A 115,343-nucleotide genomic window follows, 5' to 3' on the forward strand; every position below is an offset into this window, starting at 1 on the left:
ACCACATAACATTTCAATTGATTTAGTAGACCGTTCATTCATTATAAATGTGTTCCATGATATTGGCATAAAAGAAAGTCCACAAGTGTTTGATTATGAAAATATGCTGTGGAGTAAAGATGAAATAAATAGAGTTATTGATTTTCATGTAGCTAAATATCAATCTGGAGAAGCTCATTTAGCTTTAACTAGTATTCACGCTGTCTATGATGAACTTCAAAAAATAGGTATTCCTTCAGAACGTATGATAGATCCGAAGCAATCTATTATACATGGGCTAAAAGATGCAAAAATAAAAGCTGAGTTAGCAAGAAGCCATTCAGCTAATGTTGGTGCTTGTATTATTTCTTCTTTAGAATTACGAGATGGTTTGCTTGAGCAATTAGATGTTATTTCAAAAGAACTACGTGGTTCATTTAAAACAATTGATGAAATGACGTTCATTTTATATACGACTCGTGGTGATATTGAATCCATTATAAAAACAAATACGATGAATAATTTATTTGCGAGTATAGAAGGAACGATAGCTATTGGATTTGGTTACGGAAAAACTGTGAAAGAAGCGGAGCAAAATGCTAAAATCGCCCAAGGTTTCGCGAAGAATAATCCAATAGACCACTGTTTTTATATACTAACAAGTGATAAAGAACTATTTGGTCCGTTCCCGAAAGAACAGAGAGTACAAAGTTTGAAAAATGATAATCCGGAACTAATGAAAATAGCGAAGGAAACGAAACTTAGCCCAGCAAATTTATCAAAAATCATTCAATTTAGTCAATCGCATCCGTCATTAAAGTTTACAGCAGCTGACCTTTCTGAGTACTTACAAGTGACTCGAAGATCGACAGAAAGGTTGTTAAAGAAATTAGTTGATTACGGGTATGCTCATATTTGCGGCGAGGAAATGCCTTATCAACAAGGGCGTCCTCGCGCAATATATGAACTGAATTTACCGTTATCTTTAAGCTTCTAATTGAGTGTTTTGTTTTTTTAGTAGTTCTGCTTTTTCAATGTCAGATAGTTTCGTAATTGTGAGACCAGTTATACCGTAAATGATCGAGATAATAGGTACGATGAAATTCAATATAGCATAAGGAGCATATTCGAAGGCACCTACGCCAAGTGTTGCGAGTATAAATACGCCGCATGTATTCCAAGGTACGAAAACAGAAGTTAATGTTCCGCCATCTTCTAATGCTCTGGATAAATTTTTAGAATGTAGTCCTTTTTCTGTGTATGCATTCGCGTACATTCTTGAAGGAACAACAATCGAAATATATTGTTCAGAGCAAGTAAGATTTGTTGCAAAGCAAGATGCGATAGTTGAAGCGATAAGTCCTTTTGCTGATGTCGCTAATTTTAAAATTTGATTTACAATGGAGCGAAGAATACCTGTATGTTCTAATACTCCTCCGAAAGTCATAGCGACAATTGTCATAGAGACGGTATTCATCATAGAGCTTAAACCACCACGATTAAATAGCTCGTCTACTAGCTTGTTGCCAGTGTCTATGACAAATCCACTTTGGAGTGCAGCGACAGCTGATGAGACAGAACCACCTTGAATAAAGACTTGTGATAAAAATCCTAAAATAATACCTACGAGAATAGCTGGTATAGCAGGAACTTTTTTAGCGACCAATACCATAACAACTACAGGTATGATTAATAGGAAAGGTGAGATAACAAAGTTTTGTTGCAATACTTGTAATGTTTGCTCGATGCTTTTTGCATCGATATTGTTAGCACCGAAGCTTCTTCCTAAGAACGCGTAAACGATAAGAGTAATAATTAAACCTGGAATTGTAGTAAATAACATATGACGAATATGTGTGAATAAATCTGTATTTGTTAATCCTGCGGCTAAGTTTGTTGTGTCTGAAAGCGGTGACATTTTATCGCCGAAATAAGAACCGGAAATGATAGCACCGGCAACCATCGGAGCTGGGATTCCCATACTTAGGCCAATACCCATTCCTGCAACACCAATTGTTCCCATTGTAGACCAAGAGCTACCAATAGCTAATGCAACAATAGAACAAATAATTGTAATTGAAACTAAAAATAGTGATGGTGTTAATAGATTTAAACCGTAATAAATCATTGTTGCGACGATTCCACCACCAATCCAAGCACCGATCGTTAAACCTACTAGAATAATGATAACGATAGCGGGTAATGCGAGGCGAATTCCTTTATACATTGCTTCTTCAATGTCGTTCCATTTGTAACCGTAACGCCAAGCGACGATGGAAGCAACGGTTGTACCGATAATAAGTGGGACGTGAGGGCTTTGTTTTAATACAACAATTGTGACCATCATAACTGCAACTGTAATGATAATAGGGATCATGGCTACACCAAAAGGTATTTCTTTTTTCATAAATGTCCTCCTTGTTATGTATGTTTGTTTGTATTTTTAGAATTGTCGTAAAATAGACGTTTATTAGGTTATGATAACTAAAAATATATGTAAGCGTCAACATAAAAGACAGAAAATAAGTAATATTCTAGTTGTTTGTTTAGTTTGTAATATAGATGTAGAGTAAGCTTTTTTAGTGTTTAAAAATAAACAATTGACTTTTTTCTTAAAATTCAATATGTTCATAAAAACATCTGTTTTTCATAAGTATAATTAACCTGAATGGTTTGGAATTTGGGAAGGAGAATGTAGCTTTGAAAACATTAGAACTACAAGAGCGTTTAACTGAAATTTTTCAGCATTTACATGAAAACCCTGAAGTGAGTTGGAAAGAGTATGAAACGACAGCGTATATTACTAACTTTTTAAAAGAAGAAGGAATTTCATATAAAATATTTGATGATTGCCCAGGGGTGATTGCTGAAATTGGAAGCGGAAATCCTGTTATTGCAATTCGCGCTGATATGGATGCACTTTGGCAAGAAGTGAATGGAGAATTTAAAGCGAATCATTCGTGTGGTCACGATGCTCATATGACGATTGTAATGGGACTTATTTTACAATTAAAGAATATGAGATGGAAAAGTGGTACAGTTAGATTTATTTTTCAGCCAGCAGAAGAGAAAGGGAATGGCGCTTTAAAAATGGTAGAGAAAGGTGCTGTGGATGATGCGGATTTCCTATTCGGTGTTCATTTGCGCCCGATTGAAGAACTATCTTTGAAACAAGCTGCCCCATCAATTCGTCACGGAGCAGCAGGATTTTTAGAGGGTACGATTCATGGAGAAGATGCACATGGAGCACGCCCACATCAAGGGATAAATGCGATTGATGTTATTTCCATGATTAATATCGGTTTGAAAAACATATGGCTACCACCGCAAAGTTCCTATTCAGTAAAGATGACGAGGTGCCAAGCTGGTGGTGATAATTTAAATATTATTCCGGGTAACGGGCATTTTAGTTTAGATGTCAGAGCGGAGAGTAATACATTATTAGAAGAATTGAAGAAAAAAATAGAGCATGTCATAGAATCAGCTGCATCGATGGGATCGAAAACTTCATATGAGTGGATTGATCTCGCGCCAGGAGCTGAAGTTTCAGAAGAAGCTGAGCGATTTATGCGTAAAGGCATTCTTGAAGTGTATGGGGAAGATAAATGTACGGGACCACTTTATACGACAGGAAGCGATGATTTCCATTACTACACAGTGAAGAGACCACATTTAAAAGCTGTCATGCTTGGATTAGGAGCAGACCTACAACCTGGATTACACCATCCGTATATGAAGTTCGATCATAGTTGCATTATGGATGGGGTAGAAATATTAAAACAAACTGTATTGAAAGTGTTAGAAGACAGGGGCTAGGGAGCTCCTGTTTTTTGTAGAAATTTGTCGTTAAGTCGATATCCTTTGTCGAAACGTCGATATATTGAAAAAATCGTTGATATATTTGAAATTACGATAGATATATTGAGAAAATCGTCGATATAATTTCACGTACCTATTAATTTGATGAAAAATGAGCATCCAGTACATGGTGTATAATAATAAGTACCATTTCTTAATAGGAGAAAACGAATGAACGAACAATATTACGATGCAGTTTTACATATAAAAACAGTCGGTGAGCAAAAAGGATTTAACAAGTCTATGCATTATCATCGTTATGAACCGACGCCGTATAGCGGATTAGATGAGTTATTGAATCAATATGAAATACGAAGTAGCGACCGAATTGTAGACTTTGGATGCGGAAAAGGACGATTAAACTTTTACATGCACCATAAGTGTGGTGCTTCAGCAGTTGGAATTGAAATGAATGAAGAGTTTTATAAAGAAGCGATGGATAATCGAGATCGTTATGCACGAAAGGCACGAAACAGTAAGGGGAAAATTCAATTCCAATGTTGTTTAGCGCAGGAATATGAAATTGATCCACGCGATAACCGTTTTTATTTCTTTAATCCATTTTCTGTACAAGTTTTTATGAATGTAGTAAATAACATTTTGCTTTCAGTAGAAGAAACGGGGAGAGAAGTGGATATTATTTTGTATTATCCTTCTGAGGACTATATTTTCTTCTTAGAAAATCAGACTGCGTTTGAGCTGAAGAAAGAAGTTAGATTGCCAGGTGCTTATGAGAAGAATGGGAATGAGAGATTTTTAATTTATACATTAAGATTATAAAAAAGCAGGTGCCAAGGCACCCGCTTTTTTTACTCACGTCTATATAATTAGTTACGGATTAAGTAATCAAATGCACCTAAAGCTGCGTTTGCACCTGAACCCATAGAGATGATGATTTGTTTGTACGGATTATTTGTACAGTCACCTGCAGCAAACACTCCTGGTACGTTTGTAGCGCCGTGCTTGTCTGTTACGATTTCACCGCGAACGCGTTCAACTGTTTCGCCTAACCAGTCTGTGTTTGGAACAAGACCGATTTGTACGAATACACCTTGTAATTCAACGTGATGAACTTCTTCAGTTTCACGATCGATGTAAGAAATACCGTTTACTTTATCAGTACCAGTAATTTCTTTTGTTTGAACGTTTTTCAGAACAGTTACGTTTGGTAAGCTGTTAAGACGTTCTTGTAATACAGCATCAGCTTTTAATTCCGGCATGAATTCAAGAACAGTTACGTGCTTAACAATACCTGCTAAGTCGATAGCTGCTTCAATACCAGAGTTACCTCCACCGATAACTGCTACGTCTTTTCCAGTGAATAATGGACCGTCACAGTGTGGGCAGTATGCTACACCTTTATTTTTGAACTCAGCTTCACCTGGTACGCCAACATTACGCCAGCGAGCACCTGTTGAAACGATTACGCTCTTACTTTTCAGAATAGCGCCGTTTTCAAGTTCCACTTCAATAAGTTCTTTTTTCTCTAAACGTTTCGCACGTTGTAGATTCATTACATCGATGTCGTATTCTTTAACGTGCTCTTCAAGACTTGCTACTAGCTTAGGACCTTCAGTGCGTTTTACGCTGATGAAGTTCTCAATGCCCATAGTATCCATTACTTGACCGCCGAAGCGCTCAGCAACGATACCAGTGCGGATTCCTTTACGTGCTGCATAAATTGCTGCACTTGCACCAGCAGGGCCGCCACCAACAACAAGAACATCGTATGGATCTTTATCAGAAAGCTCTGATGCATCTGGACCGTTACCCATTTTAGCTAAAATTTCTTCAAGTGTCATACGACCGCTGCCGAAAGATTCGCCGTTTAGGAAAACTGTTGGTACTGCCATGATGTCTTTGCTTTCTACTTCCTCTTTGAATGCAGCGCCATCAATCATAGTATGTGTAATACCAGAGTTAAGAACGCTCATTACGTTAAGAGCTTGTACAACATCAGGACAGTTATGACAACTTAGGCTGATATAAGATTCAAAATGATATTCGCCTTGAATGTTTTTAATTTGATCGATTAATTTTTGTTCAACTTTTGGAGCGCGTCCACTTACTTGTAGTAAAGCTAACACTAATGAAGTAAATTCGTGTCCTAATGGAATACCAGCGAATACGACACCAGTGTCTTCACCAGGGCGGTTTACGCTAAAGCTTGGTGTTCTCTCTAATTCAACTTTTTCTACTGTAATCTTAGATGACATAGTAGCTAATTCGTCTACTAGAGCTAACATATCTTTAGATACGTCATCGTCTCCTGCGCTTACTTTAAGTAAAATATCGTTCTCCATTAATTGAAGATATTGGGATAGTTGTGTTTTTATATCTGCATCTAGTATCATTTTGATCGAACTCCTTAGATTTTGCCTACAAGGTCAAGGCTTGGTTTAAGTGTAGCAGAACCCTCTTGCCATTTAGCTGGGCAAACTTCACCTGGGTTGTTACGTACGTATTGAGCTGCTTTAATTTTGTTAACAAGAATGCTTGCGTCACGGCCGATACCGTCAGCATTGATTTCCATAGATTGGATAACGCCGTCTGGATCGATGATGAATGTACCACGAGCAGCAAGACCTTCTTCTTCCATTAAAACGTTGAAGTTGCTAGTGATTGTGCGAGTTGGGTCACCAATCATGATGTACTCGATTTTGCCGATAGTTTCTGAGCTATCATGCCATGCTTTGTGAGTGAAGTGAGTGTCTGTAGATACAGAGTATACTTCAACGCCTAAATCTTTAAGAGTTGCATATTGGTTTTGTAAGTCTTCAAGTTCAGTTGGGCAAACGAATGTGAAGTCAGCTGGGTAGAAACAAACTACACTCCATTTTCCTTTTAAACTTTCGTCAGTAACTTGGATAAATTCTCCATTATGGTAAGCATTAGCTTTAAACGGTTTTACTTCTGTGCCGATTAATAACATATTAAAATTCCTCCTAAATGTTGGTTTTGAGCATCAAAAAATAGTGTGCTCATAAAATATATTTTTTAATTAACTATAATAATTCTAATTCGATATTAATTATCATATAGAAGTGGTTATTTTGTCAAGCGAATAAACGAACTTTATATCAATTTAATTAATATTTATTCTCAATTAAGGATAACAGGGAATGGAAAGGTAATTTTAAGTTTATAAATTTTCAATGAGTGCTTGAATGAGTAGTGTGTATGTTAGAGATATGATGTAAGTATAAATTCTTAGGAAGGAAATATTTCTTAGAAGTTGTCTTTTTGAAAAGGAACTGCGTATTTCTATTTTACAAAGAATTGTGTGATAAATAAAATAAAATGAACTAGAATCTTTTTGAACAATTTTTGTCCTCTCAAATATATAATTAGGAAGCATATTGCAATGATATAGAAACATTGACTCAAGATATTAACAAGATATAATAAAACCTAGATATACATTTCAAAAAGAAGAACATATATTATAGGATGAAAGATTTAATCCTATTATTTTTTATAGCTTTTAGAAAACGCTTACAATTAGTGTGGAGGGGAAACCATGTCTAAGTTCACGAAGTATTTTTTAATGGAAGCTAGCGATGTGATTGTATATGTGAAAGAGAAATTATGTAAGTTTGAACATGCAAAGGGGTTACAGTGTAAAGAAATAGGCGATGGTAATTTAAATTATGTATTCCGCGTTTGGGATGAACAGAAGAACATTTCTGTCATTGTAAAGCAAGCTGGGGATACAGCACGTATTTCAGATGAGTTTAAGTTGTCGACGAATCGTATTCGTATAGAATCAGATGTTTTGCAGTTAGAGGAAGAGTTAGCACCTGGACTTGTTCCGAAGGTGTATTTGTTTGATAGTGTGATGAATTGTTGCGTAATGGAGGACTTATCGGATCACACAATATTACGTACAGCACTTATACATCATGAAATATTTCCGAGGCTTGCGGATGATTTAACTACCTTTATGGTAAATACACTCTTATTAACATCAGATGTTGTAATGAATCATAAAGAGAAGAAGGAGCTTGTGAAGAATTATATAAATCCTGAGTTATGTGAGATTACAGAAGAACTCGTATACGCTGAGCCATTTACAAATCATAATAAGCGTAATGAGTTATTTCTGTTAAATGAAGGGTGGATTAGAGAACATATTTATAGTGATAAAGAGCTTCGTATAGAAGTAGCAAAACTTAAGTTTTCTTTTATGACGAATGCACAGGCGCTTATTCACGGTGATTTGCATACTGGTTCTGTTTTTGTAAAAAATGATTCTACAAAGGTAATTGATCCTGAGTTTGCTTTTTATGGACCAATGGGCTATGACATTGGGAATGTAATGGCGAATTTAATGTTTGCTTGGGTAAATGCAGATGCAACGATGTCAGCTGGAGCTGAGAAAGATACGTATATGGATTGGTTACAATCGACAATAATAGAGGTAATTGATTTATTTAAGAAGAAGTTTTTAGACGCTTGGGATATTCATGTGACAGAGATTATGGCGAAGGAAGAAGGCTTTAACGAAGTATATTTACAATCTGTATTAGAGGATACAGCTGCAGTGACAGGTCTTGAGTTAATTCGTCGTATTGTTGGGCTTGCGAAAGTAAAAGATATTACTTGTATTGAGAATGAGGAAGCACGTGCTAGAGCAGAACGCATTTGTCTTCAAGTAGCAAAGAAATTTATTTTACGAGCGAATCAATATAAAACAGGTACAAGCTTTGTAGAAACGTTAAAAGAACAGTCAATGCACTACGCGAAGTAAGGGGAGAAGATGATGGAAGAGCAATTAATACCAATTCAGTGGAAAGATGATGCTTTAGTTTTATTAGATCAAACATTATTACCGAATGAGGTTGTCTATGAATCTTTTAAAACAGCTGAAAGTGTGTGGGATGCCATTCAAGTAATGAAAGTAAGAGGAGCGCCGGCGATTGGTGTTTCAGCAGCTTACGGTGTGTATTTAGGAGCCAAGGAAGTTACTCAAAATACGGTGGAAGAATTGATAGAGGAAGTAAAAAAGGTATGTGCATACTTAGCAACATCAAGACCGACAGCAGTAAACTTATTTTGGGCACTTGAAAGAATGGAGGCAGTCGCGATAGAGAACGCACACTTATCAATCGCCCAGTTGAAAGATAGATTATTAGAAGAGGCAAAAGAGATTCATAGAGAAGATGAAGAAATTAACCGTCACATTGGAGAACATGCACTAACATTATTCCATGATGGAATGGGAGTATTAACACATTGTAATGCAGGTGCGTTAGCGACGACTAAGTATGGTACTGCGACAGCTCCAATGTACTTAGCGAAAGAAAAAGGATGGGACTTGAAAATCTATTCAGATGAGACACGTCCTAGATTACAAGGTTCAACGTTAACAGCATTAGAATTACAGCGAGCGGGAATTGACGTCACTGTCATTACAGATAATATGGCAGCTATGGTTATGTCACAAGGGAAGATTGACGCGGTAATCGTTGGATGTGACCGTGTGGCAGCAAATGGTGATATAGCAAATAAAATTGGGACATTAGGCGTATCTATTTTAGCGAAATACTACAACATTCCGTTTTATGTAGCAGCACCAACACCGACAATCGACTTAAAAACACCGACAGGAAAAGAAATTCCGATCGAGGAAAGGGATGCTTCTGAAGTGATTAATCGCTTTGGGCAATATTCTGCTCCGAAAGAAAGTAAAGTATATAATCCAGCATTTGATGTCACGCCACATGAAAATGTAACAGCGATTATTACGGAAAAAGGGATTGTAAAAGCACCGTTTACGGAGAACTTAAAAAAGCTATTTCAATAAGTAGATAGATACAAAGTCAGTCATCATAAGCTTCATACTTAGGGGGATGTATATGTTATTACAAAAAGAGAGAGAAGAAATTGTAGCGTATGGAAAGAAAATGATTTCTAGCGGTTTAACAAAGGGAACAGGCGGTAATATTAGTATTTTCAATCGGGAGCAAGGTCTTGTTGCCATTAGCCCAAGTGGTTTAGATTATTATGAAACGAAGCCTGAAGATGTAGTTATATTAAACTTAGATGGCGATGTAGTAGAGGGAGAGAGAAAACCATCAAGCGAACTTGATATGCATCTTATTTATTATAGAAAGCGTGAAGATATAAATGCGCTTGTGCATACACATTCTCCTTATGCAAAGACGATTGCATCATTAGGATGGGAACTGCCCGCAGTATCGTATTTAATTGCTTTCGCAGGCCCAAATGTTCGTTGTGCACCGTATGAAACATTTGGTACGAAGCAATTAGCAGAGGCTGCTTTTGAAGGGATGATTGATCGCCGTGCCGTTTTACTTGCGAACCACGGTTTAATTGCAGGTGCAAATCATATAAAAATGGCATTTACCGTTGCGGAAGAAATTGAGTTTTGTGCGCAAATTTATTATCAAACGAAAAGCATTGGGGAACCGAAGCTATTGCCAGAAGACGAGATGGAGAATTTGGCGAAGAAGTTTGAAGGGTATGGGCAGCAGTAGTTAGCTATGGAGTGTTTTGTCTATTGCGATAGATTCGGAAAAGGATCTATTGCAGTAGATTTTTTTATAAATATTAAATCCTTTTAAGGGGATAATTTAATTTAATGATATAATGAGGTAAATATTGTAACTTTTATTAAGGATAGAGAAGCATAAAATATAAGTAGTTTAGAAAAGTATATACATATTTTGGGGAGAATAACTGATAAAGTGAAGAGAATGAAGGGATGGATAAGGTTTGGGGAATAGTGAAATGTTAATGAATCAATTATTTCAGGGAATACAGTCTACTAATGATAGTTTGGAAGAAAAGATTATTTTACCGAATTTGACTGGCGGATATGATTTGAAAAGCAGAAGCGGAGAAGTAGTCGCGGAGTATCAGCCGTCTCCTGTTGAAGGTGGTGGCGTTATAATGGATGGTCATGGAGAAACAATTGCTCGTGTTCAAGAGAATGCGTATGATGGAACGACCTTTGATTTTGGAGGTGGACATACCGTTTCTTCTAGCCAAAATATGTATGGTGGGGAAACTTTTCATGATAATGTTGAAGGGATAATAGGGTACTCACAGCCTAATAGTTCGGGTGGCTTAACAATGAATACAGCTACGGGAGAAAAATTATATGATATGAACTCGAATCCACTAGGGGAAGGGATGACAATTGATACAAGTCCAGAATTCATATCCCCGAATATAGATATAGATGTGATTGATACTACTCATTTGGACGCTTTAGATGTAGTGAATAGTGTTGTGGATATAACGGATGCGGGTTCTATTTTGTCTACGTCTGTAGATGGATTAGATATTTTAGATTTGTTTGGGAATCTGTTTTGAGTTATATAAAAGAAAAAGAGCAAGCTGATAATCCAGTAGAGCTGTATTTAGAAACCAAAAAACAATTATATGAGCAACTTACTCATAATGTAGCAGAAGAAATTGAATCTTTTGTCGAGAGAGTAGGAGAGGCACTTTTCCAAAAAATTCATGAAAGTATTGAAAAACGGAATAAAATGCTAGAAGAAGAAGTCTTTAAGCCTTTACAAAATCCAGATAATAAAGAAATGTATTCACAATATATTACCCGTTTTTTTCAATTAACTCAGGTGGGCGAAATTAGAGATGAGCTGAAGGGGATACTAAGTTTTCCATATTTAGGGAAAGTGTATTATGAATTTCTTGAAGAAATATCAAAAAATCAACATGGACATTTATTTAAAAAATTATATTTTACAGGTAATGTTTTTGAGGGGTTAAAGAAAAGAATGAACCTTTCAATGGATACCACGATTAAAAACTTTCAAAATTACTATGAGGCATATGGTCAATATACAGAATTATTAAGAGATATACAAAGTAGGCTTCCAGGGAAAAAATTTGTGCAGCTTGTATCACAAATAATGGCATCGTTAATTATGGGGTTTGGAGGCTCCTTCTTAGTTAAAGGACTTGCAAAATTATTAGACCCAGATGCTTTAAAAATAGTAAACGCGCAAGAGAATGTACGACAAATGTGGGATAAATATAATGAACAGTTGAAGGTGGATCTGGAACAATTAAAAACCCATTATAAGTATGTTCAATTGAGTTTATATGGTGGCGCATTTGTAACTGTTAATAAGCAGCTGAAAAAGAGTGGCATAGAATTTCAAAAGTTATATTTGCAAGATAACGTTTATAAATTGCAATTAATTAAAGGTGAGCAAGGACAGGTAGTAACATGGGCAATAGAAACGATTTCTCATATACAATCTTTATTACAGAAAAAAGAAATTGACAAAGCAGTCCAAGTATCTAACCAGTTTTATCAACACGTTAGCAAGTATCCAATTATGGAACGAACAATTATAAAGAATGGGAAAAGTATTAAATATTATGCGAACTTATTAAAATTTGCAGCGCTTATGTGCAAATCGTTAGAACTATGCGAAAAAGAAAAGGATACTTTTATCACCTTTACTGCAGAGTTATTTAAACAATTACCGATGGTAGTTCATGATCATGATCTTAGGAATTTAGGTTTGATGACAAAGACTGAGTTTACAATGAAATTTTTGCATCATGGTTTGAAAGAGAATCAAAAATTAAATCTGATTTTGGACTATGAAATGCGTATGGTTAAACGAAAAGATGAGCATGATTTATATCCTGGTGAAGAATTAAAAGAGTTTAGCTCTTCTCAATACCTTGCTACTTTACTTGCTCGATTTATGAAATCGAAGCGTCAGAAAGTAAATTCTCTTTACCGAATATCACAAAATAAAGAGGTACCATTCGCTGTTATGATTAGTTTGAAAAGATTGTATAAAAAGACACAGGGATGGGATTCTTTCTATAAATATTTACTCGCTTGTACAACTAATGAAAGACTTTCAAAGACCTTCAATAAGGTGAAAGGTGTACTACAGGTTATAAAAAAAGATAAAAGAATCTATATTCCACTTGGCATGGTTATATTGATGCTATTTGGTATAAGTGGAATGTACTTGATGAAAGAGGACAATAACAGTGCTTGGCATGGAGAGAAAATAGTATGGCGTAGTAATGGAGAGAAGAGTTCTTCTCAAGAAAATACTACTCTTGCAAAAGAATCGGATGCAGATAAGTCAATTCCATCAATATCGGTGAATGATAGCGCTGGTTCTTCTTATAATTTTAAAGTTAAAACAAAGCAAGAACTAAAACAGGTTCTAGAAACAGCTTTAATTGACGGGAATTTGGGACCATTTGGATTGAATGTGATTGGACAAGAACAATCTGCAGTGAAACAAGAATTTGGTACACCTGATGCTTTACAGGAAGCAAAGTGTACAGCTTGTGATGCAGCTAATACTGTTACTTATGGTGATTATAACCTGGATATGTTTCCTTCAAAAGTTAAAAAAATTTGGTTACATATGAATATTCCTGTAAATGAGTTAAAGAGTTGGTTAGGTGAGCCGTATGGAATAGAAGAAGGGATAGATAGTGATGCCCTTGTATACCGCAAGGAGGGCTACGCTATCTATTTCAGTGTCGCTGATGGTTTTGTAAAACGCGTTGATATGTATAAAGGTGAATAAAATGCTGGAGATAAAAATACCCTCAAGATTTCATTCTTGAGGGTGTTTTTTACGCCTTCTTAAGCAACAAATACATAAAGTAAGGAGCACCAATTAAAGCGACAACAATACCTGCTGGGATACCGTTAGGTTCAACGATATTTCGTCCGATTGTGTCTGCTAATAGTAATAGCCATCCGCCGATTAAAAGGGCGATAGGCATGAAGATTTGATGCCTTGGACCTACTAAAGATTTTGCAATGTGAGGAGCCATTAGTCCAATAAAGCTAATTCCTCCTGTTACGGAAACAGCTGCAGCTGCAAGCGCAACGGCCGCCACTAATAAGTATCTGCGTTCTTTTTCAATTTCAATTCCAACGCCAATTGCGACTGGTTCGTTTAATGCTAGAATGTTTAATCGGTTTGCTTTATAGAAAACGAACGGAATGAATACGATTAACCATGGGAGCATTGCTAAAACGAAGATCCAGTCATCTCCCCAAATATTTCCGGCAATCCATTTGGCGATAAAGTCCACTTTCATACGATCTGCGGATGAAATAAGGACGATCATCATTCCAGATAGTGCAAATGCAAAACCGATACCGGTTAATGTTAATCGCACCGGCTGAAGTCCAGTTGATTTACTATATGAAAATACGTAGATTAGAACAGCTGTCAGAAACGCTCCGATAAATCCAACGATAGGTAGTAAGTAAAGAAATGAACCTACATCTATTGGAAAGTATAAAAAGAAAATAGCAACAGCAACACCGGCCCCAGAGTTGATTCCGAGAATACCAGGTTCAGCTAAATCATTTCGGGTAATTCCTTGCAGAATAGCTCCTGATAAAGCGAGAGCCATACCAGCTAATAATGTAATGATAATTCTAGGTAGTCTTAAAGAGTATAAAACGAACTCCTCTTTAAAAGTTCCTTGTCCCATTAACGTTGGGAGTAGTCGATCATAAGATAAAGATGCTGAACCGAGCCCCATTCCAATTACAATAGTTGTAATGGTTAGTATAAGTAAAGCGAGTATGATAAGACGTTGTTTTCTTAGAATAGATGGTATCATGAGAACATTTTTCCTCCTTTACGTACAATGAATAGGAAGAATGGTAATCCTACAATTGCGACAATAGCAGCAACTGGTGTTTCGTACGGAGCGTTAATGGTACGTCCGATTGTATCTGCAAGTAGCATAAAGGAAGCCCCAGCAATTGCTGACATCGGTATAACAAATCGGTAATCTGGACCGACAATTGGGCGTACCATGTGAGGTACCATTAAACCGATAAATGCCATATTTCCGACAAGTGCTACAGACGCACCTGCAAGTAAGATAATAATGATAAATAGAATGGTTTTAATAACAATAATTTTTTGACCGAGTCCAATAGCCACTTCTTCACTGAAACTAAGAACTGTCAATTTTTTTGCTAGTAAGATAGCGATAAAGATACTAATTGAAATGACTGGAATAATAACTTTCAATTGGCTCCAAGTAGTTCCAATTACGCCTCCAGCAGTCCAAAGTGATACATCTTGTGAAATTTTGAAGTAAATGCCGACTCCTTCTGAAATTGCGAGTAGAAATGCTGAAACGGCAGCACCAGCTAATACAATTCGAAGAGGGGAGAGACCGCCTTTTTTCACCATACCAATTCCAAATACCATAATTGCACCAACTGCAGCACCGATAAAGCAAGCTAATGTTAAGTAAAGATAGCTGATGGAAGGATTGAAAGCAAGTGTTAGTGCAAGCGCAGCATTTGCTCCACCAGATAGCCCGAGTAATCCAGGATCTGCAAGTGGATTTCTTGTTAATCCTTGCATAATTGCTCCAGAAACAGCAAGTCCAGCTCCTACAAAAATAGCGGCAACTTCACGGGGCAAACGTATTTCGCGAATGATAGATATTTTATCCCCTTTAGCGGAGGAAGTGAGTGCTGACCATACGTCTTTTATTGAAGTATCTGCAGCACCTAATACCATTGCTACCATAAAAATAAGAAAGAATGCAATTATGCTTAAAATTAATTTGTATGTAAAAGCTATAGAACGTGTATTGTCATGTTCTTTTGTCATTCGTTTCACATCTTTTCTTTTCATAGAATAAAGGAAGAGGAATTCTTAAAATAAGAATTCCTCATGTTTGTATTATTTACCAAGAAAGCTCTTCTTGAAGAAGTCTAGTTGGAAATCTAATGTAAGTGGATCGTTGAAATAGAATTCCATCATGTTTGCTTCGTATACACGATTATTTTTTACTGCTGGGATGTTTTTATATGATTCTGTCTCTTGGAATGAGTTATCAGTATCTTTGTTTTTACTTACGATTAAGTAATCACCAGCAAACTCAGGTAATACCTCAGTAGATAATGCGTAGTAACCTTCTTTTAATGCTTTTTCTTTTACTTTTTCAGGCATTTTTAATTTCATTTCTTGGTACAGAATTTCTGTTCCGCGGCCCCAGTTCTCGCCGTATACATAAAGCTGTTTGTTGAAGTTTTCTACAACAGAAACTGTAGCATCTTCACCGATTTTTGCTTTAATTTCTTTACCAGCTTCTTGTGCACGTTTCTTGAAGTCATCAACCCAAGTTTTTGCTTCTTTTTCTTTGTTTAATAACTTACCAATTTCTAAATGCTGTGTTAAGTAATCAACTTTTCCGTAAGTGTATGTTACAGTAGGAGCGATTTTCTTTAACTTATCAACATTTTTAATATTTGATAAACCGATGATTAAATCTGGATTTAGTTCAGCGATTTTTTCAACATTTTCATCTGATACTTCAGCAACGTCTTTAAGTTTGCTATCAAAACGTGGGTTTTGTTTAGACCATGAATCTACCCCAACAAGATTTACACCTAATGACATTACGTTACCAGCGAATGATGATAAAACAACAACGCGTTTTGGATTTGCAGGAACTTCTACTTTACCATTTTCAGATTGGTATGTAATGGTTTCTGATTTACTACCTTTTGCATCGTTCTTTTTGTCTGTAGAGCCATTGCTACAAGCGCTCATAACAAGGACGAAAAGAACTGTTAGTGAAATAAATAACTTTTTCATCGTCTGTCTCCTTTAAATAGATGATATGTGTATACAATAATTTGTTTAACTGCAATCTTTTTGAAAGAGTAGTGGTAATACAAAATGTTTATTAAAAATTTTGAATGTGAGATGTCACAATATAGTATTAACCATACTAATAAAAGAAGATGTAATCTCAAATTTTCTAATTATTAACAAATTGATAATGATTATCACTATTGATTCATTAAATAATATAATTTTATCTAGTTGTATTGTCAATAGTAATTTTAATTGTAAATTTTGCGGAAACAGGTTATATTTTATTGAGAATGATAATCAATGATTAGTAGCTGAGGAGTGAGCACGAATGAATCGAGAAGAATTGTTTGATGTAACTGTGATAGGCGGAGGACCTGCAGGGCTTTATTCAGCTTTTTATAGTGGACTCAGAGAAATGAAAACGAAAATAATAGAATTTCAACCACAGTTAGGTGGAAAAATACATGTTTATCCAGAGAAGATGATTTGGGATGTAGGAGGACTATTACCAGTTACAGGTGATAAATTAATTGAGCAACTTGTACAACAAGGGTTAACATTTAAGCCGGAAGTTGTATTAAATACAAAAGTAGAATCGATTATTCGTAATAAAGATGGCACTTTTACGTTAAAAGCAAACGATGGAAAAGAACACTTTTCAAAAACAGTTATTGTGGCAACTGGAAGTGGTATATTGAAACCACAAAAGTTATCAATTGAAGGTGCTGAGCGATTTGAAGTATCGAATTTAAATTATACAGTGAAGTCTTTAAAGCGTTTCAAAGATAAAACGATCATTATTTCCGGCGGAGGAAATTCTGCCGTTGATTGGGCAAATGAATTAGAACCAATCGCGAAAAAAGTATATGTAACATATAGAAAAGAAGAATTATCTGGTCATGAAGCACAAGTGAAGCAACTGCTGAACAGCTCAGCTGAGTGTTTCTTTCATACATCGATTACAAAATTAATTGCTGGTGATAGTCATGAAGCGATTGAATATGTAGAATTAACGAATCATGAGACAGGTGAAGTTTCTCATTTACCTATTGATGAAGTTATTATTAATCATGGATATGAACGTGACATTACATTATTAGAAAATAGTGAGTTAGACGTTGCGATTATAGATAATTTTTATATTGCAGGGAATGCAAATAGTGAGTCTTCAGTAGACGGATTATATGCTGCTGGGGATATTTTAAAGCATGAAGGAAAATTACACTTAATTGCGGGAGCATTCCAAGATGCTGGAAATGCTGTGAATAAAGCGAAACAATTTATTCAGCCAGATGCAAGTGAGTATGGAATGGTTTCTTCGCATAATGAGGTATTTAAGAAGAGAAATCGAGAATTGATTAAGCAGATGATGAAATAGTAAAGGAACAAGTATCCCCCCATTTACTTCTCTATTCGAATGACGAGAGAGGTAAATGGGGGTTTTCCTGTTTACTATATTTTCAATCATTATAATGACACCGGTTTCATCAGTTCATGTGACATGAACATTTTATTTGTGAATCTTCCTAGAAAATAATGAATCTATGTTTTGCTGACGCAGAACTGTATTACATTATGCTGTTCCTTTAGCTCGTTCGTTAGGAAATGGCATGTTTAATATAGAAGCAATGTACTGTTTTCCATGCATTCGAGCTAATGATTCTAATATTTGGCGAACACGTTTTGTAAGATGACCTTGTTTTTTTATTTCCTCACAATATGCGTCATAGAAAACGTATTTAGCCCAAAGGAAATCATCTTGTTGGAATAAGAAATGATTTTTGTACCATTCTCCAATTGTATGGTAACAATTGTTTTCCTGTATTGCTACGCTTTGAGAAAGAATACGATCAGATAAAGATGCAGTTAAATGAGAAATTGTGTTTTCTGTTTCAATTTGTAATGTTTTTTCTAACATTGTAATGATGTGACGAGTAGCCATATGTTAACTCTCCTTTGTGTAAATGGGTAATACCATTCTATATTTAAAAAATTCTTACTATATACTATTATACAATATATGGAATGCATCTACCTGCTTTTTAGGTTGCATTTACAAAATCTTTTTTATTTGTTTACAAAAATAAAGTAAGATACAGTATATAGGAAAAAATAATAAAGGAATGAACGAGTTGTATATAACAGTAGAAGAAGCTGCGGAGTATTTGAATTTACCAAAGTCGTATATTGAAGAGTTAATTCAGCAAAAGAAAATTCGTGCACTATTTGATGGAGAGCAATATTTATTAAATAAAGAACAATTCAATACACATTTAGAACAAATGGAGAAATATAAGCAATTAGTGGAAGAAATATTGAACGAACCAATTCCAGAAGATATGGATGTTAAAGACGAAGATTAAACTATGGGAAATCCCTTATGAAGATATGCAGAAATGTATCTTCATAAGGGATTTTTTTGTTTAAAGATATTAAAAGAATAAGGAGTTCTTAGCCTTTCCTCAAATTTTGATAGGTAGTAGTCTACCATGTTAAAAGCATATTTTTTTCTAGCTAGGACAAACATAGAGAACGTAACCTGTACAGATACATATACTATCAGTGCAAAAGCTTATAAATTAATGGAAGGGGTTTTCTCGTGAGTTTATTTCATTGTGATTTTTTGAAAGACTTAATTGGATCTTTTGTGAGAGTAAACAGGGGTGGTCCAGAATCTCAAAAAGGAACAATAATATCAGTATGTCCGGACTACTTCGTATTGCAGAATGAAAAAGGTGAACTTTATTACTATCAACTTAAACATCTAAAGAGTATCACAAAAAATGCGAAAGAATGTGGATCAAGTGATTGCGAGTGGGAAGATTGCGCCTGTGCAGAAGACTTTGAAGAACTGCTTGAAAGTTTCAAATATTGCTGGGTGAAAATTAATCGCGGTGGTCCAGAGAAAGTGGAAGGCATTTTACAAGATGTTTCTTGTGACTTCGTAACATTAATCGTAAAAGAAGAAATTATCTTAATTGCAATAAAGCATATTAAAAGTGTTAACTATAATGCTTTAGCTTGTGGAGAGAGCGATGAGAGCGACGATAGTAAGGAAAGTAGCAATAATTCAGGTCGTGCTCGTGCACAAAGACAATCAAGTAGAGGAAGATAATAAGAAAGGGGGATACGAAATTGGAGAATGTATTATGTTGTGACCAAATTAAATGTTTAGTTGGTGAGACTGTCAAAGTAAACCTTCGCGGACCAGAAAGTCGAGTTGGTGAGCTTGTATCGTTAGGAAAAGATTATCTAACGTTACAATTACCACATGGTGAATTAGTATATTATCACTTGAAGCATGTGAAGAGTCTAGTTAAGAAAGTAAAAGAAAGTAAATGTGGTGATTGCTATAGTTCATGTTTCTGCTCTGATGAGGATACTTTTCTAGATATATTAAAAGACTTGAAGTATAAGTGGGTAAAAATTAATCGTGGTGGTCCAGAATGTGTGGAAGGTTTGTTAAGTGAGGTACACCATGGCTGCATTACACTAGTAAACTGCGATGAAGTGATTTATGTAGTTAAGTCTCATATTAAGAGTGTGAGTCAAGTAGTTAAATGTAAAAAGAATGAAGATGAATAATGTTTAATAAATAAGAGGGGCATTATGAGGGAAAGAGAAGAACAATTTCTTATTTCAATAGTATGAAAAGGAATTACTTACTATTAAAACAGAACTTTGCCCTGATTATTTTTTTAGAAATGAAAGACAGGAAAGAAGAAATTCATAGGAAGGAGGATATAGATGAATGAGTTAAACAAAAGTATTGGAGAAAATATATATGTTAAATTAATTGGTGAAAAAAGGTTTAAAGGTGTATTAATAGACGTAGGAAATGATATCGTTGTTCTTTACAATGGACAAGACTACGTATATATATCTTTATACCATGTACAATATTATAAATTTTTACGATCACATGATGAAGAAATCTTAAAACCAGATGTGGATTCTGTAATTAAGAGAGAGTCACCTTCAATTTCTTTGAGGAAAGTATTAAGTACTTCCAAAGGGATTTTTACGGAAATTTATGTAGCAGGAAATGCTCCAATACATGGGTATGTTACAAGTGTAATGAACGATTATATTGTTTTTTATAGTCCAGTTTATAAAACTGTATATATATCTTTAAAACACTTGAAATGGTTAATTCCGTATAAAGAAAATCAAGTGCCTTACGCCCTCAATAAAAATGAACTCCCCGTGAATCCCTTAAATATTACGTTAGCTCGAACGTTTGAAGAACAACTTATTAAAATGTCTGGAAAAATTATGGTGTTCGATTTAGGTGAGGAATATAATAAAATCGGAAAGATGGCGAAGATTGATGAAGGGCATATTGAAATATTAAAAGCGCGTGATGCGAAAATGTATGTAAATATTCAACATGTAAAATCTGTCCATTGTCCGTAAGTTAATTGAAAGGGCTGGCTTTTTCTTTTATATGCAGAAGAAAAGGTCGAGCCTATTTGTTTAGCTTGATCTGAATATGAGGGGAAAAATGAATTGAATATAAATATGTTAGTATGGCTGTTGAAGAGGAAATTTTGTACTAAATTATAAAGAATATGTACGAGCTATCTTTTGATGTATTCAATTTATTTTTTTGAGGGAGAACTGCTTAACTAATATATTAAAGGGGTTTTGTTGGTGGAGCAGTTTCCAAATTCGTTATCGATTACATTACTTGGTAGTGCTGGTGGAGCAGCAAAAGCAGTTTTAGCGATTTTAAATCAAGCGATAGTAAATGAAAAAGACCCGATTTATGAAGTGATAAAGAATGTTACATTTTATTTGGTTGATATAAAACAAAAAGATAGGACGTATTATGACGAGTTGTTTCCAAATTTGGAAGATCAATTGTTTTTATCCGAAATAGATCTCCAAGATGTAGTGACATTTAAAAAACATTTAAAAGAAAGTAGTACGAGCGTTGTGATTGATGTTTCAGGGGCAGATACGATCAGAGTATTAAGCTGTTGTAATGAACTTGGAATTTGTTATATTAATTCAGCTTTGGAAAACGAGGCAGTAGATCAGGACGATAGTTTAATCGGCTTTCAGCTTACGGAAAGATATACGAGATTTGAGAAGGAAAAAGATAAATTTAAAAATACAAAAGCAATTATAGGCTCAGGTATGAATCCAGGTGTCGTTCAATGGATGGTTGTTGAACTTATGAAGGAACGCCCGAATGAAAAGCCAAGAGCATGCTATATAGTAGAACATGATACGTCATTTTTGAATGATACAGCACTTATAAAGCCTCATACACTGTATGCTTCATGGGCAGTAGAGCGATTTCTAGATGAAGCGATATGGAGTTATCCGATGTATATGAGTCATCATCGTCCTCTTTACTTTTATGAAGATGTATATGCTTCAGAGTATAAAGTAAAGTTGGGAGAGAAAGAATTTTATGGTTGTTTGATGCCGCATGAGGAAGTTTTAATTTTAGGGAAAAACTTTAACATGGAAGTAGGGTTTCTTTACCGAATTAACGAGTATACAACAAATATAATTAGACAGAACTTAGATAAGGTAGAAGATCTATGGAATTGGAATCGTAAAGTATTTAATCCAGCCGAAGAAGAGATTGCGGGCGAGGATCTAGTCGGTGTATTACTCGTTTATGAAAATAGCGAGACCTATATGTATAACGTGATGAATAGCAGTCAAGTTTTTCATAAATATAAAACGAATGCGACATACTTCCAAGTAGGATGTGGCATTTATGCTGGCTTGTGTAGTTTACTGTTCGATAACTTTAAACAAGGTGCCTATTATGTAGAGGAATTATTATTAAATACAGAAAGTAAGTACGGAGAATATTTGAATTTATATATGAATGATTTTGTAGTTGGTGGAAATGACTTTACGGATGGATTGCTACATGATCGAGTAAGGTGGATATAAATTGTGATGAAAAGGAAGGGGAAATCTCCTTCCTTTTCTCGTTATAAGGTTACAGATTGCTCTGAAAGTAATTTCCTTATCATTTAATGAGATAATATGTAGAGTTTTTGTATTGATCATGAGGAGTAGCAAGGAAGTATTGCGATTCAAAGTAGCGGAGAGCTAGGAATGAAGGTGGAGATTTTTTTACCGATAGCATAATGCGCTAGAAGAAAATATTTTTCAGAAAAGTGTTCTTGTTGCGTAAATATAAACATTTTATAAAATGTTTCGAGAAGGGTTTTTTTTATAAAATACTTCGTTTATAATGGAGGAAAATATCGACATGAGATTTGTTATTCATGTAACGGTTCGGTAGTGTTAGAAAAAGAAGGGGTGCACGCGCATCCTTTTTTCTATGCAGATATTATGAAAGAGGTGGTATGATGGAATTAACATTAAATTCGACTGTATGCTTACACGCGATTCAATTTCGAAAAGAGCAAAAGAATTATATTGTAAAAGATACAATTACAGGAGAAAAATATGAAATGCCGCCACTTTGGATTGATGCATTGGCAATGATGCGTGACGGTTTTTTATTAGGGGAAATTGAGGAGAAATTAAAGGAAGAGTATCCGGAAGAAGAAATAAATATGTTAGCATTTACGAGGCAACTGTTAGAGCTAGAACTTGTCGGAATGGTCGATGGGGAAGAAATAGCTTGTACAAAGAAGAAAGAGAAAGATTATTTAGCTTGGTTACGTCCTCGCGTTGAGCAATTCTTTCTTAGTTTAAATAAAAGAAATAGAAGCAAAGGTCAATGATGATCTTTGCTTTTTTGTATAGTTTGTTTAAAAAATTACAGCGAATGCTCTTGCGAAAGCACCGTCGCTATTTTTAATTTTTAAAGGTGCCGCTGAGAAAAAGAAACGTTTCGCATTAATGGCATCTAAGTTTGTTAAGTTTTCGATTAAATAAATATTATTCCCAAGTAGTATGTGATGAATTGGCGATGTTTCTGTCGTTACCTCGTCAGGAGAAATGAAATCTAAACCGACAGATTTTACTTTTAATTGAACTAATTCTTCAGCTAATTCTTCAGAAAGATAAAAGGCTTCTTGTTCATACGCTTCTGTATTCCATTTATTAGATAGGTTGGAATGGAAAATGACAATATCACCTTCTTTTATGTCAGCATTGTGTAATACTTCTTTAGGTAGTTTTCGTTCTTGTACATGAGTTACGTCGATAAGAACAGCTTCACCTACAAATTGGTCTAGGGGCAATTGATCAATAGTCGTTGCGCCTGAAATGAAATGAGCAGGAGCATCACAATGTGTACCAACATGAACGACAGAATGAAAATCTGTAACTTGATAACCTGTTTCTTCAACGCTTGTAATGGCTTCTAAATTGATTTTTGGTGTTCCAGGAAATTGAGACATATTGTTTTCAAATGTTTGGGATAGGTCAATTACTTTCACTTTAAATACCTCCAAGTATATATTTTGAAATATAAAAAACTCACCTTTCATAATCAAGAAAGATGAGTTTTGCACACAATAGTTACGTTTTATCTTTCAAAATGCAATGCATTTTGCAGGAATTAGCACCTATTCAGTTTGTATAAACTGAGGTTGCTGGGCTTCAAAGGGCCGGTCCCTCTGCCTCTCTTGATAAAGGTATATTCAATTCAAAGTTCGGAATTTTCGTGATAATAAAATTGTAATTCATTTCCTTTTTCTGTGCAACACAAAATAGGTATTCACCCAAATAAAGTTGCTCGCATATTGTAGCTTATGTAAATAGAATGCTGCGAAGGAGTGAGTGCAGTGACAGGGAATGTATTGAATTATTATGCTGGTGGAAATACAGCTAGAGGATTTCATAATTTATATGAAGAGAATTTAAAAGGACTAAACAGATTATTTATTTTAAAGGGTGGACCTGGAACGGGAAAATCTTCTTTAATTAAGGTAATAGGTCGTGAATGGGTTGAAAAGGGATATGATATTGAATTTTTACACTGTTCTTCTGATAATAAATCGGTTGATGGTGTCATTATCCCGAAGTTAAAAGTAGGAATTGTTGATGGAACATCACCGCATGTTATTGAGCCAAAAATGCCAGGAGTTGTCGAGGAGTATATTAATTTAGGAATTGCTTGGGATTCAGATAAGTTAAGAAAGCAGAAAGTGGAAATTGAACGATTTGTTTCAGAAGCAAGCAAAGCTTTTCAAGCTGCTTACGCTCGTTTTAACGAGGCATTAGTTATACATGATGAGTGGGAGAAAATATATATTAGTAATATTGATTTTAATAAAGCGAACGAACTAACCGAGCAGCTCATTCAGAAATTATTTACAGATAAAGTTGGGAAACAATCGCTTGTGAAACATCGGTTTTTAGGAGCAGCTACACCGAAAGGAGCAGTTGATTTTGTTCCTAATTTAACAGAAGGATTACCACATCGTTATTTTATAAAAGGACGCCCAGGTTCTGGGAAATCAACAATGCTCAAAAAATTAGCTAAGGCAGCAGAAGAAAAAGGATTTGAAGTTGAAGTATATCATTGTGGGTTTGATCCAAATAGTCTTGATATGGTGATCGTAAGAGAATTAGGGTTTGCGATTTTCGATAGCACCGCACCACATGAATATTTTCCGAGCCGCGAAGGTGATGAAATTATAGATATGTATGCCCTTATTGTAACACCAGGGACGGATGAGAAGTATGCGGAGGAAATTCGTGACGTCTCTATTCAATATAAAGCAAAAATGAATGAGGCGATGTCTTTTTTAGCGAAAGCGAAATCAGTTCGTGATAAATTAGAACGAATTTATATTGCTGCTATGGACTTTTCAAAAGTAGATGCATACAAAGAGGAGATCCAAAAAGAGTTTGAACGAATTGCGGTTAGTGTAACTGAAAAGAACAAGTAAAAAATAACGAATTTTGACAGGCTGTCGGGAATTTTCTGACAGCTATTTTAGTATGTAGTAAACTTAGTAATATATTTGTCGAATTTCCAAGGAAATAATCAAAAAATGGAGAGGGTATGAAATGAGAGAGAATATTAAGTTGGAGTTAGAACGAATTGAGAAAGAAAATGATGTGAAAATTTTATTCGCTGTGGAGTCAGGGAGTCGTGCATGGGGATTTCCATCAAAAGATAGTGATTATGATGTTAGATTCGTTTATATGCACCCGGTAGAATGGTATTTATCCATTCATGATAAACGAGATGTAATTGAGTATCCGATTAGTGATGATTTAGATATAAGCGGATGGGATATTAAAAAAGCGTTACAACTATTTGCAAAGTCAAACCCAGCTTTACTCGAATGGATTCGATCACCCATTTTTTATTCGAAAAACTCTAATTTTCCAGAACAGCTTCAGCAAATGAGTGAAAAGAACTTCGATCCGAAAGCAACGATATATCATTACTTACATATGGCTTCAAAAAATTATCGTGAATTTTTGCAAGGTGAGAATGTAAAATTAAAAAAGTACTTTTATGTATTGCGTCCTATTTTGGCTTGTAAGTGGCTAGAGGAGAAAACAACTTTGCCTCCTGTAGAATTCGATCGATTAATTACAGAATTATCATTGGAGCGTAGCGTATTAGATGAAATTGAACAGTTGTTAATAAAGAAAAAGGCAGGTACTGAATTAGATGTTGGATTAAAAATTGATGTGTTGAATCAATTTTTAGAAGAACAAATTCATTACTATCAGCAATATGTAAAAGGAATTGAAAAGGGATCAGGGATCGATATTGAGAGTTTAAATACATTGTTTCGAGATATGTTGTTTGCGGTATACGAAAAAGAGCACAAGTAAGTTTGTGCTCTTTTTATTTTGTAGGAATAAAGAAAACAGATATAGCTGCAAGAAGACCTGCAAATGAGAATAAGTAAAAATTCCATACTAAGTCATATTGCATTGTCATAATAATACCGACAAGAATAGGACCAGTAATTGCGCCAACTCGGCCAAGTCCAAGTCCCCAGCCTAAGGAAGTAGCTCGGATATGGGATGGGAAGTATTGTGTCACATATGCATTTAATATTTGAGTAATACCGACCGATCCAATTCCAGCAAGACCAATTAAAAGATAAATGATTGTAACAGATGGTTTAATTGTTAATAGTCCAATACATACAGCTGCCATAAGATAGGAAATGCTAATAACAATTTTGGCTCCTATACGATCTGCGATTGCTCCAGCAAATAATGCACCGATAGCGGCGGTAATATTTAGCATAAGTAGAAATGATAAACTAGATCCAAGAGGATATCCTGCCTGTCGCATCATCTGAGGTAACCAAGTATTTAAACCGTATATTAAAAACATCCCCATTATATAAGTGATCCAAAAAAGCAGCGTTGCTTTTATGTATTCTTTTGAGAATAAAGTAAGAAATCCATTTTTCTTTCGTATATTAGATGGGGGTTGATGAGTTTTCTCTTTTGCATGGAATTCAATTTGAAAACGATTAAGAATTTTATCCACTTCTTCTTGGCGGTTACGTGATAACAAAAATTGAATGGATTCAGGTAAATAACGAATAATGAAAGGAATGAGGAGTAGTGGAATCATTCCGATGCCAAACATAATTCTCCATCCGAAATCTTCTAACATAAACATGGACAAAATAGCGCCTAACACGATACCTAAAGGATAGCCAGTAAACATAAGAGCATAAATAAAAGATTGTCGCTTTTTGGGTGAATATTCAACAGTAAGTGCGGAAGCTGTTGGAATGACACCGCCTAGTCCAATTCCTCCGATAAATCGCCATAGTCCAAATAATTCAGGAGAAGGAGCAAGTGCAGCTAGGCCCATTGTAGTAGAAAAAAGTGCTAAACAGCATATAAGTGTCCATTTTCTTCCAATTAGATCTGTAATAGTTCCAACTAGAATAGCGCCAATAAACATTCCAAACAAAGCATAGCTGGCAATTGTACCAGCATGAGCTGGTGATAGTGCCCAGCTGTTGTCTTCCAGTAGCTTAGGCAGAACGGCCCCGTAAATACCTAAATCATAGCCGTCAGCTAGAATGGCTAGCCAACAAATAAAAACAACAAGCTTTGTAATAGAGTTCGAAAAGATAGTTTTTGTAGGTTCTAGATGAGGTGGAGCTGAAGGTTGCATAATGTTCACCCCTTTTGATTTGTAGATGAATATATTATTTCATTTGATGTTAATATTTCCCTTCTTATGTCGGGATTTATATGAAAAAGTTTTATAGCAAATAAAGAAGTTCAACAGTCATTCTGTTGAACTTCTTTATTTATTTACTCATTATCAACTCGTTTTAACGGTTGATCTGCCGGACCTTCAATAACATCGCCTTCAATTGAAAAACGGGAACCGTGGCAAGGGCAGTCCCAAGTACAATCACCATTATTCCATTCCACTTCGCAGCCGAGATGTGTACAAGTTGTATCGACAATATGTAATTTTCCATCTTTGTCCTTATAAGCACCTGCTCGTTTCCCGTTAACATGTACGACAGATCCTTCACCAACTTCGAGATCTTCTGGCTTACGTAATGCAGTTTCAATCTTTCCTTCAATTAAATGTTTCGCAACATCAATGTTTTGGGAGAAGAATGTTTTTATATCTGGATTTGCATGAAAGCGTGAAGGTGCATATAGTTCTTTATATGGACTATCTACTTTTAGAATGGAATCCTTCAGTAAATGAGCAGCAGCAGTTCCAGTTGTCATCCCCCATTTACGATATCCAGTTGCAACAAATATATTTGGATTGCTCTCGTTAATATGTCCGATATAAGGGACCTTATCTAGCGTGATTAAATCTTGTGCTGACCATCTATAAGGAACCTCATCTACCCCAAACGTTGCTTCTGCAAAAGAATACAGTGCTTCATAATGAAGCATCGTGTTTATTCCTTGGCCTGTTTTATGACTTTCTCCGCCAATTAAAATTAATTTTTCCCCATTGCTTGTTGTGTAGCGTAAGGAGCGTTTTGGGTCATCAATACTTAAATACATGCCACCTGGATAATCTGTTTTTGTTTTAATAGCAAGAGCATAAGAGCGTTCTGCGTACATTCGCGTAAAGAAAAAGCTATTCGCATCATAAAAAGGAAAGTGTGAACAAGAGACAACATATTCACACGTAATGCGATGTCCGTCCTTTGTAATGACTTGTGGAGAATCTCCTTTTTCTACATCCATAGCAGTCGTTTGTTCATAAACTTTTCCACCCATCTCCACAAACTTTTCTAAAAGCGTTTTCAAATAAAGAAGGGGATGAAACTGGGCTTGATTTTTCATGACAAGTGCAGATTGTACTGGAATTGGAATCGATAGAGATTGAACATAGTCACAAGGTATATTTAATTTTTGATAAGCTTCATATTCTTTCGATAAATTTCTTAATCCCTTATCAGTAGTTGTATATAAATATGAATCTTCATTTGAGAAATTACAGTCGATTTTATATGTTTGCAAAGTTTCATTAATAAATTGTAGGGCATGATTATTTGATTCATAGTAAAGCCCGGCCTTTTCCATACCGAAATGGTTTATTAATTCATCATAAATAAGATCATGTTGCGCTGTTATCTTCGCTGTTGTATGTCCAGTCGTCCCGTTTAAAATAAGACCAGAATCAATTAATACAACATCGATGCCTTCTTTTGCAAGTAAATAGGCAGTAGTAATACCTGTAATACCAGCACCTATAATAGCGACTTTTGTCTTTATATTTTCAGATAAAGGGGGAAAAGCAGGGAGTTGAGTAGATTCAATCCAATAAGATGATGGGAATTGTGGAAATGTATCGCTTGTCATTAAGGAAACCTCCTGATTTAGAACAATTTTCCTTTTAATATTTCCATATGAGATGAAATTCATGTGTGCTGTTTTAGAGGAAGGCTATTTTTATTTAAAAGAAAGATAAAATTATTTCAGTATAATTATTAGGTCTTGTTGGTATGAAGAGGTAGAAGTTGTGTAAAGCTTAAATTTAAGTGAGTGTATTTGTTGTTTACACAGAGAGTTCTTGAATAAGATAGAGTCTATAGCATGTCAAGGTACGTATATGTATAATAGATGAAACCTTATAAAATATGTGTTTTTTCTTTATTGAAATAAAGTATAATTATAAAAATATAACCAACTTTTATTACTAGGTCATAAAAGTTATTGACAATGTAGAAATTCTATTGATATGATTCATCATGTGGAAAGGTTGATAGAGAGTAAAAAGATAAATGTTTTTCATTGATAATAAAAGCGAAAAATAAGTGACGATAGAGTGAGTATATTTTCCTTATACTAGATGCTTTTTAATCACCTAGTAAAATCAATCTGGAAGCAAGAATTGATATATGTAAGTTGCGCAAGGCGCGGCATAAGAAAGGGGCAAAAGGATGAAGGAGCTTCATACGTTTGGGTGGTATGCAGCACGTGTATCACCACATTTGCCGAAAAAAGCATTTAAACCAGTTCCTACTCGTTTATTTGGCGGACTGGCTTATTTACTTGTGGCATTGGCGGGGTTAATATCGATTGGTGTATTTGAATTGAATGTGTGGGCTAATCTAGGAATTGCGATCGTTCTTGGATTATGTTTTGCTTCACTTGGGTTTTTAGGGCATGAAATTTTACATGGAACTGTTGTAAGAAAGGCATGGCTTCGTGATTTCTTAGGAGCGATTGCATTTATGCCATTATCAACAGGTCCTAAACTTTGGCGAAAGTGGCATAATGCAACGCATCACGTTCATACACAACATGAAGAGAATGATCCAGATGCATGGCCTACACTTGAGAAGCTTAAAAAGAGTAAGTTTTTGAGCTGGGTATATCGCATGCCTCTTCATGTACGTTCATTCTTTAGTTTTCTGTCACTAACAATTCAATTTACATTGCATTCGACTCGAATGTTCTTTCATTTTATAAAAGAGTTTAAGTCATCCAATCAAAAATCTGTATGGCTTCAACTTCTTTTGCCTTGGACTGTTTGGATTAGTTTATTGTTTATTATGGGACCTGGAAAATGGTTATTTGCATATGTGATTCCATTGTTAATTGCTAACTTTATTGTAATGGCATATATCGCAACAAATCACCGCTTAAATCCAATTGTTCCAGTAAATGATCCGTTAGCAAACTGTTTATCAGTAACAGTGCCGCGTTGGGTAGACGTTTTACATTTCAATTTCTCATATCATACAGAACATCATTTGTTCCCTGCTATGAGCTCTAAATACTACCCGTTAGTAAAAGAGAAAATTAAAGAAATGTGGCCGGAACGCTATCATGAGATGCCGATGACAAAAGCTTTGGCAGCGCTATGGAATACACCACGTGTGTATTATCAAGGAAGTGAATTAGTGGATCCGCATAGAGAGCATTTCTATGGTTCTTTAGGAAATGGGCTAGATCCTCATAATATTTCATATCGTGAGGAACATATAGAGGAAGAAGAGAGTATTAAAAAAGTAAATCAGTAAATATATATACATTTTGAAAAAAGCAAGCTACTGAAAAGTAGCTTGCTTTTTGTTATTTTGTAGCTTGATATACTTTTTGCATGTAGTAGTAACTTTTCTTGAGTCGTGATGTATATTCGACAACATCACCCCATTTTGAATAGTTATACATAGCGTATTCTCCATCTTGTGCAGTTGTAATGTTTTCAGCTCCAATTTGAACTGTAAAGCCAATTGCGTTAATAATTTGTTTCGTAGTTAAACCATCTATTTCTTCATTTGCATAAATATCACCAATAAATTCTTTTATATTTGGTGCCTTCGCATTTAATAACATCCAAGGAATCCGAATCTCAATTGTCTCTTTTTTCGGAGTAGAAAAATCTGCAAGTGAGTTGTAATCAGCACTATCTGGATTACTATTTCCCATAGTTAATGCTCCGACATTAAATTTTTCAAATGGCAATTGTTCCTGAGTTAGTGGTAATGTAATTGGTAAACTTAACGCTGTATAAATAGGAGAGAATTGTCCGCTATTTTTTTCTAGTTTTGTATAAGGAACTAGATTTCGTTGGAAACCAAATTCATAAGAGAATACATCATAATAAGAATCAACAAGTACTTGATTAGATTGTCCGCCGTGCAAATCAATTTTAAAATCAGCGCCTTCTCTCATAGAAAGGCCGTTAAATTCTTTATTTCCTTGTTCAGGTAATATGTTTACTCCAATTGTAATAGGTTCCTCTTCAAGAGGTCTAGCTTTTGGACGATCAATGGATAAGTATAAATAGGACTCATCGTGTGTTACGAAAGTCGTGTAACCATTCTTATCCCCAATTTTTGTTTTTGTTTTCCAATCACTCGTATCACCATCGACATTAATAGTATGGGATTCAAATGATAGCAAACCGAAATGTTGTTCAGGAACTTGTACGTTGTTCCAATGTGGGCGTTCTTCCGTATTATCATATTTAGTTGTATTCCAAGAGAATTTAAACCATTCATCTTGCCAAATGAATACAATACCGCCGGCCAATTTCGCCTGAATAATATCTTCGAAGAGCTCTGCATTACGTTTCCCTTGTTCATCTTCATTCATATGCCCTTGGTCTTTTCCATGTATATTTTTATGAGAAATACCTCGGGATCCTGGGATACCAAATTCCGAAATAACAACAGGCATTTCATGTGAATCATGCAAGTCTTTTAAATAAGCAGCGTAACTATTGGATTGCCCTCGATGGTCTTTGAAATTTGCTTTATCTGGATCGAAATTTAAGAAGTCAGGGTAATAAGGATACACGTGATAAGAGGCAAACGCCCCGCTTGGGTAATTCTTATTAGCAAAGATATGATTTGGATTTATAGATACAGCATCTTCACCGATGAACGGTTCAGCAGGGTGATCTAGTAAATCTGTTGTAACCCAGTTGGAAAAAGCGATAGGCTGAGCGGTCTCATATTTGCTAATAGAATATTGAGCGATATGATTCATTCCTTCAGCTAGCCAAATTTCAAATGGACTAGCATTCTTTGCTTCGAAATATTTACCCTTAAATGAAGTTTTATCAGCATGTTTTTTATTTGTTTCGATGACCATGTCAGGATCCCACTCAATCCCGAGAATCCAACCAGCTAAATATTGTGACACATCATAATTATATTCACCGTAAGCATGTCCTTTTTCAGCAGCGATTGTTGTATTACCATGAATTACATCGGCTGTTCTTTCAATATTTTTAAAGAGTTCATTTTTTGATTTGTAAGCATCTTTTGTTTCTAACAGTTGTTCTTCTTCAACCCATACACCATGGAAGAAATATAAAGGTTGTTTTGCTTGTTGGTTAAATTCAAATAAAGCTTCGTAAAAAGCAGGAGGGTGAATGGTATAAATACGAATCGTATTTGCACCCATTTCGCTAATTTGTTTCAACCATTTTTTATATTCTGCTTTTGTAATTGCAGCATCACCTGGAAATGCCCCTGGTTTTGCCATACCTAGGTTCACACCTTTAATTGTCCAATCTTCCCATTTGCCTCCTGTATAATGTTGAAGGTTTTGCTTATTTCGCTCTGCTTTAAAACCATATGAAATATTATCTGCAGGGTTTTTTAGGAATGTTGGTTGCAATCGGTGTTTTGTTGCATCTATGCCGAAAATAACAGCTAAAATAATTAGGATGAAGGCGATTCTTCGCAGCCACCAAAAACGCTCTGAGGATTGATTTTCAAGCGATTTACGCTTCATCTTCCCCCAACCTTTAATTCGGAAAAGACTTTGAAACAGTCCTAAAAATCGGTACCAAACAGTCAGTGGACGATACCAAAATGATTCAGTTAACGACCAGAGAAGTAAGAGTGTGAAATCTTTAATGCTATTTTGCTTTTTCATACTCCATTCTTCTAATAAAACAACTCCTACGGATAGGAATGATCCGTATAGTACGGTAGCAGCTAACAGTAAAAATACATATTCTGTGAAAATTTCATCGAATAGTAAATGATACAGTAGTAGTAAATAGCCAAGTATTTCAATAATAGGACCGAGCCATTCTAGTAATAAATAAAAAGGCATTGCAATCATACCGAAAGCTTTATATTTTGGACGGAATAAAATATCTTTATGGCGCCATAAAGTTTCACCTAAACCACGGTGCCAACGACTCCGTTGTTTGCGGAAGGTTGTTAAATCATCGGGAGCCTGTGTCCAGCAAATTGCGTTTGGGTTATAAATGATTTTCTTTTCTTCTCTTCTCCATCCTGTAAAGCTTTTTTATGAAGGTGAACGACAAGCTCCATATCTTCTCCGACAGTTTTTCGCTGATAACCTCCAACACGAATAACTTCTCCTTTATCGAAAATACCAAATGCACCAGAAATGATAGGAAGAATATTATACTTGCTCCATGCTAAGCGACCAAATAAGAATCCACGCAAATACTCGATAATTTGCATGAGCGCAAGAGGTTGTTTTGGAAGACGATTTTCAATCATTTGTCCATTTTGTATGTAAGAACCGTTCACAATTCGAACACTCCCGCCAGTTACCATAACTTTTTCTGGAGATTCATAAATTGGTTTCATAGCTTTCATAAGTGCATCACGTTCTAAGAGAGAATCAGCATCTAATGAACAAACGTACGGATAGTTGGAAATATTGATACCTGCATTTAATGCATCTGCTTTGCCGCCGTTTTCTTTATCGACAACGATAATTTGTTTATTAACAGATGAGCGATATATTTTTCGAATAGTCTCTGTTTCCAATTGTAATCTAACCACGTTCTGAATTTCGTATAGTTGGAAATGATCTTTTAATTGTTCTAACGTATCATCGCTTGATCCATCGTTTACGACGATTACCTCAAACTCAGGGTATTCTAAAGTTAAAAGTGATTGGACACTTGATACGATAGTGACTCCTTCGTTATAGGCAGGAACAATAATAGAGACAGGTCGAGTAATACCAGACTGTAAATAATGAAGTAATTCCCTATTTTCATCACGTTCTCTTTTTTTTCTTAAGGTGAATGCAGAAATCAGAAATATAGCTGTATAGAATAAGATAGCAACACCCATGTATAGTAAGAAGAGCCATTGTGAAATTTTAAAAAATATATCAAGATAATGCATATGTTGTCACATCCTTTCGTGCTAAAGCCTCTAATGCACTTTCACGTGCGAAACGATCAGGGTGATGTAATGCAATTTCAATATACTTTTCTTGCCAGTTTGAATAATATTGAATTGCATGTTGGACTTCACGACGTATCCACCAAGATTGATGCCCTGCTTGTTCTAGTAAATAAGGGAAGTATCCTTCATCTTTAAAGGGGGTTATTACACGAATAAGCATGAGGTGAATTTGCCAACTGTCCTTTTTAAATAAATGTTCAATGTGCTCTTTTGTTTCTGTTTTAGGCATTAACTTTGAAATAGCATGTAACGAGCGAATAATAATTTCCTCATCTTCATTCATTAAGTTTTGAATGAGGAAAAGATAGTAGCTATTTTCTTCCCGTGTACCGATTGCATTTAAAATTTCATATTGAAATTGTTTAGGTAATGTATGGAAAAACTCAACCCAAACAGAAAAATTTTCAGTTTGAGAAATACTTAAAGCGATCATAGTGATGGGAATAGAGTCATGGACTCTTGTAGCAAGTAAAATTGCTTGCCTTGTGTTTAATGTACTTAATGTAGTAAATGCTTGATGCTGGATAGATCCAGATGTTTGAGTGCATATATCTTTTACCTCATTTTCAAACTCTTTTATTTTGAAGAAAGAAATAATATCTAATATATTTTGTTTTTCTATATGAGTGCCGTGAACTAATTTTTCTTTATAATGGGGAAACAAATAGACTTGTAATAAATGATGAATGCGCTGTTTTTCATCAATCCCGGATACGAGCTGTGTAGCTTTAATGCAGAGAGATTCTAGTGCGTGAATATCTGCTGTATGTTCAATTTTGAAATCATGGCATTTATTATGCATGATAAATTCATATAGAGATTTTCTATTTTCTTCTTTCCATTTATTATTTTTTCTTTTGAAATTTCTACTACGTAATTTTAGTGAAATTAAATATATATACGCTATAAGAATAGCAACTATTAAAAAGATAACTATGGATTGTACAATTGTAACTATAATCAATAGCCTTCATTCCTTCCTTCTAATAAGTGCGCCAAACGAACCTTAAATTCTAAAGGTGAAAACGGCTTTTCAATAAAATCATCAGCACCGGCTTTAAATGCTTCCTCCAGGTGGTGGGCTGTTGATTTAGTAGAGGTCATAAAAATTCGGAAATGTCGACTAGGCAACAATCTCTTTAATCGATTAATAAGTTCTAAACCATCCATTTGTGGCATCATCCAATCCACAATTAGTATGAAGAATGGAAACTGTTCATAGATTTTTTCTGTGAAAAAGTGCTTTCCACTAGTGAAATGATATACGTTTAGTAAAGTTGTGTATTCAGTTTTTATAAATTTTGTTAATAAGTCGTCAGCGGTTACTACTAATAGTGGAGGGGTTTGGCGAGATACTGACATATATTTTTGTAATCTCTTCTGGATTGTTTCAAAAGGTAATTTTGTATGTAAAACCTCTTGTACTCCGTGATGCACAATTTGTTCATCATCTACGTTCTCATAAAAATAAATGATAGGCTGTTGTATGAAATAAGAAGGGATAGTTTCTTTATATACAACAACACAATCAGCATTATTTATGTTGTCGAAAATTTGAATGGAGGCATTTTGAAGTACCTCAGGGATAGTACCAATTATATAAATTTTAAGTAATTGATCATCCTGTTTAAAGGAAAGCATCATTTCTGTGATATGCTCGACTACATCGTAGACAGAGCTAGAATCTTTTAACGTTGTAGATAATTGTTGTAAATCCTTTTGTAATTGATAGAATCCTAATGTTTCAGCCAGGCTAATTAAGTTGTTTATGTAGCTTGTAAGTTGCTGAAGGTTATAAATTTGATATTTTTGTTTCAGCCAATCTTTATAAATTAAATCCAGCATAGTGACCTCCTTATACTATTTAAGACGTCTAGATGTGCATATCCATCTTTACTATATTATGGATAATTTTATGATGTGTAAAGAGGGAGACTGTAGAAATATAATGAATTTCTTATACATAGAAAAATATTATTGGAGTAAAAAGTATGGAGAAGAAATAAAAACAGGTTAAGGAAATAGTCCTTAACCTGTTAGTTTGTTCAAAGAGAAATTTCTTTTGTTTTCTTTTTTGCAGTTTGTATAGAGTTTGTTTCTTTTCGCTGTAATCGTTTTTCTAAAAGATTAACAAGGTAAGTGAATAGGAGAACGAGCACGAGATAATATAAACCAACGATTATATATGTATCTAATTGTTGGAAGTTCCCTGCAGCGATTGATAAACCTGACCCCCATAATTCGGACAATCCTACGTAAGCAACAAGTGAAGAATCTTTTAATCCAATAATAAATTGATTTCCTAAAGGAGGAATAGATTGACGAAATGCTTGCGGTAATACAATACGGCGCATTGCTAAAGGATACGGCATACCTAGAGAGCGAGCAGCTTCCATTTGCCCACGATCGACAGATTGGATAGAGCCGCGGAAAATTTCAGTAATATATGCACCGTTATGAATTGCTAAAGCAATGGCTCCTGCCCAAAAAGGAGTAAAAACAACAACGGATGTAATCCCAAAATAGAGAATGGCGATTTGAACAATTAAAGGTGTTCCACGAATAATGGCGATGTATACGTGAGCGATACTATTTAAAACTTTATTGTTAGAGATTCGAAAGAAAGCGAATAGTAATCCAATTATTGAACCGAGTAATAGGGATGTTAGTGTTAATTGTAATGTGACAATAGTAGCTTTTAAGAGTGTGGGATAGGTAGAGATAAAAATTTCAAACATGCGTTTCACCTCATATTGTATAGATTTTAGTAGAGAATGAAATGCCCCACACAAAGTGGGGCATGATTTATGGGAACTTTGAAGGGCTAAATTACTTTGTTTTTTCCTCTTCACCAAGAATATTACGCCCAAACCATTTTTTACTGATCTTTTCATACGTACCATCTTTAATAATTTCATCTAAAGCTTTATTTACTTTCTCGACCATTTCTTTATCATCTTTACGAATAGCAATTCCCATTTCATCAAGGTTTAGTGGTTTTCCAGCTTCTTTTATATTTGATTTACCTTCTTTGATCATGCGTAAACCAACCATTTGATCTGTAATTACTGCGTCGATACGTCCAGGCTCTAAGTCCATAAGTGCAGTAATATCGCTATCGTATTCTGTAATTTGATCTGTATATTTTGCAACGAGGTCTTTAAAGGTACTAGCTTTTACAACACCAATTTTCTTACCCTTTAAATCTTCTGGAGAAGAGATAGATGTATTCTTTTTAGCTACAAAAATTTGGGCACCAGAACGATAATAAGGATTTGAGAAATTAACAGCTTTTAAGCGTTCTTCTGTAATTGCCATACTGCCCAGTATTACATCATACTTTTTCGCTTTGAGACCTTGGATTAGCGTTTCCCATGGATTTGTAATAGGGGTTGGTTTCATATTCATTTTTTTCGCAAGTGCTTCACCTAGTTCTACATCAAAACCGACAAGTTTTCCGTCATTTTCTTTATAGTTAAAAGGCTTATATAAGCCACTCATCGCATAACGAAATTCTTTTTCACCATTTGAAGAAGTAGTAGCACTTTCCTTACTACAGGCTCCTAGTATAAAGGATGTGCATAATGTAATACTCGCAACAATGGTTAATAGTTTTCTTTTCATAAAACCCCTCCTTATATATTGATCATACGGATGGTTTTAAGTATGTTATTGAAATATTTTATTTAGATGATTAGTTGTGCACCGTATGAATGAATTTCTTTTCGTTTGAAACAGAAGTTATATTATAAAACGTTACGTAAAAATTGTTTCGCTCGTTCATGTGATGGAGCTGAAAAGAATTGTGCTGGCGGAGCATCTTCTACAATTTTTCCATCATCCATAAAAATGACGCGATCAGCTACATCTCTTGCGAAATTCATTTCATGAGTAACAATAACCATGGTCATTCCTTCTTCAGCAAGTTCTTTCATAACTTGCAATACTTCTCCAACAAGTTCAGGGTCTAAAGCTGAGGTAGGTTCATCAAATAGCATAATTTTAGGATTCATAGCAAGAGCTCGTGCAATAGCAATACGCTGTTTTTGACCACCTGATAGGAGATGGGGCGTTACATCTGCTTTATCTTGTAGGCCGACTTTTTGCAGAAGCTGATTTCCGATTTCTTTTGCATTTGCTGCTTCTAATTTTTTTACATGAATAGGTGCTTCTATGATGTTTTCTAGTGAGGTCATATGAGGAAAGAGGTTAAAGTGCTGAAAAACCATACCGACATTTTCGCGGACTTTGTTTAAATTTGAATGCTTTGGATCAATTCGTTCACCTTGTAAGTGAATTTCACCTTCATCGTACATTTCTAAAAAGTTAAGACAGCGAAGTAATGTACTTTTACCGGAACCACTGGCACCAATTAAAACGACAACTTCTTTTTCATTTACTTCTAAATCAATTCCCTTTAAAACATCAAGTGAGCCGAATGATTTTACTAGATTTCGAACCTGAATCATACAAAACCCCCAGTCAAAAATATATTTTACAAATGTTGCCCCTTATTTCTGTTATTAGTCACAAATTGTCAGAATCCTTTATTTTTTTTGGAGGACAGTTATTATATAAGTAAATCTGAATGTGTAATTAAAATAGAAAGACCAACTAAATTAGGTGGTCTTTCATATACTTACAAGTTTTAAATTTTAAATTGAGTTGCAGACTTTTCTAATTCGTCAACAAGTTTTTGCATTTGAAGAGACATATTTGTAATGTCCTGTATTGATACTGACTGAGCTTGTGAAGATTGGGATGTATGATTAGTCTCCGAAACTATATTTTGTGAAATTGAAGAGATATTAATAAGGGCACTATTTATTTCTTCTGAGCTTGCTGACATTTCTTCTGCACTTGCTGTTATATCTTGTATTTGATCTGTAACTTCATTAATATGATCCACAATATTATGGAATGCTAATTTTGCATTTTGCACAGTATGAATGCCTTCTTGAATTTCTTGTTGTCCTTTCCCCATAACGTTGACTACATCTTTTGTATCATTTTGTACAAGTAAATTAAGTTTTGTAATATCTGTAGCTGCTTGTTTTGATTGTTCAGCAAGTTTACGAACTTCTTCAGATACAACAGCAAATCCCTTTCCATGTTCACCGGCGCGGGCAGATTCAATTGCGGCATTTAAAGATAATAGATTTGTTTGTTCAGAAATGTAAGTAATAGTTTGTAATGCTTTATCGATATCTTGCGTACGAACAACCAATTGATCTACTACTTTATATATTTCATCCATGACAGTATGGATAGTTGTCATTTGAGAAATGGATTTTTCAATGATTTCAGTTCCTACATTCGCCTTATCAGAAGTAGAAATAGCTAAGTTTGAAATCGTTGTAGAAGATTCAGCTATGCTTTGCACTCCATTTGCTATTTCATCCATTGCTGTAGAACTATCTTTAATATTTGCAGACTGATCATTAATATGGTGAGACAACTGTTTCATTGCATTTGCGATGTTATCCATAGTGGAAGAGGAAACGGTTGCTGTTTCAACAATATGATTTGTAGAGCTTTTGACTTTTGCACTTGTTTGAATCACATTGTTAATAATTTGTCGTAAGTTTGATATCATTTGATCAAAACTATTAAACATATGACCAAATTCATGATGATATTGTTTTGGTACGGCAATGGTTAAATCCCCTTTTCCAGCTGTATTCATTATGCTCCGTAATGAATTGATTGGATTTATAATTGATTTAGCAGTAAATAAGGAGATAAGAATGCAAAGAACTAAACAGGCAATGAATAAAATAATAGTTATGCTTATCACTTGTTTATAAGAGTGTTCGCTGTCGTTATACAGACCTTCAGCTAACTTTTCATTATAATCACTAAGATTTTTTAAAGCGCCTACTGTAGCTGATAAATTAGGTTCAACTGTAGTTAGGTAGAATGAATATGCTTGATTCAGTTTATTCTCTTTAATGAAATCTAGCATTTGAGCACGATGTTTTTTATAGTTTTCTAGTTTTTCTTTATATTGGCTAAGGAGTTTTTTTTCTTCGCCTGTTATATATGTATTTTCGTATTGAGCCTGTAATTTTTCGGTTTCTTTATTTGTATCATTTAATTTATTTAAAATTGTAGTACGTCGATTTTCATCTTCAGTAATAATGAGTTCCTTTACATAACTAAATTCTTGGTACAGGCTGCTCTCAATAGATCCAAGCCATTTAATAGGTTGTAGCCGATCGACATATACTGTTTGAAGTTGGTTGTGCATGTGTTGTAAATTCATATAATTTACAACGCTAATAATTAATATGGAAATAATGGGTACTGCTACTAATAATATTAATCTGTTTATAACGTTTAACCGATATAGAATTTTTAACATAGAATCACCTAACCTTAAATTATTTAGTTGAATATATAATGGGCATCCAAATAAAATTATACATTATTTACATATTATATACAGAAAAAGTAATGTAATTAATATGTAAATAAAAAAATGGAAATCTGTATATCTTTCTATAAAGAAAATATGGATAATAATATATAGGTAGTACTTATATTACTTATAAAAAGGGGGAAAGAAGAGATGGAAAAAGAAAGGAAGGTATTTTCCTTTGGCTTACGTACACAACTTATGCTATTCACTACAGTTTTAGCTTTAATTACATATTCAACAAGTATATTTTTTATTTATGTGATATATGATTATTTTCAAAGTTATGTAAGTCAAACTACATATAATATTATCGTTATGCTATTAGGAGTAGTATGGTCTGGAATTTTAGCATATGGAGCAGCCGTATTTTTAATTAAACCGCTTCGAAAGTTAGAGGAGGCGGCGAGAAAAGCGGCTGAAGGAGACATTCGTGAAGATGTTCCGTTACCGAAGACTGATGATGAAATTAAATCTTTAAGTGTTGCATTTAATATGATGCTTGGGAACTTAAGGGGCATGGTAAAAAATATTGATACAACATTTTCGTATACAAACAATCAAGTACAGCAAATTAGAAAACAAACAGGCGAAGCAACGAAACAAGCACAAGGTGTTTCTGAAACTCTTGCAGAGATTTCTTCTGGCGCTGAGCAATCAGCGGCATCAATTCAAGCGATTGTTTCCGCTGTTGATACAACAACTTCTATTGCAAGTGAAGTAGAAGAGAAAGCGAAACAGTCTGATGAGTTGTCTTCAGAAATGGTTCAAGCTTTAGGGCATAGTACTCGTGTCTTTACGTCTTTAATTCAAGGTATTCAAACATTGGCGAAAGAAAATGAAGATTCAATGCAAAATGTACAGAAGTTAGAGGAAAGAATGAAACAAGTAGAACACATTGTATCTGTGGTGAGTGAGATTGCTAGCCAAACGAATTTATTAGCACTTAATGCTTCTATTGAGGCTGCTCGTGCTGGAGAGCATGGACGGGGCTTTGCCGTTGTAGCTGAAGAAGTACGTAAACTTGCAGATGAAAGTGACCATTCTGCAAGAAATATATCGCAGTTATTAAGGAATATGCAAGAGGAAGTGCAACAAGTTGCAACGAAAATGACAGAACAAGTGAAAATAGCTAAGGAAGAGGCGAAACGTGGGGAAGCTACCGAATTAATTTTAAAAGAAATGTCATCAAGTGTTATGGAAGTAGCGGATGCAACGAAGCAAATTAGTAGCTATATGAATGAACAAGTGAGTCACATTCATCAAACAGGGGCACAGACGAAGGCCGTAGCAGCAATTGCTGAAGAAACGTCAGCTGGTTCACAAGAAGTAGCACGTGTAACGTTGCAACAATCTAAAAATATGATAGCGATCGATCAATTATTAAAGGATTTAGAGAAACAAGCAACAGAATTGAAACAGACAATTGAAAGATTTTCAATGTGAAAAGGAAGAACAGCATTTTTGTTCTTCCTTTTTTATATATGAACAAGGTTTGTAATAAGCGTGGACAAGGAGATGAGAAGAATGAGATTTGCCTTTGTGAGAAATAAATAAAGCATAAGAATCAAGAAACTACATAGAGTTCAATGAAAACAGTTGCAAACTATTCATATTTTGTTATGATAGTGTTACGAAAACGTTTGCATAAAATTCCGATGGGATGCAAAAGGAGAGAATGACTATGAATAAGACATGGTGGAAAGAAGCGGTTGCTTATCAAATTTATCCACGTAGCTTTATGGATTCAAATGGCGATGGTATTGGAGATTTACAAGGTATTATTGCGAAACTGGACTATTTAAAAGATTTAGGAATAGATGTAATTTGGATTTGTCCAATGTATAAGTCACCTAATGATGATAATGGTTATGACATTAGTGATTATCAAGATATTATGGATGAGTTTGGTACGATGGAAGACTTTGATGCTTTACTAGATGAGGTTCATAAACGTGATATGAAGCTTATTATTGATTTAGTTATTAATCATACAAGTGATGAACATCCATGGTTTATTGAGTCTCGTTCATCTAAAGACAATCCGAAGCGTGATTGGTATATTTGGCATGATGGTAAAGATGGTGCGGAACCAAACAACTGGGAAAGTATTTTTAATGGTTCGGCATGGGAATATGATGAAGTAACAGGACAATATTATTTACACTTATTCTCGCGTAAACAACCAGATTTAAACTGGGAGAATAAAGAAGTTCGAGAAGTGTTATACGACACAGTTAATTGGTGGCTTGATAAAGGAATTGATGGTTTCCGTGTGGATGCGATCAGCCATATTAAAAAAGAAGATGGCTTTAAAGATATGCCAAATCCAAAAGAACTAAAGTATGTACCATCCTTTGATAAACATATGAATGTGGATGGTATTCAACCGTTATTAGAAGAGTTAAAAGAAAATACATTTTCTAAGTACGATATTATGACTGTTGGTGAAGCGAATGGCGTTAAGATTGAAGATGCTGAGCTTTGGGTTGGAGAAGAGCAAGGTAAGTTTAATATGGTATTCCAATTCGAACATTTAAGCTTATGGGATGCTGAAAAGAAGAAAGACCTTGATGTTGTAGGACTGAAAAAGGTATTAACAAAATGGCAAAAAGGGTTAGAAAATAAAGGGTGGAATGCCTTATATATTGAGAATCACGATAAACCACGTATCGTTTCAACTTGGGGGGATGATAAACAATATTGGCGTGAAAGTGCAACGGCTCTAGGCGCAATGTACTTCTTTATGCATGGCACACCGTTTATTTATCAAGGGCAAGAAATTGGGATGACAAATGTCCAATTACCAAATGTTGAAGATTACGATGATGTTGCAACTAAAAATTTATATCGTGAGAAAATTGCAGAGGGCGTATCACATCAAGATATGATGGAAATTATATGGGCTTCTTGCCGTGATAATTCACGTACACCTATGCAGTGGAACGATGAGATGAATGCTGGCTTCACAACAGGTGCACCTTGGTTTAGTATGAATCAAAACTACAAAGAAATTAATGTTGAAAAGCAAAAGAATGAAGAGAACTCTATTTTCAATTTCTATAAGAAAATGATTGCCTTGAAAAAAGAGCACGATGTACTGAATTACGGTACGTACGATTTACTTTTAGAAGATGATCCGCAAATTTATGCATATACTCGTACATTAAATGATGAAAAGATTATTGTAATTAGTAATATCTCAAAAGAGGAAGCTGTATATAATGAGGGTTCATTTGCACTAGAACGCAAACGTTTGCTTTTGAATAACTATGAAGTTGCGGAACATGAACAAGTAACTACAATCACGTTAAAGCCTTATGAAACAAGGGTTTATCGCATTTCATAATAAAAAAGGATGCTCTTAGAGCATCTTTTTTTATGAAAAATAATAAATTTCTATTGCAAAGTGAAAACGCTTTTATTAAAATAGATTTATGAAAACGGTTGCGTAAAGATAAAAATGAAGTAACATAAGGAATCGTTTTCATAAAGGAAACAGAAATTATAATTTAAATCATTATGTTGTTATAAATAAAGGGGAGGAAGAACAGATGAAAATTACGTCTTTTGATTTTTGGCAAAAGTTCGGGAAAGCGTTATTAGTTGTTGTAGCTGTAATGCCAGCAGCTGGTTTAATGATTTCTATCGGTAAGTTAATTGGAATGTCTGCTGGGGATATTAACGCAGTTCATACAATCGCTCGCGTAATGGAAGACATCGGTTGGGCAATTATTACTAATCTACACATCTTATTCGCAGTAGCAATTGGGGGATCTTGGGCGAAAGATCGTGCAGGTGGTGCATTTGCAGCGCTATTAGCATTCGTCTTAACCAACAGAATTACAGGAGCTATATTTGGCGTAAACGCTGAAATGTTAGCGGATTCAAAAGCGAAAGTTTCTTCAGTATTAGCGGGAGATTTAATTGTAAAAGATTACTTTACTTCTGTACTTGGTGCACCAGCATTAAACATGGGAGTTTTCGTAGGGATTATCACAGGTTTCTTAGGAGCTACTTTATATAACAAATATTATAACTATAACAAACTGCCACAAGCATTAGCATTCTTTAACGGAAAACGATTCGTACCATTCGTTGTAATTGTTTGGTCTACAGTAACTGCAATTGTATTATCACTTTTATGGCCATTCATCCAAAGTGGATTAAATGAATTTGGTCGCTGGATTGCAGCTTCAAAAGATAGTGCACCAATTGTTGCACCATTTGTATATGGAACGTTAGAACGTTTACTATTACCATTCGGTTTACACCATATGTTAACAATTCCGATGAACTATACTGAGCTAGGTGGAACATATACGATGTTAACTGGCTCGAAAATTGGACAAGTTGTAGCAGGACAAGATCCTTTATGGCTTGCATGGATTACAGATTTAAATAACTTATTAGCAAATGGAGATACAAAAGCATATAACGATCTATTAAATAACGTTGTACCAGCTCGTTTCAAAGCTGGACAAGTTATCGGTTCAACAGCAGCATTAATGGGTATTGCTTTCGCGATGTTCCGTAATGTTGATAAAGAAAAACGTTCAAAATATAAACCAATGTTCTTATCAGCAGCATTAGCAGTATTTTTAACAGGTGTAACAGAACCAATTGAATTCATGTTCATGTTTATTGCTCCAGTATTATATGTTGTATATGCAATTACAACAGGACTTGCATTCGCATTAGCAGATTTAATTAACTTACGTGTTCACGCATTCGGATTTATTGAGTTAATTACTCGTACACCGATGATGGTTAATGCAGGACTAACTAGAGATTTAATCAATTTCGTTATCGTTTCATTAGTATTCTTCGGTTTGAACTTTACATTATTCAATTTCTTAATTAAAAAGTTCAACTTACCAACACCAGGACGTGCAGGTAACTATATTGATAACGAAGATGAGGCATCAGAAGGAACAGGAAATGTACAAGATGGTTCATTAGCAACAAAAGTTATTGATCTATTAGGTGGAAAAGAAAATATTGCTGACGTAGATGCTTGTATGACACGTTTACGTGTAACAGTAAAAGATTTAGATGTTGTTGCACCAGAAGCGCAGTGGAAACAAAATGGTGCTTTAGGACTAATCGTAAAAGATAAAGGTGTACAAGCGGTATATGGCCCGAAAGCTGACGTATTAAAGTCAGACATTCAAGATATGTTAGGTGCGTAATAATATGAAATTGCTAACTTTAAACTGTCACTCTTGGCAAGAAGAAAATCAAATAGAAAAGATAAAATATCTTGCTAAAGTCATTCAAGAAGAAGAGTACGATGTTATCGCATTACAAGAAGTAAGTCAGTCGATAGGAGCTAAAAATGTATGCGGTAACAAGAAAGAAGATAATTTTGGACTTTTACTATTAGAAGAGTTAAAAGCGTTACATGTAAAAGATTACAATATTACTTGGGATTTCTCTCATATTGGTTATGATGTGTATGAAGAAGGATTAGCGATTATAACGAAGCATAATGTTGTAAAAGAAGATACGTTCTTTATTTCAGAAAATAAGGATACAACGTATTGGAAAACACGCAAAATTGTAAGTGCAACAATTGCTTATAATGGTAAGAACATCACGTTTTACTCTTGCCACCTCGGTTGGTGGAATGATGAAGAAGAATCATTTAAAGATCAAGTGAATCGTTTGATGGAGCATGTAGATAGCAATGAATTTTCCTTCTTAATGGGTGATTTTAATAATAATGCCCGTTTACAAGGTGAGGGCTATGAATATATGATGCAAAAAGGTTTGCATGACACATATGAACTAGCAATAGAGAAGGATGAAGGAACAACTGTCCAAGGGGAAATTGCTGGTTGGGATGAAAATAAACATAATCTACGAATCGATCTAATATTGTGTAACCGAAGTGAAAAAGTTCGTTCTTCAAAAGTTATTTTTAATGGTACAAACCGAAATATAATTTCAGATCATTTCGGTGTAGAAGTGCAAGTAGATATATAATAGAAGAAATCCTCACAGATAATAAAAAGCTGTGAGGATTTTTTTGAGGAATACAAGTATTTCCAAGAGAAAATACTTGTATTTTTTATGACATTTCCTATATATTTGTTATTATTGAATGTAAAACCGATTTGGTCATTTTGTATTCATACTTTGACTTACTTCGTTATATAATGTAGTAAGTTAAAGTTAATGGGAAAAAATAGTTCGTTTTTGGTTAATCCACGATGTAGAAAGTGATATAATTGCAAAATGTATGTATCATTTTCTAAAGAAGGAAAAATATATAATTAGGTGATAACTTCTATGAAACAAATTTGGCGTATTTATAAGACAGATTTACGGAATGTAGCAAAACATTGGGCTGCAATTGTTATTGTTGTAGGGTTAATGATTTTACCATCGTTATATGCATGGTTTAACATTAAAGCTTCTTGGGATCCATATGGAAATACAAAAGAAGTTCCCATTGCAGTTTCTAACGAAGATGCAGGCTCTAATTTAAGAGGAAAAGATATCAATATCGGGAACGAGATTGTAGATTCTCTGAAGAAAAACAAAAATCTTGGCTGGAAATTTGTAGATGAAAAACAAGCAATTTACGGAGTGGAACGCGGGGATTACTATGCAAGCATTACAATTCCAAAAGACTTCTCTGAAAAGATTGCAACTGTTCTGGATGAAAATCCACAGAAACCAGAACTTGATTACTATGTAAATGAAAAGGTAAATGCGATTGCACCGAAGATTACAGCAAAAGGTGCATCAGGTATTACAGAAGAAATTAGTAAAAACTTTGTTAAAACAGCGAACGGTGAGATTTTTAAAATCTTCAATGACCTTGGAATCGATTTAGAAACAAACTTACCAAGTATTGAGAAAGTAAAAGATCTTGTATTTAAGTTAGAAGCGCAGTTCCCAGAAATGAATACACTTATGGATAAGGCGTTAGATGATGCGACTCGAGCGGAAGATGTTGTGAAAGTAGCGCAGAAAGAATTGCCGGTTGTGGAAAGTGTTATTAATGATGGTCAGGATACACTTAAGAGCTTAGATGCATTCTTTGCGAGAAACGATGAAACATTGAATCGTGCTCCGGGAACTATTAAGAATAATTTAATTGTAACGAAGCAGGGCTTGGATGCTGCAGCGAAAATTACGGATTACTTAAAAAATCCTTCATTTGATTTTAATCTGACACTTCCAGATCCAGCTAAATTCCCAGTGTTACCTAACATAACTCTTCCACAAATACCGCAAATACCAGAAATTCCAGCGTTACCGCAAGTGAATGGTGATGGGTATAAGAATATTGCTAAAAATATTGATCAAACTGTAAATAATGTTTTCAGCTCAATACGTGTTGGAACAACTTATGCACAAGGTGTTATAAACGGGTTACAAAATGGTAATTTTGATCCAGAAAAAGCAAAACAAGATCTTAATAATGTTTCTGAGACGCTGCAAGGACGTGCGGATAGTGTTTCATATGTAATTGATGTCTTTACTAAATTTAAAGAGTCGGCATCAACTGATTTTGGAAAAGAATTCTTCCAAAAGAGAATAGAAAGATTAACAAACCTTAAATCAGCTATCGAAAATGCAAATGGTGGCGTTAAAGATATTGCTAATATTATTGGTACAGGGCAAGAAGTGAAAAAAGATGTAAGAGATGCTACTAATAAAAAGTTAGATGCAATAAATAACTTGGTAAATCAAGCAGAAGCAGATTATAATGCAACATTCGTAACTGATTTTGAAAAAGCAGTAAGTACAGCCGAGCAATTGAAAGATAAGGCTGAAGGTGTAAAAGAAGATGCGCAACAACTTAGAGGTAATTTAAATCAAGATATAAAGAAAGCAAATGAGTTAGTAAATCAAACAAATGAGGCATTAGACAGTGGTAGAGAAAAGTACGATAAGGCTGTAAGTGATTACAGCAGAGTAAAAACAGAACTTGGAAAAGCAAGAGAAGACTTAAGCAACGCAGGTGTTAATGGATTAGACTCTACAAAAGTAGCCTTAAATGATTTAAATGGACAGTTCAAAGCAGCATGGAATTTAGTTAATGATATGATTCCAGTTCTGGAAAATACAAATAAAGTTTTAGCAGATGTAAATAGTGATAAGAACACGAATAACACTATTTCTAAATTAAATAAAGTAAAAGATGGTCTTCAAAAAGGAATCAATTTAACTGATAAAGGAATTGACGCTATTAATAAAGGGCAAAAACCAGCAGCAGATGTTATTGAGAGTATTAATGAAGTATCTAAGAGTGTTTCGGGTCAAATTGGTGACATTTTAGCTAAATATGATTCAGAAATCACTCCAAATTTCAATGCGGCTATTGCTCGTACGAAAGAGATGTCTAAAAACACATCTCAAATTTTAAAAGAAGCAGACAAAAAGCTTCCGGATGTTAAAAAAATACTAGAAGATTCATCAAAAGGCTTAGTAGATGGTAAAAAGAAATTAGCAGACATTAAAGCTGAAATGCCAGCTACTGAGAAAAAGATTAAAGAATTAGCAGATAAAATTCGTGATTTTGAATCTGAAGAGGATTTAAAAGACATCATACGCTTATTGAAAAATGATGTTGAAAAGCAAAGTGACTACTTTGCGAATCCAGTAAATTTAAAAGAGAATAAATTATTTGCAATGCCGAACTACGGTTCAGCAATGTCACCGTTCTATACAGTGCTTGCATTATGGGTAGGCGCATTATTAATGGTTTCATTATTAACAGTAGAAGTACATGAAGAGGGCGCGAATTATAAGAGCCATGAAATTTACTTCGGACGTTTATTAACATTCTTAACGATAGGTCTTTCACAAGCGTTTATCGTATCGATGGGAGATATATTCTTACTCGGTACGTACGTAGTCGATAAGTTCTGGTTTGTATTATTTAGTTTATTTATTGGTGGAGTATTTGTTTGTATCGTGTACTCACTCGTTTCTATTTTCGGAAACGTTGGGAAATCGATGGCGATTATTTTACTTGTACTACAAGTAGCAGGGTCGGGCGGAACATTCCCAATTCAAATGACACCGAAATTCTTCCAAGCAATTTATCCGTTCTTACCGTTCACATATGCAATTAGTGCAATTCGTGAAACAGTAGGCGGAATGCTATGGGATATTGTAACGCGAGATTTACTTGTGTTAAGTGCTTTCGTAGTAGTTATGATTGTTGCTGCGTTATTACTGAAAACACCAATTAACAAATCAAGTGAAAAATTTGTTGAGAATGCAAAAGGAAGTAAAATCATTCACTAACAAAAAAGGTTCCTACCGATAGAGGTAGGAACCTTTTTGTTTAATCGAATTTTAATTTCTTTAATGCTTCTGCAAATGGGTTATTTAATGGTTCTTCTTCTTTTTTCTGTTGTTTCATATATTTTTGAACGTCACGTTTATCAGCTTTGTTTCCAGATTCTTTTTTACGTCTTTCTTGGAATGTGGATAATTTTTCGCGATAGCCACATTTACATGCAAAGATTTGCCCTGCACCTTCACCACGTAATTCTAACTTCTTCTTACACTGAGGGCAACGAGCGTTTGTTGTACGAGATACATTTTTACGATGACCACATTCACGGTCTTGGCAAACGAGCATTTTTCCTTTTTTGCCGTTTACCTCTAGCATTGGTTTACCGCAATCTGGACAAGACTTCGTTGAAATGTTGTCATGTTTATATTTTTTATCACTCGATTTAATTTCAGAAACAATTTCTTTCGTATAGTTCTTCATTTCGGAAATGAATACTTCTTTTTTCAGTTTCCCCTTTGCAATTGCCTCTAGCTTTTGTTCCCACTCACCAGTTAGTGTAGGTGATTTTAATTCTTCTGGTACTAAATCAAGTAACTGACGGCCTTTTGAAGTAATGTGAATATCTTTACCACGTTTTTCAATTAAGAATGAATTGAATAGCTTGTCGATAATATCAGCTCGTGTTGCTACAGTACCTAATCCACCAGTTGATTTTAACGTATCAGCAAGTTGTTTATTTTGCGTATCCATATATTTTGTAGGATTTTCCATTGCTGAAAGTAAAGTCGCTTCGTTAAAACGTGCAGGTGCTTTCGTTTGACCTGATGTTTGCATAATTAACTTTACAGTTAATGTATCGCCTTTTTCGATGCGAGGTAAAAGCTGCTCTTTTACGTCATCTGTTACATCATCATCTTCAAAGCGATTTTCGTATACTTCTTTCCAGCCGGCATGTAAAATTGTTTTTCCGCGTGCAATGAACGTTTCATTGCCAACTTTTGTGCGTAACGTTAGTTGTTCGTATTCGAATGCTGGGAATAAAACGGCTAAGAAACGTTTGACAACTAAATCATAAATTTTACGTTCTTTATCTGTGAAGGCAGAGAAATTAACGTATCCTTCTGTCGGAATAATTGCGTGATGATCGCTTACTTTACTATCATCAACAAATGACTTATTAGCCTTGATAGGCTTTTGTAATACTTTATGTGCTAAAGGACGATATTCCCCAACGCCGCACGCCTTTAGACGTTCTGGAAGTGTTCCAACGATATCAGATGAAATGTAACGCGAATCTGTACGAGGGTATGTTAGCACTTTATGCTGCTCATACAATTTCTGCATAATATTCAATGTTTCTTTCGCAGAGTAACCGAACTTTTTATTGGCATCACGTTGCAATTCAGTTAAATCGTAAAGACCAGGAGAGAATGACTTCTTCTGTTTTTTATCAATTTCTAAAACAGTAGCATTATGCTTATCTAAACCTTTTACAATACCATCAATTTTTTCTTTATTGAAGCTGCGGCTATTGCCGTTTGCATCTTGCCAAGTTAGTTTTAACTGATTGGTCGTTTGAGCCTCGATGCCGTAGTAAGTTTGAGCTTTGAAGTTCTTTATTTCATCTTCACGATTAGCAATCATTGCGACAGTAGGTGTTTGCACACGGCCGCAATTCAGTTGGGCATTAAAGCGAGTCGTTAAAGCTCGAGTTGCGTTAAGACCGATATACCAGTCAGCTTCTGAACGTGCAACTGCTGAAGCGTATAAATTGTCATATGCTTTACCTGGTTTTAAATTTGCAAAACCATCTTTAATTGCTTTATCAGTAACAGATGAAATCCATAGACGTTTAATTGGTTTGTTAATTCGAACTTTATCAATAATCCAACGAGCGACTAATTCTCCTTCACGCCCAGCGTCTGTCGCTACAATAATTTCATTTACATCTTTTCTAAGAAGCTGACTTTTTACAGCATTAAATTGTTTCCCTGTTTGTTTAATAACAGTTAATTTCAAACGCTCAGGTAGCATAGGTAAATCTTCTAAATTCCACTTTTTATATTTCACATCGTAGCTTTCTGGATCTGCTAATGTAACGAGATGACCTAAAGCCCAAGTTACAATATATTTACTACCTTCAAGGTAGCCGTTTCCCTTTTTATCGCACTTCAGTACACGTGCAATATCTCGTGCAACGGAAGGCTTTTCAGCGATTACAACGCTTTTTGACATATTTAAAACATCCTTTCAAATTTCCATACGTTAACTATAGCATACATCTTCTTGAGATTCAGTTTCGCTCCAGATTTGAACGTTTTTTAATGGGATAACATCTGTTTGAAAGTGAATGATCGTGACAGAACATAATATGCACCATGATGAGACTGTGAGAAATAGATAGTTATTATGCGTATTGTTTTATTAGTTGCTTCTATATTAAATAGAAAAGTAAAGAACTTGTTATTTTACTAGAATAAGAGTAGACTTTGAAGTAGAAGAATACTAAACACATGGGAGTTTGTGGATACAAACTGAGAGTATGACTAGTCCGTCATTGACCATTTGAACCTGTTGGATAATGCCAGCGTAGGGAGAGTGTAAAAGCACATGTTCAGGCACTTTGCGTACGCGCAAAGTGCCTTTTTGTGTATCTCCCATCACTATAGTTAGGAGATGAGAAGGATGAATATGAAAGAAATTAGTAAAGTAGTGGATTTGGTGAGAGAATCTAATCCGCTCGTTCATAATATTACAAATGTTGTTGTAACAAATTTTACCGCTAACGGTTTGTTAGCGTTAGGGGCATCGCCTGTAATGGCGTATGCAAAAGAAGAAGTGGCAGAAATGGCTAGCATTGCTGGAGCGTTAGTATTAAATATGGGAACACTTCGTCCGGAAGAAGTAGAAGCGATGTTACTTGCCGGTAAATCAGCAAATGTGAACAATGTACCAGTACTGTTTGATCCAGTTGGTGCAGGAGCAACATCGTATCGAACAGAAGTTGCGAGACATATTCCGGCTGAAATTGAATTAGCGATTATTCGCGGAAATGCAGCTGAAATAGCGAACGTTATTAATGAGAGATGGGAAATTAAAGGGGTAGACGCTGGTGCTGGAAATGGTAATGTCGTAAGTATTGCAAAGCAGGCAGCGGATGAATTGAATACAGTTACGGTAATTACTGGGAAAGAAGATGTTGTTACAGATGGGCAGCGAACGATTGTTATTCGAAATGGCCATCCTATTTTAACGAAAGTTACGGGAACTGGTTGTTTACTAACTTCTGTAATAGGAGCATTTGTAGCGATAGAAAAGGATTATGTAAAGGCAGCGGTAGCGGCATTAACGTTTTATGGGGTAGCGGCAGAACTGGCAGCCGCTAAGACAGTGGAAAAAGGACCTGGTAGTTTTCAAATTGAATTTTTGAATCAGTTAGCGAATACGACTTCAGGTGATATAGAGAAATATGGGAAAATTGAGGTTATATAGTAAGGAGGGAAAATAAATGTCACGTATTTCAAAGTCAGAAATGTCTAGGTTGTTATCCGTATATTTTATTATGGGAAGTAACAATTGTACGAAGGATCCACTACAAATATTGAAAGATGCACTTGAAGGCGGTATAACAATTTTTCAATTTCGTGAAAAGGGAGAAGGGGCTTTAACAGGAGAAGAACGTATTTGTTTCGCAAAAGAATTACAAGCAATTTGTAAGGAGTATGGTGTACCATTCATCGTAAATGATGATGTGGAACTAGCTCTCGAGTTAGATGCGGATGGTGTGCATGTAGGGCAAGATGATGAAGGAATTACCTCTGTTCGTGAAAAAATGGGTGATAAAATTATCGGTGTATCTACACATACAATTGAAGAAGCACGCTGGGCAATTGAAAATGGAGCGGATTATTTAGGTGTAGGACCTATTTTTCCAACGAGTACGAAAAAAGATACGAAAGCAGTGCAAGGAACGAAAGGTTTAGCTCATTTTAGAGAACAAGGAATTACAATACCGATTGTCGGAATTGGAGGCATTTCAATTGAAAATACCGCTTCGGTTATAGAAGCAGGTGCGGACGGTGTTTCAGTTATTTCAGCGATTAGTTTAGCGGAATCTGCTTATGAAAGTACGAAGAGGCTAGTAGAGGAAGTGAGTAAGAGTTTGTAGAAGAAGGCTATGTAGTATTAAAACGCTACATAGCTTTTTATGTTTTGATATCGATAGTTAGAAAAAGGGGGAGGATTGTTTGAAAAGGAAACAGTTTATAGAGTTGCAAAATGAATTGTTTCGTTTATTCGAAAAAAGAGAATTCGAAGCGATTTATAGATGCATAGATAAAGTAAAAAGGGAGTTTCCTGAAAGAATAGAAAAAACTAGTTTCTGGGAAGTGTGTGCACTTTCGGCAGAAGGTAAGTATGAGGAAGCGATTGTTAGTTTAAACGAAGCTTTAGAAAAGGGGATTTGGTGGAATCCACCTACACTTATGGGGGATGAAGATTTAAAGGGATTACGAGAGAATGCAGCTTTTAAAATGATAGTGAAAAAGTGTGAAGAAATCTTTAAGAAACAGCAGCTAACAGCCGAACCGAAATTATTTACTTATGGAAATAAAGAGGCGAAGATAGGGTTATTTTCTTTGCATTGGAGAGGATCAAATATAAATGATTTTGCACCATATTGGTGTGAAGAAGAAATACTAAATGAGTATATATTAGGTTTTCCTCGGTCCTCACAAATACATGGAATGAAGTCGTATAGCTGGGATAATCATGAAATAGCTATAAAAGACGTTATGAAAACTTTTAATGATTTTGTAAATAAATATAACTTGGAGGACATCATCATCGCGGGAGCTTCTCAAGGGGGAAATATAGCGATAGAGTTAGCGTTAAATAATATGTCAGCGACTCAAAAATTTATTGCAGTTATACCTGCTATTCGAGATGTTAAGGAAATTGAAAGTATAGTTGTATCAAATGATATAACGAATGTAGAAGGATATATTGTTACGGGAGACAAAGATCCATTTTATGAAAACACACTTCAATTAATGTCTATGTTTGAGGAATATAATGTGGACTGTAAATTAATTGTGAGAGAAGGTTTGGGGCATCTTTTCCCAGCGGATTTTACACAAATATTAAAGAACATAATGGAAGAATGGACAGCTAAAAATATTTAAACAAACGTTTGATTAAAAAAGCACAAACCCTGTAGATTTGTAGGTTTGTGCTTTTTCTTTAAAACATAATTGATATTAAGAGCATTCCAATTCCTATAGAAGTGAATGTTGCGATTAGGCCTGGAATCATAAAGCTATGATTTAAAACATATTTACCAATGCCAGTTGTACCAGTACGATCAAAGTTAATGGCAGCAACAATTGTTCCGTAGTTTGGAATGAAGAAATATCCATTTACTGCAGGGAACATCGCGATCAGTAGTGCTGGTGGAATACCGAGTGATAATCCAAGAGGCATTAAAGCACGTACTGTTGCGGCTTGGCTATATAGTAAAATAGATAGAATGAATAATGCGATGGCAAATAGCCATGGCGCACTTGTTACTAGATGCTGAATTGATCCTTGAATCATATTTAAGTTTCCGTTAAAGAAAGTATCTCCCATCCAAGCGATACCGAAAATAGCAACAACTGCTGTTGCCCCCGCTTTAAAGACGTTACCAGACACGATGCTTTCTACATTTGGTTTACAGAAAATAATAATAAGAGCTGCGATCGTTAACATAACCATTTCAATTGTGTTTGGCATGGAAAGACGGGCTAACTTCCCATCAACTATCCATCCTGGACGAAGTGCTTCAAATGAACCGAGAAGTACGACAAGGAAAGTTCCTACTAAGAAAAGGATAACTGATAATTTAGCGCCTTTTACATCAACAAATTCTTTTTTCTCTTCAATCTTAGGAATCATTCCTTCTTTTAATCGTTTTAAGTATTCAGGGTCTTCATTTAATTCTTTCCCCATTTTGCTAGCAACAAATGCAGCTATCATACAAGCGATAAAAGTAGAAGGGATACTTACTTTTAAAATATCTAATAAGGTGATTTTATAGTCAGCTAACATTGCTAAAAGTGCAACTGTTGCAGCTGATATAGGACTAGCTGTAATTGCTTGTTGGGAAGCAATTACGGCAATTGACATTGGTCGTTCCGGTCTAATTCCAGATTCGCGAGAGACTTCTGCGATAACAGGAAGTACAGAATAAGCAACGTGACCAGTTCCTGCACAAAGTGTAAATAGATAAGTAACAATTGGAGCAAAGAATGTAATGCGTTTTGGATTTTTTCGTAATGCTTTCTCGGCCAGATGAACAAGGTAGTCCATTCCTCCAGCGGCTTGGAGTGCACCAGCAGCTGTAATTACTGCTAAAATCATAAGCATGACATCAATAGGAGGAGCTGTAGGTTGTAAGTGGAAGACGAAAACAAGTATTGCCATACCAACGCCACCCATTACTCCTAGACCAACTCCGCCTAGACGTGCGCCAATAAAAATGCAGAGTAGTAACGTAAGAAATTGTAGCCAAAACATGATAAACTACCTCCGAAATTCATTAGTTAAGATATATTCGAATAATTTAATTTAAAAGAAAATTAAAATAAATATTCAAAACAATCCTTGTGTTATATACATTTTTTATTATATAACACAAGAAATGTAACATTCACGTACTTTGTTAAATTATTTTGAAAAAATAATACAGCCAAATTTTACATTTGTATCTCTAAATAGGTGGACATTTTAATTTTTATGTTGTAATCTTTGATAGAGAATAATGTAATTCTCATAGAACTCCCATATCGTTCAACTCGTTCAGCGAGAAAGGCAAACTGATGGAAACATTAGGACGCAAAACTACAGGAGCTAAGGCCGAAAGGCTACGCTAGCCAGTTACCGGACGGATAGGGTTGGTCTTGACCAATGCTTTTTCATTGGTCTTTTTTTATTTGCAAACAAATGAGAAACCTTATCAGTTGTTGATAAGGTTTCTATTTTAATAGTTTTCCTTTATATTAAGTTAATTAAGAAAGGTGATGTGAATGAAAAAATATTGGCACAAGCTATCATTTCTTCAAAAGAATGTATTGTTAACTGTGTTAGTTATTTTGACGCTTGTTGGTACTATGGGTGCGTTAAGTTTTAACATGTTTCAAAATAGCATGATGTCTATATTTGAAAGGCATTCTTTTGAAACAGGAGATACGGTATTACATAAATTAGACGAAGAAATAGTGAGAGATGTTACAAAAGACCCAGTGGCACAAAGAGAAAAGAGAGAGAAGTTAACAGAGAAATTAGATGAAGCAACGGAAGAATTGAATAGTGTTGGACAAACGTATATTGTTGGAGCAAAAAAAAATGAAAAAGGTGAGTTACTAATCGTCGACTTGTCTACAGACTTAGCAAATGTTGTTGAAGTAAGGCCGGGAGAATATTATAAACAACCAGATCTTTGGATGAAAGCATACGATAAGGTAATGAGCACGAAAAAAGCAAACATGACAGTAGTATATGAAGATCTATTAGGATCATGGGTAACGATATTAGAGCCAATTAAAGATGGAGACGGAAATATTGTGGCAATTGTTGCAGCCGATGTAGATGCTTCTATTGTTCCTATTACAAAGGAAAAATTCATTATACAAGGTTTAATGTTTATTTGTATTTCTGTTTTAATTGCAACTGTTATTCAATTCTTAATCGTACGTAACGCACTTGCTCCATTGCTGGATTTACGTGAAGGATTACGCAGAGTTGGTGAAGGTGATTTAAGTATTAAATTAGAGGAAAGACCAGATGATATTGGTATTATTAATGCGTATTTTAATAATACCATCGAGAAGTTTAAAGGAATTATAGATAAAGTGAAGCAGACAGCAGAACAGGTTTCCTCATCTTCACAAGAATTGTCAGTGAGTACGAAAGAAAATAGCATGGCAGTCCAAGGAATCGTAAGTTCTATAGTTGAGTTAAGGGCTGGCGTTCAATTGCAAGAAACGTCAGTACCAAAGTATTTAGATATTGTATATGAAATGGAAGATAGGATGGAAGAGATAACTAATATTGCAAAACAAATGACGAAAGAGTCTGAAGGTACAAAGCATCATTCAGAAAAAGGAAAAGGTATTATTGAACAGACGATGAATCAAATGAACATAATACAAAATGCAGTACAAGATTTATCTTCTATCATTTATTCTTTGGAAGTAAGATCAAAAGAAATTAGTGATATTGTAACTGTAATTACAAGTATTTCAAATCAAGCGAATTCGCTAGCTTTACATGCTACTATTGAAGCTTCACGTGCTGAGGAAACAGGAGAGGGATTTGCCGTTGTTGCTGATGAAGTGCGTAAATTAGCAGAGCAGACGGAAGCATCAGCAAAAGATATAGCAAAATTAATAGGAGAAACACAAGCAGGAACGGAAGAAGCTGTTGTTTTAATGCAAAAAACCTCAAAAGAAGTAGAGTCTGGAATGAAACTTGTTGAAAGTAGTGGTGCTTTCTTTGAAAAAATTTCGAAATCAGCACAAACTGTTACCAATCAAGTTGGAGTTGTTTCTAGCAATTCAAATAATATATTGCAAAATAGCCAAAATATTGTTCGTGTTGTAAATGAACTATCACTTATTGCAAATAAGTATGCGAATAGTAGTAGTAATGTTGAAGAAATCATGAAAGAACAGGAAATGTCTGTACAGGATATTGCTGAATTAGCCAGTTCTTTAAGCTGGCTCTCACAGGAGTTACAAGAGTTAATTGGGGAATTCAAAAGTTAAATGAAATGATTATACATGCTTTTGTTTGTTCAATAAAATAAATCATGCTACAATGAAAACGAATTAAGGACCGGGGAGCCAATTGGCTGAGAGGATGTGAGCAAACATCGACCCTCAACCTGATCTGGATAATGCCAGCGTAGGGAGTTACTTAAAGTGATGTAGCATATGTTATTCTATAATAACTTGCATACAAGGCTTTCCTACGCAGTAGGAAAGCCTTTTCTTGTTTTAAAATTTAATTTCATAAGGGGGATTTTATTATGTCACAACAAGTTACAATTTCGTTTTCAGTAGTACCACAAGCAAAGAACAAAGATGTGTATTCTGTTGTTGATAAAGCGATTGAGGTTGTACAACAATCGGGAGTTCGTTATGAAGTAGGGGCAATGGAAACGACGCTGGAAGGAGAATTAGATGTACTTCTTGATATCATTAAACGTGCACAACAAGCTTGTGTGGACGCTGGAGCAGAAGAAGTGATTACTTCTATTAAAATCCATTATCGTCCAAGCACTGGTGTAACGATAGATGAAAAAGTTTGGAAGTACCGTGATGAATATGCAAAACCAGAAGCAATCTAAAATAATTACAGCAATTTGGCTTATCCTTCTCATTGCGATATGGGAAGGATCTGTTTCATTATTTAAAATTGAACCGTGGATTTTACCGAAGCCTTCTGCCATTGTTCAAGAATTAATTGGAATGAAAGATTTACTATTACCGAATACGATGCAGACGCTGCAAGAGGTTATAATTGGACTGTTCTTTGCGATTTTAATTGGGACAAGCATTGCAATTCTTATGGACGTTATCCCTTTATTTCGTATTTTAATAAATCCGTTGCTTGTTATTTCGCAAACGATTCCAATCGTTGTACTTGCACCGTTATTTATTATTTGGTTTGGATATGGAATGCTACCGAAAGTAATGGTAGTCATACTCGTTTGTTTCTTCCCGATTGCGCTTAGCATTTTAGAAGGTTTTCAAACGGTAGATAAAAATATGTTGAAGTTGTTGCAAACGATGAAGGCAACGAAATGGCAAGTTTACCAGAAAGTAAAGTTTCCAGCAGTGCTTCCATACTTTTTCTCCGGTTTAAAAATTGCAGTTACATATAGCGTAATGGGAGCGATTATTGGAGAATGGCTCGGTGCCAGTGAAGGATTAGGAGTTATGCTTACAAGGGCTACGAAATCCTTTTTAACAGCCCGAGTCTTTGGTGTTGCAGCAATTATTGTAATGGTGACATTATGTCTGTATTTTATCGTGGAGTTTATGGCAAGAATAACAGCACCATGGATATATAGAAAGGACGGCAGAAAATGAAAAAAGGTTTAAAAGTTATGTTGGCTGCCTTATTAGCAGTAGGTGTAGCTGGATGTAATCCGGCGAAGAAAGAAGAAAGTGCAAGTAAAGATCAAAAAGTAAAAGTCGTATTAGATTGGTTTCCGAATACGAATCATACTGGCTTATATGTAGCACAAGCGAAAGATTATTATAAAAAACAAGGCTTAGATGTAGAAATCATTCAGCCTGGTGATAATGTGACGGCGGAGCAAATGATAGCTTCAGGAAAAGCTGACTTCGCAATAAGCGCACAAGAAAATGTAACGTTGGCTCGTGTGGAAGGTATTCCTGTTGTATCTGTAGGTGCGATTATTCAGCATAACACTTCAGCTTTTGCATCGCTTAAGAAAGATAATATGACGTCACCGAAAGATTTTGAAGGGAAACGTTACGGTGGCTGGGGCGGACCAGCGGAAGAAGCGACATTAAAGACAATTATGGATAAGCACCAAGCCGATTTTAATAAAGTTGAAAAAATCATTTTAGGACAAACAGATTTCTTTAAATCAATTGGTCGTGATGCAGACTTTGAATGGATTTATTACGGATGGGATGGAATTGAAGCGAAGCGCCAAGGAAAAGAGTTAAATACGATTATGGTGAAAGACTTAGATCCAGCGCTTGATTTCTATAGTCCTGTTATGATTACGAGTGAAAAACATACGAAGCAAGATAAAGACTTTGTGAAAAAGTTTATGAGTGCAACGACAGAGGGTTATAATTTTGCAATTAAAGAGCCGAAAGAAGCTGCTGATATTTTAATTAAAGCTGTTCCAGATGTAAATAAAGATTTAGTACAAGAAAGTCAAAAATGGTTAAGTACGAAGTATCAAGATGATGCAAAAGCGTGGGGAGTACAGAAGGAAGAAGTTTGGACGAATTACATGAATTTCTTATATGATAACAAAGTTATTAAGAAGAAAATTGATGTGAAAGATGCCTTTACAAATGAGTTCCTTCCAAGTGAAAAATGAGTGGATTACAAATAAAAGATATTGTGAAATCTTTCGATGGCAAGAATGTATTAGCAAATATTAGTGCTTCTATACGAGAGGGAGAATTTGTTTCTTTTGTAGGACCGAGTGGTTGCGGGAAAAGTACACTATTAAATATGATCGCAAATGTTGAAAATCCAACAAGTGGAAGTGTAACGTATAACGATAAGCAAATACAAGAGCAAGATGTTGTAAGTTATATGCCGCAACAGGATTTATTACTACCGTGGCGATCAGCTTTACAAAATATCGTTCTTCCGTTAGAAATTGAAGGGAAGCCGAAAAAACAAAGGCTGACAGAAGGAATGGAAGCATTAAAGCAGTTTGAACTAGATGAATATGCAGACCATTATCCAGATGAATTGTCTGGAGGGATGCGTCAAAGAATTAGTTTTCTGCGCACATATTTATGTGAAAAGCCAATTATGTTACTTGATGAGCCTTTTGGTAAATTAGATGCTTTTACAAAAATGGAAGTACATAGCTGGCTTCTAAACTCTTGGCACCAAGAGAAGCAAACAATCGTTATGGTTACACACGACTTAGATGAGGCAATCTTGCTTTCGGATCGCGTATTTATTTTATCTCAAAGACCAGCATCAATAGTTGGTGAGGTACAAGTGAAATTACCTAGGCCGAGAACGATGGATATGTTAACATCACTTGAGTTAAAGAAAGATAAGGAAGAAATTTTGAGAGTATTAGCTCCTTATATGAAAAAATAGAAAAAGCCTTTTAACAGTTTTTTGTATAATTACTGTTAAGAGGCTTTTTTATATAGGGGGAGAAAGATGAAAACTATAGAGAAAATAGTGGATGAATTAACGGCAGATAATCTTGAAGAAAGAAAAGCTGTATTAAAAAATCATATTTTATTAATGAAGTATGGTATGGAACATCATGAATTAAAAGAAGAAGAAATGACAGAAATTTTAAAGTGGGTTCAAGGTCGAGATCAATTGAGAAAAGATGTTCCGGAGTTACGTGATTTACATTTAATTAAAAAGTTTCAAGCGGTATTAGATGAATTTATTCATTCCATAATTTCAAATGGTTATGTAGAAGACGCGGTAGAAATTCTAGAGAGTGTATTAAAAAGTATGGGGGCAGTCGCTCATATTGTAAAAATTATGTTTGTCGGCAAAATGAAAGTTGATAGAAATTCTTTGGAAATGGTAGAGGTGCTAAAACGAGAGTGCTACAATTTAATGGAACAGCGTGCTGTTGTTGGTTTACATGCTCAAATTTTTCACGTTTTAGGTTTTGTTCATTCAATACAGTTTGATTTAGAAGAAAGATCACAGGAACACGGACGAGTTGTGATAGGTCTTTTAACAGATTTTAAAACGAGTGAATTGAAGTCTGTACAACAATTTCAAGCTGAAGACCATATTTCAGAAGTGAAAAGTATGGTGAGTAAAGGATACGGAATAGAATTACAGAGAAGAATTTATATGTGGAAATCGTTAACGCTCATCTTTACAAGTCCATATGCATTAGAAAAGATGTATAAAGAAATTTATGTAGAAAACGATAACATGGGGAAGGAACAAAAGGAAAAGTAGAGAATAGAATATAACAGAGTAGTTTATACTCTTAATATAACAAATGTTAAAGGAGTGAAAGGATAAAATGACTTTATCAACTGTTCTTCAAATGGTTTTAGCTTGATATGGGAGAAGTCTGCCCATTTTTATCGATTAAGCTAAATTGAAGACAGCAGGTAAAGAACCTTAATCCTTTCTTACGATAATATGTAATGGGTAAGGTGTATTCACCTTACCCATTTTTTATATGCACAATTAAATAAGGCTTTATACTGTTGCTCTCTCTATTTAGCTTATGAATCATAAGTAAAGGAGAGAAAATAATGAGTATATTAACGGTAGAAAATTTAAGTCATTCGTATGGTGAGAAAACCATTTTATATAATGCATGTTTTCGAATCTTGAAGGGTGAGCATGTTGGGGTAGTAGGGCAAAATGGAATTGGAAAATCAACATTGCTAAGGATTTTAACAGGAGAACTTATACATGATGATGGGAACATTGAATGGTTTCCACATGTGAAGGTAGGTTTCTTGCAGCAGCATATGGATTTACAAGAAGGGATGACAATTGAGGGATACTTGCAAAGTGCATTTGCTGATTTGTATGCGATTGAATACGAAATGTTAAAAATTGCTGAAGAAATGAATGGAGCAGGAGAAGTAGAAAAACTGTTAGTAAAGTATGGAGAATTACAAACTATATTGGAAAGCTCTAATTTCTATCACATTCATACAGAAGTTGAAGAAGTAGCAATCGGTTTAGGTTTATTTGAAATAGGTTTGAAAAAGGATGTATCGAAGTTAAGTGGGGGACAGCGAACAAAGTTATTACTTGGGAAGCTTCTTTTAGAAAAAGCTGATGTTTTATTACTAGATGAGCCAACAAATTATTTAGATACAGCTCATATAGAATGGTTGCAATCATATTTGAGACTATATGAAAAAGCTTATGTAATCATTTCGCATGACGAATTATTTTTGAACAGTATTACAAATGTTATTTTTCATCTAGAAGGAGGAAAAGTGAAGCGATACGTAGGAAACTATGAAAAGTTTGTGCAAAGTTACCAAGTGCAAAAGAAACAATTACAATCGGCGTATGCGAAACAACAAAAAGAAATCTCTCAGTTAGAAATATTTATTCAAAAAAATAAAATTCGAAAAGCGAAACAGGCTAAAAGTCGAGAGAAAGTATTAGAGAAAATGCAAAGGATTGAAAAGATTCATTCTGTAACTCGATCCCGTTTTGATTTCAGTGTTTATGAGGAGCCGGTGAGTCGTATATTGCAAGCTGAGAAACTAAGGATAGGTTATAGTGATCCTTTATGTCCAGAGTTGAATTTACAAGTGAAAAAAGGAGAAAAGATAGCGATTATTGGTCATAATGGAATTGGAAAAACGACGATGTTAAAAACATTATTAGGTCAAATTAAGCCGCTAAGCGGTTCAATTTCTGTTGGAGAACGAGTAAATCCTGCGTACTTTGCCCAGGAAGAGTTTGCTTCAGAAACAACACCCTTAGAGAAAGTTTGGGCAGAGCGACCAGATATGACAAAGAAAGAAGTGCGCCAAGCATTAGCAAAGTGTGGATTGCGAGAAGAACATGTATTAAAGCCTATTCGTTTATTAAGCGGCGGAGAACAAACGAAAGTACGTTTATGTGAACTGATCGTAACGAAAAGTAATGTTTTAATTTTAGATGAACCAACTAATCATTTGGATATAGAAACAAAGAAGGCGTTGCAGGAAGCGCTACAACGATATAAAGGAACCGTTTTACTTGTATCACATGAGCCTTCTTTCTATGAAGCATGGATAACAAAAGTGTGGAATATAGAAGAATGGAACGCTGAACAATATGAATAAAGAAAAGGCATTAGCTTGTATAAGCTAATGCCTTTTCTTTGTGATTAACATGATTTTCGAGAACTCTTACATGAGAATTGTATGAAGAAGCACTCTTATGGTGCGCTTATAAGCGTGCTTTTTCTTTTGTTATGTTTATATTTATAATAATACTAGATGCCTTTCCCTAATAGGCGACTATCCTTCTTTATGTATATATAGATAGTTTGAAATGGAATGAAAATAATTCCTATATGTAAAGGATAATGTGATTAGTATAGGAAGACAATAGAGCTTAAAGGAAATTCATGTAAAATTCAGGTGAACTTCACACGAACTTCATATTGTAAACTAAATATAGTTATAATAGGTTATTATAATGTTAATTTGTGATTTTTCATAAAATTAAAAGTTTGAATTTAGGAGAGAGGAATCAAACCTAAATTCAAACTTTAGTGAAATAATTATTGGAAGTTACGTTTAGTTTTCGCTAATGGATGGATTTACAAGTTCAGCAGGAGTGCCTGTTCCTGCTCCTCCGATTGTAATCGATCCACCAGGAGGAATTTCACCATTCCATCCTGCATTCGTAATTACGTAATGATTATTTATTTTACTACTAATTTTAGAATCCCAAACTTGTGTTAAATTGCCGTTATAATCAAATTCTAATTTCCAGTTTTTAATAGAGGTCGTTCCACTATTTTTAATTACAATCGAGAAGTTGTAACCACTTCCCCAATTTGAAGTGACTGAAAAGGTAGCATTGCTATTTCCACCAGGAGGTGTTGTGTTAGCATCATCTGTTTTAACTGTAATAGCGGTAGGCTGTGACTTATTTCCGGCAGCATCTTTGGCAATTACTGAAAATGTGTATTCTGTATTAGATTTTAAGTTTTTAATTGTAATGCTATTTGTTGTTGTACTCCACTTCTCTTCTCCAGCAGTAATTTCATATTCCGTAACTCCTACGTTATCAGTAGATGCCGTCCAGTTTAATTGAACTGAGTTTGAATTTTTATTTGTTACAGCAATATTTTTTACGTTTGTTGGTGGCTCAATATCTTTTTGAGTAATAGGTCCACCTAGTAATTCTTTTACTAACGTATCAAGTAATTTTGGTCCACTACAACTATATTTTGGACTGGTGCGACAGTCACCACTAAGCTCCCAAAACATTGCACCACTTAAACCTTTTGTCTTTATATAGTCTGTTTTATATTTCATAGATTCGTTGTCATCATAGCTAATAAATGTACCTGTAGTTGCATTATATAAATAAGGTACTTTCGCCACATCGTTCCATCCGCGAACAAAGCCATTTTTATTAACATAATTAGCTGCTAAATCACCATAATCGTACACACCTGTATCGCCGGTAGAATAGTCATCCCAAGTACCTTTAGAAGCGAGCTTTCCATCACTACCTGGTTTACAAGGTTGGTATTGTCCGTTATTTTCTTTTCCACAACTTTTCCACCCGCGTCCGTAAAAAGGTACACCTAATACGAGTTTATCTGCTGGAACCCCTTCATTTGTATAAACGTCTATCGCACCATCTACGTAAAATTTCGTATCCGCTGCTGGGTCATTTGGATCTTTGTATAGAGCTGCATTATGGTTAGAAGTAGCTTCCCATCCACCGTGGAAATCATATGTCATAATATTAATCCAATCCAGTATTTGAGAGATTTTCTTTAGCTCTGTATGATCAGCGTAACGTTGGCTTGCACCTGATGCAATTGTTAGTAAATATTGTTTACCATCTTCTGCACCAGCTTTCGTTAATGCATTTCGAACTTCTTGAAGGAGTAGGGTGAAGTTTTGCTTATCTTCAGGACGATAACTACCACCAGGAATCGTTTCTACGCCCGGATATTCCCAGTCTAAATCAACGCCGTCAAATCCATATTCGCGAAGGAAATCGACTGTAGATTCAGCGAATACTTTTCTTGTTTTTTCATCAGCGGCCATGTCAGAAAAGCGGTTAGACCAAGTCCAGCCACCAACAGAAATAATTGTTTTTAAGTGAGGATACTTAGCTTTTAATCGTTTTAGTTCGCCGAAATTTCCGCAGCGTGCGTATTTATCACAATCTTCCCAAGTTGTACCTGAGCCAGGATAAGATTTTGTGACATCGGCCCATGGTTCACCGAGTACGAGAGTACCATTAGGGACCTCTTTATTTTGCAGTGGTACACCAGATTCTTTACAGTTCCACGTTTGTTTATTTGGATTATCGGGGTGAGTAGAAGGGTTTCCATGTTTTCCATTCCAGCAAATATCAGCGAAAGCATAGTTTAAATGAGTTAGCTTTGATGCATCAATATCTGCAACTTGATAATTACGTCCGTAAATGCCCCATGAAGGAAAATACCCAACAATTTTTTGACCTTGCTTTTGTGAATCTGCTAATGCGACATTGGGAGTAATAAAGTTTGTGAGAAAAAGAGGTAAGAAGAGTAGTAGGGATAGTAATAGCAGTGTGAATTTTTTTGATTTCATAGCCATTTCTCCTTTCAAAATAAAAGATATATTTAAAGGCATGCGCCAATAAATCAAAATGAATCTAGATAAAAATGATCAGACATCACGAAGTCTATACAAGGAGCTGAAGCTGATTAAATCGTAGCAAATGTAAGATTTGGTGTAAACGCTTTATTGAATTCGAAAAGACTTTCTCAATATGAAATGGCTCTAATACAGATTACACATGAAAATAAAATATCGATTAGAGAGGAAAGGGCTTCTTGGAGTTAAATTTGAGAAAGAATTGTATGAGGTCAATTTGTAATAGCGTAGCAAGATAATGAAATTTCATGTAAAATAATAGTAAAAATATGTAAGGGAGGGAGTAATGTGGATGTGTTTTTGAATATTGCCGAAGAAAAAATTCGACAAGCAATACGGAATGGAGACCTTGATCATATTCCGGGAAAAGGAAAACCACTACAATTAGAAGACCTTTCAATGGTACCTCCAGAACTTAGAATGAGTTATAAAATTTTAAAAAACGCGGGCATGATTCCACCAGAAATGGAACTGCAAAAAGATATATTAAAAATAGAGGATTTAATTGCTTGCTGTTATGATGAAGAAGAGAGAAAAAAATTAAAAGAAGAGTTAACGGCAAAAACGCTACGTTTTCAGCAAGTAATGGAAAAAAGAAAGATTAAAGATAGTTCAGCATTTCGTATGTATCAAGATAAAGTATTTCATAAACTACGTTAAGAGGGATAAGATGAAAAACTTTGAAACAATAGAAGAATTAGTAACATATATTGAAGAACAACAATTAGTACTTCTGTTTATTAAAACGGAAAATTGTGGTGTTTGTGATGTCATGTTAAGGAAAGTAAATTACGTATTAGAGAATTATGATTACGTAGAGAAAATAGAGATATTACTGCAAGACATGCAAGAGGTTGCAGGGCGATATGCAGTATTTACTGGACCGACAATTTTATTATTTCATAATGGAAAAGAGATTCTTCGTGAATCGCGCTTCATTTCGCTTGAAAATCTAGAGAGAACCATTCAATTATTCGAGGAATAAGGGAGGCTTTTATATGGAATTTATTATTTTCATACTATTATTTGTTGTAGTTGTAACAATCTTAACAGCAGTTCGATCAAACAAAAAGAAGGTAAATCTTACAAAACAAAATAACATTCATAACTCATCTAACAACTCATCACCATTATTTTTCTTTGCGGGATCTGATAATGATAGCTCGCATGGAGGTTCACATGATTGTGGAGGGTCTTCTGGTGGAGATAGCGGAGGCAGCTGCGATGGTGGTGGAGGTGGCGGTGATTGATGAAAATGCGCCTTATATAGGCGTATTTCTTTTTAAACAAACGTTTAATTAGTTGGCTTACATTATGCATAAAAACAGTTAAACAAACGTTTGTTTAAATATTTTTAATATACTAAGGGGAATGGAAATGAAAAGGGAGCCGAAAGTGAAAAACAAGGGGAAAGTAATGTTATTTTTATTAGCTGCGGGAGGCGTATTTCTTGTTAAATTAGGAGTTAAAATTGGAATTATACACATGATTCGAACGTGGTTTGAGAGTATGTTTTCTTAAATAAGGAATATAGCCTCTTGTAATAGAGGTTTTTAATTTGTTATTATTAGACTGAACGGTCGGTTTAAAGAGGTGTGAATATGAGAAGAAGTGCAGAAGAGATAAAGAAAGAAATTGCATATAAAGCAGAAAGTCTGTTTTCACAGAAGGGCTATGCAGCTACATCTATGGAAGAGATTTGTGAAATTACAGAACGAAGTAAAGGAAGTATTTATTATCACTTTAAAAGTAAAGAAGAATTATTTTTATTTGTGGTAAAACAGCATACGTATGATTGGCTTGAAAAATGGAATGAAAAAGAGAAGTCGTATAGTACGAATACTGAAAAATTATATGGTCTCGCGGAATATCATGTAGAGGACATACAGCAACCAATTTCAAATGCAATAGAGGAATTCTCTATGAGCCAAGTTGTAAGTAAAGAGATTTTGGATGAACTATTAGCTTTAACTAGAGAATCATATGTTATGTTTGAGAAACTAATTGAAGCAGGCATACAGTCTGGAGAGTTTCGTGAAGATAATACGCGCGATCTTATGTATATTGTGCATGGATTATTATCAGGGCTTGGAGTACTTTACTACGAGTTAGATTATAAAGAGTTGAAACGTATTTATAAAAAGGCAATAGATGTATTGTTAAAAGGAATGGCAGCTGAATAATAAGTCAGTTGCTTTTCTATAAAATAAATTAGACCGAACGGTCGGTTTATGAAAGGGGAATGAAAATGAACGCTTTATTTAAAAACCGAGCATTTATGCTCGTTATGGCGTCTGATATTTTACAACAATTTGCAATTTGGATCAGAAATATGGCCCTTCTATATTTCATAATGGAGCGAACGAATAATGATCCAGTTTCCGTTTCATTGTTATCGGTTATGGAATATGCACCTATTTTTATTTTCTCGTTTATCGGTGGTGCGCTAGCTGATCGCTGGAATCCGAAAAGAACAATGGTCGCTGGAGATGTATTAAGTGTAATGTCTATTATAGGAATTGTCCTGTTGTTAAAACTGGATTATTGGCAGGCTATATTTTTTGCAACACTCATTTCCGCGATTGTAGGCCAGTTCTCTCAGCCATCATCTGCGCGTATATTTAAGCGCTACGTAAAGGAAGAACAGGTAGCGAATGCGATTGCATTTAACCAAACATTACAGTCATTATTTATAATTTTTGGACCAGTGGTAGGATCACTTGTGTATACACAACTTGGTTTATTTACGTCACTATATAGCTTAATCATTTTATTTTTGTTATCTGCTATCGCTCTTTCATTTTTACCGAAATGGGTTGAACAAGAGCAAGTGGCGAGAGATTCATTAAAAAATGATATAAAAGAAGGGTGGAAATACGTTCTTCATACGAAAAATTTACGTATGATTACAATTACTTTCACCATTATAGGCTTAGCTGTTGGATTAACAACGCCATTAGAAGTGTTTCTTGTAATAGAACGCCTTGGAATGGAAAAGGAAGCAGTTCAATATTTAGCTGCAGCTGATGGAATAGGTATGTTAATTGGTGGTATTGTTGCTGCGATTTTCACTTCAAAAGTGAACCCGAAAAAGATGTTCGTATTCGGTATGGGCATATTAGCGATGTCATTTTTAGTAGAAGGGCTATCTACATCATTTTGGATTACTAGTTTCATGAGATTTGGAACAGGTATTTGTTTAGCCTGTGTTAATATCGTTGTCGGTACGCTTATGATTCAACTTGTACCAGAAAATATGGTTGGAAGAGTAAATGGGACGATTTTACCGCTGTTTATGGGAGCTATGCTAATTGGTACTGCTTTAGCTGGAGGATTAAAGGAAATGACATCACTAGTTATTGTGTTTTGTATAGCAATGGCACTTATTTTATTAGCAATAGGGCCAGTTCTACGCATGCAAATAAAGAAAGAAGATGTCACTAATAAAGAGGAACTAACAAATTCGTTAGCGTCGAAATAACTATTGTAAGGGAGCAGAAGTGCTCCCTTTTTCTTTGGCGAACTTTTGACAACTATATGAGCCAATTATATACTGATGATGTAAAAACGATTTTACAGGTTAGGAGAAATGGTGTGAAAAATCAAATCTATGAATTACGCACTGAAAATAATATTTCACAAGGCGCATTAGCTGATAAATGTAAGGTTTCTAGACAAACGATAAATGCAATTGAGAATAATAAATATGATCCAAGCTTAGCGTTAGCTTTTCGTTTAGCGGAAGTATTAGGAACAACTGTTGATAAACTATTTTTGTACAAGCAGTAGGGGGAGTAGTTGTTGGGGAAAGAAAAGATAAGCCTTTTCGTTACTATATTAGTTGCTATAGGTACGTTAGTGTATGCACTTTACTATTGGTTAACTGAACTTCAAGTAAACTGGTATGCACTATTTATTTGTAGCATCGCGTTACATTATCTATTTAAAAGTTTGGCATCACATAGCGTCGAAGGGGATACTGAGGAGAAAGATGATTTAGAAAAACATGTATTAAAAACAAGTGCCAATGTTACATATTATGTACTCGTTGTATTAATTTTTGGCTTGTTTTTCGCATCGGTAGGCTTTAATAGATGGATTGATTTTCATAACATACCGTTATTGTTTGCGTTATGTGCTGCGATAGTTGTAAAGCCGGCTGTTGAGTTTTTAATTGTAAGACGTTATAGATAAAAAAGATCCTCTTCTTGCATGAAGAGGATCTTTTTCTTATAGCGTTTTAGTTTTCGGATTAGGTGGTGTAACGGATGTATTATTTTCAGGGACCTTAGTTAATAAAAATCCACCGATAATAAACAACACAATAATACTAAGAACACCAGCATTTGTTTTTCCTGTTAATTGCGTTGTAACACCGACTAATACTGGACCCATAATCGCGGCAAATTTGCCAAATATATTATAAAATCCAAAAAATTCATTTGCAGATTCTTTAGGTACTAGTTTTGCAAAATAGGAACGACTAAGTGCTTGAATCCCGCCCTGAGAAGTAGCAACTAACATTGCTAAAATCCAGAAATCGAGTTTCGTTTTTAAGAAATAAGCATATATGCAGATAATGATGTAAATAATAATACCGACATATAGCATTTTTTTACCGGTAAATGTCTCCGATAGTTTTCCGTACAATAAAGCGAATGGACAAGCTACAATTTGTGTGACGAATAATATGATTAATAGATTTGTTGCACTAATACCGAGGTCTGTTCCGTAAGCGGTGGACATAGTAATAATTGTATCGACCCCATCAATATAGAAAAAGTAAGCAATTAAGAACATAAAGACCGTTTTATATTCTTTAATATTTTTAAAAGTATCAGCAAGGCGTTTGAAGCTCATTGTAATTGGTCTTGGGTGACGTTCAATATAGTGCGTTTGTTCTACGTTTTTTAGCATTGGAATTGTAAATAATCCCCACCAAAGAGCTGTGATCGCAAATGAAATTTGACTAGCAATGCCGACTGATAAAGGGATAGTTCCTTTTTGAGCAAGAATGATAAGAGCGATACAACCGATAAATGGAATAGTACTCCCAATATAGCCTAAAGCGAAACCTCTTGTAGAAATTCGATCCATTCTATCTTCAGAAGTGACATCTACTAAAAATGCATCATAAAAAATGTTTGCTCCAGCAAAACCGACTAATGCGAGCATATAGCATCCTAGTAATAAGTACCACTGAGATGTTGGAACGACTGCTAGCATACTTGTAAATACGATACCGAGTCCAAAGAAGAATGTGAAAAATCGTTTTTTAAATCCTTTATAATCAGCAACTGTGCCGAGAATAGGAGCAAGTATAGAAATTAAAAGTGTTGCGAACGAGTTTGCATATCCCCAATATGCTGTTGAAGTTGCACCAGATAACCCAGCTTCTTTTGCAGCTGCTTTAAAGTAAATTGGGAATAATGCGGTTGTAATGACGAGCGAATATACGGAGTTCGCCCAATCGTATAATATCCAGCTTTTTTCTTGTCTGGACATTTTTTTCATATAATGTTCCCCCTCAAATTTGTTCTACTAACAGTGTACAAAAATAAAAATTATAAAAAGAGAAACAATGATGAATTTTACATAACTTTTACATATATACACAGTTCTTTACAATTGGAGTAAATCCTCTACAATTGATCCGTCTGTTTCACCTAAGTGTAAACCGAGTAGTCTAGCGATAGTTGGGCCTTCATCAATAAGTCTCATATACGGTATGGTAATGCCGCTTTTTATTCCTTTCCCAGCAGCTATAAAAATTGTTTCATAGTTAGGTTTTGTTGGAGAGTATCCATGCGTACCAAATGTATATTTTTTACTAGGCGTAACATCTTTTTCAGTAATTTCTTTTATAAAATCTCCTGTATAGTTTTCAGTGAAATAATACCCTTCTCGTGCTTCCAACATAAATAAACAATTGCCATCTGCACCGCATTCCTTCGCATCCTCATCATGAAGTATAAATTCAATACCGTTTTGTTTATTTTGAAGCAGTTCTTCAAGGAGTAGTTGTACTTCTCGAATTGTATCGGTATCGTTTTTGTCTTTCACATATACATAGGCGGACCCATCGCAACTTTGGCAATAAGCATTCCAGTCTACTAATTTTCCTTTTGAATTTATAGAGATAAGCCCTTTTTGATGAAATAGTACATTTAATTGAATGGCTTTGTTTTCACTTAAAGCGCTATGATCACCAAGAGCGATAATAGTGCTCTCTTCGTATAGTCCACTGTCTTTTAAAGCTTGAATAATTTTCCCTAGTCGCTCATCATGTCTATGAATTGCGGCTATTGTTTCTTTTGATTCAAAGCCGTGATAGTGTCTTTGGGTGTCTAAATCGGTGAAATGTACAAACATGACATTAGGCTTTTTCGTCTGGATTGTATGCACAGCAGAAGCAAGTACAAAATCATCGAGTTCAGGTTGTGACACTCCATTTCGTATATGGCCGAAACGACGATTTAAATCTAATTGATATAGCGGGCTACCGCTAAATAATGAAACTAAAACTTGATTTTGCCACGGTCTATTTGGAAAGATTTCTGGTAAATTGTAATCAATATTTGCTCTGCCGGTAACAGGCCATAGAAGGGCAGCTGTCGTTAAATTTGCTTTATGTGCTTCATCATATAACGTTTTTCCTTGTATTGATTTTCGGTACCAATGCCAATCGGGTGATTCACGTCCAGGTTGAAGTAACGTATTGCTAACAACACCATGTTTATTAGGGTAATTACCAGTTACGATTGTTGAGTGACTTGGGTATGTTACAGAAGGATAAATTGGTTCTACTTTTTCGACAACCGTACCCTTTTTGATTAGAGATTGGAAGTGAGGTAATTTTTGTAGTATAGGAAAATCTAAAGCTGATAAACAGTCGAATGATAAAATGATGACACGATTCGTTAATGCTTTATCCATAAAGTAATCCTCCTAATTATATAAAACCTATTACTATATACTACTATTAATACCTAGTAATAAAAATATGTTTTTAAATAAAATTTATTATTTATTTTCAGAAAAGTTGAACATATAATAAGTATAAGGGAATCTATGGAAGGAGGGAATGGTATGGACTGGTTAGATGGATTTGGTATATTTTACATCATTGGCGGAATCACGATTATCCTTGTATTTGCTATTTCGTATTTACTAAAGAAACGGTTTCCAGACAAGCAGCTCGATATTATATTTGCACTTAGTCTAATACTTCTTTGTTTAGCATCCTTTCCTGTTACAATGATGGTTATTGGTGGATGGGAAGGAATGGGGTATGGGTTTATTGGTTTCTTCGTCCTACTTGGTACACTTATTGGTATGATTGCACATCAACTTTTAAAAATATCACGAAAAAGCTACGTATAAAACTGTAAAAAATGAAAAGAATATATAAAAATAAGAAAATTCACTCTTGTTTTGAAGTGAAATTTATATTATGATATTCAACAAATTTATTTTGTTATAACGATGAAAAAGGACTAGTATATGTTCAACCTTTTTAGCAGAGAGAGAATCCGTCAGGCTGAAAGATTCTTAAAAAGACAACATGGAACCTACCTTTGCGTTCTGCATATGCAGCGGGAATTTCCCGTTATCAAAAAGAGAGCATGCGCAATTTTGTGCATGAATCAGGGTGGTAACGCCGGCAAAGCTCGGTCCCTATTTAGGGACGCGGGCTTTTTTGTATTTTCTAGAAGGAGGAAGACGGACTATGGCAAAAGAACAAGTACAAGCGATTACGAAGATGGAAGAGGACTTTGCACAGTGGTACACAGATATTGTAAAAAAAGCAGAACTTGTTGATTATTCAAGTGTAAAAGGATGTATGATTCTACGCCCGTACGGCTATGCCTTATGGGAAAATATGCAGAAAGTTATGGATGAGAAGTTAAAAGCAAACGGTCATGAAAACGTGTATATGCCAATGTTTATCCCAGAGAGCTTATTACAAAAAGAGAAGGATCATGTAGAAGGATTTGCTCCTGAAGTAGCATGGGTGACACATGGGGGGGATGAAAAATTAGCAGAAAGACTTTGTATACGCCCTACATCTGAAACTTTATTCTGTGAGCACTTTTCAAAAATTGTGCAATCCTATAATGATTTGCCAAAGTTATATAATCAGTGGTGTTCAGTAGTTCGTTGGGAAAAGACAACGAGGCCATTTCTTCGCACAACGGAATTCTTATGGCAAGAGGGACATACAATCCATGAAACAGCAGAAGAATCTCAAGCTGAAACGTTAAATATTTTAAATCTATATGCTTCTTTCTGTGAAGACTATTTAGCGATACCGGTAATTAAAGGACAAAAAACAGAAAAAGAAAAATTTGCGGGAGCAAAGGCAACTTATACGATTGAAAGCTTAATGCATGATGGGAAAGCACTTCAAACAGGAACATCCCATAACTTTGGAACGAATTTCTCTGAAGCATTTGATATTAAATTTTTAGATCGTACCGGTAAGTGGCAATATGTACACCAAACATCTTGGGGTGTATCAACGAGAATGATAGGTGGACTGATTATGGTTCATAGTGATAATAATGGGCTTGTAATGCCTCCTAAAGTTGCACCAGTGCAAGTTGTTATTGTACCGATTGCGCAGCATAAAGAAGGAGTTTTGGCGAAAGCGCTAGAGTTACAAGGACATATTCAAAAGGTTGCACGAGTAAAAATAGATGCTAGTAATAAAACACCAGGTTGGAAATTTAATGAGTATGAAATGAAAGGTATTCCAATTCGATTAGAAGTTGGTCCTAAAGATATTGAAAAGAATCAAGTTGTACTCGTAAGAAGAGATACGAAAGAAAAAGAGTTTATATCAATGGATCAATTAGAAGAACGCATTCCAGCACTACTTGAGGAAATTCATAACTCTTTATTTAATAAAGCAAAAGTATTTCGTGATGAAAATACGTATAGTGTGACGAAGTTTGAAGAGATGAAAAAATTAGCTGATGAAAAGCAAGGATTTATTAAGGCGATGTGGTGCGGGGAACTAGCTTGTGAAGAGAAATTAAAAGAAGAAGTCGGAGTATCTTCTCGCTGTATGCCTTTTGAGCAAGAGCATTTAGCTGACGAATGTATTTGTTGTGGTAAAGAAGCAAAACAAATGGTGTATTGGGGAAAAGCGTATTAATGCTCTTTTGGATAGGAAGGATGAAAAGGACTTTAGGCTGCATAATAAAATGCAATCCAAAGTCCTTTTTAGTTTTACAATTTGTTTCATGTATTTTTAAGATGGAAGGATATGTTTTTATTTTGCGTTTTTACGGCGAATGAATAGTAACATACCAATTAGGAATGTTGAAAGTCCCATTAAAATAGATGCAGGATAATGTGTTGCAGTATTCGGTAACTTATCGCCTTGTTTTTTCGCGTTATCTTTTACGTTACCACCTTTGGAACTATTGCCACCTTGAGGGCCATTTCCTCCTTGAGAACTGCTATCGCCTTTACCACGGTTACCTCCATGAGAGTCATTTCCCCCTTGAGAACTGCTATCGCCTTTACCACGATTGCCGCTAGAGCCATTGCCACCAGAGCCATTGCCACCAGAGCCATTGCCGCCAGAGCCATTGCCGCCAGAACCGTTGTCGCCAGAGCCATTGCCGCCAGAGCCGTTGTCGCCAGAGCCATTGCCGCCAGAGCCGTTGTCGCCAGAGCCGTTGTCGCCAGAGCCATTGCCGCCAGAGCTGTTGTCGCCAGAGCCACTGCCGCCAGAGCCGTTGCCACCAGAACCATTACCGCCGGAACCACTGCCATCAGAACCGCTACCGCCGGAACCATTGCCACCAGAACCACTGCCATCAGAACCGCTAGAGCCATTGCCACCAGAACTGTTACCGCCGGAACCATTGCCACCAGAACCACTGCCATCAGAACCGCTAGAGCCATTGCCACCAGAACCGTTACCGCCGGAACCATTGCCACCAGAACCATTGCCATCAGAACCGTTACCGCCGGAACCATTGCCACCAGAGCCGTTGCCACCAGAACCACTGCCATCAGAACCGCTACCGCCGGAACCATTGCCACCAGAACCACTGCCATCAGAACCGCTACCGCTAGAGCCATTGCCACCAGAGCCGTTGCCACCAGAACCACTGCCATCAGAACCGCTACCGCTAGAGCCATTGCCACCAGAGCCGTTGCCATCAGAACCATTGCCACCAGAACCATTGCCATCAGGGCCGTTGCCGCCAGAACCATTGCCACCAGAACCACTATCGTCCTGAGAACCACCGTTTCCTGGTGGTTTATTATTATCTTTTGAGTTACCTTCTGCGAAATGATCGTTATTTTGTACAATCGCATTTGTTACTGGAGAGAAGTTTTCTGTTGCTGCATTACCAATATTTAAACCACTAAAAAAAGATAAAGAAAGAGTTGATGCTAAAATAAAAATTTTCGTCATTGATTTCCTCCTGAAAAATTAATATTCCATCTAAAATACATCCCTTTGTAATATTTCATAGGAAAAAGAGTTTTATACAAAAAAATCTATATATAGAAAAAGGTGGTGTATTTCTAAAGAGAGAAAAGAGTTAGTGTAAATTCTTTATAATAGTAGAGTAGTGGGAATTTCACACACATTACAGTAGAGGAAGTGACAGCAGATGAAAGAGTATATTGCATTTGATATTGGTGGTACACACATTAAATATGGAATTGTTTCAGAAACAGGAACAGTACTAAAGCATAAAACAGTTCCAACAGAAATTCATTTGGGCGGAGAACAAATCATTCAAAAACTCATTCTTTTATCAAAAAAATTAATGGGGGAACATAAGGTTTGGGGAATTGGTATTAGTACGGCGGGAATTGTTGACGTTAATAAAGGGGTGGTGACGGGAGGTGTGGATCATATTCCGGGCTATAGTATGATTCCTATTATGAATAGATTGCAAGAGGTATTAAAAGTTCCTGTATCCATTGATAATGATGTGAATTGTGCAGCGTTTGGAGAAAAGTGGAATGGTAGTGGAAGAGAGAAAGGAAATTTTATTATGTTCACCCTTGGAACTGGTATTGGAGGAGCAATTTTTATAGATGGAGAGTTATATAGAGGGCATTCGTTTAGTGCTGGTGAATGGGGAAATATGTTAATAGAAGGAAAAGCGTTTGAAGAGGTCGCTTCCGTTTCAGGGTTAATTCGTCTTGTGCGAGAATATAAAGGTGAAAGCGATTGGAATGGAAAAAAGATTTTCGAACTGTATGATAAAGGTGATAGGGAAGTTACCCAAGCAGTTGAGGTTTTCTTCAAACATTTAGCGATTGGAATTAGTAACCTTGCTTATATTTTTAATCCAGAAGTGATTGTTATAGGTGGCGGAATTACTGCTAGGGGAAATCAGTTCTTAAAAGAAGTAAAAGAAGAGGTAGAAAAATATTTAGATAAAGAGATTTATAGTAATTGTGAGATTGAACTTGCACAAAACGGTAATTGTGCAGGAATGGTTGGTGCTATTTACCACTTCTTACATCATCATAAGTAAATTATATGAATGTTTTCATATAACTGAGAATTTATCCTTTTTATCACTAGGTAAATAATGCTACAATATAAGAGGAGAATACAATATTTTCCGTATTGGAAAATGCTTTGTAGAAAGGAAGAAACTGCATGCCTATTATTTTAGAAAAAGGTCAAAAGATCGATTTAACGAAAGGACAACCCAAAGTAGCAAAACTACAGGTTGGCTTAGGCTGGGATCCAATTGGGCAATCAGGTGGGTTTCTGTCTTCATTATTTGGAAGTAAACCAAATGTAGATTGTGATGCATCAGTTGTTATGTTAGAAGAAGATCGTTTTTTAAACAAAAACGATTTAGTTTACTTCGGAAACAAGCTTTCTACTTGTGGTAGTATTATTCATTCAGGAGATAATTTAACAGGCGAAGGCGCTGGTGATGACGAAACAATTTTCGTAGAATTACATAAAGTTCCGAGCCGTATTAATCGTTTAGTATTCGTTGTAAATATTTATGACTGTGTAAATCGTCGTCAAGATTTCGGGATGATTCGTAATGCATATATTCGTATTCAAAACCCGCAAACTGGCGAAGAATTCGCACGCTATAATTTATCGGATAATTATGCTGGCAAAACGACTCTAATTGCAGGTGAAATGTATCGCCACGGAAGTGAATGGAAGTTTTCAGCTGTTGGAGAAGGAACACAAGATAAAAACTTAAGTGAGATTGTATCACGTTATCAATAATATAAACCGAGGAGGAATTGTATATGGCATCAATTTCATTGAAAAAAGGACAAAAGGTAGACTTAACAAAAACGAATCCAGGTCTTTCAAAAGTTCTTGTAGGACTTGGTTGGGATACAAATCGTTATGATGGACAAGCTGATTTTGATTTAGATGTTAGTATCTTTTTAGTAGGTGCTAACGGTAAAGTTTCAGGAGCAGAAGATTTTGTTTTCTATAATAACCCAAAAGGTGCGAATGGTGCTGTAGAACATTTAGGAGATAACCGAACTGGCGAAGGTGAAGGCGATGATGAATCTATCAAAGTAGATTTGAAAAATGTACCTGCACATATCGAACGTATTTGTTTCACAATTACAATTTACGATGGAGAAGGTCGTAGCCAAAACTTTGGTCAAGTTTCTAACTCTTTCGTACGTATTTTAGATGAAGAAAAGAATGCAGAGTTAATTCGTTACGATTTAGGAGAAGATTTCTCTATTGAAACAGCTGTTGTAGTAGGTGAACTATACCGCCATGCAGGTGACTGGAAGTTCAATGCAATCGGAAGTGGATTCCAAGGTGGATTAGCGTCTCTATGTAACAATTTCGGTTTAGATGTAGAGTAATAGATTTAGCTATCCATTAGTAAATATATATTTGCTAATGGATATATTTTTAAAGATTAAAATATAGGGGTGAATATACATGGCCATTCAGTTACAAAAAGGACAGAAAATCGATTTAGGTAAAACAAGCCCTGGCTTAACGAAAGCAGTAATTGGTCTTGGTTGGGATATTAAATCTTATGATGGTGGAGCTGATTTCGATTTAGATGCATCTGCCTTTTTATTAGATGTGAACGGAAAATGTACGAAGGAAACTGATTTTATCTTCTATAACAATTTACAGTCTCCTTGTGGATCTGTTCTACATACAGGAGATAATCGTACAGGTGAAGGTGAAGGCGACGATGAGCAACTTGTTGTAGATTTGAAGAAAGTTCCAGCAGATGTGCACAAAATTGCTATTACAGTTACAATTTATGATGCAGAAGGCCGTAGTCAAAACTTTGGACAAGTAGGAAATGCGTTCGTTCGTTTAGCGAATGAAGAAACGAATGAAGAAGTTCTTCGTTTTGATTTAGGGGAAGATTTCTCCATCGAAACAGCAGTTGTCTTTTGTGAATTATACCGTCATAATGGACAGTGGAAGTTTAATGCAGTAGGAAGTGGATTCCAAGGTGGCTTAGGTGCGCTTGTAAGAGCGTATGGCTTGGATGCATAGGAAGGAAACGATATTCGTTTCCTTTTTTTGACCTTTCTATAAATCTAGCAAAGAATAGGGGATATAGGTAAGATGAGTATTTTGCAAGGAATCCTTGATACGTATGCTCAATTTTTCGACTTGGACATGTGGATTAAAGTGTTGCAGGATCCAGTATCTTGGGGATTAATAGGTACACTTGTTGTACTTGAAGGATTGTTATCTGCTGATAACGCACTTGTATTAGCGGTAATGGTAAAACACCTTCCGGAAGAAAAACGTAAAAAAGCATTATTCTATGGACTTATTGGAGCTTATGTATTTCGATTTATCGCAATTGGAATTGGAATGTTCTTAATTAAATTAGCATGGGTAAAAGTGTTAGGTGCACTTTACTTAGCATGGCTTTCAGTTAAATACTTTATTGATAAACGAAAAGGTAATGCAGAAGAAGAGGAAGCTCATGGTATGAACCAAAACAGTGTTCTCTTCAGAATGTTTGGTGTCTTCTGGGGAACAGTTGCGATGGTTGAATTAATGGATATCGCATTCTCTGTAGATAGCGTACTTGCTGCATTTGGTGTATCAAATGAAGTTTGGATTCTATTATTAGGTGGAATGCTCGGTATTTTAATGATGCGCGGTATCGCTGGTGTATTCTTAAAATTGTTAGAGCGTATTCCAGAACTTGAAACGACAGCATATATTTTAATCTTAATTATCGCAGCAAAAATGTTATTGTCTGTCATTCATATTGAAATAAGCCATACAGTGTTCTTCATTATTTTAGTTGTAGCATTTGGAGCAACATTTATACTTCACTACATGAAGAATTCTGGACAAGCTAAAGAAGAAGTTGCAGCTACTAAAGAAGACAATAAATAATTGAAATGGGTTTGCTCGTTTTACGAGCGCCCATTTTTTATAGACAGAAATAGTTTATAATAGAAGAAAGACTTAGAAAAAGTAAATGTTTTTGGAGGTGAACTGTTGTGTTTTCACGTTTTACACTTCAACCATATGCATTAAAAGATGAATCAGATTTAAAGCAATTTGAAACGCTTTTAGAAAAACGTCCACAATATGAGCTGACAGAGAATGAGATGAAATTTAGTTATATAGCATGTCGAATCCTTGGCGTTCCTAATGATGTAGATGAATATTTCAATGAACTATTTGATTATAGTGAAGCGAAAGGAATTGAAGTTTTACATGAACAAAATTTAAATAAAGTAATCGATTCGGAAAAACTTCGTCATATTCAAGAAGTGTTCGGATTACATCAAGAAGCACCAAATGGTCTAACAGTAAATAGGCTAGTGGCACACTTATCTGGGAAACAACTTTTGCCGAAAGTAGATAATCCTGATTTACAACATTATATACATACGACATTTATTTCTGTATTGAAATTATATGAGAAACAACATAATCAATCTTTAAAGACAGAAGGCTTCCGTCGTTTCTTAATCGACATGATTAAATTAAGCGAAAATTACGTAGCGAAGTGGTTCTCTACGATTAACTATAAGAAACAAATGCCGCGTATTGTTTGGTACGGTGATGCACAGGAAAGCCGTATATATTTCTTATACTTTCTTATTATGCTCGGCTGCGATGTACTTTATTATCACCCAGAAGGAAAAGATGGATTTGAGAATGTCGATGAAGAGGGAAGGACATTTATTATGTCTCATCCAGGCCGTATTGCTCTTGAACCATTTCCAGATCGCCGCCGTGAGCGTGTGGCAACAGTAGCGTATCAAGCTTCAAAAGAAATTGAGCAAGTACTTCACCACGATAATTCACTGCTGTACAAGCCATGGCAATTCCGTTCCTATACGCCTGTAGCTCGTACATTAAAAACAACATATGATGAACTCTTTTTAATTACGAAAGAAAAGGCGTTTGTACGCCCGACATTCTTTGTTGAAAATAAACACATTTATATCCCTTCTTTATTTGCGAAAATATCAGGTGTTTCAAAGAATGATAAAGAGTATTTTCAACGATTAAAGGCTGTTACATCATTTGATAACAGTTTATTAATTAATACATTTCCGTTTACGAAAGAACAAAAAGCAAATTTCCAATACCATTATCGAGATGCATTAGACCGTGGGGGGAAATTGCATCCAGATTTAATTATGAACAGTCATTGGTGGCCACACAAACGATTGCCAGAAGGATTACAACATGGTATTGCAGAAGCGATTATCCATACGTGTGAAAGCGAAATGTGTAAACCAATTGCAAAAGAGACGAAACAAGATGTAGCGCTATATGTTTTCGCGCAACTTTCTCAAATACCACCGAATATTTTAGAACAGCTTGAGAAATTTGATTATTCACAAGATGTACCGAAAATTGTTATATTTAATAATGAGAAGAGTGGAGAGTTAACTCGTTCTGATGCTGTTTTATTACTATTTTTAAATCAAATTGGAGTAGATGTATTCCATTTCAATCCAACGGGAAGAAACGATATTGAACCATATATTGAAGCGGGGGCATTTGATTCACATTGGCTTGAAGAAGTTAATTTCGATCTTGAGTTTCATGGTTCATCAGCCTATAAAAATTTATCACAAACAATAAAAGGACTATTTCGTCCATTTTTATAAGGAAAGGGAGAATACCATATGAATAACCCAGTCGTACTAGATTCGAAAACAGAATTAAATGAGCAAACAGCACAAGATGTTCGCTTGCAACTTAGACAAGATGCGGATGTACAACGTATTTATAATGCGGTAGATATTAAAGATCAATTAGAATTAATTGAACTTGGAAAAGAACCTTCTATGGAAATTTCACGTTTTGCTGATCAAATTTTACATACAATGTCATTATCAAAGATAGAAGATTCTGGTGAATTATTAAAACAGCTTGGTAAAATTATGGACCGATTCGATAGCAAAGACTTTGCGGAAGAGAAAAGCGGTTTCTTCTCACGTATGTTCAAAAAAGCGGATAAAATGATTGAACAAATCTTTAGCAAATATCAAACGATGGGCCGTGAAATTGATAAAGTGTATGTGGAAATTACAAAGTATCAAGATGAAATGAAAAAATCAATTGGTACGTTAGATGGTTTATATGAGCAAAACTTAAAATATTATTTAGACTTAGAAAAATACGTAGTAGCAGGAGAAATGTTATTAGAGCGTTTAAATACAGAGTTAGTTCCGATGTATGAAGAGCGTGTACGTAATAATGATCAATTAGCAGGTATTGAATTAGAGTCGCTTAAAAACTCTGTTGAAATTTTAGAACAGCGTATTGATGATTTAGAAAAAGCACGTATGGTTGCGTTACTTACAGCACCACAAATTCGTATGATTCAACGTGGTAATAATAAATTAATTGGTAAAATCAATACAGCATTTATTACAACGATTCCTATCTTTAAAAATGGTATCATTCAAGCGGTAAATGCGAAGCGTCAAAAGCTTGTTGCAGATTCTATGGCTGAACTGGATCGCCGTACAAATGAATTACTTAAGAAAAATGCACAAAATATCGCGACGCAAAGTGTGGAAGTAGCGAGGTTATCAGGTTCTTCTAGTATTAAGATGGAAACACTTGAGGAAACTTGGAACATTATTTCAAGAGGTATGCAAGAAACACAACAAATTGAAGAACAAAATAAACGTGAGCGTGAAGAAAGCCGCAAACGTATGGCTACATTAACAGAGAACATTAAAAAAGAATTACAAGGATAAAGTGAAACTTTAATCAGTGGGGTAAACGAAAAGGCAATGAGGAATAGTCCTCATTGCCTTTTAGTTTTTCTTCACTAATTTAATGATTTCATTCACAACAAGCGGAATGATACTTAATAAGAGAACAAATCCCCAATCTCGCATCGTTAATGCATGCACACCGAATATATTTGCAAGGGGCGGGATGGAGATGATACAAACTTGCATAAGAACACCGATAAGAAGGGAGAAGACTAAATATTTATTTGTAAAAATCCCAATTGAAAAGATCGATTTCGTTCTTGAACGCAAGTTAAATGAATGAACGAGCTGAGAAAAACTAAGAACGACAAATGCCATCGTTTGAGCGTGTAATAGAGCATCCTCATCAATTTGCTCTGGGAAAAGAGGGAATAGATGTGTATCTCCAGTATAGAACTTTGCTCCGGCGATAAAGGCTATTAGCGTCAAAAGGCCAATGACAACCCCATTGAAAATAAGGAAAGGAACGCTACCACTAAATAAGCTTTCTTTCGCATGTCGTGGTTTTTCCTTCATCACATCAGGATCTTCAGGATCAACCCCAAGTGATAATGCAGGCAGCGTATCTGTAATTAAATTCACCCACAAAATGTGAATAGGTCGTAGTGGTGTTGCCCAGCCGAGTAAAATGGCTAAAAATAAAGTGATAATTTCTCCGAAGTTACAAGAGAGTAGGAAGAGAATTGATTTTTTTATGTTACGATAAATGTTTCTACCTTCCTCAACAGCTTTCACGATAGATGAGAAATTATCATCTGTTAATACGACATCCGCTGCCCCTTTTGCAACATCTGTTCCTGTAATGCCCATCGCTACGCCAACATCTGCTTGTTTTAAAGATGGAGCGTCATTGACGCCATCACCAGTCATAGAAACGATATTGCCTTTTGCACGTAATGCTTTTACGATCTTTACTTTATGTTCTGGAGAGACTCTAGCGAATACATGTAAGCGATCAATTTTGTTTGCTAGTTCTGTATCTGAAATGTTGTCTAATTCAGTTCCAATCATAATTTCAGATATTTCTTCAGCGATGCCAAGTTCTTTAGCAATTGCAAAGGCGGTATCTTTATGGTCACCAGTAATCATAACTGTGCGAATACCGGCTTTTTTACATTCTGTAATTGAATCTTTTACTTCAGTTCGCGGTGGATCAATCATACCGACAAGACCAATAAAGATGAGATTTTCTTCGAGATGATCTATATCCACATCGTTTGAATTGTATTGTTTAAATGCGAATGAAAGTACTCTTAAAGCTTCTTGAGACATTGACCCAGCGGCTTCTAATATTTGATCTTTATCAGCATCTGTTAGAACCTCGATTTTACCGTTTTTAAATATGTGGGTACATCGAGGTAAGAGTTTATCGATAGCACCTTTCGTCATGCTATAGTAGCTTTCATCATATGTATGCACGGTTGACATCATTTTACGATCTGAATCAAAAGGTAGCTCATTTACACGTTCATGTATTTTTTCTAAATGATCTTTTTGCATATTAAAGGTGCTCCCGGCAACGAGAAGAGCAATTTCAGTCGGGTCTCCCGTTTGTGAGTCATTATTGTAAGATGCATCATTACATAGCACCATATTTTCTAACAATAGACGTTGCACATCATTATTTACGTTTAAATTTTCTAATTGATCGTATGTGTTATCACTATAAAAGTGAGTAACGGTCATTTTATTTTGTGTTAACGTACCTGTTTTATCTGAACAAATAATTGTGACAGAACCGAGAGCTTCAACAGCTGGTAGTTTCCGAATGATAACATTTTGTTTAATCATACGCTGCACACCAATTGCAAGAACGATGGAAACGATAGCTGGCAAACCTTCTGGAATAGCTGCAACGGCTAAACTAATTGCAGTCATAAACATTTCTAGTGTATCTCGTCCTTGTAAAAAGCCGATGAGAAACATCACGATACAAATAGCTACAGCAACAAAGCCTAAATACTTTCCGACTTGTGCTAAGCTTTTTTGAAGTGGTGTCATATCATCGTCTGCTTCATGTAACAAGGTAGCAATCTTACCAATTTGTGAGTTCATTCCAGTTTCAACAGCAACACCAACGCCTCGTCCATATGTAACAAGAGTAGACATAAAGGCCATATTCTTTTGATCACCGAGTGGTACTTGTTCATCACTTTGCATGGAAGGGTGGTAGATTGCATCTTTATCAACAGGGACAGATTCACCAGTTAGAGCAGATTCTTCAACTTTTAAATTTGCGGTTTCGATCAGGCGTAAATCGCATGGGATATATCGTCCGGCGTCGAGCATAACGATATCACCTGGAACGACGTGCTCAGATGGAATTTCTTTTAGTTCACCATCTCGCTTGACGATAGCTTTAGGTGTCGCCATCTTTTTCAATGCCTCTAAAGCTTGTTCTGCTTTCGATTCTTGGACGACACCGATAACAGCATTTAAAACTACAACGAGCGCAATAATACTTGCATCAGCCCATTCACCTACAAAGGCTGAAATAAGGGCAGCAATAATAAGGACATATACGAGGACGTCATTAATTTGGGCGAAAATACGCTGCCATAAAGTGCGTTTTTGTTTTGTAGCTAATTCATTAGAACCGTATTGCTTTAAACGTCCATTTACAATTTCTTCTGTTAAACCGTGTTGTTCGTTTGTTTCTAGGTCGATTAATGTTTGATCTTTCGTCTTACTGTACCAATTGCTCATAAGTAAGCACCTCCAGTAAAAACAGTTAGCAATGGTAGTGTTGCTATTATTTGTGAGTAGTATGTATGGAGAAAAAATCTAAGGTGAGGTTCTACTTCTATTGTACAATATTTTACAGTTGATTGAGGGAAAGAGAAGAGTTGTCATGAATTTGTTGGAAGTAAAAAAGAGCCTCATAAACGAGGCTCCTTTACTTTTTAATTAATGTACCTAATTCTTCTGTAATAGCTTGCATTTCACTAATGCTGAATGTTTCACGTTTCATAACATGCTCATAAATGTCACGTAAGTCTTCGTACATTTCTTCATTAAAGCTAGCAGCTCTCATCGCTCCAGCATTAACCATACGTAATTTTTCTTTAATAGCTTCAACCATATATTCAACGTTTTCTTCTGACTTTACGGATAAATCCACCGAAGTGTCCCCCTTTAAAATAACATAAGGCTATCTTAACATTTTTTATCATTTTCGTTAATGAATCTTTTCAATCCTATTAAATTAGTAGGGATTTCCTTTATATTCACTAATTGGTTGTTTATACTATAAGTATATATAAAGAAATGCACCAAGAAAGGAAGAAACAAAAATATGGTTCAAGTATTGTTTGTTTGTCTTGGGAACATTTGCCGTTCTCCGATGGCAGAAGCGATTTTTCGAGATCTTGTCGTAAAAGAGGGACTCGAAGAGAAAATTGTCATTGATTCTGCAGGAACTGGAGATTGGCATGTTGGCCATCCGCCACATAAAGGAACACAAAAAATTTTAAAAGAAAATGCAGTCACTTTTGAAGGAATTAAAGCAAGGCAAGTAGAAAAAGAAGACTTAACAAAGTTTGATTATATTATTGCCATGGACAACAAGAATATAGCAGATTTAAAAAGTTTAGGTAAAACTGGAGGCTATATTGGTAGGCTGTCCGATTTTGTTCCAGACGGTGGCTGGACAGACGTTCCCGACCCTTACTATACAGGGAATTTCCAAGAAGTATATGACCTTGTAACAGAAGGGTGTGCAAAGCTATTAGCTTTCATTCGAAAAGAACAAGGAATATGAGGAAGCTTAGAAAGAAATACTTTCTAACATAAGAAATGAAAGGGTGAAGGAATATGGCAAAGAAAAATAATATTGCTCGAAACATTGCGATTGGTGTAGCTGCAGGTGTAGCTGTATCTATGTTGAAGAAAGAAAACCGTGAAAAAGTAAAAAATACTGCAGAAAAAGCAAAAACAAAGATGATTGAAATTGGTGAAAATGCAAAAATCAAAGAAAAAGTGCAAACTGTTACAGATAAAGGACGCGAACTTGCTGATTTAAATGTAGTGAAAGCAAAAGTAGCAGAAATTAAAAAATTGACGCCGTCTGTTGTAGAGACGTTAAAAGAAACGAAAGAAATTTTTAGTAAGAAAAAGGTTGAGCCAGCAGAGAAGCCAGAAACGATTGAAATTCAAGCTGTTTCTCCAAAAGTAGATGAACTGAAAGCAGAAGAAGAGCCGGTAGTTGCTGAAGATGGCGGTATGAAAGAAGCGCGTGAACTATTTATGAAAGACTCCAATGTAGAGGAAAAAAAAACTGAAGCGTACATTGAGTTGAAGCAAGATAAAGAAGAGAAGAAAAGCGTTTAACCATATATGAGAAAAATTTTAGAAAAGGTGAGAAGAAATCGTACTTATTCGTTTGGTAAAGATTTATATGACCGAACGATGCGCGATGATGTAGCGGGCTTGGCAGCACAGCTCGCTTATTTCTTCTTGCTTGCGATTTTTCCTGGGCTTGTTTTCTTAATTACGCTTCTTGGATTTATTGACCTTCAAACAGAAAGTGTGCTCAACTTATTAGAACCGTACGTACCTGAAGATGCAATGTCTTTGATTGAAGTAAACGTGGATAAAGTTGTAAATGAGCAAAATGGTGGTTTATTATCATTTGGTTTATTATCAATGCTATGGTTTGCTTCAAATGGTGTAAATGCGGTGATGAATGCTTTTAACCGTGCGTATGATGTAACAGAAACACGTTCTTTTATTAAAACGAGGGCGTTATCAATTGTATTTACATTAGCGATTATTTTTATGATTGTGTTTGCACTAATTGTTCCAGTGTTTGGACAAGTCATTGGGGCAGCTGTATTTAAAGCAATTGGTTTATCGGATAGTTTTTCTTACGTGTGGAGTATTACGCGTTTAGTAGCGAGTTTCTTCGTGTTATTTGCATTGTTTAGTTTTTTATATACATTTGCACCAGATCGAAAATTAAAAAGAAGAGAAGTCATTTCAGGAGCAACATTTGCTACTGTAGGATGGATTGTGGTATCGTACTCATTTGCTTATTATGTAGATAAGTTTGCGAATTACGCCAATACATATGGTGGTCTCGGTGGTATTATTATTTTAATGTTATGGTTTTACTTAACTGGATGGGTAATTTTACTTGGCGGTGAAATTAATGGTTTACTCCATCATTATAGGACGGGTGACAATAATTCCCGTAATGAAAAGTGAGCTCTTGTTCCATAATAATAGGGAACAGGGGGGATATTTCATGAGTAATAATAAAAAGAATCACAACAATAAAAATAACAATAAACAAAAGAGTAGTTCGCATCCAAAGCATAAAACGAGTGGTAGTGCAAACGGGCATAATAGCTACCATTAGAAAAAACGGGTCCTTTATGAGGGACCCGTTTTAATTGTTTCCTTTTAATAATCGTAAGCCATTTAAAATAACAAGAATCGTACTTCCCTCATGCCCGATAACACCGAATGGAAGAGCTAAAAATTGCATGAAGTTTGAACAAATCAGCATTGCAATTACAGCTAGTGAAAAGATTACGTTTTGCTTTACAATACGGTTCATTCGTTTTGATAAACGAATTGCTTGTGAAAGTCGAGATAACTCGTTCTTCATAAGTACAACGTCTGCCGTTTCTAAAGCTACGTCTGTTCCTTCTCCCATCGCTACACCAATGCTAGCAGTAGCGAGTGCAGGGGCATCATTTATACCATCTCCGACCATTGCTACTGTCCCGTATTTTTCTTTTAGCTTTTTAATCGTTTCCACTTTTGTTTCTGGTAAGCATGATGCGTAATATTCCTTTATATTACTTTCAGAGGCAATTGCTTTTGCTGTTTCTTCATTATCACCAGTAATCATAATTGCTTCGACACCGATGCTTTGTAATTCGCGAATAGCAGCTATCGTTTCTTGGCGAAGTGTATCTTTTAAAGCGATAAGCCCAAGGATGCCATCCTCGTCACTAATATAAACGACAGTTTTACCTTCTTTTTCAAGGGAAGCAGAAATACCATTATGAAATGTCTTTGTTTCTTCACCGATAAAATCAGCTTTACCTATTTTATAAGCTTTGTTTTCGAATGTTCCTTTTAGCCCAAAACCAGTTACATCTTCAACGTTTTCTGGTTTTTTTAATGTAATGTCATACGCATGTTGTGCATACTTCACAATAGATTCAGCTAAAGGATGTGTAGAGTGACTTTCAATTGCTGCTGTAATTGAAAGTACTTCTTTTTCTGTCATATTTTCTCGAACATATACATCTGTTACGGTAGGTTTTCCTTCTGTTAATGTCCCTGTTTTATCAAAAGCAATTGCTTTTACTGAAGCGAGGCGTTCTAAATGTATGCCACCTTTAAAGAGAATTCCATTTCTTGCTCCGTTAGAAATAGCAGATAACGTTGCTGGTGTAATGGCAGCAACGAGTGCACAAGGAGATGCGACTACAAGTAAGATCATAGCGCGATAAAACGTTTCATTCCAGCTCCAATCTAGTAAGAAATGAGGGACGAACATCATAAGCGCAACAACGAGTAGTACACCTTTTACATATGTTCCTTCAAACTTTTCGATGAATAGTTGTGATGGTGATTTTTCACTTTGTGCACTTTGAACGAGACGGATAATCTTTTGGAATAATGTTTGATCGCTCGGCTTCGTAATTTTAACTTCGATAGCACCGCGTAAGTTTACAGTACCAGCAAATACTTCATCACCATGTTTTTTTTCATTTGGAATAGGTTCACCAGTAATCGCTGCCTCATCGATATTTGTTTCACCGCTATGAATCGTACCGTCAGCAGGAACGCGCTCACCTGGCTTAATTAAAATAATGTCGTTAATTTGTAATCGTCCAACAGGAACACGTTCCTCGGTTCCATTTGAAATACGTAATGCTTCTTCAGGTTGTAGATCAAGAAGCGCTGAAATTTCTTTTTGGCTTTTACTTAATGTATAAGATTCCATTGCACCGCTTAGTGCGAAAATAAAGATTAAAATCGCGCCTTCTGCCCAGTAGCCAATAATTGCAGCACCGATAGCAGCAAAGAGCATAAGCATTTCGACATTTAGCTCTTTCTCCTCAATTGTATCTTCAATACCTTCTTTTGCTTTTGCATATCCACCAACTATATAAGCAAGGATATAGCAAGTAATGCCTACATTCATTACATCGTTCTTTGTGAATAACCAACCAGCTAAAATGAAAATACCAGATGCGATTGCAAATATAAGTTCATAATGTTTCTTTAATGTATCCCATAAAGAGGGATGAGAAATAGACTTTTGTACTTGTAATGTTTTTACTTCTGAGTTCATTACTACTCGCTCCTTCCAAATTCTTATTGAGAAAAATAATCAAAATCGAAACCCCTATAAAACGACGAAAGCTGCCATCCATAATGGATAGCAGCATTTCTGTTGAATCTGTTTTTAACAGTTATTATGTTGTAATTATTCTATAGTATAGCATATGTTTTCGTTAGATGATATGTTTTTGTTTGCGTATAAACTGAAAACTTGTGTTTTCACAGTTCCTTTGGTATATATGAATATTGTTCGTAAAAAGATCGGAAAGGAAGACAACAAGTGAAGACAGAGAAATTTTTTACCCATCCGATTGGCGTGTTTATTGCTGCAATAGTAGCGACTTTTTTATGGGGGAGCGCATTCCCTTTTATTAAATTAAGTTATGCTGAACTTGGAATTCAGCCACAAGAAGTTGGGGAGCAAATATTATTTGCTGGTTATCGTTTCTTCTTATCTGGGGTTATGCTTTTATTCTTCTTTAAAGCGTTAGGAAAAGATATGAATTTCAAAAAAGGAACGGGGAAGCAGTTAGTACAAATTGGTTTATTTCAAACATTTCTTCAATATATATGCTTTTATATTGGAATGAGCTATAGTTCTGGTATTGAAGGAGCTATCATTTCAGGAACCTCATCATTCTTTCAAATTTTACTCGCACATTTTTTATATAAAGATGATGCTCTTAATGTGAGAAAAGTAATTGGAGTTTCTATCGGCTTCTGTGGTGTCATTTTAGTAAATGTACCGAGTGATGGTAGTTTGTCATTCCATTTCGGAATTGGTAGTTTATTACTTCTGATTGCAGCAATGTTGTACTCGTATGGGAATATATTGGCGAAAGAAGGTAGTAAAACATTAGATGTTGGCTATATGACAGCATACCAAATGATTTTTGGTTCTATCGGGCTATTATGTATAGGGGCTTTGCAAGTTGGAGTCATGCCATTTACATTCAGTGTACATGCAATACTTATGCTGATTTACTTATCTTTCTTATCCGCAGCAGGATTTTGCATTTGGAATACAATTATGAAGTACAACAAGGTTGGAAAAGTATCAATGTACATGTTCTTCATACCCGTATTTGGTGTGTTATTATCGAGCATGATTTTAGGAGAAGCAATTCATTCATTTGTATTATTTGGTTTAGCATGTGTAGCCGCGGGAATTATCGTGGTGAATCGTACGCCAGCTAAGCAGAAAATGGAGCAAGAAAAACAAGTAGCATAAATAACAGGAAAACGATTAAAAAAGAAGAACAGTACTGTTCTTCTTTTTTTATGTAGAAAAAGGATAATAGACTAGGTGTAACGAAAAAAGATACAAAAAGCATTTTATTGGGGAGAACATATTATGAATCTACTTTACATGGTGTTAATTGCACAAATCATTCTTTTTTTAATTGGTGTAATTTATGCAATAGGACAGACAAAAAAGAAAAGAAATAATATGCCGTTACCTTTAGCGGTGCGTCTTATTCTTAGTTTTTCTTTAACAGCAAGTGCAATTTGGATATGGTTACAAGATCCATCAGTAGATTATAGTACGTGGGTTGCACTAGGTATGACGTTATCAACTGTAGGGGATTTATTTATGGCAGGTTTAATTCCAATTGGTCACAGGCTAATTGGAGGGATGATTACTTTCGCGCTTGCGCATTGTTTTTATGTAAAAGCATTTTTGCAAACAGGCATTTCATGGAATGGTTTTTGGATTGGTTTACTCGCATACGGACTCTTTCTCATTATAGGATGGTTCTTTTTTATTCGAAATGAGAAACAAGATAAATTGTTTACGATAGGAGCGCTAATTTACGGATTGTGGGTTGGAGGAATGGCTTGCTTTGCATTCGCCTTATACTATGAGAATACAGGAATATGGTGGATACCAGCTTTTGGTGGTTTACTATTTGTGATTTCTGATTTTATTATTGGCGTGACAGATATTGGAGGGCGCAAATTAAAGTATGAACCACTTTGGATTTGGTTTACATATGTAGCGGCTCAAATGTGTATTGTATATGTGGGAATATAAAAGGATACTCTCCAAATAGTAGATAGACTATTTGGAGAGTATCTTTTTTACTATTTTGCTTCAGCCAAATTTTACTGTCTATAAATAGTGAGGTACATATAAAATATGGTATATAAAAATAAGGATTTTATGAGGATGTTATTTTAAAGTTTTTAATATTCTAATTTTAAAATTCAGAATTTTATAGAAATTAAGTAGTTGAAGTCTTTATAATAAAAGTAAAAACATGATGAGATGGTGGAATGATGCAAAAGAAAAAACGGTTGCGTGAATTCTTTGGAACAATTGCAATTGCTTGTTTGCTCGTGTTTTTGGCGAAAATTTTCGTATTTTTTCCTACGACTGTAAAAGGGGCGTCTATGAAGCCAACGTTACAAGATGGGGATAAGGTGATTGTGAATAAGTTGGCAAAGAAATTTGAAAGTTATGGGAGAGAAGATATTATTGTTGTAAAGACAGATAATTTTTATGTGAAAAGGGTTATTGGTTTGCCTGGCGATGTTATTGAGGTGAGAAATGATCAATTATATGTGAATCATGAAGTGATAGAGGAAGCGTATTTGTATAGTAATAAAAAACAAGCTGAAAAAAAACTTATGAATTTAACGGAGGACTTTGGACCAATTACAGTTCCTAAAAACAAGATTTTTGTTATGGGAGATAATCGCTTAATAAGCAGAGATAGTAGAAATGGTTTAGGACTCATTGATAAAGCTGATGTATTAGGAGAATTAGCGGCAATTTATTATCCATTTGAACATATGAAAATAATGAATTAAAGTAAAAAACCAAGCAAATTTCAGTTTGCTTGGTTTTTTATCCCGCTTTAATGGGCAGTAAGACCCCCACCTCAAAATTCAGCGAAAGCAAGGAAGTTAGGTGGGGGATGAAGACCCCCCACTGATTAAAGTTTCACTTTATGTTAAATCGTAGGAGACTCATTAAATTCATAGACGTCTTCATTGTTTTTGTGCGTACTTAAAACGAATTTGTGTTGCAATAGTTGCAGTTTAAAGAATGCTAACGGATCGTGATAAGTTTCTGGGTTGCTTCTTAACGTTGCTAATGTTTGCTCGTCTTCCTGTATTTCAAGTTGAGCGGCTTCTACATTTTGTTTCAGTATGCTAAGTGGATCTTTAAAGAACATCATGATATCTCGTTCTAATGCGCCTTCAAATACTTCAAATTGAAGGAAGAATTGTTTTGAAATCGTTTGAGCAATTTCCGTATAGTCTTCCGTTTCAATATATTGTTTATATTTGTTTGCAAGCATAGATTGATTTTTTTGCATGTTACCAAATAGTTTTCCTGCACTCTTTAAGAAAAATTGTGTCGGTGTAAAACGTAATAAAATATTGATATTCGATACTGTAATTCTATTGGTCATGCGTACAACATCTCGATGCCAATCATCTAGTAATTTGAAATCGCAAGGAAGTTTCATTCGTTCTTCTTTATATAATTTATTAAACGTTTCACTCATTTCATCTAAATAAGATTGAGCTTGAATAAATTCATTATGTGCTGTTTCAATCCACTCTTGAATAAACCCAGTAAATTTAGGGAGAAGCACTTGCTGTACATGTTTTTGAATTCGTTCGTTCATCGCAGTATTTAATTCTTCATGAACTAATTTGAAATCACTATCTTCTTGAACAAGGTCAGAGCAGCTCTGTAATAATTCAGGAATTTGAGAATGGATATCTCTTGTGATTTCTTCTTTCGTTAAAAGATAAGATTCTGTAATAGAACGAATTTTATCTTTTTCAAGAGCAGTAAGATTGTTAATAAATCCGTTTAGTTTTACTGAGATATGTTTATTCCAGCGTACTGATTTGACTAATGTATTTTCTAATTCCACACGTTCATTTACAAGGTATGCGATTGTCTTTTGAGTAAACCATATTAGTTTTTCGATACGTTCTTGTTCTATATCGCGTTCTGCTAGATTAGAAAGAATAGACTCTGTCACGTCCCCAAGTTGTTGGCTCCCCTCTTGTGAAGGAGAGTATGGGAAGAACTGCGCATTTGGGAAATGGACTTTCATCTTACTCATTAGTTTTTCATTCGTATCCGCACTATTTGTATGTAATACGAAATGAATTTGTAAGTTTGGTACTTGTTCACGTAAATAAAGTAATGTATCAAGTTCTTCACCATGTAATGATGAAGCAGAATTTAATACGTAAATAAGGCTATCTGCGGCTTGTAAGTATTCAAAATATGAGCTGTTTTTTTCCACTTGTCCTCGAACAGATGGTGTAACAAGAAATGCAAATTTATTCTTTCTCAAAAATCTACTTGGTAATTTAATTTCTATACATTTGTTCTCAAGTTCTGATTGTTCAGGTGTAGCCATTATTTGATGGAATTCATCAAAGTTCGGTATATTGTGCACATCTAACGCAGTGAATTCTGTTATTTCAGTTTGGCTATCATCTTTAAATAGAATAGGAGTTGTTATAGTTTCAGTTAAGATGTTCTCTCCTAATATTGAATTGACGAATGATAATTTATCATAGTCACTAGTTCCCGAAATTAGTAATTTTGTAACATTTAAATCACATAGTTCATGAACGAGTAACGTAAATTGATGACTTAAATCTACATCATTTTTTTCAGCCCATACAGCAATTGTTTCGAATAAATGAGAAACAGTTTCCATATTCACATTTGTTTCAGCTGTTGAATTAGAGAGTAGGGCTCCCGCACTTTTTACGAGTAATGACTCTAAAGTTGTAGGTGAAACTTCATTCCACGCTAACACTGCAGCAGAGACGAATAGGGCGTCTTTTGCTCTCGTTAAACTAAACCAATTTGTTAATAAGTCAGGTACAAGTCCTTGCATTTCATGCATGAAATGTTCACCAGTAATTAATTCAAAGTACGTATCTTGATAGCGTTCAACAATTTCATGCCAATCGTCATTGTTGTCTGTTTCAATATGTAAGAATAAATGATTGATTGTTTGAATCCAAGGTAGATGTGATTTTTCATTTTGATAGCTGTTCCAAAGAGCAATAACAAGTTCCTTAAATTGGACTTGATCAATTGCATATAAAGCTTTTAAAGATTCATAGAAATATTCTGGTTTGATTTGTTTCGTAAATCCTTGATTCACATAATTAATTAAAGTATCGAACCAGTGTAATGATTTTGTTCGAATTCCTTCTTGAACGGCAAGTTCGATGGCGTTATTCCAATCTTCTTGTTTTTCATAGAATGAACGAGCAATTGAAGTAATATTTGGATAGTCAGGTTGAAATGCAACAGCCTCACTAATCGTCTTAAATGCTAGACCTAAACGATCTTGTTCGATATAAAGAGAAAGAAGTTGTAAGGAAACTTCCATTGTAAGAGTTGTATCTTCCGTTTGGATAGATTGATACATTTCTTCTGCCTTTGGTAAGAATCCTAGTTCAAAATAAGCATCTGCAATATTCTTGGTTGCCCAAAGTGCAAGCTCATTATTTACTTTCTCCCATTTAAATATTGCTGCTTCAAAGTCTTTATTTTGGTAATACAATTCACCTTGAGCAAAGCGAATATTAGAAATGTTGGAGAATTCATTTGTAGATTCATTTATATATGCTTCACCGAGTACTTCTGATACTGGAGTAGAAGTTTTTTCTGTTAAAAATGTTTTATAGTAAACCTTTTGGATAAATTGATTTTCAATGGTCATGTTCGTTCCCCCTGTATAATTTAGAAAAATGATGTTGTATGTAAAGGGTGCATGTTCTTTTAATAGGTAGAAGTTGCATTATATCGACCAAACTATGTTTTTGCTAGGTATATCATTTTTCCTGAGAGTTAAACCGTTGCGAAAAGTAACTTTCCTTTATTGTAACAAAAAAACAAGCATATGAATTTTTATTTTTTAATCATGGTATTTGTGGATAGTAAGATTAGTCCTTCAAGAGGAGATGGATATAAGGAAAGAAGGCGGGAGTCTAGCACGTGATTGATGTGTACTAAGAATGAGCGAGGTCACTGATTAATAGTTCAATTTCTGCCTGCTAAAGGAATGGATAGAAGTAGAGTTCATTATAAAAACAATGTATAGTGAATATGTATACCATGTTTGTCTGAAAGATAGAAAGGGCACAATGTGGAATAACGATCGTGTATAGGATGTGTCTTCCGAATGGAACAACATATTGGCGAGTTAATCGCACATTATGGGTATTTTGGAATTATTATAGCTTTAGCTGGCGGGATTGTTGGATTACCGATACCAGACGAGTTTTTATTGACCTTCGTTGGTTATAACGTTTCAAAAGGCGTTATGTCAGGCACAGCTGCGTTTTTAAGTGGGATGGCTGGTGCGATGTTAGGCATTACATTAAGCTACATATTAGGTTTAAAACTTGGACTCCCTGTTTTAAAAAAATATGGACCGAAAATTAGAATTAAAGAACATCACATTGAAAAAACACATATTTTATTTGAAAAATATGGCCCATTTCTTTTAATAGTTGGTTATTTTATCCCAGGAGTACGTCATTTAACAGCGTATTTTGCTGGGATGTCGAATTTAACACTTTGGCGTTTTTGTTTGTACGCTTACGGTGGTGCACTTATTTGGATAAGTGTTTTTATTGGACTTGGCTGGAAGTTAGGAGAGAAGTGGCGTTTCGTTGAGTATAGTTTGCATCATTATGGAATATGGATTTTATCCATTTCAGTAGTTGTTACATGTGTCGTATGGTTTTACATAAAGAAAAAGAAAAACCGCGAGTAGCGGTTTTTTAGCTGAAAGCGATAAATAGTACACCAGCTGTAATAAAGACAACACCAATACCAGTCATAAAGTTTAACTTTTCGCCGAGTATAATCATAGCGAGAATAATAGAAAATACGACACTTAATTTATCGACAGGAGCTACTTGTGAAACCTTTCCTGTTTTAAGGGCAAGAAAATAAAATAGCCATGACGAAGCACCTGCAACTCCACTTAATGTGATAAAGAGCAGTGCTTTTTTATTTAGCAGTACGTCGCCGATATTTTGAAATTTACCTTGTATAATAATAACGCCTACCATAAATAATGCCATAATAATAGAACGAACCGTCGTAGCAACATTGGCATCGATTCCATCTAAACCAATCTTACCGAAAATAGATACAAGGGCAGCAGTAATTGCTGATAATAGTGCGAATAAGAGCCATGAACTCATAGTAAAATTCCTCCAATCGTACATTATTATACATGAAAATCATTCTCACGTATAAAGTGAATGGGATTTTACCGCCTCGCAAAGAGCTGGATAGATAACGAAATAATCCCCACCTTATATTTTTCATAAGGTGGGGATTATTATACTACTCTGCAATTTCTTCATATAAAAAGTACGTTACATTATAAATATGTTCTACTTCATCATCTGTCATAAACAATAATTCGTCACGCTCAATCCCTTTTTTCTTTTCGATAAACTCAATCATGTTTTTACGTTCTTCTCTTTTCATCAATTTTATTTCTCCTCTCAATCTGTTTTAATACAGTTTATTTAAGTTACTGCTATTATATAACAGAATCTTTAGAAAGTTCCACCTATTTTATTGTTTTTTTCAGAAGAACTTTTCGACAAAACAAGCCCACCTAAAGGTGGGCTTGTTTCACTTTATAGTCGTAAAAACTCGGGCTCCGTCGTACCCGCACCATCGATGTAATAAATTGTATCGGGGTTGATTTTAATTAGTACATAATTAGGGTCTTCAGGACCGAGTAACCAACGCTTTAAGCTATTACTCCAAAACTTGTTTTTTAATGTGGAGTCTTCCTCGATGGAGGCTAAGCCTTCCACTTCGATATAATCTTCATCTAATTTTTTTCCTTCACGACCAAGTAGTACATGTACATTTGGATTGTTTTTAATATCTGTTATCTTTTTTGATTGTCGATCTGTTGCAACATACAGTACAAAATCTTCGTGGAAAAACATCATAAAGGCGCTATGAGGTTTCTCATTTCGTACTGTAGATAATACACCGGTACGTTGACCTTGAATAATAGTTGCGATTTTTTCTTTTAAGTGCATAATTTTAACCCCTTTTCATAATTTATAATTCTGTCTGTTTCAACAAGGTAATTTAAATATCTTTCATACTGTTTTCTTCAATCCGATTTTTTAAACGCAATTGTGATGAAATCGGACAAGTTAGGAGAAGAATAATAATAATATCGAGGAGAAATACATACGATGGAAGGATGGAAAGCATGTTTAATAAAATATTTCTTATAGTGGCGCTTATAGGTGTACCACTGTCTGTACTTGGGAAAACACTTCATTGGCCTCAAACAATTATGTTTGCTGTGTATTGTATTACGATTATCGCATTAGCGGGTTTTATGGGGAGAGCGACAGAAAGTTTGGCAATTGTATCTGGTCCTAGAATAGGTGGATTATTAAATGCTACTTTCGGTAATGCCGTTGAACTAATCATTTCAATTTTTGCCCTTCAGGCAGGATTAATTGAAGTTGTGTTAGCTTCTTTAACGGGTTCTGTACTTGGAAATTTATTATTAGTAGGAGGGCTATCCTTCTTTGTGGGAGGGCTTAAATATAAGAGACAAAGTTTTAATGTATATGATGCAAGGCATAATTCGGCTTTATTAATCTTTGCTGTAGTAGTAGCATTTGTTATTCCAGAGATTTTTTCAATGAAGATGGACGCTGGAAAGACGTATCAGTTAAGTATAGGTGTCTCGATTATTATGATTATTATGTACCTTGCTGCATTGCTATTTAAGTTAGTTACGCACCGTGGTGTATATCAGCAGAAAAGTGATGAAGTCGCTCATGAGGAAGAACCAGAGTGGTCGAAAGGGAAAGCATTACTCATTTTAGCGATAGCAACAATTGCGGTAGCTTATGTGTCAGAGGCGCTCGTGCATACATTTGAGACAGTTGCAAAATCATTTGGTTGGTCAGAATTGTTTATAGGTGTTATTATCGTTGCGATTGTTGGAAATGCAGCAGAACATGCATCTGCAATTATTATGGCGTATAAAAATAAAGTAAATATTGCAGTTGAGATTGCGATAGGTTCTACATTACAAATTGCCATGTTTGTTGCTCCTGTATTAGTACTGCTTTCTATGTTTTTCACGCAAAGGATGCCTTTAGTATTTACAATACCAGAACTTGTTTCTATGATTACAGCTGTTTTCTTAACGATTGCGATTTCAAATGATGGAGATACAAACTGGTTTGAAGGCGGTACTTTATTAGCTGCGTATGTCATTATGGGAATTGGTTTTTATTTATTATGAAAAATAGGCATAACAATTGTGCTCAGAGAAAACAATAAACGAAGTAGTATATATACCTTTATGTAGGAAGGAGCCAGACAGGTGAAACGAGTATACAGCATATGTCTTTCAACTATGGTCTCGTTTATTTTATTATTTCCTAACAGTGGCTTTGCAAAGACAACAGTAGAAACAAAAATGCCTTCATCTGTTTTAAATATTTCTAAAGACAATACGTTTCCAAATGATGCGCAAGATTTACCGCGTTTACAGCCGAGTAAGTTTGCTCAAGAATTATTAAAAACAGCAAATATTAAAATTGAAAATCCGGACTTAATTCGAATGTTTAATGAAACAACAATTTCGAATGCGCCGCTTGCGGTAGGGTACCGAGCAAAGATTTATTTAGGGCAATGGGCTTTACATTATGAATCGATTGATACATCGGTTAATTGGGAATATAAACAAGTAAATCGCAATGTGTACGATAATCGCGGAGGAGATCGCCTATATCCACTACGCTATAAGCAAGAAACACAAAAGACGGTTGAAGGTGATTTAACAGCAGATATGAAAGATGCTGCAGATGTGAAAAAAATGATGCTTCTCAAAGCACTTGAAAAAGTACAATTGCCACTTTCATTTAAAACGACTATTGGTTATGGTACTGGACATGAGAGAGTGTATAATATTAGTCCGAGTCAACTTGGATATTTATACGCTTATACACCAGCGGTAAATGAAAAAGGAAAAGTAACATTTGGAGAAGTATACCTCGTATTAAAAGGAAATCAAAAAAGGCTTGTTGTAAAAAATATTACTTCTCAAGGAATTGGAGCCGCTATCCCAATTCATGATCATTTATATTTTAAATTCATTTCTTCTTCTCATTCGCAATAAGATAAAAAACGTCAGCTTATAAGCTGACGTTTTTTTATAATGTAATGTTTGCCGTTTTTGATAAGAAATCTTCGGTTGGATAGTAGCTGTTTTTTACAAGAACATTCGGTCCAAGACATTTTACTGCTGGACAGTGACAGCTTAATGATTTTGCTGTTTTTGAAGCGCTCCATTTTTCATACGCTTCTTGTAACGTATTTGTTTGAATGTTACCTAGAAGTGGAACATCACCAAAGTCCGTTACAATAATATTTCCATCAAAAATATTTACATTTAAACGAGAACGGCCATCTGGATCATTACGAACTGTTACGTTTTTGCTTTTTTGTAATTTCTTAAATGTGGCAATGTCTCGTTCGTCATCGCTACAAGCATAGAAAGGTAAAGTTCCAAATAACATCCATACATTTTCATCGCGAATTTCTAGTAAATGCTCAATTGCATCACGAATTTCAGCTTTTGTTAAAATCTCTAGATTACTCGCGAAGTCACTTGGATACATTGGGTGAACCTCATGACGTTTACATCCCATTTCATCAACGATTTGACGATGAATATGCTCAATGTGTGGTAGAGTTCGTTTATTCAACATCGTTTCGGCTGATACGAGTACACCTGCATCTGATAGAGCTTTACTATTTGTGATCATACGTTCAAATAATTTTGCACGCTGTTCATACGTAGGTTTACGCTCCATCATTGCAAATCCGCCTTCAACGAAGTCGTCAATTGTTCCCCAGTTATGAGATATATGCAATACGTCTAAATAGGGAATAATTTGTTCGTAACGTGCTAAATCTATAGTTAAGTTTGAGTTGATTTGAGTGCGAACACCTCGTTCGTGGGCGTATTTTAAGAGTGGTGTTACATAGTTGTCGACGGATTTTTTTGAAAGCATAGGTTCTCCGCCAGTAATACTTAAAGAACGTAAATGAGGAATCTCATCTAATCGTTTTAATAAAAGATCCATCGGAAGCGGATTCGGGTCTTTCGGCTGTAACGTGTAACCAACAGCGCAATGCTCACAGCGCATATTGCATAACGTCGTCGTTGTAAACTCAACATTTGTTAATAGTAGTTTGCCGTACTCTTCAAGGTCCATATACGCTTCCCATGGATCGTAAGAAGGAGTAATCGGCTTCATTTTTTGTGATATCGTCATATGAAATACTCCTTTGACTATTGAAATAACAATTTGTCCATCCTCTATAATAGAAGAATATGTGCTTTTTATAAAGCGAAACTTTTTAGAGGAAAAAGAGAGAGGGCTTACATTATAGTGAATAACCGTGACAAAATTGATGAAATTACATACCCATTGTAATCATTTTTGCGGTATAATAAAAGCAACTCGAATTAAAAGGAGAGTGCCTTCATGGGAAAAGCAATTCAAGATAAAGATACACAATTAGTATATTTAAAAGAACGTTTAAATATGTTCATTGAAGTAATTGATACAATTGAACCTGAAGAAGTAGAATTAGAAGATGTAGATCGTCTTCTTGCAATGCTAGATGAATTAGAATTAAAATGTGAGCAATTTAAAAAAGACGAATAATATATTAAAAAGGCTGCCAATTCCAATTTGGTAGCCTTTTTCTGTGCGGATAATAGAAGGACGATAGAAAAAGAGGTATAATCAAGTTGTGAAAAATTTCATGTATGCTTGAATAGCGTGAAACAAATAAAAAGCTGCAGAGCATAATAGTGGAAATTTCAGCTCATAACGTTTTGGTAGCGTTCACAATTGAGGGGGAAGTAACAATGGAAAAGCTTCAAGAAAGCATGTATCAACTAATTGTTGAAACGTCAACGAACTTACCGAAAGATGTTCGTCGTGCGATTCAACAAGCGAAAGAGCGAGAAAATGCAGGGACTCGTTCTGCGATGGCACTTGGCACAATTACAAATAATATTAAAATGGCTGATGATAACATCTCGCCAATTTGCCAAGATACAGGGATGCCAACGTTTAAAATTTATACACCAGTTGGTGTGAATCAATTAAAGTTGAAGGAAGCTATCTATAATGCGCTTGAGCGGGCGACAAAAGATGGTAAACTTCGTCCAAATTCTGTTGATTCTCTTTTTGGAGACAATAGTGGAAATAATTTAGGACCAGGTACACCGGTTATTAAGTTTGAACAATGGGAAAAAGATTATATTGATGCACGTTTAATCCTAAAGGGGGGTGGCTGTGAGAATAAAAATATTCAGTATAGCTTACCGTGTGAACTAGAAGGACTTGGACGAGCTGGCCGCGATTTAGAAGGGATTCGTAAATGCCTTCTTCATGCGGTATATCAAGCACAAGGTCAAGGATGTAGTGCAGGTGTAATTGGTGTTGGTATCGGGGGAGACCGCACATCAGGTTACGAATTAGCAAAAAATCAATTATTCCGTACATTAGATGATGTCAATCCAATCCCAGAATTACAACAACTTGAAGAATATGTATTAGAAAATGCGAATAAGCTTGGCATTGGTACGATGGGATTTGGCGGAGAAACAACTTTACTTGGCTGTAAAATTGGCGTGTATAACCGTCTGCCAGCTAGTTTCTACGTATCTGTGGCGTATAATTGCTGGGCATACCGTCGCCTTGGTGTAACAATCCATCCTGAAACAGGTGAAATTATGGATTGGTTATATCAAGAAGGTGAAGATACACTGGAGCAAGAAGTACAAGAAAAAACGGAGCAGCGTGAAATTGTATTACAAGCGCCAATTACAGAAGAGCAAATTCGTGAACTTCGCGTTGGTGATGTTGTAACAATTAATGGCATGATGTATACAGGTCGTGATGCAATTCATAAGCATTTAATGGATAACGATTGTCCAGTAGATTTAAATGGACAAATTATTTACCACTGTGGTCCAGTTGTTGTGAAAGATGAAAATGACAATTGGCAAATTAAAGCGGCAGGTCCAACGACAAGTATTCGTGAAGAACCGTACCAAGGTGATATTATGAAGAAATTCGGTATTAGAGCTGTCATTGGAAAAGGCGGCATGGGTGCGAAAACATTAGCAGCTTTAGAAGAACACGGTGGTGTATATTTAAACGCAATCGGTGGTGCAGCGCAATATTATGCTGAATGTATTAAAGAAGTGAAAGATGTTGATTTCTTACAATTTGGTATTCCAGAGGCAATGTGGCATTTACGTATCGATGGATTTAAAGCAGTTGTAACGATGGATTCTCACGGTAATAGCTTACATGCAGATGTTGATAAAACATCACTTGAAAAATTAGCTAGCTTTAAAGAGCCAGTATTTAAGTAAACAAAAATGCATCTCGAACGATTCGAGATGCATTTTTTTGGTATATATAGAAAAACATGTTCAGCATGAAAGAATGCGTAGCAACAGAAACTACGAGTACGATTATATATGGAAAGGAGACTATTTATGAAACATAAATGGTTATATATCGGTCTCATTTTTTCAATTATGATGGCACTTGTTCCAGTTTCGGCACTAGCTTATACAAATACTCCACATAACTGGGGAATCCCGCGCCCTAAAAATGAAACAGTACCAGATGCAGGAAAGTTATATACAGATTTGCTACAAAAAAATGGTGGTTTTTATTTAGGGGATACGAAGAAAAAGGATATTTATTTAACATTTGATAATGGATATGAGAATGGATACACAGGAAAAATCTTAGACGTATTAAAAGAGAAAAAAGTACCAGCAACTTTCTTTGTAACGGGGCATTATATTAAAACACAAAAAGATTTATTGTTAAGAATGAAGAATGAAGGACACATTATTGGAAACCATTCGTGGAGCCATCCTGATTTCACAGCGGTAAATGATGAGAAACTTCGTCAAGAATTAACGAGTGTAACGGAAGAAATTAAAAAAGTAACCGGGCAAAAAGAAGTGAAATATGTACGTCCTCCGCGCGGCGTATTTAGTGAAAGAACGTTAGCTCTTACGAAAGAAATGGGCTACTATAATGTATTTTGGTCACTTGCATTTTTGGATTGGAAAGTGGATGAGCAAAGAGGGTGGCAATATGCTCATAATAATGTTATGACGATGATTCATCCAGGATCTATTTTATTACTTCATGCAATATCAAAAGATAATGCAGAAGCACTTGCGAAAATCATTGATGATTTGCGCGAGAAAGGGTATCATTTTAAAAGTCTAGATGACTTAGTAAAAAGCAATCAACCGTAAGCATGTATGCTTGCGGTTTTCTCATGCTATAATGATGTGTAAAAAGGATGGGGAAACGTATGTGGAGCGAACATGTTACGTTAGAGTATCCGTATCATTTTGAAGAAGTATTAAAACGTTTATCTTTTGATCCTCTTAACGTCATTCAATTAGATGAGAAAGTTATTTATGTCCCGCTTTGTATAGACGAGGAACAGATTGTTGTTCGCCTGCAAGGGATTGGTACTGTTCAAAATCCACAGTTTTGGATTTCTAGTCAGACAGGAGATCCAGAGAAAGTTATGAAACGAATGAGGGCCATTTTTCATTGGAATGAACCGTTTCAAGATATACAAAATCATTTTTTAAACACATCATTACGTCCACTATTTGAAACATATGCTTATACTCCAATTATTTTAGAATTTGATTATTTTGCTTGTCTTCTTCGCTGTATCATTCATCAACAAATAAATTTGAAATTTGCTACTGTGTTAACAGAACAGTTTGTGAAACGATATGGAACAGAAAAGAACGGTGTATTCTTTTTCCCCACTCCAGAAATAGTAGCAAATATTTCAATAGAGGAATTGAGAGAGCAGAAGTTTAGTCAGCGAAAGGCTGAATATATAGTAGGATTAGGTCGAAGTATTGCCAGCGGTACATTAAATTTAGCGAGTATAGAAACCAAGGCGGAAGAAGAGATTTCAGCACAACTGTTACCAATTAGGGGGATTGGTACATGGACAGTGCAAAATTTTTTAATGTTTGGGCTTGGACGGAAAAACATGTTTCCGAAAGCGGACATTGGGATTCAGCGTGCAGTACAAGGTGTATTTCAATTAGATGATAAGCCTGATGATGCATTTTTAGAAAAAGTGAAACAAGAGTGTGAACCATACTGCAGTTATGCAGCGTTATATTTATGGAAAAGTATAGAGTAGAGGTGTAATAATGATACAAAAGCAACATGAGAGTAAGTTGGAAGTTGGTCAAACGTTCCCTGTGACAATTAAACGTCTTGGGATTAACGGAGAAGGCGTTGGTTATTTTAAGAGACAAGTTGTTTTCATTCCAGGGGCATTACCAGGAGAAGAAGTTGTTGCAGAAACAACGAAAATTCAGCGTGGCTTCGCTGAAGCGAAAGTGAAAAAAGTTCGTAAAGCTTCACCACATCGTGTGAAAGCACCATGTCCGGTATATGAAGAGTGTGGCGGTTGCCAATTGCAACATTTAGACTATAAAGAACAATTAAATCAAAAGCGTGATATCGTTGTACAAGCATTCCAGAAGTATATGAACAACGGTTTGGAAGAGAAAATTCGTCCGACGCTTGGCATGGAAAATCCATGGCATTATCGTAATAAGAGTCAACTACAAGTGGGGCGTAAAGACGAAAAGGTTATTACAGGACTGTATAAACAAAATTCACATCAGTTAATTGATATTGCTCATTGTATGATTCAACATAAAGCAACGAATGAAGCGACAAAAGTTGTAAGACGTATTTTAGAAAAATTAAATGTTTCTATTTACAATGAGAAAAAACAAAAAGGTTTAGTACGTACAATTGTGACACGTACTGCAGTTCAAACAGGGGAAGTACAAGTTACACTTATTACAACAAAAGAAGAGTTGCCAAATAAAGAACAATTTATTGCAGAAGTACAAAAACAGATGCCAGCTGTTAAATCAATTATGCAAAATGTAAACTGGCGTAAAACATCTGTTATTTTCGGTGATAAAACATTTAAATTAGCTGGAAAAGAAGTAATTCAAGAAACACTTGGTGATTTATCATTTGAATTATCAGCACGTGCATTCTTCCAGTTGAATCCAGAACAAACGGTTGTTTTATACAATGAAGCGAAAAAAGCCGCTGCTTTAACTGGCAATGAGAAAATTGTAGATGCGTATTGTGGTGTTGGTACAATCGGACTTTGGCTTGCAAATGATGCAGCGGAAGTACGTGGTATGGATGTAATTCCAGAAGCAATTGCAGACGCAAGAAAAAATGCGAAGCGCCACGGATTTACAAATACGAAATATGAAGCAGGTAAAGCTGAACAATGGCTACCGAAATGGGTAAAAGAAGGATGGCGTCCAGATGTAATTGTTGTCGATCCACCTCGTACAGGTTGCGATGATAAATTACTGGAAACAATTTTAAAAGTGAAGCCGAAACAAGTTGTTTACGTATCTTGTAACCCTTCTTCATTAGCACGTGATGTACAAGCGTTAATGAAGAGCTATGAAGTGGAATATGTACAACCAGTTGATATGTTCCCGCATACAGCCCATGTAGAAAATGTAGTGAAGCTTGTTAGAAAGTAAAGTGTATTTATATTCCCTCACGATATGAGGGAATATTTTCTATGAAGGAGAATAAAATGAACAATTATAAATTAACGATTCAGTACGATGGTGCACGTTTTAAAGGATGGCAACGTCTCGGTAATAACGATAATACGATTCAAGGAAAAATCGAAAGTGTCATTTCCGAAATGGTCGGAAAAGAAATTGAAATTATCGGTTGTAGTAGAACAGACGCTGGTGTACATGCTTTGAATCAAGTTGCTAACTTTCAAAGTGATGAGAAGTTAGTGGAACATAAAGTAAAAAAATATTTAAATCAATATTTGCCAAATGATATTAGCATTACAAATGTGGAAGAAGTACATGATCGATTCCATGCTCGTTACAATTCTAAAGCAAAAACATATCTGTATAAAATTTGGAATGAAGAGCATACGAACCCATTTATGCGTAAATACAGCATGCATGTGAATAAAAAATTAAATGTGAAAAGCATGAAAGAAGCTGCGAAACATTTAGTTGGTTCACATGACTTTACTGCTTTTTCAAATGCAAAATCAAAGAAAAAGTCTATGGTGCGAGAAGTATATACACTTGATGTGATGGAAGAGGCAGGATTTGTACAAATTAGAGTAAGTGGTAACGGATTCCTTCATAACATGGTACGAAAAATTGTTGGAGCATTAATTGAAGTTGGATTAGGACAATTAGATGCAGAGGCGATTCCACACATTTTAGAGGCGAAACAACGTAATCAGATTAATTGCCTTGCTGAGGCAAGTGGTTTGTATTTGGAGAATGTTGAGTTTTAATAATCAGTAAAAAAATCGAGCGGTGTAGGCTCGATTTTTTTTATGTTTTAGCGTTAAGAAGATCTTTCTTTCTTCATACGTATCTTCAAATTCCAAAAAGCAGCAAGCATAATAGCTGCAAAAGAGCCGCTAAGTGTTGCTAGTAGCTTTGCATAAGGATAGGCATTTATATCAACTAGTAACATCATACATACAATGGTAGGGAAAAAGGCTAAGTATTGTAATAACTTTAACTTTGTATTACTACTCATATATATCATTCCTTTCAAGTATGTTATATGTTAATTATATCATATTTTACCAATTTTTTATTTGTACTTGGAAACAGATTGATCCCGTTTTAATAGGCAATAAAAGACTAATTGGTGAGGGCTAGTCATCAGTCGAAGATGGACAAAACCGCCACTGATTAAAGTCTTATTTTATATGTGTAAATGCAGTTTTTTAATTCGATATTGTAAGTTTTGTCTACTTAATCCTAAAAACTTTGCAGCTTGTGAGATATTACCGTGATATTCTTTTAGAATTTGATTGATGTAGTTCTTTTCCATTGCTTCTATTGTGTGTTTTAATGTTTTAGGTGTATCAGTATCGTTATTAGTTAGGAAAGGTTGCGTATTGAATTCTTTTTTTATTCGTTCGCGAAAGCGAGTGGGAAGATGAAACGCTGTAATGATGTTTTCATCTTCAACTAAATTCATTGAACCTTCAATGATATGTTCCAATTCTCTTACGTTTCCAGGCCAATCATATGCATACAAAAATTCTCTTACATGCACATCTACATCTGTTACACTAAGTCCAAATTGAATGTTGTATTTTTCGATAAAGTGTTGAACAAGAGCCGGAATATCGTCTTTTCGTTCACGTAAAGGCGGGAGGCATAAAGTAACGACACTTAATCGATAATATAAGTCTTCCCGTAATCGATTGTGTGTCATAGCTTCAAGAGGGTCTTCATTAATAGTTGCTATAATGCGAACATCAATTTCTTTTTCTTGTGTGCCTCCGATTCTTCGTATTGTTTTTTCTTGTATAGCTCGCAGTAATTTCGCTTGAAGCGCTGGACTTAATGAGTTAATCTCATCTAATAGTAAAGTTCCTCCGTTTGCTTCTTCAAATAAACCAGCTTTATCAATAGCTCCTGTAAATGCACCGCGGTTCGTACCAAATAATAAGCTTTCCATGAGTGTATCAGGTATAGCGGCACAGTTTTGTGAAATAAATGGTTTGCCTGAACGCTGGCTTTCATTATGGATACTTTGTGCAAATAGTTCTTTCCCAGTGCCTGTCTCTCCTACGAGAAGTATAGAGGAGGATGTACGAATTACCCTTTTCCCTTCCGCAATGATTGATTGAATGGCTTCAGAATCACCAATTATGTGATCAAAGGTAAACTTATTATTTTGTTTTCGGGAAAGGTTTTTTTTCATTGTTTGTTTAGAATTGCTAATCTCTTTTGAAATTTCAATAGCGCCTTTAATTTTTCCATTTTCTATTATAGGGAAAGTATTGTTAATCGTCGTAATTTCTTGCCCTTTATTGTTAAAGTATGTTTGTTTTATATTTTTGTTTGTTTTTCCTAATTTTAATGCTTCTATAAGAGTACTATTTTTATTTTCTTCAAATGCGAATACTTCTAAAGGATTTTTATATAACACATCTGAGCGTTCCATTGATTCAATTTCCATCATTTTGCGGTTATAGATAATCGTTTTACTTTCCTCATTAATAATATGAATCCCGATATCGAGTTCATTGAGTAAAGTTTCATATAGCATATTCATTTCAATGATCTGTTTTAAATTAATTTCTTCTGTACGCATAGATTATCTTCTCCTCATTTCACCCTATGAAGACTGACTTTTTATAATTTTATTAAAATTCTTATAAAACCGCAAAATTTTTTTGCTATTTTCTTTTTAAAACTTCTTAAATGCTAGAAAAATTTTGCGGTTATGAAGTTTTTTTTGTGAGAAACCTTCATTTTAAATAGGAATTGGAGATTGGTACGCATTTTGCATAAATAATAATTGAAATTTTTAAAGGAGGGATATGCAACGTTTCAGTACCAACTAATAAGAAGGAGGAATTTATAAAGTGAAGACGGTTATAGAAGGCGTGTATAGTCCTTGTTACGGGAAAGTAGAGAAGTTATTTGTTAAGGAAAGTTCTTACGTATATGAGTGGGAGAAATTAGCGTTAATTGAAACGATAGATAAACAGAAAGTAGAAATTAAGGTAGGAATAAGTGGGTATATTGAATCATTAGAAGTAGTAGAGGGACAAGCTATCGCTGATCAAAAGTTATTAATAACAATGAGGGATGATCTTTTAATAACAGGTAGTGATTAATTGCATGATATGTATTTTGCACTCTTTAATAATTTATTTTACGATGAAGAATTTTTGAAACGCTTACATTTAATAGGGTTACAAAGTGAAAAGGGGGGATTTATATGATGGATCAAAACCAAGGATTAAAAAGGGAATTGAAAAGCAGACACATATTTATGATTGCACTTGGAGGAGTTATTGGTACCGGACTTTTTTTAGGATCGGGGTATACAATTCATGAAGCTGGGCCTGGAGGAGCGATTGTAGCTTATCTTGTTGGAGGATTTGTTATGTATTTAACGATGCTCTGTCTCGGAGAATTAGCTGTTGCGATGCCTGACGCAGGATCTTATCAAACGTATGCGACAAAGCATATTTCTCCTGCAGCAGGTTATGTAGTTGGATGGATGTCATGGTTAAACTGGTCGGCTACGATAGGTATTGAACTAATTGCAGTTAGTATTTTAATGAAACGCTGGTTTCCTGATGTACCGTCTTGGATTTGGTGCGTAGTGTTTGCGGTACTACTTTTTGCTATTAACGCGTTATCTTCAAGAAGTTTTGCAGAAGTTGAATTTTGGTTTGCAAGTATTAAAGTCATTACAATCATTGCATTTATTATTTTGGGCGGGGCAGCGATGTTTGGTTTTCTAGATATGAAAGGAAATGAACCAGCACCAATGTTCTCTAGTTTTACTGATTATGGTGGATTGTTTCCAAATGGATTATCCGCTATTTTAATTACGATGATTGCTGTTAACTTTTCCTTCCAAGGAACAGAACTAGTCGGTATTGCAGCAGGTGAGAGTGAAAATCCAGAGAAAACAATCCCGAAGGCAATTAATAATACAGTTTGGCGTATACTCGTGTTCTTTGTATTATCTATTTTCATTCTTGCAGGATTATTCCCTTGGCAACAGGCGGGAGTAATAGAAAGTCCATTTGTAGTTGTATTTGATAAAATTGGTATTCCTTATGCAGCCGATATTATCAATTTCGTTATTATTACAGCGGTTCTATCCGTTGCGAATTCAGGATTATATGCAACTTCTCGTATGCTATGGTCTATGTCTAATCAAGGAATGATTAGTCCGATTTTTGGTAAGTTATCTAAAAATGGTGTTCCTATTTATGCATTGATTGTAAGTACAATTGTAGGTTGCCTTTCATTACTATCAGGTATTTATGCGGAAGATACAGTTTATTTATGGCTACTTTCTATTGCTGGGTTCGGAGCGATATTAGTTTGGGCATCTATTGCTCTATCTAACTTATTAGCTAGAAGGTCATATATAAAGCAGGGCGGAGATGTGAAAGACTTGAAATTTAAAACACCGCTGTATCCATTCGTTCCACTGCTTGCGTTAGTATTAAATATAACGGTAATTGTAGGTATGGCCTTTATTCCAGAACAAAGAATGGCATTGTATTGTGGAATTCCATTTATGATTGTTTGCTTACTGTTTTACCGTGCGACAAGAAATAAGGCACATAAAGTAGAACATATTGAAAAGACAGATACAACAGAAGTAGAAAGTTTATAATATTGAGTAATTTGGAGACTGTAAAATTGTAAACAGTCTCTTTTTTTGTGAAAATAAAGCTGGAAACATACTATGTATGCAAAGGGGGATTAGCGATGAATGAAGAAGTTTCACAGCTATTAGAACAGATTGATTTACGAAAAGATGAGTTACTAGAGCTTACAAAAACCTTAATTCGTTTTGAAACACCAGCACCGCCGGCGAGAAACACAAATGAGGCGCAAGAATTTGTTGCACAGTTTTTAAGAAAACGAAATTTTAGTGTTGATAAATGGGATGTATATCCGAATGATCCGAACGTTGTTGGGGTGAAAAAAGGGATAGAAAGTGACACATATAAAAGTCTTATTATTAATGGGCATATGGATGTAGCGGAAATATCAGCAGGTGAGGCGTGGGAAACGAATCCGTTTGAGCCATTTATAAAAGATGGTTGGTTAGTTGGACGTGGTGCAGCAGATATGAAAGGGGGACTGGCTGGGGCACTATTTGCTATTCAGCTATTACAAGAAGCTGGTATTGAATTACCTGGAGATCTAATCTTTCAATCCGTAATTGGGGAAGAAGTGGGAGAAGCGGGTACACTTCAATGCTGCAAAAGAGGGTATGATGCTGATTTTGCAGTCGTAGTAGATACGAGTGATTTACATATGCAAGGACAGGGCGGCGTAATTACTGGGTGGATTACTGTGAAAAGCCCGCAAACGTTTCATGATGCAACACGTAGGCAAATGATCCATGCAGGGGGGCGTTTATTCGGAGCGAGCGCGATTGAAAAAATGATGAAAATTGTGCAAAGTTTACAAGAATTAGAGCGTCACTGGGCAGTTATGAAAACATATGAAGGCTATCCATTTGGAACAACAACAATTAATCCAGCTGTTATTGAAGGCGGAAGACATGCAGCATTTATTGCGGATGAGTGCCGGTTATGGATAACAGTACACTTTTATCCGAATGAAACACATGAACAAATAATAAAAGAAATTGAAGAGTATATTGGGAAAGTGGCAGCTGCCGATCCATGGCTAACTGAAAATCCACCACATTTTAAGTGGGGCGGAGAATCAATGATTGTGGATCGTGGCGAAATTTTCCCTTCTTTAGAAATAGATAGTGAACATGCAGCTGTAAAAACGCTTAGCTTAGTACACGAATCAATTCTTTCTAAAAATGCAATTTTAGATATGTCTGCAACGGTAACGGATGGTGGTTGGTTTAGTGAATTTCATATTCCGGCCGTTATTTACGGACCAGGTACATTAGAGGAAGCTCATTCAATAAATGAGAAAGTAGAAATAGAACAGTTAATTGAATTTACAAAAGTAATAACAGCATTTATATACGAATGGTGTCATACGAAAAAAATAGATTAGTATGTTGAAATCGTACAGGTATGTATACTTGTACGATTTTTTAGTGAACTATTTCAGAGTTGGATAGAAACAACTGAAATAGTTCTTTATTTTTCTATGTCTTTCGTTTTAGCTCAATTAATTTCTCTTTCGCTAATTCAACAGCAATTGCATCATCTAAATAACCAATTGGAAAGAGATAGTCGGGAATAATATCTGTCGATAAAATGAAATACAGTAATGCGCCGCCAAGGACTGCACGCTCTTCTTTTGGAATCGTTTCATTGCAAAATTGTTGATACATATCCGTTAATTGTTCAATGAAAGGACCAGCACTATCAATTTGTTCTAACTTGCTTGCAAAACTTTCATGAATACGTTTTTCACCTTCTGTTGTTTGCGCATATCGTTCATAGTTTTCAAGTTCTTGTTTTACGCGGGTTGTTGTGTAGTCGAAATCGAATAAGTTAGAGGATTGCAGCGTTTGCTGAATTGTATCAAGAGATGTGTACATATCCGTCTTTTCTTTATTAATGTGAGGAGAATCAGGATACATTTCATCAAATAACAATTGGGGTGGAACTTGCAGACATTCTGCGAATTTTTGTAGGTGTTTTTGTTTTGGCGGTTGTTTACCATTCATAATTCTTGAGATTGTTGCGGGATCAATATTTGTAAGCATTCCGAGTTGGCGCATAGATAAGGCACGTTCTTTTAAAAGTTTTTTTATTAATCT

The 115,343-nt window shown here is 35.3% G+C and carries 103 protein-coding genes, 4 riboswitches and 1 other annotated feature (2 of these 108 cut by a window edge); of the genes, 68 read left to right on the top strand and 35 right to left on the bottom strand.

Annotated elements, in window-relative coordinates:
- Positions 1–976 carry the 3' portion of a hypothetical protein gene (locus tag ACTFR9_RS20785; protein ID WP_000972841.1) on the top strand. The gene continues 296 nt to the left of window position 1, outside the view, so 976 of the gene's 1,272 nt are visible here — the last part of the coding sequence; the start codon falls outside the window, past its left edge; its stop codon occupies positions 974–976.
- Here ACTFR9_RS20785 and nhaC read toward each other — a convergent pair.
- A complete protein-coding gene (nhaC, locus tag ACTFR9_RS20790) occupies positions 965–2,386 on the bottom strand; it encodes a Na+/H+ antiporter NhaC (protein WP_000711545.1) in 1,422 nt (473 codons plus the stop codon). The two genes, ACTFR9_RS20785 and nhaC, sit on opposite strands and share 12 nt — an antisense overlap.
- 293 nt (positions 2,387–2,679) lie before the next feature.
- Between nhaC and ACTFR9_RS20795 the strand changes: the two genes are divergently transcribed.
- Positions 2,680–3,795, top strand: a complete 1,116-nt coding sequence (locus ACTFR9_RS20795; RefSeq protein WP_000853529.1) for a M20 peptidase aminoacylase family protein — start codon at positions 2,680–2,682, stop codon at positions 3,793–3,795.
- Positions 3,796–4,008: 213 nt separating this feature from the next.
- Positions 4,009–4,617: an SAM-dependent methyltransferase gene (locus tag ACTFR9_RS20800; protein WP_001005629.1), complete on the top strand. Its 609-nt coding sequence runs from the start codon at positions 4,009–4,011 to the stop codon at positions 4,615–4,617.
- Between the two features lie 47 nt (positions 4,618–4,664).
- Here the strand turns inward: ACTFR9_RS20800 and ahpF are convergent, their stop codons facing one another.
- Together ahpF and ahpC are read right to left on the bottom strand one after the other, a co-directional pair.
- Positions 4,665–6,191 carry an alkyl hydroperoxide reductase subunit F gene (gene ahpF, locus ACTFR9_RS20805; protein WP_000599492.1) on the bottom strand — a complete coding sequence of 509 codons (1,527 nt, stop codon included), beginning with the start codon at positions 6,189–6,191 and terminating at the stop codon, positions 4,665–4,667.
- 14 nt (positions 6,192–6,205) lie between these two features.
- Complete coding sequence (gene ahpC, locus ACTFR9_RS20810) at positions 6,206–6,769, bottom strand: alkyl hydroperoxide reductase subunit C (protein WP_000924418.1); 564 nt, start codon at positions 6,767–6,769, stop codon at positions 6,206–6,208.
- A gap of 588 nt (positions 6,770–7,357) precedes the next feature.
- Between ahpC and mtnK the strand changes: the two genes are divergently transcribed.
- The 5 genes from mtnK to ACTFR9_RS20835 all read left to right on the top strand — a co-directional run bounded on the left by mtnK (position 7,358) and on the right by ACTFR9_RS20835 (position 13,403).
- Positions 7,358–8,587 carry an S-methyl-5-thioribose kinase gene (gene mtnK / locus ACTFR9_RS20815; protein WP_076856252.1) on the top strand — a complete coding sequence of 410 codons (1,230 nt, stop codon included), beginning with the start codon at positions 7,358–7,360 and terminating at the stop codon, positions 8,585–8,587.
- Positions 8,588–8,599: 12 nt separating this feature from the next.
- On the top strand, positions 8,600–9,643 hold the full coding sequence (gene mtnA / locus ACTFR9_RS20820) for an S-methyl-5-thioribose-1-phosphate isomerase (RefSeq protein WP_229136772.1): 1,044 nt from the start codon (positions 8,600–8,602) through the stop codon (positions 9,641–9,643).
- A 52-nt stretch (positions 9,644–9,695) separates the two neighbouring features.
- Positions 9,696–10,337, top strand: a complete 642-nt coding sequence (locus tag ACTFR9_RS20825) for an L-fuculose-phosphate aldolase (RefSeq protein ID WP_000926545.1) — start codon at positions 9,696–9,698, stop codon at positions 10,335–10,337.
- Between the two features lie 253 nt (positions 10,338–10,590).
- On the top strand, positions 10,591–11,178 hold the full coding sequence (locus tag ACTFR9_RS20830; RefSeq protein WP_229136773.1) for a hypothetical protein: 588 nt from the start codon (positions 10,591–10,593) through the stop codon (positions 11,176–11,178).
- A complete protein-coding gene (locus ACTFR9_RS20835) occupies positions 11,175–13,403 on the top strand; it encodes an S-layer protein (RefSeq protein WP_076856250.1) in 2,229 nt (742 codons plus the stop codon). The genes ACTFR9_RS20830 and ACTFR9_RS20835 overlap by 4 nt, the downstream gene beginning before the upstream one ends.
- Positions 13,404–13,452: 49 nt before the next feature.
- On the opposite strand, the gene ACTFR9_RS20840 is transcribed toward ACTFR9_RS20835, so the two are convergent.
- From ACTFR9_RS20840 to ACTFR9_RS20850, 3 genes are read right to left on the bottom strand one after another with little or no spacing between them, the layout of a single operon-like run.
- Positions 13,453–14,460, bottom strand: coding sequence for a FecCD family ABC transporter permease (locus tag ACTFR9_RS20840; RefSeq protein WP_000613088.1), 1,008 nt, complete (start codon positions 14,458–14,460; stop codon positions 13,453–13,455).
- Positions 14,457–15,497 carry a FecCD family ABC transporter permease gene (locus tag ACTFR9_RS20845; protein ID WP_000823048.1) on the bottom strand — a complete coding sequence of 347 codons (1,041 nt, stop codon included), beginning with the start codon at positions 15,495–15,497 and terminating at the stop codon, positions 14,457–14,459. Before ACTFR9_RS20845 ends, ACTFR9_RS20840 begins: the two co-directional genes overlap by 4 nt.
- A 48-nt stretch (positions 15,498–15,545) precedes the next feature.
- On the bottom strand, positions 15,546–16,463 hold the full coding sequence (locus tag ACTFR9_RS20850; protein WP_000732578.1) for an iron-hydroxamate ABC transporter substrate-binding protein: 918 nt from the start codon (positions 16,461–16,463) through the stop codon (positions 15,546–15,548).
- Positions 16,464–16,794: 331 nt separating this feature from the next.
- Between ACTFR9_RS20850 and ACTFR9_RS20855 the strand changes: the two genes are divergently transcribed.
- Complete coding sequence (locus tag ACTFR9_RS20855) at positions 16,795–17,844, top strand: NAD(P)/FAD-dependent oxidoreductase (RefSeq protein WP_073536170.1); 1,050 nt, start codon at positions 16,795–16,797, stop codon at positions 17,842–17,844.
- A 195-nt stretch (positions 17,845–18,039) separates the two neighbouring features.
- On the opposite strand, the gene ACTFR9_RS20860 is transcribed toward ACTFR9_RS20855, so the two are convergent.
- Positions 18,040–18,408, bottom strand: coding sequence for a hypothetical protein (locus tag ACTFR9_RS20860; RefSeq protein WP_000235473.1), 369 nt, complete (start codon positions 18,406–18,408; stop codon positions 18,040–18,042).
- 181 nt (positions 18,409–18,589) lie between these two features.
- Here ACTFR9_RS20860 and ACTFR9_RS20865 point away from each other — a divergent pair, with 181 nt between their 5' ends.
- The 6 genes from ACTFR9_RS20865 to ACTFR9_RS20890 all read left to right on the top strand — a co-directional run bounded on the left by ACTFR9_RS20865 (position 18,590) and on the right by ACTFR9_RS20890 (position 23,191).
- Positions 18,590–18,829, top strand: a complete 240-nt coding sequence (locus ACTFR9_RS20865) for a helix-turn-helix domain-containing protein (protein ID WP_001004507.1) — start codon at positions 18,590–18,592, stop codon at positions 18,827–18,829.
- Between the two features lie 236 nt (positions 18,830–19,065).
- Entirely contained in the window at positions 19,066–19,581 is a 516-nt protein-coding gene (locus ACTFR9_RS20870) for a hypothetical protein (protein ID WP_000051521.1), read from the top strand.
- A 20-nt stretch (positions 19,582–19,601) separates the two neighbouring features.
- Positions 19,602–20,051, top strand: coding sequence for a spore coat protein (locus ACTFR9_RS20875; RefSeq protein WP_000432501.1), 450 nt, complete (start codon positions 19,602–19,604; stop codon positions 20,049–20,051).
- Between the two features lie 162 nt (positions 20,052–20,213).
- Complete coding sequence (locus ACTFR9_RS20880; protein WP_001004282.1) at positions 20,214–20,882, top strand: hypothetical protein; 669 nt, start codon at positions 20,214–20,216, stop codon at positions 20,880–20,882.
- A gap of 237 nt (positions 20,883–21,119) precedes the next feature.
- Entirely contained in the window at positions 21,120–22,385 is a 1,266-nt protein-coding gene (locus ACTFR9_RS20885) for a hypothetical protein (protein ID WP_000434741.1), read from the top strand.
- A 425-nt stretch (positions 22,386–22,810) separates the two neighbouring features.
- Positions 22,811–23,191, top strand: coding sequence for a hypothetical protein (locus tag ACTFR9_RS20890; protein ID WP_000424100.1), 381 nt, complete (start codon positions 22,811–22,813; stop codon positions 23,189–23,191).
- Between the two features lie 27 nt (positions 23,192–23,218).
- On the opposite strand, the gene ACTFR9_RS20895 is transcribed toward ACTFR9_RS20890, so the two are convergent.
- Positions 23,219–23,851, bottom strand: coding sequence for a cyclase family protein (locus ACTFR9_RS20895; protein WP_000862960.1), 633 nt, complete (start codon positions 23,849–23,851; stop codon positions 23,219–23,221).
- 86 nt (positions 23,852–23,937) lie between these two features.
- Positions 23,938–24,050: riboswitch (SAM riboswitch) on the bottom strand.
- 149 nt (positions 24,051–24,199) lie between these two features.
- On the opposite strand from ACTFR9_RS20895, the gene ACTFR9_RS20900 reads away from it, so the two are divergent.
- Both ACTFR9_RS20900 and ACTFR9_RS20905 read left to right on the top strand, forming a co-directional pair.
- Positions 24,200–25,309, top strand: coding sequence for a PRK06851 family protein (locus tag ACTFR9_RS20900; RefSeq protein WP_000147495.1), 1,110 nt, complete (start codon positions 24,200–24,202; stop codon positions 25,307–25,309).
- A 121-nt stretch (positions 25,310–25,430) separates the two neighbouring features.
- A complete protein-coding gene (locus ACTFR9_RS20905) occupies positions 25,431–26,213 on the top strand; it encodes a nucleotidyltransferase domain-containing protein (RefSeq protein WP_001208934.1) in 783 nt (260 codons plus the stop codon).
- A gap of 13 nt (positions 26,214–26,226) precedes the next feature.
- On the opposite strand, the gene ACTFR9_RS20910 is transcribed toward ACTFR9_RS20905, so the two are convergent.
- Complete coding sequence (locus tag ACTFR9_RS20910; protein ID WP_001183074.1) at positions 26,227–27,528, bottom strand: MFS transporter; 1,302 nt, start codon at positions 27,526–27,528, stop codon at positions 26,227–26,229.
- Between the two features lie 143 nt (positions 27,529–27,671).
- Positions 27,672–29,198: an FAD-dependent oxidoreductase gene (locus tag ACTFR9_RS20915; RefSeq protein ID WP_000199956.1), complete on the bottom strand. Its 1,527-nt coding sequence runs from the start codon at positions 29,196–29,198 to the stop codon at positions 27,672–27,674.
- Positions 29,199–29,779: 581 nt separating this feature from the next.
- Between ACTFR9_RS20915 and ACTFR9_RS20920 the strand changes: the two genes are divergently transcribed.
- Positions 29,780–30,865, top strand: a complete 1,086-nt coding sequence (locus ACTFR9_RS20920) for a fatty acid desaturase family protein (RefSeq protein ID WP_000661225.1) — start codon at positions 29,780–29,782, stop codon at positions 30,863–30,865.
- Between the two features lie 52 nt (positions 30,866–30,917).
- Here ACTFR9_RS20920 and ACTFR9_RS20925 read toward each other — a convergent pair whose 3' ends face one another.
- The 8 genes from ACTFR9_RS20925 to ACTFR9_RS20960 form a co-directional block, all read right to left on the bottom strand.
- Positions 30,918–33,428 carry a glycosyltransferase family 2 protein gene (locus tag ACTFR9_RS20925; protein ID WP_440049017.1) on the bottom strand — a complete coding sequence of 837 codons (2,511 nt, stop codon included), beginning with the start codon at positions 33,426–33,428 and terminating at the stop codon, positions 30,918–30,920.
- Between the two features lie 101 nt (positions 33,429–33,529).
- The gene (locus ACTFR9_RS20930; protein WP_440049018.1) at positions 33,530–34,477 is read right to left on the bottom strand and encodes a glycosyltransferase family 2 protein; all 948 of its coding nucleotides are present in this window, start codon (positions 34,475–34,477) and stop codon (positions 33,530–33,532) included.
- Complete coding sequence (locus tag ACTFR9_RS20935; RefSeq protein WP_229136775.1) at positions 34,464–35,342, bottom strand: HEAT repeat domain-containing protein; 879 nt, start codon at positions 35,340–35,342, stop codon at positions 34,464–34,466. Before ACTFR9_RS20935 ends, ACTFR9_RS20930 begins: the two co-directional genes overlap by 14 nt.
- A 158-nt stretch (positions 35,343–35,500) precedes the next feature.
- Positions 35,501–36,385 (bottom strand): response regulator, encoded by an 885-nt coding sequence (locus ACTFR9_RS20940; protein ID WP_000886124.1) that lies wholly within the window; start codon positions 36,383–36,385, stop codon positions 35,501–35,503.
- A gap of 200 nt (positions 36,386–36,585) precedes the next feature.
- A complete protein-coding gene (locus tag ACTFR9_RS20945) occupies positions 36,586–37,278 on the bottom strand; it encodes an amino acid ABC transporter permease (protein WP_000461538.1) in 693 nt (230 codons plus the stop codon).
- A 91-nt stretch (positions 37,279–37,369) separates the two neighbouring features.
- The gene (locus tag ACTFR9_RS20950) at positions 37,370–38,164 is read right to left on the bottom strand and encodes an ABC transporter substrate-binding protein (protein ID WP_000823738.1); all 795 of its coding nucleotides are present in this window, start codon (positions 38,162–38,164) and stop codon (positions 37,370–37,372) included.
- 122 nt (positions 38,165–38,286) lie between these two features.
- Positions 38,287–39,009: an amino acid ABC transporter ATP-binding protein gene (locus ACTFR9_RS20955; RefSeq protein ID WP_000616936.1), complete on the bottom strand. Its 723-nt coding sequence runs from the start codon at positions 39,007–39,009 to the stop codon at positions 38,287–38,289.
- A 179-nt stretch (positions 39,010–39,188) separates the two neighbouring features.
- Positions 39,189–40,904, bottom strand: coding sequence for a methyl-accepting chemotaxis protein (locus ACTFR9_RS20960; RefSeq protein ID WP_000912974.1), 1,716 nt, complete (start codon positions 40,902–40,904; stop codon positions 39,189–39,191).
- A 207-nt stretch (positions 40,905–41,111) separates the two neighbouring features.
- Here ACTFR9_RS20960 and ACTFR9_RS20965 point away from each other — a divergent pair, with 207 nt between their 5' ends.
- The 5 genes from ACTFR9_RS20965 to ACTFR9_RS20985 all read left to right on the top strand — a co-directional run bounded on the left by ACTFR9_RS20965 (position 41,112) and on the right by ACTFR9_RS20985 (position 50,228).
- Complete coding sequence (locus ACTFR9_RS20965) at positions 41,112–42,404, top strand: methyl-accepting chemotaxis protein (RefSeq protein ID WP_000410248.1); 1,293 nt, start codon at positions 41,112–41,114, stop codon at positions 42,402–42,404.
- A 238-nt stretch (positions 42,405–42,642) separates the two neighbouring features.
- The gene (locus ACTFR9_RS20970; RefSeq protein WP_001044728.1) at positions 42,643–44,307 is read left to right on the top strand and encodes a glycoside hydrolase family 13 protein; all 1,665 of its coding nucleotides are present in this window, start codon (positions 42,643–42,645) and stop codon (positions 44,305–44,307) included.
- Positions 44,308–44,512: 205 nt separating this feature from the next.
- Positions 44,513–46,150 carry a PTS transporter subunit IIBC gene (locus ACTFR9_RS20975; RefSeq protein WP_000705536.1) on the top strand — a complete coding sequence of 546 codons (1,638 nt, stop codon included), beginning with the start codon at positions 44,513–44,515 and terminating at the stop codon, positions 46,148–46,150.
- A 4-nt stretch (positions 46,151–46,154) separates the two neighbouring features.
- Positions 46,155–46,946: an endonuclease/exonuclease/phosphatase family protein gene (locus ACTFR9_RS20980; protein ID WP_000771962.1), complete on the top strand. Its 792-nt coding sequence runs from the start codon at positions 46,155–46,157 to the stop codon at positions 46,944–46,946.
- A 306-nt stretch (positions 46,947–47,252) separates the two neighbouring features.
- On the top strand, positions 47,253–50,228 hold the full coding sequence (locus ACTFR9_RS20985) for a YhgE/Pip domain-containing protein (RefSeq protein ID WP_076856245.1): 2,976 nt from the start codon (positions 47,253–47,255) through the stop codon (positions 50,226–50,228).
- A 40-nt stretch (positions 50,229–50,268) separates the two neighbouring features.
- On the opposite strand, the gene topB is transcribed toward ACTFR9_RS20985, so the two are convergent.
- Positions 50,269–52,458: a DNA topoisomerase III gene (gene topB, locus ACTFR9_RS20990; protein WP_000047311.1), complete on the bottom strand. Its 2,190-nt coding sequence runs from the start codon at positions 52,456–52,458 to the stop codon at positions 50,269–50,271.
- Positions 52,459–52,726: 268 nt separating this feature from the next.
- A riboswitch (TPP riboswitch) is annotated at positions 52,727–52,836 on the top strand.
- A gap of 72 nt (positions 52,837–52,908) precedes the next feature.
- Here topB and thiM point away from each other — a divergent pair.
- From thiM to ACTFR9_RS21005, 3 genes are all read left to right on the top strand, one after another.
- A complete protein-coding gene (gene thiM / locus ACTFR9_RS20995) occupies positions 52,909–53,715 on the top strand; it encodes a hydroxyethylthiazole kinase (RefSeq protein ID WP_001056114.1) in 807 nt (268 codons plus the stop codon).
- 16 nt (positions 53,716–53,731) lie between these two features.
- Positions 53,732–54,391: a thiamine phosphate synthase gene (thiE, locus tag ACTFR9_RS21000; protein ID WP_048557295.1), complete on the top strand. Its 660-nt coding sequence runs from the start codon at positions 53,732–53,734 to the stop codon at positions 54,389–54,391.
- Between the two features lie 79 nt (positions 54,392–54,470).
- On the top strand, positions 54,471–55,406 hold the full coding sequence (locus tag ACTFR9_RS21005; RefSeq protein ID WP_048557294.1) for an alpha/beta hydrolase: 936 nt from the start codon (positions 54,471–54,473) through the stop codon (positions 55,404–55,406).
- Positions 55,407–55,464: 58 nt separating this feature from the next.
- Here the strand turns inward: ACTFR9_RS21005 and ACTFR9_RS21010 are convergent, their stop codons facing one another.
- On the bottom strand, positions 55,465–56,778 hold the full coding sequence (locus ACTFR9_RS21010) for an anaerobic C4-dicarboxylate transporter family protein (RefSeq protein ID WP_048557293.1): 1,314 nt from the start codon (positions 56,776–56,778) through the stop codon (positions 55,465–55,467).
- A 283-nt stretch (positions 56,779–57,061) separates the two neighbouring features.
- Positions 57,062–57,146: riboswitch (cyclic di-GMP riboswitch) on the top strand.
- Positions 57,147–57,287: 141 nt separating this feature from the next.
- Here ACTFR9_RS21010 and ACTFR9_RS21015 point away from each other — a divergent pair.
- The 7 genes from ACTFR9_RS21015 (at position 57,288) to ACTFR9_RS21045 (ending at position 64,787) form a co-directional block, all read left to right on the top strand.
- Entirely contained in the window at positions 57,288–59,027 is a 1,740-nt protein-coding gene (locus tag ACTFR9_RS21015; RefSeq protein ID WP_229136789.1) for a methyl-accepting chemotaxis protein, read from the top strand.
- A 61-nt stretch (positions 59,028–59,088) separates the two neighbouring features.
- A riboswitch (TPP riboswitch) is annotated at positions 59,089–59,190 on the top strand.
- A 100-nt stretch (positions 59,191–59,290) separates the two neighbouring features.
- Positions 59,291–59,611: an MTH1187 family thiamine-binding protein gene (locus ACTFR9_RS21020; RefSeq protein ID WP_000082897.1), complete on the top strand. Its 321-nt coding sequence runs from the start codon at positions 59,291–59,293 to the stop codon at positions 59,609–59,611.
- Entirely contained in the window at positions 59,583–60,356 is a 774-nt protein-coding gene (locus tag ACTFR9_RS21025) for an ABC transporter permease (protein WP_001057149.1), read from the top strand. Before ACTFR9_RS21020 ends, ACTFR9_RS21025 begins: the two co-directional genes overlap by 29 nt.
- Positions 60,353–61,351, top strand: coding sequence for an ABC transporter substrate-binding protein (locus ACTFR9_RS21030; protein ID WP_000715551.1), 999 nt, complete (start codon positions 60,353–60,355; stop codon positions 61,349–61,351). Before ACTFR9_RS21025 ends, ACTFR9_RS21030 begins: the two co-directional genes overlap by 4 nt.
- A complete protein-coding gene (locus ACTFR9_RS21035; protein WP_000016065.1) occupies positions 61,348–62,097 on the top strand; it encodes an ABC transporter ATP-binding protein in 750 nt (249 codons plus the stop codon). The genes ACTFR9_RS21030 and ACTFR9_RS21035 overlap by 4 nt, the downstream gene beginning before the upstream one ends.
- A gap of 66 nt (positions 62,098–62,163) precedes the next feature.
- Complete coding sequence (locus ACTFR9_RS21040; RefSeq protein WP_000848342.1) at positions 62,164–62,937, top strand: hypothetical protein; 774 nt, start codon at positions 62,164–62,166, stop codon at positions 62,935–62,937.
- A gap of 305 nt (positions 62,938–63,242) precedes the next feature.
- A complete protein-coding gene (locus ACTFR9_RS21045) occupies positions 63,243–64,787 on the top strand; it encodes an ABC-F family ATP-binding cassette domain-containing protein (RefSeq protein ID WP_000025937.1) in 1,545 nt (514 codons plus the stop codon).
- A gap of 459 nt (positions 64,788–65,246) precedes the next feature.
- Here ACTFR9_RS21045 and ACTFR9_RS21050 read toward each other — a convergent pair whose 3' ends face one another.
- Complete coding sequence (locus ACTFR9_RS21050; protein WP_229136790.1) at positions 65,247–67,271, bottom strand: glycosyl hydrolase family 18 protein; 2,025 nt, start codon at positions 67,269–67,271, stop codon at positions 65,247–65,249.
- Positions 67,272–67,625: 354 nt separating this feature from the next.
- On the opposite strand from ACTFR9_RS21050, the gene ACTFR9_RS21055 reads away from it, so the two are divergent.
- From ACTFR9_RS21055 to ACTFR9_RS21090, 8 genes are all read left to right on the top strand, one after another.
- Positions 67,626–67,997 (top strand): J-domain-containing protein, encoded by a 372-nt coding sequence (locus tag ACTFR9_RS21055; protein WP_000382354.1) that lies wholly within the window; start codon positions 67,626–67,628, stop codon positions 67,995–67,997.
- A gap of 10 nt (positions 67,998–68,007) precedes the next feature.
- Positions 68,008–68,322 carry a thioredoxin family protein gene (locus ACTFR9_RS21060; protein ID WP_000787596.1) on the top strand — a complete coding sequence of 105 codons (315 nt, stop codon included), beginning with the start codon at positions 68,008–68,010 and terminating at the stop codon, positions 68,320–68,322.
- 13 nt (positions 68,323–68,335) lie between these two features.
- Positions 68,336–68,587 (top strand): hypothetical protein, encoded by a 252-nt coding sequence (locus ACTFR9_RS21065; protein WP_000394355.1) that lies wholly within the window; start codon positions 68,336–68,338, stop codon positions 68,585–68,587.
- A 127-nt stretch (positions 68,588–68,714) separates the two neighbouring features.
- On the top strand, positions 68,715–68,858 hold the full coding sequence (locus ACTFR9_RS21070) for a hypothetical protein (protein WP_000817978.1): 144 nt from the start codon (positions 68,715–68,717) through the stop codon (positions 68,856–68,858).
- A gap of 80 nt (positions 68,859–68,938) precedes the next feature.
- Entirely contained in the window at positions 68,939–69,520 is a 582-nt protein-coding gene (locus ACTFR9_RS21075; RefSeq protein ID WP_001254444.1) for a TetR/AcrR family transcriptional regulator, read from the top strand.
- A 65-nt stretch (positions 69,521–69,585) separates the two neighbouring features.
- Positions 69,586–70,818: an MFS transporter gene (locus ACTFR9_RS21080; protein ID WP_229136791.1), complete on the top strand. Its 1,233-nt coding sequence runs from the start codon at positions 69,586–69,588 to the stop codon at positions 70,816–70,818.
- Between the two features lie 56 nt (positions 70,819–70,874).
- The gene (locus ACTFR9_RS21085) at positions 70,875–71,126 is read left to right on the top strand and encodes a helix-turn-helix transcriptional regulator (RefSeq protein WP_001996603.1); all 252 of its coding nucleotides are present in this window, start codon (positions 70,875–70,877) and stop codon (positions 71,124–71,126) included.
- Between the two features lie 12 nt (positions 71,127–71,138).
- Entirely contained in the window at positions 71,139–71,531 is a 393-nt protein-coding gene (locus tag ACTFR9_RS21090) for a hypothetical protein (protein WP_000514010.1), read from the top strand.
- A gap of 36 nt (positions 71,532–71,567) precedes the next feature.
- Here ACTFR9_RS21090 and ACTFR9_RS21095 read toward each other — a convergent pair whose 3' ends face one another.
- Both ACTFR9_RS21095 and ACTFR9_RS21100 read right to left on the bottom strand, forming a co-directional pair.
- A complete protein-coding gene (locus ACTFR9_RS21095) occupies positions 71,568–72,851 on the bottom strand; it encodes an MFS transporter (protein WP_229136792.1) in 1,284 nt (427 codons plus the stop codon).
- A 108-nt stretch (positions 72,852–72,959) separates the two neighbouring features.
- Positions 72,960–74,273, bottom strand: a complete 1,314-nt coding sequence (locus ACTFR9_RS21100) for an alkaline phosphatase family protein (RefSeq protein WP_061131250.1) — start codon at positions 74,271–74,273, stop codon at positions 72,960–72,962.
- A 153-nt stretch (positions 74,274–74,426) separates the two neighbouring features.
- On the opposite strand from ACTFR9_RS21100, the gene ACTFR9_RS21105 reads away from it, so the two are divergent.
- Positions 74,427–74,720: a YesK-like family protein gene (locus ACTFR9_RS21105; protein ID WP_142242858.1), complete on the top strand. Its 294-nt coding sequence runs from the start codon at positions 74,427–74,429 to the stop codon at positions 74,718–74,720.
- A gap of 93 nt (positions 74,721–74,813) precedes the next feature.
- Positions 74,814–75,019: a binding site (T-box leader), on the top strand.
- Positions 75,020–75,066: 47 nt separating this feature from the next.
- The gene (proS, locus tag ACTFR9_RS21110) at positions 75,067–76,497 is read left to right on the top strand and encodes a proline--tRNA ligase (protein ID WP_061185488.1); all 1,431 of its coding nucleotides are present in this window, start codon (positions 75,067–75,069) and stop codon (positions 76,495–76,497) included.
- Between the two features lie 117 nt (positions 76,498–76,614).
- Here the strand turns inward: proS and ACTFR9_RS21115 are convergent, their stop codons facing one another.
- On the bottom strand, positions 76,615–77,775 hold the full coding sequence (locus ACTFR9_RS21115; RefSeq protein WP_440049019.1) for an LPXTG cell wall anchor domain-containing protein: 1,161 nt from the start codon (positions 77,773–77,775) through the stop codon (positions 76,615–76,617).
- 202 nt (positions 77,776–77,977) lie between these two features.
- Here ACTFR9_RS21115 and ACTFR9_RS21120 point away from each other — a divergent pair, with 202 nt between their 5' ends.
- From ACTFR9_RS21120 to ACTFR9_RS21150, 7 genes are all read left to right on the top strand, one after another.
- Positions 77,978–78,856: an ROK family protein gene (locus tag ACTFR9_RS21120; RefSeq protein ID WP_229136794.1), complete on the top strand. Its 879-nt coding sequence runs from the start codon at positions 77,978–77,980 to the stop codon at positions 78,854–78,856.
- 128 nt (positions 78,857–78,984) lie between these two features.
- Positions 78,985–79,581: a TerD family protein gene (locus tag ACTFR9_RS21125; protein ID WP_001121580.1), complete on the top strand. Its 597-nt coding sequence runs from the start codon at positions 78,985–78,987 to the stop codon at positions 79,579–79,581.
- A 23-nt stretch (positions 79,582–79,604) separates the two neighbouring features.
- Positions 79,605–80,189: a TerD family protein gene (locus tag ACTFR9_RS21130; RefSeq protein ID WP_000146722.1), complete on the top strand. Its 585-nt coding sequence runs from the start codon at positions 79,605–79,607 to the stop codon at positions 80,187–80,189.
- A 79-nt stretch (positions 80,190–80,268) separates the two neighbouring features.
- Entirely contained in the window at positions 80,269–80,847 is a 579-nt protein-coding gene (locus tag ACTFR9_RS21135; RefSeq protein ID WP_001007531.1) for a TerD family protein, read from the top strand.
- A gap of 72 nt (positions 80,848–80,919) precedes the next feature.
- Positions 80,920–81,711 (top strand): TerC family protein, encoded by a 792-nt coding sequence (locus ACTFR9_RS21140; protein WP_000025699.1) that lies wholly within the window; start codon positions 80,920–80,922, stop codon positions 81,709–81,711.
- A gap of 107 nt (positions 81,712–81,818) precedes the next feature.
- On the top strand, positions 81,819–83,450 hold the full coding sequence (locus ACTFR9_RS21145; RefSeq protein WP_000492873.1) for a YceG family protein: 1,632 nt from the start codon (positions 81,819–81,821) through the stop codon (positions 83,448–83,450).
- Positions 83,451–83,468: 18 nt separating this feature from the next.
- Positions 83,469–84,551, top strand: a complete 1,083-nt coding sequence (locus tag ACTFR9_RS21150; RefSeq protein ID WP_001064413.1) for a toxic anion resistance protein — start codon at positions 83,469–83,471, stop codon at positions 84,549–84,551.
- Between the two features lie 60 nt (positions 84,552–84,611).
- Here the strand turns inward: ACTFR9_RS21150 and ACTFR9_RS21155 are convergent, their stop codons facing one another.
- Together ACTFR9_RS21155 and ACTFR9_RS21160 are read right to left on the bottom strand one after the other, a co-directional pair.
- Positions 84,612–87,278 carry a cation-translocating P-type ATPase gene (locus ACTFR9_RS21155; RefSeq protein WP_000073719.1) on the bottom strand — a complete coding sequence of 889 codons (2,667 nt, stop codon included), beginning with the start codon at positions 87,276–87,278 and terminating at the stop codon, positions 84,612–84,614.
- A gap of 190 nt (positions 87,279–87,468) precedes the next feature.
- Entirely contained in the window at positions 87,469–87,693 is a 225-nt protein-coding gene (locus tag ACTFR9_RS21160) for a DUF1128 domain-containing protein (RefSeq protein WP_000366197.1), read from the bottom strand.
- 174 nt (positions 87,694–87,867) lie between these two features.
- On the opposite strand from ACTFR9_RS21160, the gene ACTFR9_RS21165 reads away from it, so the two are divergent.
- From ACTFR9_RS21165 to ACTFR9_RS21175, 3 genes are read left to right on the top strand one after another with little or no spacing between them, the layout of a single operon-like run.
- On the top strand, positions 87,868–88,332 hold the full coding sequence (locus ACTFR9_RS21165; RefSeq protein WP_000250909.1) for a low molecular weight protein-tyrosine-phosphatase: 465 nt from the start codon (positions 87,868–87,870) through the stop codon (positions 88,330–88,332).
- A 53-nt stretch (positions 88,333–88,385) separates the two neighbouring features.
- Positions 88,386–88,901 carry a DUF4075 domain-containing protein gene (locus ACTFR9_RS21170; protein WP_001085393.1) on the top strand — a complete coding sequence of 172 codons (516 nt, stop codon included), beginning with the start codon at positions 88,386–88,388 and terminating at the stop codon, positions 88,899–88,901.
- Between the two features lie 6 nt (positions 88,902–88,907).
- Positions 88,908–89,777, top strand: a complete 870-nt coding sequence (locus ACTFR9_RS21175) for a YihY/virulence factor BrkB family protein (RefSeq protein WP_001226530.1) — start codon at positions 88,908–88,910, stop codon at positions 89,775–89,777.
- Positions 89,778–89,961: 184 nt separating this feature from the next.
- On the opposite strand, the gene ACTFR9_RS21180 is transcribed toward ACTFR9_RS21175, so the two are convergent.
- Positions 89,962–91,887, bottom strand: a complete 1,926-nt coding sequence (locus ACTFR9_RS21180) for a heavy metal translocating P-type ATPase (RefSeq protein ID WP_048557769.1) — start codon at positions 91,885–91,887, stop codon at positions 89,962–89,964.
- Between the two features lie 270 nt (positions 91,888–92,157).
- Here ACTFR9_RS21180 and ACTFR9_RS21185 point away from each other — a divergent pair, with 270 nt between their 5' ends.
- The 3 genes from ACTFR9_RS21185 to lepB all read left to right on the top strand — a co-directional run bounded on the left by ACTFR9_RS21185 (position 92,158) and on the right by lepB (position 94,691).
- Complete coding sequence (locus tag ACTFR9_RS21185; protein ID WP_000845687.1) at positions 92,158–93,108, top strand: DMT family transporter; 951 nt, start codon at positions 92,158–92,160, stop codon at positions 93,106–93,108.
- Between the two features lie 123 nt (positions 93,109–93,231).
- A complete protein-coding gene (locus tag ACTFR9_RS21190) occupies positions 93,232–93,912 on the top strand; it encodes a lysoplasmalogenase (RefSeq protein WP_001051050.1) in 681 nt (226 codons plus the stop codon).
- Positions 93,913–94,154: 242 nt separating this feature from the next.
- Entirely contained in the window at positions 94,155–94,691 is a 537-nt protein-coding gene (gene lepB, locus ACTFR9_RS21195; RefSeq protein ID WP_000983293.1) for a signal peptidase I, read from the top strand.
- A gap of 143 nt (positions 94,692–94,834) precedes the next feature.
- On the opposite strand, the gene ACTFR9_RS21200 is transcribed toward lepB, so the two are convergent.
- Positions 94,835–97,597 (bottom strand): tetratricopeptide repeat protein, encoded by a 2,763-nt coding sequence (locus ACTFR9_RS21200; protein WP_048557770.1) that lies wholly within the window; start codon positions 97,595–97,597, stop codon positions 94,835–94,837.
- Between the two features lie 462 nt (positions 97,598–98,059).
- On the opposite strand from ACTFR9_RS21200, the gene ACTFR9_RS21205 reads away from it, so the two are divergent.
- Positions 98,060–98,656: a DedA family protein gene (locus ACTFR9_RS21205; protein WP_000434856.1), complete on the top strand. Its 597-nt coding sequence runs from the start codon at positions 98,060–98,062 to the stop codon at positions 98,654–98,656.
- A gap of 7 nt (positions 98,657–98,663) precedes the next feature.
- On the opposite strand, the gene ACTFR9_RS21210 is transcribed toward ACTFR9_RS21205, so the two are convergent.
- From ACTFR9_RS21210 to ACTFR9_RS21220, 3 genes are all read right to left on the bottom strand, one after another.
- Positions 98,664–99,092: an EamA family transporter gene (locus tag ACTFR9_RS21210; protein WP_000100309.1), complete on the bottom strand. Its 429-nt coding sequence runs from the start codon at positions 99,090–99,092 to the stop codon at positions 98,664–98,666.
- A gap of 145 nt (positions 99,093–99,237) precedes the next feature.
- Entirely contained in the window at positions 99,238–99,384 is a 147-nt protein-coding gene (locus ACTFR9_RS21215) for a BH0509 family protein (RefSeq protein WP_000817786.1), read from the bottom strand.
- A 155-nt stretch (positions 99,385–99,539) separates the two neighbouring features.
- The gene (locus ACTFR9_RS21220) at positions 99,540–99,956 is read right to left on the bottom strand and encodes a pyridoxamine 5'-phosphate oxidase family protein (protein ID WP_000550222.1); all 417 of its coding nucleotides are present in this window, start codon (positions 99,954–99,956) and stop codon (positions 99,540–99,542) included.
- 179 nt (positions 99,957–100,135) lie between these two features.
- Between ACTFR9_RS21220 and cax the strand changes: the two genes are divergently transcribed.
- Positions 100,136–101,191 carry a calcium/proton exchanger gene (gene cax / locus ACTFR9_RS21225; RefSeq protein ID WP_000482147.1) on the top strand — a complete coding sequence of 352 codons (1,056 nt, stop codon included), beginning with the start codon at positions 100,136–100,138 and terminating at the stop codon, positions 101,189–101,191.
- Between the two features lie 81 nt (positions 101,192–101,272).
- Complete coding sequence (locus ACTFR9_RS21230; RefSeq protein ID WP_001992424.1) at positions 101,273–102,070, top strand: YfkD famly protein; 798 nt, start codon at positions 101,273–101,275, stop codon at positions 102,068–102,070.
- A 34-nt stretch (positions 102,071–102,104) separates the two neighbouring features.
- Here ACTFR9_RS21230 and yfkAB read toward each other — a convergent pair whose 3' ends face one another.
- Positions 102,105–103,232 carry a radical SAM/CxCxxxxC motif protein YfkAB gene (gene yfkAB / locus ACTFR9_RS21235; RefSeq protein WP_000156010.1) on the bottom strand — a complete coding sequence of 376 codons (1,128 nt, stop codon included), beginning with the start codon at positions 103,230–103,232 and terminating at the stop codon, positions 102,105–102,107.
- A 213-nt stretch (positions 103,233–103,445) separates the two neighbouring features.
- Between yfkAB and ACTFR9_RS21240 the strand changes: the two genes are divergently transcribed.
- The 6 genes from ACTFR9_RS21240 to truA all read left to right on the top strand — a co-directional run bounded on the left by ACTFR9_RS21240 (position 103,446) and on the right by truA (position 109,371).
- Complete coding sequence (locus ACTFR9_RS21240) at positions 103,446–103,628, top strand: SE1561 family protein (RefSeq protein ID WP_000513558.1); 183 nt, start codon at positions 103,446–103,448, stop codon at positions 103,626–103,628.
- Positions 103,629–103,834: 206 nt separating this feature from the next.
- Positions 103,835–105,355, top strand: a complete 1,521-nt coding sequence (gene fumA, locus ACTFR9_RS21245) for a class I fumarate hydratase (protein WP_000413517.1) — start codon at positions 103,835–103,837, stop codon at positions 105,353–105,355.
- 126 nt (positions 105,356–105,481) lie between these two features.
- Positions 105,482–106,264, top strand: coding sequence for a delta-lactam-biosynthetic de-N-acetylase (gene pdaA / locus ACTFR9_RS21250; RefSeq protein WP_000681213.1), 783 nt, complete (start codon positions 105,482–105,484; stop codon positions 106,262–106,264).
- A gap of 59 nt (positions 106,265–106,323) precedes the next feature.
- A complete protein-coding gene (locus ACTFR9_RS21255; RefSeq protein ID WP_000269439.1) occupies positions 106,324–107,187 on the top strand; it encodes a DNA-3-methyladenine glycosylase family protein in 864 nt (287 codons plus the stop codon).
- A gap of 10 nt (positions 107,188–107,197) precedes the next feature.
- Positions 107,198–108,577 carry a 23S rRNA (uracil(1939)-C(5))-methyltransferase RlmD gene (rlmD, locus tag ACTFR9_RS21260; RefSeq protein ID WP_000615223.1) on the top strand — a complete coding sequence of 460 codons (1,380 nt, stop codon included), beginning with the start codon at positions 107,198–107,200 and terminating at the stop codon, positions 108,575–108,577.
- A 56-nt stretch (positions 108,578–108,633) separates the two neighbouring features.
- Positions 108,634–109,371 carry a tRNA pseudouridine(38-40) synthase TruA gene (gene truA / locus ACTFR9_RS21265; RefSeq protein ID WP_001067307.1) on the top strand — a complete coding sequence of 246 codons (738 nt, stop codon included), beginning with the start codon at positions 108,634–108,636 and terminating at the stop codon, positions 109,369–109,371.
- Positions 109,372–109,424: 53 nt separating this feature from the next.
- On the opposite strand, the gene ACTFR9_RS21270 is transcribed toward truA, so the two are convergent.
- Both ACTFR9_RS21270 and ACTFR9_RS21275 read right to left on the bottom strand, forming a co-directional pair.
- On the bottom strand, positions 109,425–109,622 hold the full coding sequence (locus ACTFR9_RS21270) for a hypothetical protein (RefSeq protein WP_000097847.1): 198 nt from the start codon (positions 109,620–109,622) through the stop codon (positions 109,425–109,427).
- 171 nt (positions 109,623–109,793) lie between these two features.
- A complete protein-coding gene (locus ACTFR9_RS21275) occupies positions 109,794–111,197 on the bottom strand; it encodes a sigma-54 interaction domain-containing protein (RefSeq protein WP_229136797.1) in 1,404 nt (467 codons plus the stop codon).
- A gap of 274 nt (positions 111,198–111,471) precedes the next feature.
- Between ACTFR9_RS21275 and ACTFR9_RS21280 the strand changes: the two genes are divergently transcribed.
- From ACTFR9_RS21280 to ACTFR9_RS21290, 3 genes are all read left to right on the top strand, one after another.
- Entirely contained in the window at positions 111,472–111,726 is a 255-nt protein-coding gene (locus ACTFR9_RS21280) for a biotin/lipoyl-containing protein (RefSeq protein ID WP_000859486.1), read from the top strand.
- Between the two features lie 104 nt (positions 111,727–111,830).
- Positions 111,831–113,252, top strand: coding sequence for an amino acid permease (locus tag ACTFR9_RS21285; protein WP_000969248.1), 1,422 nt, complete (start codon positions 111,831–111,833; stop codon positions 113,250–113,252).
- A gap of 95 nt (positions 113,253–113,347) precedes the next feature.
- On the top strand, positions 113,348–114,628 hold the full coding sequence (locus ACTFR9_RS21290) for an acetylornithine deacetylase (protein WP_001001582.1): 1,281 nt from the start codon (positions 113,348–113,350) through the stop codon (positions 114,626–114,628).
- A gap of 94 nt (positions 114,629–114,722) precedes the next feature.
- On the opposite strand, the gene ACTFR9_RS21295 is transcribed toward ACTFR9_RS21290, so the two are convergent.
- A protein-coding gene (locus tag ACTFR9_RS21295; protein WP_001123717.1) for a helix-turn-helix domain-containing protein crosses the window boundary here: on the bottom strand, positions 114,723–115,343 show its 3' portion. The gene runs 33 nt beyond the window's last position; only the last 621 of its 654 coding nucleotides appear in the window; its start codon lies beyond the right edge, outside the window; the stop codon is at positions 114,723–114,725.

It is taken from the genome of Bacillus cereus group sp. MYBK222-1 (genome assembly GCF_051916425.1).
Classification (GTDB): domain Bacteria; phylum Bacillota; class Bacilli; order Bacillales; family Bacillaceae_G; genus Bacillus_A; species Bacillus_A paranthracis.

What these genes read in the sequence shown, in the direction of transcription:
- proS (WP_061185488.1), top strand. Translation starts at nt 75,067, where the DNA reads ATGGCAAAAGAACAAGTACAAGCGATTACGAAGATGGAAGAGGACTTT.
- thiE (WP_048557295.1), top strand. Translation starts at nt 53,732, where the DNA reads ATGTCACGTATTTCAAAGTCAGAAATGTCTAGGTTGTTATCCGTATAT.
- ACTFR9_RS21270 (WP_000097847.1), bottom strand. Translation starts at nt 109,622, where the DNA reads ATGAGTAGTAATACAAAGTTAAAGTTATTACAATACTTAGCCTTTTTC.
- ACTFR9_RS21255 (WP_000269439.1), top strand. Translation starts at nt 106,324, where the DNA reads ATGTGGAGCGAACATGTTACGTTAGAGTATCCGTATCATTTTGAAGAA.
- ACTFR9_RS20860 (WP_000235473.1), bottom strand. Translation starts at nt 18,408, where the DNA reads ATGGCTACTCGTCACATCATTACAATGTTAGAAAAAACATTACAAATT.
- ACTFR9_RS21170 (WP_001085393.1), top strand. Translation starts at nt 88,386, where the DNA reads ATGGCAAAGAAAAATAATATTGCTCGAAACATTGCGATTGGTGTAGCT.
- ACTFR9_RS20965 (WP_000410248.1), top strand. Translation starts at nt 41,112, where the DNA reads ATGGAAAAAGAAAGGAAGGTATTTTCCTTTGGCTTACGTACACAACTT.
- ACTFR9_RS20960 (WP_000912974.1), bottom strand. Translation starts at nt 40,904, where the DNA reads ATGTTAAAAATTCTATATCGGTTAAACGTTATAAACAGATTAATATTA.
- ACTFR9_RS21070 (WP_000817978.1), top strand. Translation starts at nt 68,715, where the DNA reads ATGAAAAGGGAGCCGAAAGTGAAAAACAAGGGGAAAGTAATGTTATTT.
- ACTFR9_RS20850 (WP_000732578.1), bottom strand. Translation starts at nt 16,463, where the DNA reads ATGAAAAAGTTATTTATTTCACTAACAGTTCTTTTCGTCCTTGTTATG.
- ACTFR9_RS20855 (WP_073536170.1), top strand. Translation starts at nt 16,795, where the DNA reads ATGAATCGAGAAGAATTGTTTGATGTAACTGTGATAGGCGGAGGACCT.
- ACTFR9_RS20905 (WP_001208934.1), top strand. Translation starts at nt 25,431, where the DNA reads ATGAGAGAGAATATTAAGTTGGAGTTAGAACGAATTGAGAAAGAAAAT.
- yfkAB (WP_000156010.1), bottom strand. Translation starts at nt 103,232, where the DNA reads ATGACGATATCACAAAAAATGAAGCCGATTACTCCTTCTTACGATCCA.
- ACTFR9_RS20825 (WP_000926545.1), top strand. Translation starts at nt 9,696, where the DNA reads ATGTTATTACAAAAAGAGAGAGAAGAAATTGTAGCGTATGGAAAGAAA.
- ACTFR9_RS21220 (WP_000550222.1), bottom strand. Translation starts at nt 99,956, where the DNA reads ATGCACTTAAAAGAAAAAATCGCAACTATTATTCAAGGTCAACGTACC.
- ACTFR9_RS20920 (WP_000661225.1), top strand. Translation starts at nt 29,780, where the DNA reads ATGAAGGAGCTTCATACGTTTGGGTGGTATGCAGCACGTGTATCACCA.
- ACTFR9_RS20950 (WP_000823738.1), bottom strand. Translation starts at nt 38,164, where the DNA reads ATGAAAAGAAAACTATTAACCATTGTTGCGAGTATTACATTATGCACA.
- ACTFR9_RS21120 (WP_229136794.1), top strand. Translation starts at nt 77,978, where the DNA reads ATGAAAGAGTATATTGCATTTGATATTGGTGGTACACACATTAAATAT.
- ACTFR9_RS21115 (WP_440049019.1), bottom strand. Translation starts at nt 77,775, where the DNA reads ATGACGAAAATTTTTATTTTAGCATCAACTCTTTCTTTATCTTTTTTT.
- ACTFR9_RS21155 (WP_000073719.1), bottom strand. Translation starts at nt 87,278, where the DNA reads ATGAGCAATTGGTACAGTAAGACGAAAGATCAAACATTAATCGACCTA.
- ACTFR9_RS21025 (WP_001057149.1), top strand. Translation starts at nt 59,583, where the DNA reads ATGAATATGCAAAACCAGAAGCAATCTAAAATAATTACAGCAATTTGG.
- ACTFR9_RS20845 (WP_000823048.1), bottom strand. Translation starts at nt 15,497, where the DNA reads ATGAAAAGAAAAGATGTGAAACGAATGACAAAAGAACATGACAATACA.
- ACTFR9_RS21080 (WP_229136791.1), top strand. Translation starts at nt 69,586, where the DNA reads ATGAACGCTTTATTTAAAAACCGAGCATTTATGCTCGTTATGGCGTCT.
- lepB (WP_000983293.1), top strand. Translation starts at nt 94,155, where the DNA reads ATGATGCAAAAGAAAAAACGGTTGCGTGAATTCTTTGGAACAATTGCA.
- ACTFR9_RS21135 (WP_001007531.1), top strand. Translation starts at nt 80,269, where the DNA reads ATGGCCATTCAGTTACAAAAAGGACAGAAAATCGATTTAGGTAAAACA.
- ACTFR9_RS21045 (WP_000025937.1), top strand. Translation starts at nt 63,243, where the DNA reads ATGAGTATATTAACGGTAGAAAATTTAAGTCATTCGTATGGTGAGAAA.
- ACTFR9_RS21100 (WP_061131250.1), bottom strand. Translation starts at nt 74,273, where the DNA reads ATGGATAAAGCATTAACGAATCGTGTCATCATTTTATCATTCGACTGT.
- nhaC (WP_000711545.1), bottom strand. Translation starts at nt 2,386, where the DNA reads ATGAAAAAAGAAATACCTTTTGGTGTAGCCATGATCCCTATTATCATT.
- truA (WP_001067307.1), top strand. Translation starts at nt 108,634, where the DNA reads ATGAACAATTATAAATTAACGATTCAGTACGATGGTGCACGTTTTAAA.
- ACTFR9_RS20980 (WP_000771962.1), top strand. Translation starts at nt 46,155, where the DNA reads ATGAAATTGCTAACTTTAAACTGTCACTCTTGGCAAGAAGAAAATCAA.
- ACTFR9_RS21205 (WP_000434856.1), top strand. Translation starts at nt 98,060, where the DNA reads ATGGAACAACATATTGGCGAGTTAATCGCACATTATGGGTATTTTGGA.
- ACTFR9_RS21140 (WP_000025699.1), top strand. Translation starts at nt 80,920, where the DNA reads ATGAGTATTTTGCAAGGAATCCTTGATACGTATGCTCAATTTTTCGAC.
- ACTFR9_RS21015 (WP_229136789.1), top strand. Translation starts at nt 57,288, where the DNA reads ATGAAAAAATATTGGCACAAGCTATCATTTCTTCAAAAGAATGTATTG.
- ACTFR9_RS21035 (WP_000016065.1), top strand. Translation starts at nt 61,348, where the DNA reads ATGAGTGGATTACAAATAAAAGATATTGTGAAATCTTTCGATGGCAAG.
- ACTFR9_RS21085 (WP_001996603.1), top strand. Translation starts at nt 70,875, where the DNA reads ATGAGCCAATTATATACTGATGATGTAAAAACGATTTTACAGGTTAGG.
- ACTFR9_RS21200 (WP_048557770.1), bottom strand. Translation starts at nt 97,597, where the DNA reads ATGACCATTGAAAATCAATTTATCCAAAAGGTTTACTATAAAACATTT.
- ACTFR9_RS20890 (WP_000424100.1), top strand. Translation starts at nt 22,811, where the DNA reads ATGGAATTAACATTAAATTCGACTGTATGCTTACACGCGATTCAATTT.
- ACTFR9_RS20830 (WP_229136773.1), top strand. Translation starts at nt 10,591, where the DNA reads ATGTTAATGAATCAATTATTTCAGGGAATACAGTCTACTAATGATAGT.
- ACTFR9_RS21150 (WP_001064413.1), top strand. Translation starts at nt 83,469, where the DNA reads ATGAATAACCCAGTCGTACTAGATTCGAAAACAGAATTAAATGAGCAA.
- rlmD (WP_000615223.1), top strand. Translation starts at nt 107,198, where the DNA reads ATGATACAAAAGCAACATGAGAGTAAGTTGGAAGTTGGTCAAACGTTC.
- ACTFR9_RS21060 (WP_000787596.1), top strand. Translation starts at nt 68,008, where the DNA reads ATGAAAAACTTTGAAACAATAGAAGAATTAGTAACATATATTGAAGAA.
- ACTFR9_RS21125 (WP_001121580.1), top strand. Translation starts at nt 78,985, where the DNA reads ATGCCTATTATTTTAGAAAAAGGTCAAAAGATCGATTTAACGAAAGGA.
- ACTFR9_RS21040 (WP_000848342.1), top strand. Translation starts at nt 62,164, where the DNA reads ATGAAAACTATAGAGAAAATAGTGGATGAATTAACGGCAGATAATCTT.
- ACTFR9_RS20940 (WP_000886124.1), bottom strand. Translation starts at nt 36,385, where the DNA reads ATGCTGGATTTAATTTATAAAGATTGGCTGAAACAAAAATATCAAATT.
- mtnA (WP_229136772.1), top strand. Translation starts at nt 8,600, where the DNA reads ATGGAAGAGCAATTAATACCAATTCAGTGGAAAGATGATGCTTTAGTT.
- ACTFR9_RS20985 (WP_076856245.1), top strand. Translation starts at nt 47,253, where the DNA reads ATGAAACAAATTTGGCGTATTTATAAGACAGATTTACGGAATGTAGCA.
- ACTFR9_RS21075 (WP_001254444.1), top strand. Translation starts at nt 68,939, where the DNA reads ATGAGAAGAAGTGCAGAAGAGATAAAGAAAGAAATTGCATATAAAGCA.
- ahpF (WP_000599492.1), bottom strand. Translation starts at nt 6,191, where the DNA reads ATGATACTAGATGCAGATATAAAAACACAACTATCCCAATATCTTCAA.
- cax (WP_000482147.1), top strand. Translation starts at nt 100,136, where the DNA reads ATGTTTAATAAAATATTTCTTATAGTGGCGCTTATAGGTGTACCACTG.
- ACTFR9_RS21285 (WP_000969248.1), top strand. Translation starts at nt 111,831, where the DNA reads ATGATGGATCAAAACCAAGGATTAAAAAGGGAATTGAAAAGCAGACAC.
- ACTFR9_RS20970 (WP_001044728.1), top strand. Translation starts at nt 42,643, where the DNA reads ATGAATAAGACATGGTGGAAAGAAGCGGTTGCTTATCAAATTTATCCA.
- ACTFR9_RS21010 (WP_048557293.1), bottom strand. Translation starts at nt 56,778, where the DNA reads ATGTTTTGGCTACAATTTCTTACGTTACTACTCTGCATTTTTATTGGC.
- ACTFR9_RS21275 (WP_229136797.1), bottom strand. Translation starts at nt 111,197, where the DNA reads ATGCGTACAGAAGAAATTAATTTAAAACAGATCATTGAAATGAATATG.
- pdaA (WP_000681213.1), top strand. Translation starts at nt 105,482, where the DNA reads ATGAAACATAAATGGTTATATATCGGTCTCATTTTTTCAATTATGATG.
- ACTFR9_RS21130 (WP_000146722.1), top strand. Translation starts at nt 79,605, where the DNA reads ATGGCATCAATTTCATTGAAAAAAGGACAAAAGGTAGACTTAACAAAA.
- ACTFR9_RS21215 (WP_000817786.1), bottom strand. Translation starts at nt 99,384, where the DNA reads ATGAAAAGAGAAGAACGTAAAAACATGATTGAGTTTATCGAAAAGAAA.
- mtnK (WP_076856252.1), top strand. Translation starts at nt 7,358, where the DNA reads ATGTCTAAGTTCACGAAGTATTTTTTAATGGAAGCTAGCGATGTGATT.
- ACTFR9_RS21180 (WP_048557769.1), bottom strand. Translation starts at nt 91,887, where the DNA reads ATGAACTCAGAAGTAAAAACATTACAAGTACAAAAGTCTATTTCTCAT.
- ahpC (WP_000924418.1), bottom strand. Translation starts at nt 6,769, where the DNA reads ATGTTATTAATCGGCACAGAAGTAAAACCGTTTAAAGCTAATGCTTAC.
- ACTFR9_RS20935 (WP_229136775.1), bottom strand. Translation starts at nt 35,342, where the DNA reads ATGCATAATAAATGCCATGATTTCAAAATTGAACATACAGCAGATATT.
- ACTFR9_RS21190 (WP_001051050.1), top strand. Translation starts at nt 93,232, where the DNA reads ATGAATCTACTTTACATGGTGTTAATTGCACAAATCATTCTTTTTTTA.
- ACTFR9_RS21105 (WP_142242858.1), top strand. Translation starts at nt 74,427, where the DNA reads ATGGACTGGTTAGATGGATTTGGTATATTTTACATCATTGGCGGAATC.
- ACTFR9_RS20925 (WP_440049017.1), bottom strand. Translation starts at nt 33,428, where the DNA reads ATGATTGCAATGCCTTTTTATTTATTACTAGAATGGCTCGGTCCTATT.
- ACTFR9_RS21020 (WP_000082897.1), top strand. Translation starts at nt 59,291, where the DNA reads ATGTCACAACAAGTTACAATTTCGTTTTCAGTAGTACCACAAGCAAAG.
- ACTFR9_RS20945 (WP_000461538.1), bottom strand. Translation starts at nt 37,278, where the DNA reads ATGTTTGAAATTTTTATCTCTACCTATCCCACACTCTTAAAAGCTACT.
- ACTFR9_RS20800 (WP_001005629.1), top strand. Translation starts at nt 4,009, where the DNA reads ATGAACGAACAATATTACGATGCAGTTTTACATATAAAAACAGTCGGT.
- ACTFR9_RS21175 (WP_001226530.1), top strand. Translation starts at nt 88,908, where the DNA reads ATGAGAAAAATTTTAGAAAAGGTGAGAAGAAATCGTACTTATTCGTTT.
- ACTFR9_RS21290 (WP_001001582.1), top strand. Translation starts at nt 113,348, where the DNA reads ATGAATGAAGAAGTTTCACAGCTATTAGAACAGATTGATTTACGAAAA.
- ACTFR9_RS21240 (WP_000513558.1), top strand. Translation starts at nt 103,446, where the DNA reads ATGGGAAAAGCAATTCAAGATAAAGATACACAATTAGTATATTTAAAA.
- ACTFR9_RS21030 (WP_000715551.1), top strand. Translation starts at nt 60,353, where the DNA reads ATGAAAAAAGGTTTAAAAGTTATGTTGGCTGCCTTATTAGCAGTAGGT.
- ACTFR9_RS20930 (WP_440049018.1), bottom strand. Translation starts at nt 34,477, where the DNA reads ATGCATTATCTTGATATATTTTTTAAAATTTCACAATGGCTCTTCTTA.
- ACTFR9_RS21165 (WP_000250909.1), top strand. Translation starts at nt 87,868, where the DNA reads ATGGTTCAAGTATTGTTTGTTTGTCTTGGGAACATTTGCCGTTCTCCG.
- fumA (WP_000413517.1), top strand. Translation starts at nt 103,835, where the DNA reads ATGGAAAAGCTTCAAGAAAGCATGTATCAACTAATTGTTGAAACGTCA.
- ACTFR9_RS21050 (WP_229136790.1), bottom strand. Translation starts at nt 67,271, where the DNA reads ATGAAATCAAAAAAATTCACACTGCTATTACTATCCCTACTACTCTTC.
- ACTFR9_RS20865 (WP_001004507.1), top strand. Translation starts at nt 18,590, where the DNA reads ATGAACGAGTTGTATATAACAGTAGAAGAAGCTGCGGAGTATTTGAAT.
- ACTFR9_RS20880 (WP_001004282.1), top strand. Translation starts at nt 20,214, where the DNA reads ATGAATGAGTTAAACAAAAGTATTGGAGAAAATATATATGTTAAATTA.
- topB (WP_000047311.1), bottom strand. Translation starts at nt 52,458, where the DNA reads ATGTCAAAAAGCGTTGTAATCGCTGAAAAGCCTTCCGTTGCACGAGAT.
- ACTFR9_RS20910 (WP_001183074.1), bottom strand. Translation starts at nt 27,528, where the DNA reads ATGCAACCTTCAGCTCCACCTCATCTAGAACCTACAAAAACTATCTTT.
- ACTFR9_RS21210 (WP_000100309.1), bottom strand. Translation starts at nt 99,092, where the DNA reads ATGAGTTCATGGCTCTTATTCGCACTATTATCAGCAATTACTGCTGCC.
- ACTFR9_RS20975 (WP_000705536.1), top strand. Translation starts at nt 44,513, where the DNA reads ATGAAAATTACGTCTTTTGATTTTTGGCAAAAGTTCGGGAAAGCGTTA.
- ACTFR9_RS21095 (WP_229136792.1), bottom strand. Translation starts at nt 72,851, where the DNA reads ATGAAAAAAATGTCCAGACAAGAAAAAAGCTGGATATTATACGATTGG.
- ACTFR9_RS21065 (WP_000394355.1), top strand. Translation starts at nt 68,336, where the DNA reads ATGGAATTTATTATTTTCATACTATTATTTGTTGTAGTTGTAACAATC.
- ACTFR9_RS20955 (WP_000616936.1), bottom strand. Translation starts at nt 39,009, where the DNA reads ATGATTCAGGTTCGAAATCTAGTAAAATCATTCGGCTCACTTGATGTT.
- ACTFR9_RS20915 (WP_000199956.1), bottom strand. Translation starts at nt 29,198, where the DNA reads ATGACAAGCGATACATTTCCACAATTCCCATCATCTTATTGGATTGAA.
- thiM (WP_001056114.1), top strand. Translation starts at nt 52,909, where the DNA reads ATGAATATGAAAGAAATTAGTAAAGTAGTGGATTTGGTGAGAGAATCT.
- ACTFR9_RS20840 (WP_000613088.1), bottom strand. Translation starts at nt 14,460, where the DNA reads ATGATACCATCTATTCTAAGAAAACAACGTCTTATCATACTCGCTTTA.